108 protein-coding genes, 4 tRNA genes and 2 pseudogenes (1 of these 114 cut by a window edge) are annotated in these 113,689 nt (G+C 65.2%); 73 read left to right on the forward strand and 41 right to left on the reverse strand.

Annotated features, from left to right (window positions below):
• Positions 1-2,144 (reverse strand): zinc-dependent metalloprotease family protein (locus NNX37_RS07385; RefSeq protein WP_304659239.1); only part of this gene is annotated, 2,144 nt, incomplete at its 3' end.
• Positions 2,145-2,389: 245 nt separating this feature from the next.
• Between NNX37_RS07385 and NNX37_RS07390 the strand changes: the two genes are divergently transcribed.
• Both NNX37_RS07390 and NNX37_RS07395 read left to right on the forward strand, forming a co-directional pair.
• The gene (locus NNX37_RS07390) at positions 2,390-2,860 is read left to right on the forward strand and encodes a ribose-5-phosphate isomerase (protein WP_255791686.1); all 471 of its coding nucleotides are present in this window, start codon (positions 2,390-2,392) and stop codon (positions 2,858-2,860) included.
• Positions 2,860-3,765 carry an Fpg/Nei family DNA glycosylase gene (locus NNX37_RS07395; protein ID WP_255791688.1) on the forward strand — a complete coding sequence of 302 codons (906 nt, stop codon included), beginning with the start codon at positions 2,860-2,862 and terminating at the stop codon, positions 3,763-3,765. Before NNX37_RS07390 ends, NNX37_RS07395 begins: the two co-directional genes overlap by 1 nt.
• A gap of 54 nt (positions 3,766-3,819) precedes the next feature.
• Here NNX37_RS07395 and NNX37_RS07400 read toward each other — a convergent pair.
• Positions 3,820-3,893: transfer RNA gene (locus tag NNX37_RS07400), tRNA-Gly, on the reverse strand.
• A gap of 151 nt (positions 3,894-4,044) precedes the next feature.
• Here NNX37_RS07400 and NNX37_RS07405 point away from each other — a divergent pair.
• The 6 genes from NNX37_RS07405 (at position 4,045) to NNX37_RS07430 (ending at position 9,308) form a co-directional block, all read left to right on the forward strand.
• Positions 4,045-4,118: transfer RNA gene (locus tag NNX37_RS07405), tRNA-Pro, on the forward strand.
• 54 nt (positions 4,119-4,172) lie between these two features.
• Positions 4,173-5,522: a trigger factor gene (gene tig / locus NNX37_RS07410; protein ID WP_255791690.1), complete on the forward strand. Its 1,350-nt coding sequence runs from the start codon at positions 4,173-4,175 to the stop codon at positions 5,520-5,522.
• A 284-nt stretch (positions 5,523-5,806) separates the two neighbouring features.
• Positions 5,807-6,427: an ATP-dependent Clp protease proteolytic subunit gene (locus tag NNX37_RS07415; protein WP_227922731.1), complete on the forward strand. Its 621-nt coding sequence runs from the start codon at positions 5,807-5,809 to the stop codon at positions 6,425-6,427.
• Positions 6,428-6,474: 47 nt separating this feature from the next.
• A complete protein-coding gene (locus tag NNX37_RS07420; RefSeq protein ID WP_227921049.1) occupies positions 6,475-7,149 on the forward strand; it encodes an ATP-dependent Clp protease proteolytic subunit in 675 nt (224 codons plus the stop codon).
• Positions 7,150-7,317: 168 nt separating this feature from the next.
• A complete protein-coding gene (clpX, locus tag NNX37_RS07425; protein ID WP_255791692.1) occupies positions 7,318-8,610 on the forward strand; it encodes an ATP-dependent Clp protease ATP-binding subunit ClpX in 1,293 nt (430 codons plus the stop codon).
• Positions 8,611-8,675: 65 nt separating this feature from the next.
• Positions 8,676-9,308: a mycothiol-dependent nitroreductase Rv2466c family protein gene (locus NNX37_RS07430; protein ID WP_255791694.1), complete on the forward strand. Its 633-nt coding sequence runs from the start codon at positions 8,676-8,678 to the stop codon at positions 9,306-9,308.
• Between the two features lie 72 nt (positions 9,309-9,380).
• Here NNX37_RS07430 and valS read toward each other — a convergent pair whose 3' ends face one another.
• Positions 9,381-12,008: a valine--tRNA ligase gene (valS, locus tag NNX37_RS07435; protein ID WP_255791696.1), complete on the reverse strand. Its 2,628-nt coding sequence runs from the start codon at positions 12,006-12,008 to the stop codon at positions 9,381-9,383.
• A 259-nt stretch (positions 12,009-12,267) separates the two neighbouring features.
• A complete protein-coding gene (locus tag NNX37_RS07440) occupies positions 12,268-12,576 on the reverse strand; it encodes a hypothetical protein (protein ID WP_255791698.1) in 309 nt (102 codons plus the stop codon).
• 508 nt (positions 12,577-13,084) lie between these two features.
• On the opposite strand from NNX37_RS07440, the gene NNX37_RS07445 reads away from it, so the two are divergent.
• From NNX37_RS07445 to ndk, 6 genes are all read left to right on the forward strand, one after another.
• Complete coding sequence (locus NNX37_RS07445; RefSeq protein WP_255791700.1) at positions 13,085-13,924, forward strand: endonuclease domain-containing protein; 840 nt, start codon at positions 13,085-13,087, stop codon at positions 13,922-13,924.
• Between the two features lie 178 nt (positions 13,925-14,102).
• Positions 14,103-14,861, forward strand: coding sequence for an SDR family oxidoreductase (locus NNX37_RS07450; RefSeq protein WP_255791701.1), 759 nt, complete (start codon positions 14,103-14,105; stop codon positions 14,859-14,861).
• A 363-nt stretch (positions 14,862-15,224) separates the two neighbouring features.
• Positions 15,225-18,524, forward strand: coding sequence for an isoleucine--tRNA ligase (gene ileS / locus NNX37_RS07455; RefSeq protein WP_255791703.1), 3,300 nt, complete (start codon positions 15,225-15,227; stop codon positions 18,522-18,524).
• On the forward strand, positions 18,524-19,903 hold the full coding sequence (locus NNX37_RS07460) for a bifunctional folylpolyglutamate synthase/dihydrofolate synthase (RefSeq protein ID WP_255791704.1): 1,380 nt from the start codon (positions 18,524-18,526) through the stop codon (positions 19,901-19,903). The genes ileS and NNX37_RS07460 overlap by 1 nt, the downstream gene beginning before the upstream one ends.
• 10 nt (positions 19,904-19,913) lie before the next feature.
• A complete protein-coding gene (locus NNX37_RS07465) occupies positions 19,914-20,390 on the forward strand; it encodes a DUF4233 domain-containing protein (protein ID WP_255791706.1) in 477 nt (158 codons plus the stop codon).
• 39 nt (positions 20,391-20,429) lie between these two features.
• Positions 20,430-20,846 (forward strand): nucleoside-diphosphate kinase, encoded by a 417-nt coding sequence (gene ndk, locus NNX37_RS07470; RefSeq protein WP_255791708.1) that lies wholly within the window; start codon positions 20,430-20,432, stop codon positions 20,844-20,846.
• A gap of 61 nt (positions 20,847-20,907) precedes the next feature.
• Here the strand turns inward: ndk and NNX37_RS07475 are convergent, their stop codons facing one another.
• Positions 20,908-22,008, reverse strand: coding sequence for an SDR family oxidoreductase (locus NNX37_RS07475; RefSeq protein ID WP_255791710.1), 1,101 nt, complete (start codon positions 22,006-22,008; stop codon positions 20,908-20,910).
• Between the two features lie 123 nt (positions 22,009-22,131).
• Between NNX37_RS07475 and NNX37_RS07480 the strand changes: the two genes are divergently transcribed.
• Positions 22,132-22,770: a CG0192-related protein gene (locus tag NNX37_RS07480; protein ID WP_255791712.1), complete on the forward strand. Its 639-nt coding sequence runs from the start codon at positions 22,132-22,134 to the stop codon at positions 22,768-22,770.
• A 7-nt stretch (positions 22,771-22,777) separates the two neighbouring features.
• Here the strand turns inward: NNX37_RS07480 and NNX37_RS07485 are convergent, their stop codons facing one another.
• Positions 22,778-23,440, reverse strand: a complete 663-nt coding sequence (locus NNX37_RS07485; RefSeq protein ID WP_407079932.1) for a vitamin K epoxide reductase family protein — start codon at positions 23,438-23,440, stop codon at positions 22,778-22,780.
• Positions 23,441-23,879: 439 nt separating this feature from the next.
• On the opposite strand from NNX37_RS07485, the gene NNX37_RS07490 reads away from it, so the two are divergent.
• From NNX37_RS07490 to NNX37_RS07565, 16 genes are all read left to right on the forward strand, one after another.
• Positions 23,880-27,197, forward strand: a complete 3,318-nt coding sequence (locus NNX37_RS07490; protein ID WP_255791714.1) for an Rne/Rng family ribonuclease — start codon at positions 23,880-23,882, stop codon at positions 27,195-27,197.
• Positions 27,198-27,546: 349 nt separating this feature from the next.
• Positions 27,547-27,858 (forward strand): 50S ribosomal protein L21, encoded by a 312-nt coding sequence (rplU, locus tag NNX37_RS07495; protein ID WP_146361875.1) that lies wholly within the window; start codon positions 27,547-27,549, stop codon positions 27,856-27,858.
• Between the two features lie 84 nt (positions 27,859-27,942).
• A complete protein-coding gene (gene rpmA, locus NNX37_RS07500) occupies positions 27,943-28,206 on the forward strand; it encodes a 50S ribosomal protein L27 (protein WP_104053918.1) in 264 nt (87 codons plus the stop codon).
• A 107-nt stretch (positions 28,207-28,313) separates the two neighbouring features.
• The gene (gene obgE, locus NNX37_RS07505) at positions 28,314-29,897 is read left to right on the forward strand and encodes a GTPase ObgE (protein WP_255791716.1); all 1,584 of its coding nucleotides are present in this window, start codon (positions 28,314-28,316) and stop codon (positions 29,895-29,897) included.
• 52 nt (positions 29,898-29,949) lie between these two features.
• Positions 29,950-31,164, forward strand: coding sequence for a glutamate 5-kinase (proB, locus tag NNX37_RS07510; protein WP_255791718.1), 1,215 nt, complete (start codon positions 29,950-29,952; stop codon positions 31,162-31,164).
• A complete protein-coding gene (locus tag NNX37_RS07515; RefSeq protein WP_255791721.1) occupies positions 31,161-32,492 on the forward strand; it encodes a glutamate-5-semialdehyde dehydrogenase in 1,332 nt (443 codons plus the stop codon). The genes proB and NNX37_RS07515 overlap by 4 nt, the downstream gene beginning before the upstream one ends.
• Positions 32,493-32,613: 121 nt before the next feature.
• Positions 32,614-32,847 carry a hypothetical protein gene (locus tag NNX37_RS07520; RefSeq protein ID WP_255791722.1) on the forward strand — a complete coding sequence of 78 codons (234 nt, stop codon included), beginning with the start codon at positions 32,614-32,616 and terminating at the stop codon, positions 32,845-32,847.
• 35 nt (positions 32,848-32,882) lie between these two features.
• A complete protein-coding gene (gene nadD, locus NNX37_RS07525) occupies positions 32,883-33,548 on the forward strand; it encodes a nicotinate-nucleotide adenylyltransferase (protein ID WP_255791724.1) in 666 nt (221 codons plus the stop codon).
• Positions 33,549-33,572: 24 nt separating this feature from the next.
• Positions 33,573-34,748, forward strand: coding sequence for a hypothetical protein (locus NNX37_RS07530; protein ID WP_255791726.1), 1,176 nt, complete (start codon positions 33,573-33,575; stop codon positions 34,746-34,748).
• 24 nt (positions 34,749-34,772) lie between these two features.
• Complete coding sequence (gene rsfS / locus NNX37_RS07535; protein WP_255791728.1) at positions 34,773-35,159, forward strand: ribosome silencing factor; 387 nt, start codon at positions 34,773-34,775, stop codon at positions 35,157-35,159.
• Positions 35,160-35,168: 9 nt separating this feature from the next.
• On the forward strand, positions 35,169-35,852 hold the full coding sequence (locus NNX37_RS07540; protein ID WP_255791730.1) for a histidine phosphatase family protein: 684 nt from the start codon (positions 35,169-35,171) through the stop codon (positions 35,850-35,852).
• Positions 35,853-35,978: 126 nt separating this feature from the next.
• Positions 35,979-36,054: transfer RNA gene (locus tag NNX37_RS07545), tRNA-Ala, on the forward strand.
• 49 nt (positions 36,055-36,103) lie between these two features.
• A tRNA-Ala gene (locus tag NNX37_RS07550) sits at positions 36,104-36,179 on the forward strand.
• A 169-nt stretch (positions 36,180-36,348) separates the two neighbouring features.
• Complete coding sequence (pnuC, locus tag NNX37_RS07555) at positions 36,349-36,999, forward strand: nicotinamide riboside transporter PnuC (protein WP_255791732.1); 651 nt, start codon at positions 36,349-36,351, stop codon at positions 36,997-36,999.
• Positions 36,996-38,102, forward strand: coding sequence for an AAA family ATPase (locus tag NNX37_RS07560; protein WP_255791734.1), 1,107 nt, complete (start codon positions 36,996-36,998; stop codon positions 38,100-38,102). The genes pnuC and NNX37_RS07560 overlap by 4 nt, the downstream gene beginning before the upstream one ends.
• Positions 38,102-38,845: an NUDIX hydrolase gene (locus tag NNX37_RS07565; protein WP_255791736.1), complete on the forward strand. Its 744-nt coding sequence runs from the start codon at positions 38,102-38,104 to the stop codon at positions 38,843-38,845. The genes NNX37_RS07560 and NNX37_RS07565 overlap by 1 nt, the downstream gene beginning before the upstream one ends.
• A 16-nt stretch (positions 38,846-38,861) precedes the next feature.
• Here NNX37_RS07565 and NNX37_RS07570 read toward each other — a convergent pair whose 3' ends face one another.
• Positions 38,862-39,566 (reverse strand): lysoplasmalogenase family protein, encoded by a 705-nt coding sequence (locus tag NNX37_RS07570; RefSeq protein ID WP_255791737.1) that lies wholly within the window; start codon positions 39,564-39,566, stop codon positions 38,862-38,864.
• A gap of 198 nt (positions 39,567-39,764) precedes the next feature.
• Here NNX37_RS07570 and NNX37_RS07575 point away from each other — a divergent pair, with 198 nt between their 5' ends.
• Positions 39,765-40,862, forward strand: coding sequence for a fatty acid desaturase family protein (locus NNX37_RS07575; protein WP_255791738.1), 1,098 nt, complete (start codon positions 39,765-39,767; stop codon positions 40,860-40,862).
• Positions 40,863-40,924: 62 nt separating this feature from the next.
• Positions 40,925-41,998 (forward strand): App1 family protein, encoded by a 1,074-nt coding sequence (locus NNX37_RS07580; RefSeq protein WP_255791740.1) that lies wholly within the window; start codon positions 40,925-40,927, stop codon positions 41,996-41,998.
• Positions 41,999-42,063: 65 nt separating this feature from the next.
• On the opposite strand, the gene NNX37_RS07585 is transcribed toward NNX37_RS07580, so the two are convergent.
• The 3 genes from NNX37_RS07585 to NNX37_RS07595 all read right to left on the reverse strand — a co-directional run bounded on the left by NNX37_RS07585 (position 42,064) and on the right by NNX37_RS07595 (position 44,947).
• Positions 42,064-42,543, reverse strand: coding sequence for a hypothetical protein (locus tag NNX37_RS07585; RefSeq protein WP_255791742.1), 480 nt, complete (start codon positions 42,541-42,543; stop codon positions 42,064-42,066).
• Between the two features lie 324 nt (positions 42,544-42,867).
• Positions 42,868-43,968, reverse strand: coding sequence for an FUSC family protein (locus NNX37_RS07590; protein ID WP_255791743.1), 1,101 nt, complete (start codon positions 43,966-43,968; stop codon positions 42,868-42,870).
• A gap of 58 nt (positions 43,969-44,026) precedes the next feature.
• Entirely contained in the window at positions 44,027-44,947 is a 921-nt protein-coding gene (locus tag NNX37_RS07595) for a LysR family transcriptional regulator (protein ID WP_255791745.1), read from the reverse strand.
• 438 nt (positions 44,948-45,385) lie between these two features.
• Between NNX37_RS07595 and nrdH the strand changes: the two genes are divergently transcribed.
• The 10 genes from nrdH (at position 45,386) to NNX37_RS07640 (ending at position 59,573) form a co-directional block, all read left to right on the forward strand.
• Entirely contained in the window at positions 45,386-45,631 is a 246-nt protein-coding gene (gene nrdH / locus NNX37_RS07600; RefSeq protein WP_146361766.1) for a glutaredoxin-like protein NrdH, read from the forward strand.
• Positions 45,632-45,730: 99 nt separating this feature from the next.
• Positions 45,731-46,240, forward strand: a complete 510-nt coding sequence (gene nrdI, locus NNX37_RS07605) for a class Ib ribonucleoside-diphosphate reductase assembly flavoprotein NrdI (protein ID WP_407079933.1) — start codon at positions 45,731-45,733, stop codon at positions 46,238-46,240.
• On the forward strand, positions 46,237-48,375 hold the full coding sequence (gene nrdE, locus NNX37_RS07610; RefSeq protein ID WP_255792806.1) for a class 1b ribonucleoside-diphosphate reductase subunit alpha: 2,139 nt from the start codon (positions 46,237-46,239) through the stop codon (positions 48,373-48,375). Before nrdI ends, nrdE begins: the two co-directional genes overlap by 4 nt.
• A 54-nt stretch (positions 48,376-48,429) precedes the next feature.
• On the forward strand, positions 48,430-49,404 hold the full coding sequence (gene nrdF / locus NNX37_RS07615) for a class 1b ribonucleoside-diphosphate reductase subunit beta (protein ID WP_255791747.1): 975 nt from the start codon (positions 48,430-48,432) through the stop codon (positions 49,402-49,404).
• Between the two features lie 440 nt (positions 49,405-49,844).
• A complete protein-coding gene (locus NNX37_RS16620; protein WP_407079945.1) occupies positions 49,845-50,363 on the forward strand; it encodes a zinc-ribbon domain-containing protein in 519 nt (172 codons plus the stop codon).
• A gap of 108 nt (positions 50,364-50,471) precedes the next feature.
• A complete protein-coding gene (locus tag NNX37_RS07620; RefSeq protein WP_255791749.1) occupies positions 50,472-51,968 on the forward strand; it encodes a type I restriction-modification system subunit M in 1,497 nt (498 codons plus the stop codon).
• Positions 51,965-53,149 (forward strand): restriction endonuclease subunit S, encoded by a 1,185-nt coding sequence (locus NNX37_RS07625; protein WP_255791751.1) that lies wholly within the window; start codon positions 51,965-51,967, stop codon positions 53,147-53,149. The genes NNX37_RS07620 and NNX37_RS07625 overlap by 4 nt, the downstream gene beginning before the upstream one ends.
• Before the next feature lie 409 nt (positions 53,150-53,558).
• The gene (locus NNX37_RS07630) at positions 53,559-53,984 is read left to right on the forward strand and encodes a restriction endonuclease (protein WP_255791752.1); all 426 of its coding nucleotides are present in this window, start codon (positions 53,559-53,561) and stop codon (positions 53,982-53,984) included.
• A gap of 172 nt (positions 53,985-54,156) precedes the next feature.
• Positions 54,157-57,573, forward strand: coding sequence for a DEAD/DEAH box helicase family protein (locus NNX37_RS07635; protein ID WP_255791754.1), 3,417 nt, complete (start codon positions 54,157-54,159; stop codon positions 57,571-57,573).
• A 179-nt stretch (positions 57,574-57,752) separates the two neighbouring features.
• Positions 57,753-59,573 carry a hypothetical protein gene (locus tag NNX37_RS07640; RefSeq protein WP_255791755.1) on the forward strand — a complete coding sequence of 607 codons (1,821 nt, stop codon included), beginning with the start codon at positions 57,753-57,755 and terminating at the stop codon, positions 59,571-59,573.
• 767 nt (positions 59,574-60,340) lie between these two features.
• Here NNX37_RS07640 and NNX37_RS07645 read toward each other — a convergent pair.
• From NNX37_RS07645 to NNX37_RS07670, 6 genes are all read right to left on the reverse strand, one after another.
• Positions 60,341-62,380: a beta-galactosidase gene (locus NNX37_RS07645; protein ID WP_255791757.1), complete on the reverse strand. Its 2,040-nt coding sequence runs from the start codon at positions 62,378-62,380 to the stop codon at positions 60,341-60,343.
• Positions 62,381-62,482: 102 nt separating this feature from the next.
• Positions 62,483-64,594 (reverse strand): beta-galactosidase, encoded by a 2,112-nt coding sequence (locus NNX37_RS07650; RefSeq protein ID WP_255791759.1) that lies wholly within the window; start codon positions 64,592-64,594, stop codon positions 62,483-62,485.
• Positions 64,595-64,646: 52 nt separating this feature from the next.
• Positions 64,647-65,591, reverse strand: coding sequence for a carbohydrate ABC transporter permease (locus NNX37_RS07655; protein ID WP_407079934.1), 945 nt, complete (start codon positions 65,589-65,591; stop codon positions 64,647-64,649).
• Positions 65,588-66,529 (reverse strand): carbohydrate ABC transporter permease, encoded by a 942-nt coding sequence (locus tag NNX37_RS07660; protein ID WP_255791762.1) that lies wholly within the window; start codon positions 66,527-66,529, stop codon positions 65,588-65,590. Before NNX37_RS07660 ends, NNX37_RS07655 begins: the two co-directional genes overlap by 4 nt.
• Positions 66,530-66,606: 77 nt before the next feature.
• Positions 66,607-67,962: an ABC transporter substrate-binding protein gene (locus tag NNX37_RS07665; RefSeq protein ID WP_255791763.1), complete on the reverse strand. Its 1,356-nt coding sequence runs from the start codon at positions 67,960-67,962 to the stop codon at positions 66,607-66,609.
• 363 nt (positions 67,963-68,325) lie between these two features.
• Complete coding sequence (locus tag NNX37_RS07670) at positions 68,326-69,351, reverse strand: LacI family DNA-binding transcriptional regulator (protein ID WP_308206307.1); 1,026 nt, start codon at positions 69,349-69,351, stop codon at positions 68,326-68,328.
• Positions 69,352-70,074: 723 nt separating this feature from the next.
• Here NNX37_RS07670 and NNX37_RS07675 point away from each other — a divergent pair.
• The 9 genes and pseudogenes from NNX37_RS07675 to NNX37_RS07715 form a co-directional block, all read left to right on the forward strand.
• Positions 70,075-70,680, forward strand: a complete 606-nt coding sequence (locus NNX37_RS07675; RefSeq protein WP_255791767.1) for a DinB family protein — start codon at positions 70,075-70,077, stop codon at positions 70,678-70,680.
• A 9-nt stretch (positions 70,681-70,689) separates the two neighbouring features.
• Positions 70,690-71,658, forward strand: coding sequence for an ABC transporter ATP-binding protein (locus tag NNX37_RS07680; protein WP_255791769.1), 969 nt, complete (start codon positions 70,690-70,692; stop codon positions 71,656-71,658).
• Positions 71,655-72,449 carry an ABC transporter permease subunit gene (locus NNX37_RS07685; protein ID WP_255791770.1) on the forward strand — a complete coding sequence of 265 codons (795 nt, stop codon included), beginning with the start codon at positions 71,655-71,657 and terminating at the stop codon, positions 72,447-72,449. Before NNX37_RS07680 ends, NNX37_RS07685 begins: the two co-directional genes overlap by 4 nt.
• Positions 72,450-72,501: 52 nt before the next feature.
• A complete protein-coding gene (locus NNX37_RS07690) occupies positions 72,502-73,350 on the forward strand; it encodes a hypothetical protein (protein WP_255791772.1) in 849 nt (282 codons plus the stop codon).
• 84 nt (positions 73,351-73,434) lie between these two features.
• Positions 73,435-74,250: a ribose-phosphate diphosphokinase gene (locus NNX37_RS07695; RefSeq protein ID WP_255791773.1), complete on the forward strand. Its 816-nt coding sequence runs from the start codon at positions 73,435-73,437 to the stop codon at positions 74,248-74,250.
• A 10-nt stretch (positions 74,251-74,260) separates the two neighbouring features.
• A complete protein-coding gene (locus tag NNX37_RS07700; RefSeq protein WP_255791775.1) occupies positions 74,261-75,808 on the forward strand; it encodes a nicotinate phosphoribosyltransferase in 1,548 nt (515 codons plus the stop codon).
• The gene (locus NNX37_RS07705) at positions 75,805-76,449 is read left to right on the forward strand and encodes an NUDIX domain-containing protein (protein WP_255791776.1); all 645 of its coding nucleotides are present in this window, start codon (positions 75,805-75,807) and stop codon (positions 76,447-76,449) included. Before NNX37_RS07700 ends, NNX37_RS07705 begins: the two co-directional genes overlap by 4 nt.
• Before the next feature lie 225 nt (positions 76,450-76,674).
• Positions 76,675-76,881, forward strand: a pseudogene (locus NNX37_RS07710) (DivIVA domain-containing protein); the annotation flags it as partial.
• Between the two features lie 48 nt (positions 76,882-76,929).
• Positions 76,930-77,103, forward strand: a pseudogene (locus NNX37_RS07715) (DivIVA domain-containing protein); the annotation flags it as partial.
• A gap of 55 nt (positions 77,104-77,158) precedes the next feature.
• On the opposite strand, the gene arfB reads toward NNX37_RS07715, so the two are convergent.
• The 6 genes from arfB to NNX37_RS07745 all read right to left on the reverse strand — a co-directional run bounded on the left by arfB (position 77,159) and on the right by NNX37_RS07745 (position 80,840).
• Entirely contained in the window at positions 77,159-77,581 is a 423-nt protein-coding gene (arfB, locus tag NNX37_RS07720; protein WP_255791777.1) for an alternative ribosome rescue aminoacyl-tRNA hydrolase ArfB, read from the reverse strand.
• Between the two features lie 33 nt (positions 77,582-77,614).
• Complete coding sequence (locus tag NNX37_RS07725) at positions 77,615-77,980, reverse strand: serine/threonine protein phosphatase (RefSeq protein ID WP_255791778.1); 366 nt, start codon at positions 77,978-77,980, stop codon at positions 77,615-77,617.
• A gap of 23 nt (positions 77,981-78,003) precedes the next feature.
• Positions 78,004-78,549 (reverse strand): DUF1697 domain-containing protein, encoded by a 546-nt coding sequence (locus NNX37_RS07730; protein WP_255792807.1) that lies wholly within the window; start codon positions 78,547-78,549, stop codon positions 78,004-78,006.
• A 21-nt stretch (positions 78,550-78,570) separates the two neighbouring features.
• Positions 78,571-79,353 (reverse strand): alpha/beta fold hydrolase, encoded by a 783-nt coding sequence (locus tag NNX37_RS07735; RefSeq protein WP_255791779.1) that lies wholly within the window; start codon positions 79,351-79,353, stop codon positions 78,571-78,573.
• An 80-nt stretch (positions 79,354-79,433) separates the two neighbouring features.
• A complete protein-coding gene (locus NNX37_RS07740) occupies positions 79,434-80,267 on the reverse strand; it encodes an SDR family oxidoreductase (protein WP_255791780.1) in 834 nt (277 codons plus the stop codon).
• Positions 80,268-80,411: 144 nt separating this feature from the next.
• Positions 80,412-80,840, reverse strand: a complete 429-nt coding sequence (locus NNX37_RS07745) for a VOC family protein (RefSeq protein WP_255791781.1) — start codon at positions 80,838-80,840, stop codon at positions 80,412-80,414.
• Positions 80,841-80,940: 100 nt separating this feature from the next.
• On the opposite strand from NNX37_RS07745, the gene NNX37_RS07750 reads away from it, so the two are divergent.
• Both NNX37_RS07750 and NNX37_RS07755 read left to right on the forward strand, forming a co-directional pair.
• Positions 80,941-81,921 (forward strand): helix-turn-helix transcriptional regulator, encoded by a 981-nt coding sequence (locus NNX37_RS07750; protein WP_255791783.1) that lies wholly within the window; start codon positions 80,941-80,943, stop codon positions 81,919-81,921.
• Positions 81,922-81,990: 69 nt separating this feature from the next.
• A complete protein-coding gene (locus tag NNX37_RS07755) occupies positions 81,991-83,352 on the forward strand; it encodes a CoA transferase (RefSeq protein ID WP_255791784.1) in 1,362 nt (453 codons plus the stop codon).
• Here the strand turns inward: NNX37_RS07755 and NNX37_RS07760 are convergent.
• The 3 genes from NNX37_RS07760 to NNX37_RS07770 form a co-directional block, all read right to left on the reverse strand.
• Positions 83,309-83,764: a hypothetical protein gene (locus NNX37_RS07760; protein ID WP_255791786.1), complete on the reverse strand. Its 456-nt coding sequence runs from the start codon at positions 83,762-83,764 to the stop codon at positions 83,309-83,311. The genes NNX37_RS07755 and NNX37_RS07760 overlap by 44 nt on opposite strands.
• Before the next feature lie 112 nt (positions 83,765-83,876).
• Positions 83,877-84,446 carry a hypothetical protein gene (locus tag NNX37_RS07765; protein ID WP_255791788.1) on the reverse strand — a complete coding sequence of 190 codons (570 nt, stop codon included), beginning with the start codon at positions 84,444-84,446 and terminating at the stop codon, positions 83,877-83,879.
• Between the two features lie 265 nt (positions 84,447-84,711).
• The gene (locus NNX37_RS07770; protein ID WP_255791790.1) at positions 84,712-85,278 is read right to left on the reverse strand and encodes an MOSC domain-containing protein; all 567 of its coding nucleotides are present in this window, start codon (positions 85,276-85,278) and stop codon (positions 84,712-84,714) included.
• Between the two features lie 158 nt (positions 85,279-85,436).
• Here NNX37_RS07770 and NNX37_RS07775 point away from each other — a divergent pair, with 158 nt between their 5' ends.
• Complete coding sequence (locus NNX37_RS07775; RefSeq protein WP_255791792.1) at positions 85,437-86,123, forward strand: M15 family metallopeptidase; 687 nt, start codon at positions 85,437-85,439, stop codon at positions 86,121-86,123.
• Between the two features lie 29 nt (positions 86,124-86,152).
• Here NNX37_RS07775 and NNX37_RS07780 read toward each other — a convergent pair whose 3' ends face one another.
• From NNX37_RS07780 to NNX37_RS07795, 4 genes are all read right to left on the reverse strand, one after another.
• Positions 86,153-87,460, reverse strand: coding sequence for a Y-family DNA polymerase (locus tag NNX37_RS07780; RefSeq protein ID WP_255791793.1), 1,308 nt, complete (start codon positions 87,458-87,460; stop codon positions 86,153-86,155).
• Positions 87,453-87,872, reverse strand: coding sequence for a LexA family protein (locus tag NNX37_RS07785; protein ID WP_255791794.1), 420 nt, complete (start codon positions 87,870-87,872; stop codon positions 87,453-87,455). Before NNX37_RS07785 ends, NNX37_RS07780 begins: the two co-directional genes overlap by 8 nt.
• Positions 87,873-87,943: 71 nt before the next feature.
• On the reverse strand, positions 87,944-88,483 hold the full coding sequence (locus NNX37_RS07790) for a TM2 domain-containing protein (RefSeq protein ID WP_255791795.1): 540 nt from the start codon (positions 88,481-88,483) through the stop codon (positions 87,944-87,946).
• Positions 88,484-88,645: 162 nt separating this feature from the next.
• Positions 88,646-89,653 (reverse strand): NAD-dependent epimerase/dehydratase family protein, encoded by a 1,008-nt coding sequence (locus NNX37_RS07795; RefSeq protein WP_255791796.1) that lies wholly within the window; start codon positions 89,651-89,653, stop codon positions 88,646-88,648.
• Between the two features lie 115 nt (positions 89,654-89,768).
• Here NNX37_RS07795 and NNX37_RS07800 point away from each other — a divergent pair, with 115 nt between their 5' ends.
• Positions 89,769-90,614 (forward strand): aldo/keto reductase, encoded by an 846-nt coding sequence (locus NNX37_RS07800; protein WP_255791797.1) that lies wholly within the window; start codon positions 89,769-89,771, stop codon positions 90,612-90,614.
• A 28-nt stretch (positions 90,615-90,642) separates the two neighbouring features.
• Positions 90,643-90,987, forward strand: a complete 345-nt coding sequence (locus NNX37_RS07805) for a hypothetical protein (RefSeq protein WP_255791798.1) — start codon at positions 90,643-90,645, stop codon at positions 90,985-90,987.
• A 2-nt stretch (positions 90,988-90,989) separates the two neighbouring features.
• On the opposite strand, the gene NNX37_RS07810 is transcribed toward NNX37_RS07805, so the two are convergent.
• Positions 90,990-91,319, reverse strand: coding sequence for a hypothetical protein (locus NNX37_RS07810; RefSeq protein ID WP_255791799.1), 330 nt, complete (start codon positions 91,317-91,319; stop codon positions 90,990-90,992).
• Positions 91,320-91,426: 107 nt separating this feature from the next.
• On the opposite strand from NNX37_RS07810, the gene NNX37_RS07815 reads away from it, so the two are divergent.
• Positions 91,427-92,131, forward strand: coding sequence for an SOS response-associated peptidase (locus NNX37_RS07815; protein ID WP_255791801.1), 705 nt, complete (start codon positions 91,427-91,429; stop codon positions 92,129-92,131).
• A 30-nt stretch (positions 92,132-92,161) separates the two neighbouring features.
• Here the strand turns inward: NNX37_RS07815 and NNX37_RS07820 are convergent, their stop codons facing one another.
• Positions 92,162-93,136, reverse strand: a complete 975-nt coding sequence (locus NNX37_RS07820) for an aldo/keto reductase (RefSeq protein ID WP_255791802.1) — start codon at positions 93,134-93,136, stop codon at positions 92,162-92,164.
• A 102-nt stretch (positions 93,137-93,238) separates the two neighbouring features.
• Here NNX37_RS07820 and NNX37_RS07825 point away from each other — a divergent pair, with 102 nt between their 5' ends.
• From NNX37_RS07825 to NNX37_RS07835, 3 genes are all read left to right on the forward strand, one after another.
• Complete coding sequence (locus NNX37_RS07825; protein ID WP_255791803.1) at positions 93,239-94,024, forward strand: thioesterase family protein; 786 nt, start codon at positions 93,239-93,241, stop codon at positions 94,022-94,024.
• Positions 94,025-94,027: 3 nt separating this feature from the next.
• A complete protein-coding gene (locus NNX37_RS07830) occupies positions 94,028-94,768 on the forward strand; it encodes a lipoate--protein ligase family protein (protein WP_255791804.1) in 741 nt (246 codons plus the stop codon).
• A gap of 99 nt (positions 94,769-94,867) precedes the next feature.
• A complete protein-coding gene (locus NNX37_RS07835) occupies positions 94,868-95,635 on the forward strand; it encodes a pullulanase X25 domain-containing protein (protein ID WP_255791805.1) in 768 nt (255 codons plus the stop codon).
• On the opposite strand, the gene NNX37_RS07840 is transcribed toward NNX37_RS07835, so the two are convergent.
• The gene (locus NNX37_RS07840; RefSeq protein ID WP_255791807.1) at positions 95,632-97,074 is read right to left on the reverse strand and encodes a lipase maturation factor family protein; all 1,443 of its coding nucleotides are present in this window, start codon (positions 97,072-97,074) and stop codon (positions 95,632-95,634) included. The genes NNX37_RS07835 and NNX37_RS07840 overlap by 4 nt on opposite strands.
• Before the next feature lie 129 nt (positions 97,075-97,203).
• On the opposite strand from NNX37_RS07840, the gene NNX37_RS07845 reads away from it, so the two are divergent.
• The 3 genes from NNX37_RS07845 to NNX37_RS07855 all read left to right on the forward strand — a co-directional run bounded on the left by NNX37_RS07845 (position 97,204) and on the right by NNX37_RS07855 (position 99,729).
• Positions 97,204-98,010 (forward strand): PIG-L deacetylase family protein, encoded by an 807-nt coding sequence (locus tag NNX37_RS07845; protein WP_255791808.1) that lies wholly within the window; start codon positions 97,204-97,206, stop codon positions 98,008-98,010.
• Positions 98,011-98,117: 107 nt separating this feature from the next.
• A complete protein-coding gene (locus tag NNX37_RS07850; protein WP_255791809.1) occupies positions 98,118-98,990 on the forward strand; it encodes a helix-turn-helix transcriptional regulator in 873 nt (290 codons plus the stop codon).
• A 4-nt stretch (positions 98,991-98,994) separates the two neighbouring features.
• Positions 98,995-99,729 (forward strand): NADPH-dependent F420 reductase, encoded by a 735-nt coding sequence (locus NNX37_RS07855; protein WP_255791811.1) that lies wholly within the window; start codon positions 98,995-98,997, stop codon positions 99,727-99,729.
• A gap of 14 nt (positions 99,730-99,743) precedes the next feature.
• Here NNX37_RS07855 and NNX37_RS07860 read toward each other — a convergent pair whose 3' ends face one another.
• On the reverse strand, positions 99,744-100,019 hold the full coding sequence (locus NNX37_RS07860; RefSeq protein ID WP_255791813.1) for a hypothetical protein: 276 nt from the start codon (positions 100,017-100,019) through the stop codon (positions 99,744-99,746).
• Between the two features lie 206 nt (positions 100,020-100,225).
• On the opposite strand from NNX37_RS07860, the gene NNX37_RS07865 reads away from it, so the two are divergent.
• Complete coding sequence (locus NNX37_RS07865; protein WP_407079935.1) at positions 100,226-100,603, forward strand: VOC family protein; 378 nt, start codon at positions 100,226-100,228, stop codon at positions 100,601-100,603.
• A 7-nt stretch (positions 100,604-100,610) separates the two neighbouring features.
• Here the strand turns inward: NNX37_RS07865 and NNX37_RS07870 are convergent, their stop codons facing one another.
• From NNX37_RS07870 to NNX37_RS07885, 4 genes are all read right to left on the reverse strand, one after another.
• Positions 100,611-101,429: a DUF427 domain-containing protein gene (locus NNX37_RS07870; protein WP_255791816.1), complete on the reverse strand. Its 819-nt coding sequence runs from the start codon at positions 101,427-101,429 to the stop codon at positions 100,611-100,613.
• 98 nt (positions 101,430-101,527) lie between these two features.
• The gene (locus NNX37_RS07875; RefSeq protein WP_255791817.1) at positions 101,528-102,073 is read right to left on the reverse strand and encodes a hypothetical protein; all 546 of its coding nucleotides are present in this window, start codon (positions 102,071-102,073) and stop codon (positions 101,528-101,530) included.
• Positions 102,074-102,134: 61 nt separating this feature from the next.
• Complete coding sequence (locus NNX37_RS07880; protein ID WP_255791819.1) at positions 102,135-102,776, reverse strand: MBL fold metallo-hydrolase; 642 nt, start codon at positions 102,774-102,776, stop codon at positions 102,135-102,137.
• The gene (locus NNX37_RS07885; RefSeq protein WP_255791821.1) at positions 102,776-103,861 is read right to left on the reverse strand and encodes an S-(hydroxymethyl)mycothiol dehydrogenase; all 1,086 of its coding nucleotides are present in this window, start codon (positions 103,859-103,861) and stop codon (positions 102,776-102,778) included. Before NNX37_RS07885 ends, NNX37_RS07880 begins: the two co-directional genes overlap by 1 nt.
• 211 nt (positions 103,862-104,072) lie before the next feature.
• Here NNX37_RS07885 and NNX37_RS07890 point away from each other — a divergent pair, with 211 nt between their 5' ends.
• Complete coding sequence (locus NNX37_RS07890) at positions 104,073-104,261, forward strand: hypothetical protein (RefSeq protein ID WP_255791822.1); 189 nt, start codon at positions 104,073-104,075, stop codon at positions 104,259-104,261.
• On the opposite strand, the gene NNX37_RS07895 is transcribed toward NNX37_RS07890, so the two are convergent.
• On the reverse strand, positions 104,258-104,767 hold the full coding sequence (locus NNX37_RS07895; RefSeq protein WP_255791823.1) for a hypothetical protein: 510 nt from the start codon (positions 104,765-104,767) through the stop codon (positions 104,258-104,260). The two genes, NNX37_RS07890 and NNX37_RS07895, sit on opposite strands and share 4 nt — an antisense overlap.
• Positions 104,768-104,888: 121 nt before the next feature.
• Entirely contained in the window at positions 104,889-105,113 is a 225-nt protein-coding gene (locus NNX37_RS07900) for a mycoredoxin (protein WP_227933722.1), read from the reverse strand.
• Between the two features lie 134 nt (positions 105,114-105,247).
• Here NNX37_RS07900 and NNX37_RS07905 point away from each other — a divergent pair, with 134 nt between their 5' ends.
• Positions 105,248-106,048: an SOS response-associated peptidase gene (locus tag NNX37_RS07905; protein ID WP_255791825.1), complete on the forward strand. Its 801-nt coding sequence runs from the start codon at positions 105,248-105,250 to the stop codon at positions 106,046-106,048.
• Between the two features lie 7 nt (positions 106,049-106,055).
• On the opposite strand, the gene NNX37_RS07910 is transcribed toward NNX37_RS07905, so the two are convergent.
• A complete protein-coding gene (locus NNX37_RS07910) occupies positions 106,056-106,487 on the reverse strand; it encodes a VOC family protein (protein ID WP_255791827.1) in 432 nt (143 codons plus the stop codon).
• A gap of 90 nt (positions 106,488-106,577) precedes the next feature.
• On the opposite strand from NNX37_RS07910, the gene NNX37_RS07915 reads away from it, so the two are divergent.
• The 4 genes from NNX37_RS07915 (at position 106,578) to NNX37_RS07930 (ending at position 109,128) form a co-directional block, all read left to right on the forward strand.
• Positions 106,578-106,916, forward strand: a complete 339-nt coding sequence (locus NNX37_RS07915; protein WP_255791830.1) for a chorismate mutase — start codon at positions 106,578-106,580, stop codon at positions 106,914-106,916.
• Between the two features lie 65 nt (positions 106,917-106,981).
• Positions 106,982-107,821: an Imm52 family immunity protein gene (locus NNX37_RS07920; RefSeq protein WP_255791831.1), complete on the forward strand. Its 840-nt coding sequence runs from the start codon at positions 106,982-106,984 to the stop codon at positions 107,819-107,821.
• The gene (locus NNX37_RS16510) at positions 107,808-108,371 is read left to right on the forward strand and encodes a DUF2087 domain-containing protein (RefSeq protein WP_255791833.1); all 564 of its coding nucleotides are present in this window, start codon (positions 107,808-107,810) and stop codon (positions 108,369-108,371) included. The genes NNX37_RS07920 and NNX37_RS16510 overlap by 14 nt, the downstream gene beginning before the upstream one ends.
• Complete coding sequence (locus tag NNX37_RS07930; RefSeq protein WP_255791835.1) at positions 108,364-109,128, forward strand: tyrosine-protein phosphatase; 765 nt, start codon at positions 108,364-108,366, stop codon at positions 109,126-109,128. Before NNX37_RS16510 ends, NNX37_RS07930 begins: the two co-directional genes overlap by 8 nt.
• Before the next feature lie 10 nt (positions 109,129-109,138).
• On the opposite strand, the gene NNX37_RS07935 is transcribed toward NNX37_RS07930, so the two are convergent.
• Complete coding sequence (locus NNX37_RS07935) at positions 109,139-110,176, reverse strand: DUF2776 family protein (RefSeq protein ID WP_255791836.1); 1,038 nt, start codon at positions 110,174-110,176, stop codon at positions 109,139-109,141.
• A gap of 272 nt (positions 110,177-110,448) precedes the next feature.
• Between NNX37_RS07935 and NNX37_RS07940 the strand changes: the two genes are divergently transcribed.
• A complete protein-coding gene (locus NNX37_RS07940) occupies positions 110,449-112,131 on the forward strand; it encodes an MDR family MFS transporter (RefSeq protein WP_255791838.1) in 1,683 nt (560 codons plus the stop codon).
• Between the two features lie 30 nt (positions 112,132-112,161).
• Positions 112,162-113,689: the 5' portion of an MDR family MFS transporter gene (locus tag NNX37_RS07945; protein ID WP_255791840.1), read on the forward strand. Its footprint extends 77 nt past the window's final position; only the first 1,528 of its 1,605 coding nucleotides appear in the window; it begins with the start codon at positions 112,162-112,164; its stop codon lies beyond the right edge, outside the window.

Consider the following 113,689-nt stretch of genomic DNA (forward strand, 5'->3'; position numbering starts at 1 on the left):
TTCTGGTAGGCGGTGCGGATGGCTCCGTTGGGGGATACCTGGGCGCCGGTGGCAGAGGACCAGAGGATCGCGCCCTTGGCGAAGTTCTGGTACTTGCCGCCCTTGATGGTCACTTCGCCGCTGGTGGGGAAGCCCAGGGCTCCGCCTTCGAAGCCGGCCTTCTGGTAGGCGGTGCGGATGGCTCCGTTGGGGGATACCTGGGCGCCGGTGGCAGAGGACCAGAGGATCGCGCCCTTGGCGAAGTTCTGGTACTTGCCGCCCTTGATGGTCACTTCGCCGCCGGTGGGGAAGCCCAGGGCTCCGCCTTCGAAGCCGGCCTTCTGGTAGGCGGTGCGGATGGCTCCGTTGAGTGAAATCTGGGCGCCGGTGGCCGAGGACCAGAGGATGGACCCGTTGGAGAAGTCCTGGTACTTGCCGCCCTTGATGGTCATCTCATCACTTCGGGGATAGCCAAGCGCGCCGTTCTCGAAGCCCGACAGCTGATAGGCGGTCCGGATGGCGCCCTTCGGTGAGACGCGTGCTCCTGTAGACGGTGACCAGAGGATGGCGCCGTTGGAGAAGTTCTGGTAGGCGCCGTCGTTCCGGAGCCCGTCGACAATTTCGGAGGTGGCGGAACCGAGTTCCGGGTGCGCTGCGCGTGCTGCCGCAATGGGGCCTGAGGCACGTCCGGCGGCACCGTTCATGATGGTGACGGACGCGGAACTCGCGGTGATCGAGTTGATCTTTACCTTAGTACCGGCGTGCGTGGTGAACGTCTGCCCGGCCTGCCATGTGCTGTTGGCATTCGTGTATCCGGCGAAATCACGGGTATTGGGAGCCACGACCACCGAGTTGACGGCCCAGTCGTTTGCCAGGTCGGCCTTGACTATCTTGACTCCCCGGTTGCCGCCCACCGCAGTGCCGGCGTCATAACCGACCGGTAGCTGCAGTTCCAGGTAATAGGTTTCCCCGGAACTGTCCTTGAACTTCACGGCACGGTTTGCTGCGGATCCTGCCCAGGCCTGCAGCGTGTACGTTGCGGACTGGCCAGGGGCGCCGATATTGCGGATTTCGTTGCCGCGGCCGAAGCCGCCGGCATCCCAGAAATAGGAATTGATTACCGGCAGGCTGTACTGGGCATAGCCCATGAGGTCGGACGTGTCACCGTATTCCCGCGACGTGCATGAGCCGTCGGACCAGGCACCGTTGCTGCCGGCGCCGACGTCGGCCCGGCCGTTATTGCATTTGAGGCTGTTGGCGTGCAGGAGACCGAGCACGTGGCCGAGCTCGTGCGTCACCACGTTATTGGTGAAACCGGAGGGGCTGGGCATCAATACGGAACCGCTTGTGGGTCCGCTCGTCCAGCCGCCGCCGAGGATGCCGCCGTAGCCTCCGCTGCGCAGATCCCCTGCCGGCACGAAAACCACAAGGGCTTCGTTGGGGTCTTCGTACCACTGGAGGTCCCGCCGAATGGTGTTCATCATCGCGGCGTAGTCCTGGCCGGAATTCGCAGTGCTGTTCAAGGTACGGGTTTTTACGACGGACATGCCGAGGCGTCCGTTGGACATGGCGCGCCAGTAATCGTTGGCCGCCGTGATGGATTTCTTCGCCGCCTGCTGGTCCACGCTGCCGCGGTTGTCGGTAAGCGTCGCGAACACCATGGTCACTTGGATGGTGCCGCTGCGGGCAGCGGCACCTGCCGTGCTCGCACCGCCGGCCGCGCTGCTGAAGGACTGCGCACCGTGGTCATGTGCCGCGGAAATATCCGTTTCGACGGCGGAACGGACGGTTCCGTCGGGGTCGGTCACCATGGGGGTCGCGGGACCCGGAACGGGGAAGCCGCCGCCGACTACCGGGACGTAGCCCGTGTCTTTGTCCTCTTCCGATTCCTCAGCCTCCGCGGTGGGAGCGGGAGTGGAAGCGGGAGCGGGAGCCGCGGGCTCGGGCGTCACCGCTTCGGGGCCCGGGGTGCCGGACGGCGCCGGGACGGGCCCGGCGGTTTCCGCAGGGGCGGACGGCCGGACATCAAAAGGTGCCGTCTCCGGATCCGCCTGTGCCTGGGACGGGGTGGGCACACCGGGAGCGACTAGCCCCTGGGCGGGGAGCCCCCCGGCCGTTAATGAGGCAGCGAGGAGAGCCAGGACTGCGAGTTTTACACTTTTCAATGGATTCCTTGTAGAACGAGACCTGGCGGGCACTTAGCGGTGAAGCGACCGCAAGCCCGCGTCCGGGGTGGAGAACCGAGCCGTGATAATGCAGCCGGCGAACGTGTCCGTAGTGGTCTATCGGCAGGGCGGCGGAATATGTAAGCCGGAAGTCCCCGCGGCGGCCCGGAATTTGGAGGCAGCGCGGCCTCGGAAGCTAGGCTGGAAGCGTCTTTTCCCTCCCCTAAGAAACGGACTTACCTCAAATGCGCGTCCACATTGCAACCGACCATGCAGGCATGGACCTGAGCTCCCACCTCATCGCCCATCTCACCAGCAAGGGGTACGACGTGGTTGACCACGGACCCCGCGAATACGATGCCGAGGATGATTACCCGGCGTTCTGCATTGACGCGGCGGAGGCCGTGGTGAGGGACCAGGAGGCCGGCACCGAGGCCCTGGGAATCGTGCTGGGCGGTTCCGGGAACGGCGAGCAGATCGCTGCCAACAAGGTGCGCGGCGTCCGGGCGGCCCTGGCCTGGAACCTCGACACCGCCCGGCTCGCCCGGCAGCACAATGACGCCAACATCGTGGCGGTCGGCGGCCGCCAGCACAGCGTCGAAGAGGCCACGGGCATCATTGAAGCCTTCCTTGCCGAACCCTTCAGCGACGCCGAACGCCACGTGCGCCGGATCGCGCAGATTGCACGGTACGAAACCACCGGTTCCGCGCTCTAATGCCCGAGGGCCATTCGATCCACCGTCTGGCCCGGCAGTTCACCTCGGTGTTCGGCGGGTCCCGCCTGTCCGTCAGCAGCCCGCAGGGCCGGTTTGCCGCCGGCGCAGCCCGGCTGGACGGACACGTGCTTGAGGCGGCCTCCGCCCACGGCAAGCAGCTGTTCCTGCACTTCGACAACGATCTCTACCTGCGCATCCACCTGGGCCTCTACGGCGCCTTCGACTTCGGCGGAGATGAAACCTTCACCGGCGCCTCGAGCATCGGCGCGCCCCGGCGGGTGGGGGAGCAGGAGGTAGCCGGCGACGACGGCGCGGGTTACGCGGGTCCGCCCGAGCCCCGGGGCGCGGTGCGGGTCCGGCTGGTGTCCGAGCACGGCTGGGCGGATCTGCGCGGCCCCACAGCCTGCGAGGTAATCACCGACGCCGAGCGCAGCAAGGTGCTCGCCCGGCTCGGGCCGGACCCGCTGGCTGACGGCGCGCACGGACCCGCCGGCGCCGGACGTGCGGCGGAATTCACCCGCCGGCTCCGCAGTAAGGGCTCACCTGTCGGCCTGCTCCTGATGAACCAGGAGGTGCTGGCCGGCGTGGGCAACGTCTACCGCGCCGAAGTGCTCTTCCGTGCCCGGATCTCTCCCTGGCGGCTGGGCCGCAGCGTGGGCGAGGCCGAAGCCGCGGACCTGTGGAACGACGTCGTGCGACTCATGAACGACGGCGTGCGGCAGGGCAGGATCATAACCACCGCCCCGCAGGACCGCGAGGACACCGCCGAACCGGTACCGGTGTCCGAAGCCCACTACGTCTACAAACGGACCGGGCTCCCGTGCCGGCGCTGCGGCACGCCGGTGGCGGGAACGGACATGGGGGCGCGGAAACTGTACTGGTGCCCGGCCTGCCAGGCCGCCTGAGAGCAGGGTTAACGCAGGAAGGGCCTTCCGCTGCTGCGGAAGGCCCTTCTATGGTGGAGGGGATGACGGGAATCGAACCCGCGTAATCAGTTTGGAAGACTGAGGCTCTACCATTGAGCTACATCCCCGGCGCCGTAAGGCAGGTTTTACCTTAGCACGCGATAACCGGCCGAGAGTAATCGGCCCCGCATCCGGTTCCCGGCCGGGTGCGGAATCCACTCCGGAGCACGGAAATTCGTCATACCCGCTTCAGGACAGGTAGGCTGTCAGGTGCACTGACGGGGTGTAGCTCAGCTTGGAAGAGCGCCTGCTTTGGGAGCAGGAAGTCGCAGGTTCAAATCCTGTCACCCCGACTCTGTATAACCATGGTGCAGACCAATCCCAGAACCCTCAGGAGAACTTACGCTGTGAAGAGCGCCGTAGAAAACCTCACACCCACGCGGGTAAAGCTCAACGTTGAAGTTCCGTTCGAGGAACTGAAGCCGAGCATCGAAGAGGCCTACAAGACCATCGCCACTCAGGTGCAGGTCCCGGGCTTCCGCAAGGGCAAGGTTCCCAACCGCCTCATCGATCAGCGCGTTGGCCGCGGCTACGTTCTCGAGACGGCGATCAATGACGGACTGAACGGCTTCTACGCCGCGGCCGTCAACGAGACGGGCATCACCCCCCTGAGCCGGCCCGAAGTTGAGATCACCGAAGTACCGGACCCCGCCACCGACGAAGGCCAGCTGGTCTTCACCGTCGAGCTGGACATCCGTCCCGAAATCGAACTGCCGGATTACGCCGGCCTCGAGGTCACCGTTGAGCCCGCCGAGGCTTCCGACGCCGACGTCGACAAGGCCCTGGACGAACTGCGCAGCCGCTTCGGCACGCTGAAGTCCGTGGACCGCCCCGCAGTTGCCGATGACTTCCTGACCATGGACCTGGTTGCCAAGGTAGACGGTGAAGAGGTGGATTCCGCCGCTGACCTGTCCTACCAGGTAGGCGCCGGCACCATGCTCGAAGGTATGGACGAGGCCGTCACCGGCCTGAGCAGCGGCGAATCCGCCACGTTCAACACCAAGCTGGCGGGCGGCGAGCACGCCGGATCCGACGCCGAGGTGACCGTCACGATCAAGGCCGTCAAGGAGCGCGAGCTCCCCGAAGCCAATGACGACTTTGCACAGCTGGCCAGCGAGTTCGACACCATCGGCGAACTGCGCGAAGACCTGGTCAAGCGCGCCGCTGAGTCCAAGCTCATGGAGCAGGGCGTCGAAGCCCGCGACAAGGTGCTCGAGAAGCTGCTCGAACTCGTGGAGGTTCCGGTTCCGGAGTCCGTCATCGAAGAGCAGATCGAACAGCACTTCAACTCGGAGAGCGCCCAGTCTTCCGGTGCCGATCACGACACCGAAGAGCACCGCGCCGAGGTCCGCGCCAACACCGAGGCCGCCTTCAAGAACGAAATCATCCTTGACGCGGTAGCGGAGAAGGAAGAAGTAGGCGTAGCTCAGAACGAGCTGATCGACTACATCGTTTCCTCCGCCTCCCAGTACGGCATGGATCCGAACCAGTTCGCCCAGCTGATCGACCAGAGCGGCCAGGTTCCGATGATGGTCGGCGAGGTCCGCCGCCGCAAGGCACTGGCCAAGGTCCTCGAGCTGGCCAAGGTCACCGATACCACCGGTGCCGAGATTGACCTGACCGATTTCGTCCGCCCCGCAGGCGAAGAGGTCGAGGCAGCCGAACCCGAAGAGCATCAGAACGACGACAAGGCCTAGCCTGTCCGGGGTGTCCCACGGACACCAGCCAGGGTGCCGCCGGTCCGAAAGGGCCGGCGGCACCGTGGTTTAACGGACCTTTCACGGCCCGGTCTGCGCCACACACCGCTGTGACGCGCATCGTGCGCCGTCAGCGAACAGTCGGCCAAACCGGCGCAGATCGCCGCTGCAACAGGCTAGTGTCCTAGAAGAGACAAACGGCAGGAGCCGCTGGCACGGCCAGCACCCGTTCCTGCCAGAGCGAGAGGTCACTCAGTATGGCAACTGCACCGAACACACCCACCATGGCTACGGTGGACCCGGCCGGCCGGGACGACTACATCTACAACCGCCTGCTCAAAGAGCGGATCATCTGGTTGGGCTCGGAAGTCCGGGACGAGAATGCCAACGCGATCTGCTCCCAGCTTCTGCTGCTTTCCGCAGAAGATCCTGAGAAGGACATCTACCTTTACATCAACTCTCCCGGCGGCTCCGTGACCGCAGGCATGGCGATCTACGACACCATGCAGTTCATCCCGAACGACGTTGTCACGGTCGCCACCGGCCTGGCCGCCTCCATGGGCCAGTTCCTGCTCTCCTCCGGCACCAAGGGCAAGCGTTACGCAACGCCGCACGCCCGCATCCTGATGCACCAGCCCTCCGGCGGAATCGGCGGCACGGCTTCGGACATCAAGATCCAGGCCGAGCTGATCCTGAACATGAAGCGCGTGATGGCTGAACTGACTGCAGAGCAGACCGGCCAGACCGTCGAGACCATCCTCAAGGACAACGACCGCGACAAGTGGTTCACCGCGCAGGAAGCCCTGGAATACGGCTTCTTCGACAAGATCTCCGCCCACGCAGGCGGAGTAACCGGCGGCGGCGGAACCAACCAGGACCAGGCAGAGGGCAAGGACGAGGACTAGGGTCCCCGGCCAGCCACCCCTCCATTTGCAGACTTCAGGAGTAATTCATGAACCATAATTTCGGCACCGCCGGCTCCGCCGTCGCCCCGCAGATGCCCACCAGCCGCTACGTCCTGCCGCAGTTCGAAGAGCGCACGCCCTACGGCTTCAAGCGCCAGGATCCGTACACCAAGCTGTTCGAAGACCGCATCATCTTCCTGGGTGTCCAGGTTGACGACGCCTCCGCAGACGACGTCATGGCCCAGCTGCTGGTCCTTGAGTCCACCGACCCGGACCGCGACATCACCCTGTACATCAACTCCCCGGGTGGATCGTTCACGGCCATGACGGCCATTTACGACACCATGCAGTACATCCGCCCGGAGATCCAGACGGTCTGCCTCGGCCAGGCAGCCAGCGCGGCCGCCGTACTGCTTGCTGCCGGCACGCCGGGCAAGCGACTGGCACTGCCGAACGCCCGCGTGCTCATCCACCAGCCCTCACTGTCCGGCGGGCAGGGCGGGCAGGCCTCCGACCTGGAAATCCAGGCCGCCGAGGTCATGCGCATGCGCACCTGGCTGGAGGACACCCTGGCGCTGCACTCCAACCGCACCTCCGAGCAGGTCAACACGGACATTGAGCGTGACAAGATCCTCACCGCCGATTCGGCCCTGGAATACGGACTGATCGACCAGGTTCTTGATTCCCGCAAGCTCAAGACTCCGGCCATCAACAAGATGTAACCTGCCCTGCTGACAAGCAGCATGTTCCGGCGGCCCGTGGCGCGTAATATCGCACCACGGGCCGTTTGGTTGCTGAATAGCTCCTCCAAGTGTCCTAGAGTGGATCATGGTTGGCTCAGCCCATGCTGCGGAACCGTTTTTTGATGGACCATCTAAGGGGACTGAACTATGGCTCGCATTGGTGAGAGCACGGATCTGCTCAAGTGCTCTTTCTGCGGAAAGAGCCAGAAGCAGGTACGCAAACTCATTGCCGGCCCCGGCGTGTACATCTGTGATGAGTGCATCGACCTCTGCAACGAAATCATCGAGGAAGAGCTCTCCGAGGTTGCCGATCTCGGCACCTTCGAACTCCCCAAGCCCCGGGAAATCTTCGATTCGCTGCAGGAATACGTCATCGGCCAGGAACCCGCCAAGCGGTCGCTGGCCGTTGCGGTCTACAACCACTACAAGCGCATCCAGGCCGGCCACGCTCCCCGCGGCGCCGGCAACCTCGCCGATGCAGTGGCTGCCGACGACGTCGAAATCGGCAAGTCCAACATCCTCCTGATCGGCCCCACCGGCTGCGGCAAGACCTATCTTGCGCAGACCCTGGCCCGCCGCCTCAACGTCCCCTTCGCCGTCGCCGACGCCACTGCGCTCACTGAAGCCGGCTACGTGGGTGAAGACGTGGAGAACATCCTGCTCAAGCTGATCCAGGCCGCGGACTACGACGTCAAGAAGGCCGAGCAGGGCATCATCTACATTGACGAGATCGACAAGATCTCCCGCAAGAGCGAGAACCCGTCCATCACCCGGGACGTCTCCGGCGAGGGCGTGCAGCAGGCCCTGCTGAAGATCCTCGAAGGCACGGTGGCCTCCGTGCCGCCGCAGGGCGGGCGTAAGCATCCGCACCAGGAATTCATCCAGATCGACACCACCAACGTCCTCTTTATTGTTGCCGGCGCCTTCGCCGGCCTGGAGGAAATCATCGGATCCCGGTCCGGCCGTAAGGGCATCGGGTTCGGCGCACCGCTGATCGAAACCACCAAGGGCACCGACTCCTACGCGGAGGTCATGCCCGAGGACCTGCTGAAATTCGGCCTGATTCCCGAATTCATCGGCCGTCTGCCCGTTATCACCACGGTCTCGAACCTGGACCGTACGGCGCTCATCCGCATCTTGACCGAGCCCAAGAACGCCCTGGTCAAGCAGTACCAGAAGATGTTCCAGCTCGACGGCGTCGAACTCACCTTCGAGCAGGGTGCCCTGGACGCGATCGCGGACCAGGCCTTGGAGCGGGGCACCGGTGCCCGGGGCCTGCGTGCCATCCTGGAGGAAGTCCTGCTGCCGGTCATGTTCGACCTGCCCAGCCAGGAGGACGTCGCCACGGTGGTTATCACCGCTGACACCGTGGAGAAGAAGGCCGAACCGACCCTCATTTCGCACGCCGTCGCCACGAAGCGCCGGAACAAATCCGCCTGACCCGCGGTTGGTAGAAGTAGTATGCAGGGCGCGTCTGCGCCGTTCAACGCTTCCAAGGAGTTTCCATGACCGCTAATGCTTCCGTGTCCGGTTCCGCATCGACCGCCGATTTCTGGTTTGACCCGATGTGCCCGTTCGCCTGGGTCACGTCCCGCTGGATGGACGAAGTGGAACAGGTCCGCGATGTCCGCACCAACTGGCACGTGATGAGCCTGGCCGTCCTGAATGAGGGCCGGGACTCCCTGCCCGAGGACTACCGGAAGCGCATGGAGGCGGCCTGGGGTCCGGTCCGCGTGATCATCGCGGCGCAGGAGCTGCACGGCACCGAGTACATCAAGAAGCTGTACGACGCCATGGGAACCCGCATCCACATCGGCGGAAACAGCGACTTCCCCACGGTCATCCGTGAGGCGCTGGCCGAGGTGGGCCTGCCCGCCGAGTTGGCGCAGTACGCCGACACGGACGAGTATGACGACCAGCTGCGCGCCTCGCACAAGGAAGGCATCGAGAAGGTGGGCGACGACGTCGGAACCCCCATCGTGGCCTTCAACGGGACCGCCTTCTTCGGCCCGGTGCTGACCCGCATCCCGCGCGGCGAAGAAGCAGGTGCCATGTTCGACGGCGCCGTGATGCTGGCCTCGAACCCGGCGTTCTTCGAACTCAAGCGCAGCCGCACCGAGAGTCCGGCGTTCGACTGATTATTCTGCCTTCATAAACAGAACGCCCGGTCGGAAATATCCGGCCGGGCGTTCTGTTTTGGTTCTACGGCACTACTCCGCCGCAGGCGCCAGTTCGACGTCGGAAACGGCCAGCTCGCCCTCGCCGACGGCCAGGTTGAGTTCCCGGACGTTGCCGGCGGCCTTGAGGTCCGCCTGTCCGGCGCGGAGCCGGGTCACTGCACCTTCCGGCGCGGTGACCGTGGCCTTGAGGACCTCGGTCCGCTGCTTGACCTTGGCTTCGGACTTGGCCTTGCGGATCCCGCCCAGGGCGGCGGCAACCGTGCCGAGGATCCCGGCGTCGGCGTCCGCCACGGCCGTGGACAGCCCGTCCACATTCGGCCACGGCGCCCGGTGCACCGACCCGGCGCGCCACCAGCCCCAGACCTCTTCGGTGGCGAACGGCAGGAACGGGGCGAACAGGCGCAGCAGCGCATCCAGCGTGGTGGCCAGGGTGGCCAGCACCGAGGCCTGCTCCGCCTCGCCGGCGGCACCGTAGGCGCGGTCCTTGATCAGCTCCACGTAGTCATCCGTGAAGGACCAGAAGAAGGACTCGGTCAGCTGCAGGGCCTTGGCGTAGTCGTAGCGTTCAAAGGCGCTCGTGGCGGCCTGCACGACGTCGGTCAGCTGGGCCAGCAGGGACAGATCCAGCGCGTTGGTGATCACCGAGGTGTCCGCCAGCGCCACGTTCTTCTCCGTGGCGCCCAGGTTCAGGACAAACTTGGATGCGTTGAGCAGCTTGATGGCCAGACGGCGGCCGATCTTCATCTGCGCAATTTCGTACGCCGTGTCCGCGCCGAGCTTCGCCGAAGCGGCCCAGTAGCGCACGGCGTCGGAGCCGAACTCGTTGAGCACATCCGTGGGAACCACCACGTTGCCCTTGGACTTGGACATCTTCTTCCGGTCCGGATCCAGGATCCAGCCGGAAATCGCGGCGTGCTTCCACGGCGCGGCGGCATTGAGCGCATCGGCGCGGACCACGGAGGAGAACAGCCAGGTGCGGATGATGTCGTGGCCCTGCGGACGGAGGTCGAACGGGAAGACCTTCGCGAAGAGGTCCTCGTCCCGGCTCCAGCCGCCCACAATCTGCGGGGTCAGCGAGGAGGTGGCCCAGGTGTCGAGCACGTCCGCGTCACCGATGAAGCCGCCCGGCTGGTTGCGCTGGGATTCTTCGTAACCCGGAGCCGCTTCGGCGGCCGGGTCCACGGGCAGGGACTCGGGTGCGGGCAGCACGGGGTGGTCGTAGTCCGGGTTGCCGGCGGCATCCAGCGGGTACCAGACCGGAACGGGGACGCCGAAGAAGCGCTGGCGGGAGACCAGCCAGTCACCGTTGAGGCCTTCGATCCAGTTCTCGTAGCGGGAGCGCATAAACGCGGGGTGGAAGTCGATTTCCTTGCCGCGGGCGATCAGGCGTTCGCGGCGTTCCTCGTCGCGGCCGCCGTTGCGGATGTACCACTGGCGGCTGGTCACCACTTCGAGGGGCTTGTCGCCCTTTTCGAAGAAGTTGACCGGGTGGGTGATCTTCTTGGGTTCGCCGTCGAGGTCGCCGCTTTCGCGCAGCATCTCGACCACGGTTTCCTTGGCGCTGAAGACGGTCTTGGTGGCGAGGGCGGCGTAGTTTTCCTTGGCCGTCTCGGTGGCGATCCACTCCGGGGTCTCGGCGAGGATGCGGCCGTCACGGCCGATCACGGCGCGGGTGGGCAGGTTCAGTTCGCGCCACCAGGTGACGTCGGTGAGGTCGCCGAAGGTGCAGATCATGGCGATGCCGGAGCCCTTGTCGGGCTTGGCCAGCGGATGCGCCTTCACCTCGACCTCGACGTCGAACAGTGGGGACTTCACGGTGGTGCCGAAGAGGCGCTGGTACCGCTCGTCGTCGGGGTGTGCCACCAGGGCCACGCACGCCGGAAGCAGTTCCGGGCGGGTGGTCTCAATGTAGATCTTCTCGCCGTCGGGGGCGTGGAAGCTCACCCGGTGGTAGGCGCCGGGCTGCTCGCGGTCCTCAAGTTCGGCCTGGGCGACGGCGGTGCGGAAGGTGACGTCCCAGAGGGTCGGTGCCTCGGCCATGTAGGCGTCGCCGGCACGGAGGTTGTCGAGGAAGGCACGCTGGCTGACGGCACGCGAGGAGTCGTCGATGGTGCGGTAGGTGCGGTTCCAGTCCACGGACAGGCCGAGGGTGGAGAAGAGGTCCTCGAAGACCTTCTCGTCCTCCACCGCGAGTTCCTCGCACAGCTCGATGAAGTTGCGGCGGGAGATGACGTCGAAATCACGCTGGTTCTTGGCGGCCTTCGCCGGCGGGCGGTAGTCGGCGTCGTACGGCTTGGTGGGGTCGCAGCGCACGCCGTAGTAGTTCTGGACGCGGCGCTCGGTGGGCAGGCCATTGTCATCCCAGCCCATGGGGTAGAAGACGTTCTTGCCGGTCATCCGCTTGTAGCGCGCCATCACGTCGGTCTGCGTGTAGGAGAACATGTGTCCCACGTGCAGCGAACCGGAGGCCGTGGGCGGGGGAGTGTCGATCGAGTAGACCTCGTCCCGGACCGTGTCCGGGTCAAACGCGTACGTTCCCTCCTCGCGCCAGCGGGCGCTCAGCTTGGACTCGAGCCCCTCAAGGGCGGGCTTGTCGGGGACGGATACGGTCTGGGGTTCGTTGTCGGGCGTGTCTGTGCCCGGGATATGTTCAGCCATGGTTTCCATTCTTCCATGCAGGCCTGTGCTCTGAGGCACCGGCGGCCTGCCGGGATGTTGGGCGGCTGTACTGTCGGGCTCCGGGGTTGCCTCCGAATCCCGGGCGGAGCCGGCAGGCAATCCCGGAACGGCGGACTTCACCCTTGAATGCCGTTCCCGTCCGGACACCGTGCTGCTGTCTGCGGCGCGGAACGAAAAGGAAAACGATGCAGTGATCCTGCGGGACTATCTGCTGTCCGTGCCGGGGCCGGAAGCGTAGCTATCTGTTCTCCTGGACCCTGCTTTCCTGGACCCTGCCGAAGTAGTGGGCCAGGAAGAAACTCATGGCGAGGGCACCGGCCAGCATCGGAATCCGTTCGCGGGCGCCCTGCGGAGACCGGCCCAGCAGGGCGGTGCCGCCGGCCGCGTTCAGGGCGCTCCACACGGCGTTGGCCATGGGGCCGGAGAGCCCGACGCCGGGCGGGTTGGCAAACGGCGTGGGAAACTTTCGTCCCTGCACGGCATTGATCCCGTGCGGGATGGCGTTGGCCAGGAGTATTCCGGCGAGGAATTTCTTGGTGGAAGACATAGGGCTGGTGTCCTGTCCGTGTCGGCGTGGATTGGGCATGGAGGCAGCCCGACGGGTATCAGGCCAGAGCCTACAGCTTCGGCAACCGGCGGGGTGGGGAGCCGCACGGCGTCCCACCGAATGGTGCTGTTGGTGCTGGTGGGACCTCAGGAGATATCACCAGTCCCAAACTGTGGGATGGCGTGCAGGCCTGGGCCGTCTCGCAGCACAGCGTCCCACAGATTGGTGCTGCCGGGGCTGGTGGGACCTCAGCAGATGCCACCGGCCCCAAACCGTGGGACCCCGTGCAGGCCTGGGCCCGTCTCGCAGCACAGCATCCCACTGGGTGGTGCTCCTGGTGCCGGTGGGACCTCAGGGGGTAACACCAGCCCCAAACCGTGGGACCCGTGCGCGCAGACGGCAGCTTCTATCCCTCTACAGAGGGTCGAACCGCACCGGGTGACCTGATGCGCTCCACCCCACAGCTTGGAAGAGCAACAATCGGCCAGAGACAGTCCACTGTGTGTGGATGCAGCAACTGCAGGCATTCCTGCTCTCACGTTACGGAGTAGCCAGCTACGGGACACTGACCGCCAACGGGTTCCCGCGGTGGACGATTGACCAGGCTCTGCGCACCGGGATCGTCCGGCGCGCAGACCGCGGGACGTTTGCGCTGCCTCAAGCAGACGCCCGGTTGGTTGATGCCGCACGCAGCCAGGCCTCGCTGACACGCATCTCAGCGGCTGACGTTCTTGGCTGGTGGTTGCTGACCCCACCCGAAACCGTACACGTCCGGTGCGACGCCGCCCGGACAATACCCGGCACGGTCATCCACCGGGGACAGCGCTCGGCACACCGGCTGATAGCGCCGCCCCGGCAGATCCTCCGGGACGCCTTCCGCTGCCTTCCCCGGCTGGACGCACTGGTCATGGCGGAATCTGCAGTCATAACCAACGCCGTAGGACTGCAGGCTCTGCAGAAAGAATTCTCCGGGCAGCAGGACTGGCAGGTCCGGACCCTGCTGGGGACCATTCGGCGCACTACGGCATCGCCACTGGAGGTCTGTGCGCGGTTCCACTTGCTGAACGCCGGACTGCGGGTCGAAACAGAGGTTGCCCTGCCTGGCATCGGACGAGTGGATCTGCTGGTCGACGGATGGTTGATCATCGAGATCGACGGGTTCGCGTTTCACAGCAGCCGGGAACACTATCGCGTGGACCGGCGACGCTGGAAGGCGTCGGCAGCGGCCGGGTGGATCACGCTGCGGATCACTGCGGAACTTGTCCTGCACCGGCCGGAGGAATTTGTGGATCTGGTGGAAAAAACACGGGACATGTGGAGCCTCCGTGTGCGACGGCGGCAGCAGTAGTAAGGGAGCAGCAGCACCATGAGCAGCGAAAGTAAGGGAGCAGCAGCAACAAGAGCAGACAAAGTAGAGCAGCAGCAGTAAGGGAGCAGCCGCCGTAAGGGACCAGCCGCCGTAACAATGCCCGGCTGCCCCGTGCCGAAAAACCAGGACGGAACCAAACGCTGGCTAAAGTGATCACATGACTGAGATCACACCGAAGCGGGCCGTTGTTACCGGAGCAAGTTCAGGGATCGGAGCCGCCGCAGTACGGGCACTGCGCGCCTCGGGCTGGAACGTCGTCGCCGTCGCCCGCCGCGGAGACAGGCTGCAGGCGCTCGCCGAAGAAACCGGCGCCGAAGCCATCGCAGCGGATGTCACCGATGACGCCTCGGTGGCACGGCTCGCAGAGCAGGTCCTGGCCGGCGGGGGAGTGGACGCCCTGATCAACAACGCCGGCGGCGCCTTCGGACTCGATCCGGTTGCGGGAGGAAGCATCAGCGACTGGCAGCGCATGTATGACGTCAATGTCCTGGGCGCCCTGCGCATGACACAGGCGTTCCTGCCGGCACTGCGGGACAGCGGCCGGGGATCGGTTCTGCTGCTCACGTCGACGGCGGCCTTTACCGCCTATGAGGGCGGGGCCGGCTACAGTGCGGCGAAGTCCGGGGAAGAAATGCTGGCCCGGACCCTGCGGCTGGAGGAAGCCGAACACAACGTCCGTGTCATTGAGATTGCCCCGGGCATGGTCAAGACAGAGGAATTCTCGCTGAACCGGGTGGGGGACAAGGAAGCCGCGGACAAGGTGTACACCGGCGTCGAAAAGCCGTTGACGGCGGAAGATGTCGCCGAGGTTATGGCGTTCGCTTTGAACCTGCCGCACCACGTCAATCTGGACCAGGTGGTCCTGCGCCCGGTGGCACAGGCGGCCCAGCACAAGGTCATACGCACCGGGCAGTAGGCCGCCGGTACGTCCCGAGGACGCCCGCCAATAGCCGGCTGGAAGTCCTCGGGCAGCCCCGCAGGGACAGGTGCTTCGACAACCGGCGCGGGCGTGGCCTAAACTTGACCGGAACAGCACTGACCCGGCCATCACCGGTGAGCTTCCGGAAGAACAGTTACCTCTTTTAATAGGGGCAGCCCAGTAGAACCGGACGGGTAAGCCCGTCACAGCAGTCAATGAGCGGCAGCCGCGCGAACCCAGCAGCACCGGGGACGCACGGCGGCAAGCGAGGTGGTACCGCGGTTACCGCCGGCCTTTCGGGGCCGGTAGAGGCCGCCCTCGCATCCTGTTCCACAGCCAGATTCACTTGCCGCTATCAGGATGACGAATATGCCCTCTGTATACCCCAAAGCCAGCACCGGCGACTCAGCCGCTGCTGCTGTTCCCTCCTCCCCCCGGTTTCCGGAACTCGAAGAACGCGTTCTGAAGTACTGGGATAAAGACGGCACCTTCCAGGCCTCCATTGACGCCCGCCCTGCCGGGAAAGACGGCGACAACGAGTTCGTGTTCTACGACGGCCCGCCCTTCGCCAACGGCCTGCCGCACTACGGCCACCTGCTGACCGGCTACGTGAAGGACCTGGTGGCCCGCTACCAGACCCAGCGCGGCCGCCGCGTGGAACGCCGCTTCGGCTGGGACACCCACGGGCTGCCCGCCGAACTGGAAGCCATGAAGCAGCTCGGCATGAGCGACAAGGTCCAGATCGAGAAGATGGGCATCGACAAGTTCAACGATGCCTGCCGTGCCTCCGTCATGAAGTACGCCGGTGAGTGGCAGGACTACGTCACCCGCCAGGCCCGCTGGGTGGACTTCGAGAACGACTACAAGACGCTCAACGTCGAGTACATGGAATCGGTCATCTGGGCGTTCAAGACCCTGCACGAAAAGGGCCTGACCTACAGCGGCTTCCGCGTGCTTCCGTACTGCTGGAAGGACGAGACGCCGCTGTCCAACCATGAGCTGCGCATGGATGACGACGTCTACAAGATGCGCCAGGACCAGACGGTCACGGTCACCTTCCCCATCACCGCCGGTGACAACGCGCTCTCCGCCGAGCTCGAAGGTGTGCAGGCCATCGCCTGGACCACCACTCCCTGGACCCTGCCCACCAACATGGCCCTCGCCGTCGGACCCGAGGTCCGCTACGCCGTCGTACCCGCCGGTCCGAAGGGCACGCAGGCAGGCGAGGGACGCTTCCTGCTCGCTGAAGACCTCGTCGGTTCCTACGCGAAGGACCTGGGGTACGACGACGCCGAGGCCGCCCGCGCTGCCGTCACCGCCGTCCACCTCGGCACGGACCTGGCCGGCCTGCGCTACGCACCGCTGTGGAACTACTACACGGACACGGAGAAGTGGGGCACTGCCAACGCCTGGCAGATCGTCACCGCCGACTACGTCACCACCACCGACGGCACCGGCATCGTCCACCAGGCACCCGCCTACGGTGAAGACGACCAGAAGGTCTGCGAGCAGTACGGCATCCCCGTGATCCTCTCCGTGGACGAGGGCGGCAAGTTCCTGCCCATGTTCGGCACCGGTGAGCTCGCCGACATCGCCGGGCTGCAGGTCTTCGATGCCAACAAGCTGATCACCCGTGTGCTGAAGGCGGACGGCCGGCTGCTGCGCCAGGCCAGCTACGAGCACAGCTACCCGCACTGCTGGCGCTGCCGGAATCCGCTGATCTATAAGGCGGTCTCCTCCTGGTTCGTGGAGGTCACCAAGATCAAGGACCGCATGGTCGAGCTGAACCAGCAGATCAACTGGATCCCGGAGAACGTCAAGGACGGCCAGTTCGGCAAGTGGCTGGAAAACGCCCGTGACTGGTCCATCAGCCGCAACCGCTACTGGGGCAGCCCCATCCCGGTCTGGGTCTCGGACGATCCCAACTACCCGCGCACCGACGTTTACGGTTCGCTGGCAGAGATGGAAGCCGACTTCGGCCGGCTGCCGCTGAACAAGGAGGGCCAGCCGGACCTGCACCGCCCGTTCATCGACGAGCTGACCCGCCCCAACCCGGACGATCCCACCGGGCAGTCCACCATGCGCCGCGTGGAGGACGTGCTGGATGTGTGGTTCGACTCCGGATCCATGCCGTACGCCCAGGTGCACTACCCGCACGAGAACGCCGACTGGTTCGAAAGCCACAACCCCGGCGACTTCATCGTGGAGTACATCGGCCAGACCCGCGGCTGGTTCTACACCCTGCACGTGCTGGCCACGGCACTGTTTGACCGGCCCGCCTTCCGCAACGTCATCAGCCACGGGATTGTGCTCGGCTCCGACGGACAGAAGATGTCCAAGTCGCTGCGCAACTACCCGGACGTTTCCGAGGTCCTGGACCGCGACGGATCCGACGCCATGCGCTGGTTCCTGATGGCCTCCCCGATCCTGCGCGGCGGCAACCTGGTTGTCACCGAACAGGGGATCCGTGACGGTGTCCGCCAGGCCATCCTGCCGCTGTGGAACGTGTGGCACTTCTTCAGCCTCTACACCAACGCAGCGAACAACGGCAACGGTTACGAGGCCAAGGCCTGCTACGACTCCACCGAACCGCTGGACCGCTACCTGCTCGCCGCCACCGGCGACCTGGTCCGGGACATGGGCACGGCACTGGACGGCTACGACGTGTCCGTGGCGTGCGAGATCCTGCGCGCCTACATGGACACGCTGACCAACTGGTACATCCGCCGCAGCCGCACGCGCTTCTTCGAAGAAGACACGCAGGCCTTCGACGTGCTCTACACCTGCCTGGAAACCGTGTGCCGGGTGGCAGCCCCGCTGCTGCCGCTCATCGGCGAGGAAATCTGGCGCGGCCTCACCGGCGGGCGCTCCGTGCACCTGACCGACTGGCCGGACGCCGACCTCTTCCCGAGCGACCCCGCCCTGGTGGAACGCATGGAAGCCACCCGCCGGATCGCCTCCGTCGGGTCCTCCCTGCGCAAGGGCGCGAACCTCCGGGTCCGCCTGCCCCTGTCCGAGATGACCGTCGTCGCGCCGGAAGCGCAGTCCCTGGCCGGGCAGTTCGCCGCAATCATCGCCGACGAGCTGAACCTGAAGAACGTCCGCCTGGTGGACGCCTCCGACGCCGACCCGGCCGAGTTCGGGATCAGCCAGAAGCTCGTGGTCAACGCCCGTGCCGCCGGCCCCCGCCTGGGCAAGAACGTGCAGACGGCCATCAAGGCCGCCAAGTCCGGCGACTGGTCCGTGGACGACGCCGGCACGGTCACCGCCGGCGGCCTGGCACTGGAGCCGCAGGAGTACACGCTGGAGACCGTCGTCGAAACGGGCGAAGGGGAAGCCGCGAAGGCCGTTGCCGTGCTGCCCGGCGGCGGCTTCCTGGTCCTTAACACCGAGGTCACGCCCGAGCTGGCCGCCGAGGGCACCGCCCGCGACGCCATCCGCGCCGTCCAGCAGGCCCGCCGGGACGCGGACCTGCACATCAGCGACCGCATCCGCACCCGCATCAGCACGGGCGCGGAAGAAGCGGCCGCGCTCGAAGCCAACGGGAACCTGGTGAAGGCCGAAACGCTCACCGATGACCTGGTGGTCACCGGCGACCTGGTCACCGACGGCGCCGACACCGACGCCGACAAGTACATCGTCACAGTGGAGAAGATCTAATGAGTTCAGCAGACCGCCCGTCCGGTTCCATTGACGGGTTCTCGGTGGAGAGCGTTTATGCCGAACTGCTCAGCCGCGCGCCGGAAAACAAGATGGAGCCGCGCATGGCTCCGCTGTTCCGGGCAATGGAAGTGCTGGGGGAGCCGAACAAGGCGTTCCCGATCATCCACATCACCGGCACCAACGGCAAAACCTCCACGGCCCGCATGATCGAAGCAGGACTGCGCGCCTACGGACTGCGCACCGGCCGCTACACCAGCCCGCACCTGACCAGCGTCACCGAGCGGATCAGCATTGACGGCGAGCCCGTCAGCGATGAAACGTTTGTCCGGATCTGGGACGAAATCCATCCCTACCTGGACATTGTCGACGCCGAACTGGAGGCCGAGGGCGAGCCCCGGCTGACCTACTTCGAAGCCGTAACCATCCTCGCGTTTGCGGTCTTCGCGGACGAGCCCGTGGACGTGGCGGTCATCGAGGTCGGCCTCGGCGGCATCACGGATGCCACCAACGTCGGCGACGGCACCGTCTCCGTAGTCACACCTATTTCCCTGGACCACACCGAGCTGCTGGGCGACGACGTCGCCGACATCGCCCGGGAAAAGGCCGGCATCATCAAGGAGGACGGGTTCCTCATCAGCGCCGCGCAGCCCATGGAGGCTGCACAGGTGCTACTCGAAAAGGCGCACGAAGCGGGCGTACCGTTCCGGTTCGAGGGCGTCGAATTCGGCGTGGAATCCCGCGTGATGGCCGTGGGCGGGCAGATGGTCACCATCAACGGCCTCGCCGGCCGCTACGAGGATCTCCAGGTTCCCCTGCACGGTGCGCACCAGGCCGAAAATGCAGCGGTTGCCGTGGCGGCGCTGGAAGCCTTCATCGGCGGCGGCACCAAGGAGCTCGACGTCGAACTGCTGCGGACCGGGTTCCTGACCGTCACTTCCCCGGGCCGCCTGGAGGTGGTGCGGACCGCTCCCACCATCGTCGTCGACGCCGCGCACAACCCCGCCGGCGCCAAGGCGACCGCCGAGGCACTGCGCGAGGCGTTCAACTTCACCACGCTCGTCCTGGTGGTCGGCATCCTGGCGGAGAAGGACGCCGTCGGCATCCTCAGCGAACTCCGCGAACAGCTGGGGGACCTGGTGAGCGGCGTTGTCCTGACCCAGTCCGGCTCGCCCCGGGCCATCCCCGCCGACGAACTGGTCCAGGACGCGGTGGATGCCGGCTTTGCGGACGAAGACATCCAGGTCGAAGCAGGCCTGGACAACGCCCTCGAATGGGCCGTGGCCAAGGCCGAGGAGAACAACGACCTCTCCGGCGGCGTGCTCGTGGTCGGTTCCATCACCGTGGTCGCCGAAGCGCGCACCCTCCTCGGAAAGTAGGCAGGCAGTTATGGCAAGACTGACCAAGGCGCAGCGCGAATGGCGCCCGGGCATGCCCAAGAAGCGCCGTTCCGTCAAGGTGATGTTCGCGTCCACGGTCCTCACTCTTGAAGCGTTCGTGGTGCTGTTCGGGACGCTCGCCGTCTTCGGCGTCCACCGCGACACCATCTCCCCGCCGCTGCTCCTGGGCGGAGGCGTACTGCTCGCCGCGGCGATGATCGGAACGTGTGCGCTGCTCTCCAAGCCGGCAGGCCCGCTGATCGGATGGATTCTGCAGCTGGTGCTCATCGCCACCGGATTCCTGGATCCCATGATGTTCTTCGTCGGCGTGCTGTTCGCCATGACCTGGTGGTACGGCCTGCGGGCCGGGATGCGCCTGGACCGGGAAAACCGGGAACGGGACCGGATGCAGGCTGAATGGGAGAAGGCCCACCCGGAGGAAGGAAACGCTGCTGCCGGGCCCGGATCCACAGCGGGCACCGACTAGGCTTAGATCCGATATCCGATCGTTCCAAGGAGATACACCGTGAGCACCGAGCGCACACTTGTCCTGATTAAGCCCGACGGCGTCGAGCGCCGGCTCACCGGCGCCATCCTGGCGCGGATCGAAGCCAAGGGTTACACCGTGGCGGAGCTGAAGAAGACCGCCGCCACCCGCGCGATCCTCGAAGAGCACTATGCCGAGCACCAGGGCAAGCCGTTCTACGAACCGCTGGTGGAGTTTATGCTCAGCGGCCCGGTTGTTGCCGTAGTCCTCGAGGGACAGCGCGTGATTGAAGGGTTCCGGTCCCTGGCCGGCACCACCGATCCCACGACGGCGGCCCCCGGCACCATCCGCGGTGACTTCGGCCGCGACTGGGGCTCCGCGGTCCAGCAGAACCTGGTCCACGGCTCCGATTCACCCGAGTCCGCAGCACGGGAAATCGGTATCTGGTTCAGCTAGTACGGATAGACGAAGGGCCGGCACCAGTGATGGTGCCGGCCCTTCTGTCTGCAACGGGAGCTTACGGAATCAGCTTTTCGTCCCGCAGGCGTGCAAAGAGCGCCTTGAAGGCGTCCTCCGTCCGGCGGTAACCGGTGAAGCCGGCCAGCCGGCTCTTGCTCATATCCGTGAGCACTTCGACCTTCCGGCCCAGGTCCGCGTCAGTGTGCCACCAGGACGCCAGCCGTCCGAGATCCGCTTCGGCCAGGCCGTGACGGTCGGCAATCTTGGTCCAGGCTTCGGACATGCCGGCCATCTGCTCTTCCAACGGACGCGGAACGGATTCGAAGCCCACCGGCTCCACACCGAATTCCCCGGCCAGCCGCGGCCAGAGCGAACGCCAGCGGAAGACGTCGCCGTTAACCACGTTGAAGGCCTCATTGGCAGTGTTCGCATCCGTGGCCGCCCAGAGCATGTGCTCGGCGAGCAGGCCGGCGTCGGTCATGTCGGTGACTGAATTCCACTGGGTTTCGGAGCCGGGGAAGACAAACGGCATCCCGAGCTCACGGCAGAGCGTGGCCTGCACGGCCAGGGTCTGGCCCATGTTCATCGCATTGCCGACGGCGAAGCCGATCACCGTGTGCGCGCGGTGGACGGACCAGACGAAGCCCTGCCGCTCGGCGGCTTCCATCAGTTCGTCTTCCTGCGCGTAGTAGAAGTTCTCCACCGGCAGCCGCGGCTCGTCCTCGGAGAACGGCGTATCCGGCATGGGGCCCTCACCGTAGGCCTCGAACGGTCCCATGTAGTGCTTGAGCCCGGTCATCAGGGCCACGTGCTCCAGGGGAGCATCCGCCAACGCCGTGAGGAGGTTACGGACCATGGCGGAGTTGACCGCAATGTTCTCCGCTTCCGTTTCCTGGCGGGACCAGGAGGTGAAGAACACGTGTGTGGGACGGGCGCCTTCCAGCGCCTGTGCCAGGCTTTCGGGCGAGCCCAGGTCCGCTGCAACGGGAACGACGCCGGGACGTGCCGGGTCGGGGTTTCCGGCCTTCCGCGACAGCGCCAGGACGGTCCAGCCCTCACTCGAGAGCAGGTCCACCAGGGCTGCCCCCGCGATTCCGGTGGCACCGGCAACGAGCGCTGTGCGCTGGCCTTCTGAGCGGGCAGGGGTGGTTCTGAGCATGGGTCTCCTCATGGATCGAAAAGTGGCGCCGGCGTAAAAAGTCCGCACGCCTTCTTCTGCGGCAACGGGGAAACGGCGGGGGAAATTCCTGACGGGTTCCCGGAAGGCGCCTAGGCTGTGCCCATGGCACTTATATACGACGCCGAGCTGCGTCCGGGCAAAATGGAACTGATCTCCGGCTGGCTGCCGGGAACGTGGTGGTTTCCCTCAACGGAGCCGGTGACGGTCCGGAAGCTGGCTTCCTTCCGGTTCGACGACCCCGACGGGGAGGTGGGGGTGGAAACCACCATCGTGGAAGCCGGATCGGCAGTGGTGCAGGTTCCCCTGACCTACCGCGGGGCGCCGCTGGAAGGCGCGGAGCAATTCCTGATCAACGAAATGGAGCACTCCGTCCTCGGCCACCGCTGGGTCTACGATGCCCTCGGTGACCCGGTCTATGCGCGGGCCCTGGAAGCCGCGCTCCTTTCCCGGCAGCCGCAGGCGGCCCAGTACCTGGACAACGACGGCGCCCGCGAGCTGCTGCCCGAAACCATGCAGGTCAGCAGCACGGGGATGCCCGACGGCGCCGGGCTGGTCGAAGCTCCCGCTTCCGATCCGGAGGGCTGGGCAACCTCCGTCCTAACCGAGGACGGCTGGGAATTCTCCGTGGTGCGGTTGCTGGACCTGGACGGGCGCACGGCACCGGACCCCTCGCTGACGGCTACCTGGGAGGGGCAGGAGATCCCGGTGGTCCTGGCCTGGGGGCTTCCGCTGGATCCCTAGGGAAGGGCTACTGGCCGCCTACAAACGAATTCAGGAACCGGAAGAAGATCGACGCGGCCGTTGCCACCCAGAGCAGGACGACCAGCGGCCACGCCCAGTCCGTCAGGAAACGGACCAGCCCGGCCGGCGCCGGTATGGCGCCGGCCGCCAGGTTGCGGATGGTGGTGAAGACGAACAGCGGAATCATGGCAGCCCACACCACGATGCAGTAGATGCACAGCACATAGATGTCGAACAGCGCCTGGCTCCACAGCCAGACAACAAACACCATGCCGAGGGTGACGCTGATCTGCAGGCCGATCCAGTACCAGCGGGCGAAACGGGCACCCGCCAGCATCCCCATGGCCGTGGTGATCACCACGGCAAAGGCCACGATGCCGATCAGCGGATTGGGGAAACCGAAGATGGCCGCCTGCCAGGTTTGGAACACCGTCCCGCAGGAGACCCAGGGACTGATGTCGCAGCTGGTGATGTAGTTGGCGTCCGCATACACGCGGAGGCGTTCAATCACCAGGATTCCGGAAGCCACCCAGCCGACAACCGCGGTAACCAGCAGCGTCCAGGCAAAGGACCGGCGTTCCGGACGGACCGCTGCGCCCTCCGGATCCCGGAGGCCGGCGGCGTCGGCCGGGGTGGCGCCGGAAGATGGACGGGCTGCGCTGGAAGGCACGGAAGCTCCTTACGGAGTAGTCGGCAGAAGTAACTATCTGCGTCGAGTCTATGCGCAGAGGCAGGCCAAAAAGGCGGCCGTATGCGATAATGAAGCTTGGCTGATGGCGGAACCACATTCCGCCGCCGGTCCAGCGACAGGCTTCCGGTTCTGCCGGTGACGCTTCCCGTGTAGTTAGCCCATCAATCCGGATGGGAACCAGGGAATCCGCCGGCCAGACCTACCCAGAACAGCCGTAACGAAATATCCGTTCCGCAGGGGTAGCAGGAAAAGCGCCGCTGGTCTTCGAGTGATACCGCGCCCCACAGCTGGCACGACCTCGAATGACATCCAGACGACTTCCGGCTGGCGGGCTGGCTGCGATGCCACCGCACAGCCGACACATTGCCTTGGGGCATTGGAATGTGGCCAGTGCCGCAGGGCCGGAGCATAGGCCTACATGACTAATCAGAATAATGGAACCAATGAACTGCCTGTAGAAAACGGCACGGCGGGGGAGAACCCCGTACAGCCGGACGAGCAGCCGGCCCCGGTCAAGAAGGCCACCCGCAGCCGCCGCAAGTCTGTTCCGGTTTCTTCCCCGCAGCCTGCGGCAGACACCGCAGCAGCGGTGACGCCGGCAGCCGAAACCGCGTCAGACACCCCGGCGCCCGCAGCTGAGAAGCCCAAGCGGACCCGCGCACCCCGCAAGAAGGCAGCACCGGCCGCCGAAGCGCCGGCCGCACCGGAGGAAACCCCGGAAGCCGCGGCCGCTCCCGCCGCCGCGGAGTCGGTTCCCGCCGACGGCGCCGCTTCAACCGACGCGCCGTCCGAAACCCCGGCCAAGACGGTCCGCCGGCGCCGCAGCCCGGCCAGGAAGCCTGCCGCCGACGCCGCAGCCGCCGTTGAAACCCCCGCCGCAGTTGAAACCCCCGCCGTGGTTGAAACCCGCGCTGCCGACGAAGTAACGCTGGCAGCCGGACCCGAGTCCACCAACACTGCCGAACCCGCTGTTGAAGCGCCGGCACCGAAAACCCGTGCCCGCCGCCGTGCCAGCACGCCCACCGGCCCGGCACGCTCGGCCGAGTCGGCAACGCCCGCCGCCGCGGAGCCCGCTGAAACCCCCGCCGAGCCGGTGCTGCCCGCCGCAGCCGAAGCGCCGGTCAAGACCGAGACCCCGGCACAGGCCGAGGCCGCCGGGCCGACCTCCGCACTGGATCCGTTCTCCGTGCCGGAATCGCCCACGTCGGTGCTGTTCCACGCCCCGGACCTCACCGCTGTCCGTTCCGTGCCGGTGGCCAAGCCCGCCGAAGCCGAGGAAACGGACGAGCAGGAGGGCAGCGAAGACTCGGGCCGTCCGCGCCGCCGTTCCCGCCGAGGCCGCAGCCGTCAGGGCACGGAGCCGGCAAACGTACAGGAAGCCGCTGCGGAAGAACCGTCCGCCGGCCCCGAGGACAGCGAGTCCGACGGCGTTACCTCCCGCCGCCGTCGTCGCCGCCGCCGCGGAGACGCCGATCTGGAACTGACCGGGGGAGCGGACGACGATCCGCCCAACACCGTGACCCGGGTGCGTGCCCCCCGCGCGCACGCTGACGCCCCGGTCTCGGACCGCGTCACCAGCGTTAAGGGTTCCACCCGGCTGGAAGCCAAGAAGCAGCGCCGCCGCGAGTCCCGCGAGTCCGGCCGCCGCCGCCACGTGATCACCGAGGCTGAGTTCCTGGCCCGCCGGGAATCCGTTGACCGGCAGATGATTGTCCGCCAGCGCGACGAGCGGATCCAGATCGGCGTGCTGGAGGACGGTATCCTCGCGGAGCACTTCGTCTCCAACACCCAGCAGGACTCGCTTATCGGCAACGTCTATGTCGGCAAGGTCCAGAACGTGCTGCCCAGCATGGAGGCAGCCTTCGTGGACATCGGCCGCGGCCGCAATGCCGTGCTGTATGCCGGCGAGGTCAACTGGGACGCCGCCGGCCTCGACGGCCAGCCGCGCCGCATCGAACTGGCGCTCAAGTCCGGCGACTCCGTCCTGGTGCAGGTCACCAAGGACCCGGTGGGCCACAAGGGTGCACGCCTGACCAGCCAGATCTCCCTGCCCGGCCGCTACCTCGTGTACGTTCCGGGCGGATCGATGACCGGCATCTCTCGCAAGCTGCCCGACGTCGAGCGCAACCGGCTCAAGAAGATCCTCAAGGACCACCTGCCGGAAAACGCGGGCGTCATTGTGCGCACCGCCGCTGAAGGCGCCAGCGAGGAAGAGTTGATGAATGACATCAACCGCCTCCGCGCGCAGTGGGAGACCATCGAGGCGAAGTCCAAGTCCACCAAGACGCTGCCGCCGGAGCTCCTGTACGGCGAGCCGGACCTCACCATCAAGGTGGTCCGCGACGTCTTCAATGAGGACTTCTCCAAGCTTGTGGTCTCCGGTGAGGAAGCCTGGGACACCATCGAGGCCTATGTCACGTACGTGGCACCGGACCTCGTGGGGCGGCTCGAGAAGTGGACGAAGGACGAGGACATCTTCTCGGCCCACCGCATCGACGAGCAGATTGCGAAGGCCCTGGACCGCAAGGTGTTCCTGCCCTCGGGCGGTTCCCTGGTGATTGACCGCACCGAAGCCATGACCGTGGTGGACGTGAATACGGGTAAGTTCACCGGCAGCGGCGGCAACCTGGAAGAGACCGTCACCAAGAACAACCTTGAAGCGGCCGAAGAAGTAGTCCGCCAGCTGCGCCTGCGCGACATCGGCGGCATCATTGTGATCGACTTCATCGACATGGTCCTTGAAGCCAACCGCGACCTGGTGCTGCGCCGCCTGGTGGAATGCCTGGGCCGGGACCGGACCAAGCACCAGGTGGCAGAGGTCACCTCGCTCGGCCTGGTCCAGATGACGCGTAAGCGTATGGGCACCGGCCTGCTGGAAGTCTTCGGCGAGACCTGTGAACACTGCGACGGCCGCGGCGTCGTCACGCAGGACGTACCCGTGGAACACCGCCGCAGCACCAGCCACACTCCGGCCGGCAACGGCCACGCGGTTGCCGACGAGAACCACCAGCAGCACCTCAAGCAGGAGAAGCAGTCCCGCGGGGACCGGAAGCGCAACCGCAGCCGTGGGCAGAACGGCAACGTCCAGGCAGCGGAAGAACAGCCGCAGCCGGACGAGCCGGTGCAGGAGGATGCCGAGCGGCAGGCAAAGGCCGAAGCCGCCCGCGCCGCCCTCGCGAGCATCGCGGCCGCCACTGCTGCCGCGCACGAGGTAGTGGATGCCGCAGCCAACGGCAACGGTGGAGCCCCGGCAGCGGATCAGGGAGCCGGCGACGAGTCCGACACCGAACCCGGTGCAGTGCTGAACATCCAGGGAGAAACCGTAGTGGTTCCCCGCCGTCAGCGGCGGCGTCCGGTCAAGGAAGAGCCTGCGCTGACACTGGAAAGCCTCACGGAGGCCTTCAACGAGGCAGCCTCGGCCGTGTCGCGCTCGGTGGAGCAGGAGCAGGAGCAGGAACAGGAGCGGAAGCAGGCAGCTGAGCCGAAATCCGTCCGCAGGCCCGAGACGCCGGCTGCGGCACCGGAAGCACCCGTCCGCCCGGCGCGCCGGCGCAGGGCAGCAAGCAGCCCCCAGGGCGCTGCGGAGGTCACGGCACCGGCTGCAGGGGACACGGCTCCCTCCGTCCCGGCGCGGCATACGGTCACGGCCGCAGGCAGGCCGGCTGCTCCGGAAGAGAAAGCCGGAGCTGCGGCCCCGGTGATCCTGGGCGTGGGCGTGCCGGCCTCGGAGCTGTAACCGCTTTTTCCCTGCGTCTGCGGGCGGTCTCTCCCCTAAGGGGGCGGGCCGCCCGCAGGCGTTTAACCGGGCCCGCCGCTCCTGGGCGGGTCCGATGCCCGCAACACCGGGTCCATGGGATAAAGTAGAGACCGAGCAGTGGCACCGGTTCGGTGGCGCGTGGGTCGGCTCCGCAGATGCACAGCGCATTTGCGGGTTATGGGCCCGTTAGCGTAGCCTTGAACTTCGGTGCGAACGCCTTCCAACCGTTTATCGGTTCAGGCGCAACTGCATGGCGCAAGGCGGGTCCAATCTGGACCTGGCTAAATGCGCATCCAAGTATTAAACGTCGAGAGAAGTGAGTTCCCAAGTGGTGTACGCGATTGTCCGCGCTGGCGGCCGCCAAGAAAAGGTTTCCGTCGGAGACCTCGTAACCCTGGACCGCGTCCCCGGTGGAGCCGGTAGCACCTTTGAGCTGCCTGCCCTGCTTTTGGTTGATGGCGACAAGGTCACCTCTGCTGCACAGGACCTGGCCAAGGTTACCGTGACTGCAGAAATCGTCGAGAACTTCCGGGGTCCGAAGATTGTCATCCAGAAGTTCAAGAACAAGACCGGCTACAAGAAGCGTCAGGGCTACCGCTCCTCGCTGACCAAGGTCAAGGTTACGTCCATCAACTCCTGATTCTCCTGCCGGCCCCAGGGCCGGGAACGCGGGTGTGATCCCGCCTGAGGGTTTCAATATCAGTTAGCAAAGGCAGGCAAAGAAATGGCACATAAGAAAGGTGCGAGTTCCACTCGCAACGGTCGCGACTCCAACGCCCAGTACCTCGGCGTAAAGCGTTTCGGCGGCCAGGTTGTCAAGGCAGGCGAAATCATCGTTCGCCAGCGCGGCACCCACTTCCACCCGGGTGAGGGTGTTGGCCGCGGAGGCGACGACACCCTGTTCGCCCTGGAAGCAGGCGCAGTTGAATTCGGCAGCCGTCGTGGCCGCCGCGTCGTGAACATCGTGGCTGCTGCAGCCGCCGAGTAATCACCGGCAATTAGCTTTTCCGACGGGGCGGGCCTTGATGGCCCGCCCCGTCGTTTTTTAAGCCAAGTAGAATTGGCATGATCAAGAAGTTCCTCTGAAGGAGAACCATGGCCAGCTTTGTAGACCGCGTAGTGCTGCACGTTTCGGGCGGTACAGGCGGCCATGGTTGCGTGTCCGTCAAGCGTGAAAAGTTCAAGCCCCTGGGCGGGCCCGACGGCGGCAACGGCGGCGACGGCGGCGACGTCATCCTGCGCGTTGATACGAATACCACCACCCTGCTCGACTACCACCACGCCCCGCACCGGCACGCCACCAACGGCGGCAACGGGATGGGCGACTGGCGCGCGGGCAAGACCGGCGAGACGCTGATCCTTTCGGTGCCGGACGGCACCGTCGTCAAGAACAAGGCCGGCGAGGTCCTGGCCGACCTGGTCGGGGAGGGCGCCGAGTACATCGCTGCCGCCGGTGGCCAGGGCGGCCTCGGCAACTCCTCGCTTTCCTCGCAGAAGCGCAAGGCTCCCGGATTCGCGCTGCTGGGCGTCCCCGGCGAAGAGGCCGATATTGTCCTGGAGCTCAAGTCCATTGCCGATATTGCACTGGTCGGCTTCCCGTCGGCCGGCAAGTCCTCGCTGATTGCCGCCATCTCCGCTGCCCGGCCGAAGATCGCCGACTACCCCTTCACCACGCTGATCCCGAACCTGGGCGTTGTCCAGTCCGGTGACGTGCGCTTTACCGTCGCCGATGTTCCCGGCCTGATTGAAGGCGCCTCGGAAGGCAAGGGCCTGGGCCACAACTTCCTGCGCCACGTGGAACGCTGCGCAGCCTTGGTGCACGTGCTGGATTGCGCAGCACTGGAAACGGACCGCGACCCCATTGGGGACCTGGAAGTCATTGAGCGCGAGCTCGAGAAGTACGAAGTGGACATGAGCTACGCGGGCACCGACGGCGACGTCGTGCCGCTGAACCGCCGTCCCCGCCTGGTCGCACTGAACAAGGTGGACGTTCCTGACGGCCGCGACATGGCCGAGTTCGTCCGGCCGGAACTGGAGAAGCGCGGCTACCGCGTGTTCGAGGTTTCCGCGTCCAGCCATGAAGGCCTGCGTGAACTCGGATTCGCCATGGCTGCCATCGTCAAGGACGCCCGGGATGCCGTGGAGAAGGCTCCGCCGCGCATCCAGCCGCCGGTCCTGAAGCCGCGCGGCGTCAACTACAAGGGCGGCTTCCTGATCCGCCGCGAGGAGCGCAACCTCGAGCCGCTCTTCCGCGTCCTGGGTGAGAAGCCGGTTCGCTGGGTCCAGCAGACCGACTTCACCAATGACGAAGCCGTGGGCTACCTGGCTGACCGCCTGGCCAAGCTGGGCGTGGAGGAGAAACTGTTCAAGGAAGGCGCCAAGCCCGGTGACGCCGTGGTCATCGGCGAGGGCGACGGCGTCGTCTTCGACTGGGAGCCCACAATGATCGGCGGAGCGGAACTGCTTGCTGCTTCCCCGCGAGGCAGCGACATCCGCGTCGAGGACTTCTCCCGCCCGACCCGCGAGGAAAAGCGCGGCGACCACCAGAAGCGCAAGGATGCCCGCGCCGCGGCCCGCGAAGAGCTCGAAGCAGAGCGCAAGGCAGGCATCTGGACCGAGTCCGTGAACTACAAGCACTCCTCCCGCCCTGCGGACGTCGAGGGTAACGAAGGGGAGTAACTCCTTCATAGTCCCGGTAGGGATGAGGCGCAGCGCATAGGCTGGGCAGGTTATGAGTGAACAAAATGAATTCGCCCCGCCTGCCCGCCGTGCGCTGACCTCACGCTCCGGCCTGGCCCGGGCCCGCCGGGTGGTCGTCAAAGTGGGCTCCTCGTCCCTGACCTCCGTGGCGGGCGGGATCTCCGACTCTGCCCTGAAGTCCCTGGCCGACGTGCTTTCCGCCCGGCATGCGCAGGGCACCGAAATCATCCTGGTCTCCTCCGGCGCTATCAGCGCCGGGTTGGCGCCGCTGGGACTCACCAAGCGCCCGGCCCAGCTTTCCTCCCAGCAGGCTGCCGCCAGCGTGGGCCAGGGCCTCCTGATGGCCCGCTACACCGCCGCCTTCAATGCGCACGGCGTCACGGTCAGCCAGGTGCTGCTCACCATTGAGGACCTGATGCGCCGGGCCCATCACGCCAACGCGCACCGGGCTATGGAGCGGCTGCTGAACTTCGGCGTGCTGCCGATTGTCAATGAAAACGACGCCGTCGCCAGCCACGAGATCCGCTTCGGCGACAACGACCGCCTGGCCGCCCTGGTGGCGCACCTCGTGAAGGCCGACGCGCTCATCCTGCTCTCCGACGTCGACGCCCTCTACGACGGTCCGCCGTCCGAGGGTGCCCGCCGCATCCCCGAAGTCACCGGTCCCAAGGACCTAGCGGACGTGCGGATCGGCAAGGTGGGCAAGGCCGGCGTCGGTACGGGCGGGATGGCAACCAAGGTTGAAGCAGCCACCATTGCCGCGGAATCGGGCATCCCGGCACTGGTCACGTCCACGGCCAACGCGGCCGCCGCGCTGGCCGGAGAAGACGTGGGCACCTGGTTCACCACCCGCGGCCGGCGCCGATCCATCCGCCTCCTGTGGCTCGCCCACCTCGCCCGCATTCAAGGCACCCTTGTGCTCGACGACGGCGCGGCAAGGGCGGTGGGGGACCGGCACCGTTCACTGCTGCCGGCGGGAATCACTGCTGTGAAAGGGCAGTTCGAGCCCGGTGACGCCGTTGCCCTGGCCGACACCGCGGGCCGCGTGATTGCCCATGGCCTGACCAACTACGGTTCCGACGAGCTGCCCTCCATGCTTGGCCGCTCCACCCGCGAACTGTCCCGCGAGCTGGGACGCGGATATGAACGTGCGGTGGTGCACGTCAACGACCTCGTTCTCCTGCATCGCAACGAAGCACCGGCACCCGGGCCGGATGCCGGCACCGGACCTACACTGGGATCATGACTTCCGTGAACACAACTGAGGCAGCGGCCGCCGAGCCGGGGTCCGCCGGCACCGATCCCGAGGCAGACGCCGGCGTCGAAGCCCGGGTCCATGCCCTCGCCGACCGCTCCCGCACCGCCTCCCGGCGCCTGGCCCGGGCCAACCGCGCCTGGAAGGACCGCGCCCTGCGGCAGATCGCGCAGAACGTCAACGCGAAACAGGCCGCCATCCTCGCCGCCAACGCCAGGGATGTCGCGGCAGGCCGGGAGAACGGCACCTCAACGGCTCTGCTGGACCGGCTCTCGCTGACGCCCGCGCGGATCACCGCCCTGGCCGCAGCACTGGAGAACCTTGCCGGGCTGCCGGATCCGGTGGGATCGGTTGCCCGCGGCCAGACGCTGCCCAACGGCCTGCGGCTGCGCCAGGTCCACGTACCCATGGGCGTGGTGGCAGCCATCTACGAGGCACGCCCCAACGTCACGCTCGATATTGCCGGACTGGCACTGAAAAGCGGCAACGCGGTGCTCCTGCGCGGAGGCAGCGCAGCAGCGGCCACCAACGCCGTCCTGGTGGAGATCATCCGTGACTCCCTTGAGGACGTCGGCCTGCCCGCCGATGCGGTGCAGAGCGTCGACCAGTACGGGCGTGAGGGCGCCAACGTACTCATGAAGGCACGCGGCCGGGTGGATGTGCTGATTCCCCGCGGCGGCCGGTCCCTGATCCAGTCGGTGGTCACCAACGCCACCGTCCCCGTCATCGAAACGGGGGAGGGCAACGTGCATATCTTCCTCGACCGAAGTGCTCCGGTGGAGATGGCCGTCGATATCCTCCTCAACGCCAAGACACAGCGTCCCAGCGTCTGCAACACCGTGGAAACCCTGCTCATCCACGAAGGTGCTCCGGCGGCTCCGGACGTCCTCGCGGCCCTGGCCGCTGCCGGCGTCCGCCTCCATGCCGACGCCCGTGCCATGGGGCTGCTGCCTGCCGGCGTAACTGCCGAACCCGCCGACGACGGCGACTGGGGGCGTGAGTACATGGACCTGGACCTGGCTGTGGCGGTGGTGGACACCCTCGACGATGCCCTCGGGCACATCCGCCGCTGGACCACCGGGCACACGGAGGCGATCATCACCAATGACCTCGCCAATGCCGAGCGTTTCATCGCCGAGATTGATTCGGCCGCAGTGATTGTCAATGCCTCCACCAGGTTCACCGACGGGGGAGAGCTGGGCCTGGGAGCCGAAGTCGGAATTTCCACGCAGAAGATGCATGCCCGCGGTCCCATGGGGCTGAAGGAACTGACCACTACAAAATGGATCATCCAGGGCGACGGGCAGATCCGCGACTAGTTCCGCCCGGTACGCGCCGTGATCTGCCCGGCTGCGATGTGCACTCCGTTACGCGTACCATTGACTCAGAACCCATTCCGCCGGCTGCCCGGCGGAACCTATCAATCTCTAGGGGAGATACATGCTGATCCAGCTCACGAGCGCCGTGTTTACTGCTGCCGAAGAACACCACGTTGAACTGCCGGCGTCTCCGTACGTCTACGGCGGGGTGATCTTTGCGGCGCTGCTGTTGCTGATGCTGATCACCGTGTCCTTCAGCAACGTGGGCAACCGCCACTCGGCCGAGGCGGAGCACGTTGATCCCCAGCGGCAGTTCACGAACAAGCATGACCACGGCCAGGCGATCCGGGACTGACCTGGTACGTGAATCCAGCGGAGGCGTTCCTGCCCATGGGTGAACCGCAGCGGACAGACAGCAACGGAAAACGCAGGTTCCGGCTGGGGGTCATGGGCGGGACGTTCGACCCGATTCATCATGGCCACCTGGTGGCCGCAAGCGAAGTGGCGTCCACGTTCGATCTGGACGAGGTTGTCTTTGTACCCACCGGTGATCCGTGGCACAAGCCGGCCGCCCAGCAGGTGAGCCCGGCGGAACACCGGTACCTCATGACGGTCATCGCCACTGCATCGAACCCGCGCTTCACAGTGAGCCGTGTCGACATTGACCGGCCCGGCCCCACGTACACCATCGACACCCTGCGGGATCTGAAGGCAGCGCGCCCCGAGGCTGAGCTGTACTTCATCACCGGTGCGGACGCGATGGCGCAGATCCTGTCCTGGAAGGACATCCAGGAACTTTGGTCCCTGGCCCACTTTGTGGGAGTGACACGGCCCGGGCATGTGCTGGAAAACGTGGGCCGAGACGACGTCTCCCTCATGGAGGTGCCGGCCATGGCGATCTCCTCCACCGACTGCCGGCGCCGCGTGGCAGGGGGCAAGCCGGTCTGGTACCTCGTACCGGACGGAGTGGTGCAGTACATTGCGAAGCACCGTCTGTATGCCGCCGGACGGCAGGCCGAGAGCTCCGCGGAAACCGAAACAGAACCAGTAGCGTAAAGACAGATACCGGATGGGTGGGAAATGACGAACGGTCCAGAGTCCGCGCCGCGGCGCAGCCGCAGGGCGGCTGATGTACCCGTGGATTCCCCGGCCGGGCCGCGGGAACGTGAGTCCCAGCAGCGTGCCCGTGACCGGGAAGCGCTGCGCGCGTACAAGGCCCTGGCCGAGACGCAGGAGCGCCGGCACCCTGAGTCCGCCCTGCCCACCCGCCGGCAGCTGAGGCAGCAGCAACAGCAGCGCGCAGCAGCAGCAGGTGCCCTGCCGGGAAGCACCACCGCGGTGTCCTCCGAACCGGTTGATCCGTCACCTGCCGATTCGCCGACAGACCTGTCCGCACCCGATACTTCCTCCGCCCCTGTACCCCCGCGCCGGGAACGACGGCGGCAGGAGAGCCAGCGTGGCGCCGCACCGGCGGAGCAGGAGACCCGGCACGCGGCAACGGAATCCGGCCCTTCCGAGGCGACGGAATCCGTCGCAGAGGATCCCGCTGCGGCGGCCGGCACGGACCCCAACGCCGACGTCGAAGGCATGAGCGTGGAACAGGCCCTGGCCGCCCGCCAGGCACTCGAAGGCCAGGCCCGCAACCAGGTGGCAGCCATGGAAGCCCTGCAGTCGGCGGATCCGCAGGCAGTGGATCTCGAACTGCTGGCGCAGCAGAAGGCCCTGGCCGAACGCGCCAAGGTCCTGAACCGCCGGACGGAGGTCATCCGCAAGCTGTCGGAGGAGAACGAGCAGCGCCGGACTTCCACCGGCGATCCGAGCACTGCCCACAACCTGGCCATGGTGACACCGCTCGAATTCGTTTCGGTTCCCGGGATGGAGCATCCCGTGATGAAGGCACCGCCCACCTCGCATGTGCCCATCGTCACCGCGGCAACGCAGCGGGCGGCTCCGGCCGCGGTTCCCGCCCGGCGTCCGGCGTCCGTGCCGCGCCGGGTGCCGGCCGGCGCTACGGATGTGCGCCGTTCCCGGGCCCTCGCCCGCACGGATGCGCCGGTCAGCGCAACACCTGAATCCGAGGACGCTGCCACCCCCGTCGGGGCCCGCAGTGCCTTCGGGCTCGACCCCCTAGATGTTATGACGGCCGGACTCGGCCGTACCCGGAAGCTGCGTTTTGCGGCTGCCGGTGTTGCAGGTCTGGGCGCACTTGCCCTGATCGTCGGAATACTAATGATCGTCGGCCGCCTTGGCAGCTGACCGATTACCCCAAGGAGACACACTTTGAGCGCCACCGAATCTTCCATCGCCATTGCACGGGCGGCGGCCAAAGCGGCGTCGGCCAAGATCGCGGACGATATCGTCGCAATTGACGTGAGCGAACGGCTCGCCATTACGGACGTCTTCCTCATTGCCTCGGCGTCGAACGAACGCCAGGTCAACGCCATTGTTGACGGCATCGAAGAGGAACTGTCCAAGATGGACCTCAAGCCCGTACGACGTGAAGGACGCAGCGAAGGCCGCTGGGTCCTGCTCGACTACGCCAACGTCGTGGTGCACGTCCAGCACGAGGAGGACCGGGTGTTCTATGCACTGGAACGCCTGTGGAAGGACTGCCCCGAGGTTGACCTTCAGCTCGAGGACGCCCCCGCCGGCGCCGAGTCCGAATAAGCAACGGCTGTGAGCGCCCCTGCCCCCTGGGATCCCGATACCGCGTCGCGCCGGGTGGTTTTCTGGCGCCATGGGCGTACCGAGTGGAACCGGGTGGGGCGCTTCCAGGGGCAGCAGGATATTGCCCTTGACGACGGCGGCCTCCGCCAGGCCGCCGAAGCTGCGGCAGTCCTGCGCTTCCTCGACCCTGACGTTATTGTGTCCTCGGACCTGAGCCGTGCCCTGACCACGGGCATGGCCCTGGCCGCGGAGACAGGCCTCGAGGTGGCGCAGGACCAGCGCCTGCGTGAGACTTTCGCCGGGACGTGGGAGGGCCGCACCTTCACGCAGATCGCCGAGCAGGATGCACCGCTGCTGGCCGCCTGGTCCGCCGGCGTCGGCAGCGCCCGGGCCGGCGGAGGGGAAACCCGTGTCGACGTCGGCAGGCGGGTGTCCGAGGCCGTGACCGACGCGGTCCGGGACATGCCCGCAGGCGGCACCCTGGTGGCAGTAAGCCACGGAGGAGCAATCCGTGCCGGCATCTGCGCTTTGCTGGGACTCCCCACGGAGTCCTGGGCGGTCATCTCCGGAGTCTCCAACTGCCACTGGTCCGTCCTGCAGGAAATCCCGGACCGGCACGGGCGTTCCGCCTGGCATCTCACCCAGCACAACGTGGGGCTGGACTCGCTTCCGAGCGGTCCGGTGGAGGGCTGAAAGACCCTCTTCCCTGCCCGGCAGGGGAGCTCTGAGTGGATTTTGCGCTCCTGTTGATTTGTACTAAGGTAGAGGAGTTGCTTCGCCCCGGTGAACGGAAAAGTGAAGTAAACAACCTTTAGTTTTGGGGCTGTGGCGCAGCTGGTAGCGCACCTGCATGGCATGCAGGGGGTCAGGGGTTCGAGTCCCCTCAGCTCCACCAAAACCTTCGGGCGACCGGAGGGTTTGCGGTGGAAAATCACTGAAAGTTCGGGGCTGTGGCGCAGCTGGTAGCGCACCTGCATGGCATGCAGGGGGTCAGGGGTTCGAGTCCCCTCAGCTCCACCAATAAGACCGCTGGTACACGTGAAAACGTGTCCGGCGGTTTTTTGTTGCCCCAATAAGGGCAACAGTATGTGATGCACCTCTCACTACTCGTCCCGGCCGGCCCTTCCGTTATCTCCGTCACAGCCCTAGGCTACAAATTGTCACATTGACAATAAATCAGGAGAGCGACATGAACGCAGTACTGGACTGGATGAACTCCCCGGCGGCACACCTGCTCGGAGCACCGGTCAGCTGGATCGAAGTCATCGGATTCGTCACCGGCGCGGCCTGCGTCTACGGCGTGGCCCGGCAGCAGGCCTGGAACTGGCCCGTCGGCATTATCAACAACATTGCGTTCATGATCCTGTTCTTCGGGGCCGGCCTCTACGGGGAGACCGTCCTGCAGGCAGTGTTCGCCGCCGTCGCCGTCTACGGCTGGTACAACTGGGTCCGGGGAGCGAAGGACACGGAGCAGAAAAGCGACCTGCCCATCCGCGACGCCGGCCGGAACGAAATCATCGGCGGAATCGCCGCCGTCGTCCTGGCCACCGCGGGGATCGCCATGATCCTCACCCACGGAACCGACTCCGAGGTCCCCTGGCCCGATGCCTTTGTCCTGGCTGCCTCGCTCCTGGCCACCTACGGACAGGCCAAGAAGATTTTCCAGCACTGGTACGTCTGGATCGCCATCGACCTCGTGAGCGTCCCGCTCTACTTCTCCCGCGGCCTCAACCTCACCGCCCTCCTGTACATCGGCTTCACCGCCCTCTGCGTCTACGGCCTGATCGACTGGAAGCGCACCCGCACCGCAGCCGCCCGCCCCGCCGCCGTTCCGGTATGAGCCTCTTCGCGCAAGGCCTGGTCATCGGCAAGTTCTATCCGCCGCACACCGGCCACCGGCACCTCATCGCCACGGCGTCGAAGCAGTCCGCCAGGCTGGCCGTGGTGGTCCTCGGCACCCGGTTCGAGGACATCGGCCTTGCCGACCGCGTGAGATGGCTCGCCGCGGAGTTCGAGGACACCAACGTCACCGTCATCGGAATGCCGGACGACTGCCCCGTGGACTACACCTCCCGGGCCATTTGGAAGGCGCACAATGAGCTCCTGCGCCTTGCCCTCAAAAGCAAGGGCATCACGGCCGTCGACGCCGTCTTCAGCTCCGAGGAGTACGGTGCAACCCTGGCCGGGGATTTCGGCGCCGAACATGTCATGGTGGACAAGGCCCGGAGCGCGTACCAGGTCAGCGGGACCCTTTGCCGCGACGACCTCGGCGCGGCCTGGCGGAACATCCTCAAGCCCGCCCGCCAGGACATGGCCGTCCGGATCATCGTTGTCGGCGCCGAATCCACCGGCACCACCACCCTCGCCCAGGCTCTGACCACGCACTACCGGAACCGCTATCCCGAACTGGCGGATGTTCCGGAATTCGGCCGCCAGTTCACTTACGACAAGTTCGCGGCGCTGCAGGCGGAGAAGCCCGACGCCGTCCTCTCCGACATGGTCTGGACGGCCGAGGATTTCGCGGTCATCGGAGAACGCCAGAACCAGATGGAGAACGAGGCAGCGGCACGGTGCCCCCTGGTGATTGCCGATACGGATGTCATCACCACCTCCCTCTTCGAACGGATCTACATCGGTGAGAAAAGCTACGGCTCCTATCTCGCCGTCAGCCGGCTGCCGCACCGCGACCTGTACCTCATTACCGACCACGACGGGGTCGCCTTCGAGGACGACGGCTGGCGCGATGCCGGGCACCCCCGCGCCGAAATGACCGAGTGGTTCAAGGAGGAGCTCACGGCAGCCGGTTCCCCGTGGATACTGGTTACCGGCAGCCCGGAGGAGCGGATTGCCACGGCAACGGGGATAATCGACCTCATCATCGCCCAGCGCAACAGCTTTACGTCCCCGCCCTGGGCCACACGGACGGTACTGACAGGAGCCTGATGGCCGGCGAAGAAGAGCAGTTCCTCCAGGACTACGAGCCCAGGGAGTATCCCTCCGTGGGGCTGACCGTGGATCTGGTTGTCTTCGCCGTCACCGGAAGCACTCTCCATGCAGCCTTCGTCCGCCGCGGAGGGTATCCCTTCAAGGGGGCCCTGGCGCTGCCGGGCGGGTTCGTCGGACCGAATGAGGACGCTCTTACAGCCGCCTGGCGCGAGCTGGAGGAGGAGACGGGACTGGACCTCGGTGCGCACCGCGCCCACGTCGAGCAGCTCGCCACCTACAGTTCCCCGAAACGGGACCCGCGCATGCGCGTCGTTTCCGTCGCCCACCTTGCGCTGCTCGCCACGGACGGCCGCACCCTGCCCGCACTCGATCCCGGCACCGACAGCGCGGCAGCCCAATGGCTGCCCGTGTACGAAGTCCTCGCCCAGGAGACGCTGGCCTTCGACCACCGCGGGATTCTCACCGCCGCTCTTGAACGCCTCGCCGGCAAAATCGAATACACCCTGGCCGCCGCGCGGCTCCTGCCCGGGGAGTTCGCCCTCTACCAGCTGCGCCGGGTCTACCAGGCCGTGTGGAACACCGACAAGCTCGACGCCGGCAACTTCACCCGCAAGATGACCGGCGCGCTGCATGACACCGGGCGCAAGGTTGCCCGTGGCAAGGGCGCCCCGGCCGCAGTGTTCACCGTTCGGGACGAGTATCTCAGCCCCCCGATGATCCGCCCCGCCGCCGAGAGTTGACGCTTTACCGCCCGGGTCAGCGAGCGTTCCCCCAGGTGCGAAGGGCACCGGCAACAATCAGGCCCTGACCCGCACAGTACGTGAGCATCACGAGGGGACTGGTCCAGTCCGGCATCTGTTCCGGCAGGAAAATCCGGCCGGCGAGGACGGTGTCCGAGGCCAGGAACAGCAGGCCGCCGGCTGCCGCCATCGGACGGCACCGCGCCGCCGTCGCCGCCGTGCCTGCGAGGACAATGCCGTAGGCCGCCACGGCGAAGGCAAGACCCCCGAGAGTCGGCCAGAGGACCAGGAGCATCAGCACCCACCACAGCGGAAAAACCAGTGCCCACCGGGGAAAGGGGCCTGCTGCGGCATACCGTGCCAGCAGCCAGATGTAACAGAGGTGCGCGAGCCCGAAGGAGCCGAGCATTACCGGCAGCTCCGGCGCCGAGGGGAAGAATGCGGCAGCCCCGTCGCCGATCCAGGAGAAAAACAGTGCCGCCAGCAGCAGTACGGGCGGCAGCTTCCGGCCGGCGGGCCCGCCGAACAGGCTTCGCCCGCCCCACAGGGCCGCGGCCGCCAGCAGCGGCATCAGGGTGAGCTTGGTGGGTTCGGCGATGTCGGTGGCTTCGACTGCCCGCGCCCCGATATGGACGGCAGAGGCCGCTGCGAAAGGCAGGAATCCCCACCACCACGAGCGGGGAAGGGCAGGAGTCTTGCTGCGGGCCGGTGCGGTGGTCACGGCACTCCTTCGGGTCGGCTGCTGCCAATGGTACTGGGCCTGCCGGGAACCAGTCCTGCCGGCGCTCCGGAGAGGCGGCGGCAAAGGTCACGGGAGTGTCACAGACAAATACCAGACTTCCGGGTTAGGGTGATCACATCTGTAGAGCGGAACCGCTCATCACGCCGGCTGGGAAGTCGTACACCACCAGAAGGCAGAATGAGCGTAACCGCATCCTCCACTGCACCCGTTGAAGAAACCCCGAGCGAAAAGAAACCGCGCCGGAACAACGTGACCAGCACCTACTCCGGATTGCTCAAAGCAGTCCGCGACGAAGGACTGCTGAAGCGCCGCCGTTCTTTCTACATCACCACGTTCGTGTTTCTGTGCCTCGGTCTCGTTGCCGCTGCCACCGGGTCCTTCTTTATCGGGGAAAGCTGGTTCCAGCTGCTTATCGCCGCCGCACTGGGCATCCTGCTGACCCAGCTTGCCTTTATTGCCCACGAGGCGTCGCACCGGCAGGTCTTCGAATCGGGACCGGCGAATGACCGCGCCGGGAAGTTCGTGGCCAACGCCGTCGTCGGCATCAGCTACCAGTGGTGGATGAACAAGCACAGCCGGCACCATGCCAACCCCAATACGGTGGGCAAGGATCCGGACATCGACATGGACACCATCTCCTTCCTGCCGGAGCAGGCCGCTCGGCAAAAGGGATTCATGGCGTGGTTCGCCCGCCGCCAGGGCTGGCTGTTCTTCCCGCTGCTGATGCTCGAGGGCATCAACCTGCATGCGACGTCCATCAAGCACCTCTTTGCGAACAAGCAGGTCAAGGGCCGTATCTCTGAACTGGTCATGGTGTTCACGCGTCTGGGCCTGTATCTGGCCGCCGTGTTCTTCTTCCTGCCGGTGGGAATGGCCTTCGCCTTCATCGGCGTGCAGCTTGCCGTCTTCGGCGTCTACATGGGCGCATCCTTCGCCCCGAACCACAAGGGCATGCCGATCCTTCCCCGGGACTCCAAGGTGGACTTCCTCGGCCGCCAGGTGCTGACCTCACGCAACATTGTCGGCCGCGGCATGAACACCCTGATGGGTGGACTGAACTACCAGGTGGAGCACCACCTGTTCCCGAGCATGCCCCGGCCACACCTGGCCCGGGCCAGCCAGCTGGTGAAGGAACACTGCGCCAAGCACTCCATTCCCTACACCGAGACCACGCTGGTGCAGTCCTACGGCATTGTGGTCCGGTACCTCAACGAGGTTGGCCTCTCAGCCCGCGACCCGTTCGACTGCCCGGTCCGGTCCAAGTACCGCATCTAGCCCGTAGGTCCGCCGGAACACCGGCGGATACCTGCGATCGAAGCATCTGACAGACTAGGAATATGACTAAAAACCCCCTCGCCCGCCCGGCTGACAAGACTCCGGTGGCCCACCTCGGCATGCGCATGGAGGATTCCCTGCACGCATGGCGTGACGAACGTGCCCGCAAACGGGGCGACGTGCAGACCGTCCTGCCTTTCACCGGGTACGGCTCCACCGAATGGGTGCGGGTCCTGGGCCGGGTCATCCTGGCCAAGCCCGGCTACTTCGACGGCGCGGAAAAGTCGATGGCGTCCAAGGCGATTGCCGACGGCATCCGCGGCTGGCGGAACTTCATGAGCCCGCCCGTGAACAAGGCGACCGTCACCGTCGTCGTGGGCGACCAGAAGCATGTGGTCACCGCTGACCGCGGGGGAGTGGTGGACGCCGTCCTCCCGGCGGACCTGACTCCGGGCTGGACCACCGTCCTGCTTCGTTCCGAAGACGGCGAAGAAACCACTGCACCGATTTACGTGGTGGATCCTGCCGCCGAGGTGGGCGTGGTGTCCGACATTGACGACACGATCATGGTCACCGCCCTGCCGCGTCCGATGCTGGCAGCGTGGAACACCTTTGTCCTCGATGAGCATGCCCGCACGCCCACGCCCGGCATGTCGGTGATGATGGACCGGCTGGCACGGGAGAACCCCGTAGGCCCCGTGCTCTATCTCTCCACAGGTGCCTGGAATGTGGCCGCCACCCTGACCCGGTTCATTACCCGCAACCTGTATCCGGCCGGTCCGCTGCTGCTGACTGACTGGGGCCCCACCACGGACCGCTGGTTCCGCAGCGGCCAGGCGCACAAGCGCACCCAGCTGGAACGGCTGGCCCAGGAGTTCCCGGATATCAAGTGGCTGCTGATCGGCGACAACGGCCAGCACGACGAAGAGATCTATGCGGACTTCGCCAAGCGCCACCCGGAGAACGTCCGGGCCATCGCCATCCGCCAGCTCTCGGCCGGCGAAGCAGTGCTCGCCGGTGGACGGACCGGGAAGCCGGGGGAGACCCCGGTGGATGTGCCGTGGATCTACGCCCCCGACGGCGCCGGGATGGCCCGTCAGCTCGCCGAGATCGGTCTGCTGACGGACGAGGGCTAGACCCCCGCTTTTCAGATAAAACGGCTCGTGTCCCGGAATATCCCGGGACACGAGCCGTTTTGCGTTTAGCGCAGTTCGCCCTCGGTGATGGTCACACCCCAGGCAACGCCTTCCGCCCCGGTCACCGCCACGTCAATGATGCCTGCGGCGGGCCGGGCATCCACCGTTGCGGTGGTGGTTGCACCGTGCTGCCCACACGTGAACGTCACAGGTCCGAGCTTGGCAACGTCGACGGTGACGGTGCTGTCCCGGGCACAGTTTGCGTGGAAGGTGAGGGCCTCGGCATCACTGCGGAGACCATGGACGGCAAGGCTGCCGCCGTCCGGGTCCTCGATCCGGCTAACGAGGATGGCTTCGCCCGGATCCGGCGCCGAAACCGGGGAGGCCGAGCCGGATGGGTCGGCACCCGGGCTCTGGCTGGCCGGGGTGTCCGGGGCCGCGGAACCGTCCGCAGTGTCTGCTGGCGAACAACCCGACAGGGATATGGCGGCAAAGGAAAATGCGGCTAATCCCGGCAGGGTATTTCTGCGTTGTTTCACTGACATTGGTTCCCCCTTTAATTGGGGAGGCCCTCCATGTTGTCTAACCCGGATTTCCGGGCGGCTGACCCCGACGGATGGTGCTTTGTGATACGCAGTGCACTGTGTCTTTCTCTTTCGCAGTCTTGCTTTTCCGCGGGGCAGTGTCAACCTTGCGGATTCCACGGAGGAATGCCGAATACCCCTGAACGCCTGTCACTGCACGCCTGTTACGGGAATTCAATCAGTTTCCGAACGGCGGCTTTACCCGGCGAACTTATCCGGCATTAGCGTTGCCAAATCAGCGGCGGAAATCAGGGGCGGGCTATTTGCCGGCCGGCAGGCCGCGGCCTAGGCGTCGCCGTCGGACTCCGTATTGATGATCCGCAGGATGCGGCGCAGATCCATGGCCAGTGCCGCCGTCGCATCCACCGGGCTCTCGGTCGAGCCTGAGGTGTTGACCAGCCGCACCAGCTCCACGAGCGCCTGGGTGGCCGTCGCGTGCTCCTCGCTTTCGGGATCCCACATCTCCACCGCTTCTGCGCAGCCGTTCACTGCCTTGGCCAGCGGTACGGTCAGGGCAGCCGGGACGGCCACATGCTCGGGATTGCGCCAGATCGCATCCGTGAGGACCTCCGTCATGTCCTTCACGTGCCGGGTGGCACGTTCCATGGCCCGCAGCGCCCGGTAGTCGGCAGTGAAGTCGCGGCTGTACTTGCGGCTGCGGATGTTTCCGTGCCGGCTGGTATCGGCCAGCTCCACGGCTTCCCGGACCTCTTTGGTCAGGGTGTCCAGCTCGCTCTCGCGCTGGGACCAGTCCTCGTGTTTCGGCGGCCAGGTTTCCTCCAGCGCCGTGCCCATGTCCCGCAGCTGCCGCGCCAGCGATTTCCGCAGCGTCACCAGCCCGTTGACGGCGCCGTTCAGGTGCAGGGGCGGGAAGACAAGGGCATTGACGGCCAGCCCGACACCAACACCGACCAGCATCTGCACGCCGTAGCCGAACGAGTAGCCGTCCGGATCGTCGCCGCCCAGGAGGAGCACGAACAACGCAGCCATCGGCACGTATTCCCGGCCGGACGAGCCCAGGAAGGACAGCCCGCCGAGCAGCACGCCAATCCCGACGATCACCGAAATGGTCCAGACATTCGGGGTGCCGATCAGCAGTGCCCCCAGCGCCAGGAGCATGCCGGTCACCAGGCCCGCCAGGGTCTCCATGCCGGTGCGGAAGGAACCGGACACCGTCGGGTACATGCTGACAATGGCACCCAGCGGTGCGTAATACGGGTACTGCGAAGCTACCCCGGGCACATGCGGGGCGAGTGTCCAGGCGATGCCGACCGCGAGGGTTGCCTTGAAGGCGAGCTGGAAGCGGGTGACACGCAGGACTCCGGTTACCCGGTTGGTAACGGCACTCAATGACCGTTTGGAGATGGTTTTTTCGCCAGTGGTCATGATTCGAGTATGGCCCGGGCGTTCCCCGGGAAACGACTTTTCCGCCCTGCTGCGGACCTTATGTGGGGAGCGGCACTATGCTGCGGCGGCCCAGCACCTCGGCCAGCCGGTCCAGGAAAAGCCCGACCTGGACGTTCTGTTCATGGATCAGCAGGGCGAAGATGCTCCGCGCCAGCCGGATCTCGGGGACGTCCAGCACCACCGTGCCGGCGGGGCGGCTCAGCATCGCCAGTTCCGGCACCAGCGCCGCGCCCAGGCCGGCGGATGCCATGGCAAGGCTGGCGTTGAAATCATCGCAGTACGCGGCGACCTGCGGGTGCAGGCTGCAGCTGGCGAAGAGCCGTTCAATCACCAGGGCGTCCGGGGTGCCGGGGTGGTGCATGATCCAGGGCATCCCCGCCAGCTGTTCAGCCGTCACCTCGGCGCCGCTGCGGATGCCCCAGGACTCGGGCAGCACCACCCGGAAGTTGTCGTCGCCCAGCCAGCGGCGGCTGATCGAGGAGGGCCAGGCCAGTCCGCCCTGGCCCACCTGGTACACCAGTGCGACGTCGAGGTTGCCGCCGGTGCGCAGGCCCTGGATGGTCTGCGCGGGCTCAGCCACGGACAGCAGCAGCTCAATCCCCAGGTCCACCCACCGGGGTGAGGCAAGCAGCTCCGGCAGGGCAAAGGTAGCGAGGCTGGGGAAGATGCCGAGCCGCAGCTCGTGCCCGCTGCCCGGCCCGGGCCGCGCTGCGGCGGCCAGGAGGGCGTCCATGTCAGTAAGTACCTTGACGGCGTGCCTGGCCATGACGACGGCGGCGTCAGTGGGAGCAGCGGTGCGGGCGGAACGCTCGAACAGGCGCGCTCCGGTGTCCTTCTCCAGAGCGGACATCTGCTGTGACACTGCCGAGGCGGTGTAGCCCAGCCGCAGGGCGGCGGCGGCAAATGATCCGGTGCGGATCACCTCCAGCAGCGTCTTCAAGTGCACGGGGTTTACCATCCTGTGCCCTCCTTCCTTGCCCGGCGGCGTCGACCACAATATCTAGTGTTGGCCGGCACTAGGGCCGACACGCCCACGGTACGCGACACGCACGAATCTTGCCTGCCTCATCACATGTGCATTGCGTTCTGCACAGGCTGTGGAGAACCTCCGCCGAGCTCCGGAAATCCGCCGAATAACGGGGCACCGCCTGTGCACAAACTGTGGACGGACGCCCCGTGTAATGACATACTTGTAATACATCATGTAGGGGTTCCGCCTCGGGGGGCGCACTAGATGTAGTGTCTGGGCAGGGAACTGGATGTAGTATCTAGGAACAGACTTCGGGAGCTTCACGAAGCTCCGCAAGCAGATTTCCAGCACCGCGAACGTCCCGCATCACCAGCTCCATCCAGCATCACAGAACAGACTTCACGCTTCACTAGGGGAGACCACGCCATGACCGTTACGGTTTACACCAAGCCCGCCTGCGTACAGTGCAACGCCACTTACCGCGCCCTCGACAAGAAGGGCATTGTGTACCAGAGCGTGGACATGTCGCAGGATCCCGAGGCCCTCGAGCGCGTTCGTGCCATGGGCTACATGCAGGCACCCGTTGTCGTCACCGAGCAGGACTCCTGGTCCGGCTTCCGGCCCGACAAGATCGAAGAGCTGGCCCAGGCGCAGGTTTCCTCCGTAGCCTAGGCACCGCCGAAGGGCGGCCGGGGGTTCCCGGTTCCGCAGCACCTCGCATCATCCGCACCACGCACCACCCGCGCAGTACCCGTCAGGAGCGCAGCAACCATGACACTGGGGATGGCAGACCAGGCCGGCCTCGGGCCGGCATCGGCATCCGCAGGGAATGGGCAGCCGGAAACGGATGCGTCCCTGATTTACTTCTCCTCAGCCTCCGGGTACACCCGCCGCTTTGTGGAAAAGCTCGGGATCCGCGCGGCGCAGCTTCCGCTCCACACCTCCCAGCCCACCCTGCTCGCCCGCAGTCCGTACGTGCTGCTGCTTCCCACCTACGGCGGGACGGCAGCCCAGCCGGGCGCAGCGGCCCGGGGCGCCGTTCCCAAACAGGTCATCAAGTTCCTGAACAGCGAGCACAACCGCTCCTTGATCCGGGGAGTGATCGGGGCGGGCAACACAAACTTCGGGGAAACCTATTGCCTCGCGGCAGACATCATTGCCGTGAAATGCCAGGTCCCCGTGCTGTATCGATTTGAACTCATGGGCACGTCCGAGGACGTTGCCAAGGTTAACGAAGGATTGGAAAAGTTTTGGACACATCAGTCGCAGAAGCCGGCATGACGGACTCCAAGGAGCTCCCGGAGGCTTACAAGGGCCTGGGCTATCACGAGCTCAACGCCATGCTGAACCTGTACGGCAAGAATGGAGAGATCCAGTTCGACGCCGACCGCGCTGCTGCGCGCCAGTACTTCCTTGAGCACGTTAACAACAACACGGTCTTCTTCCATGACCTGGAAGAGAAGCTGGAATACCTGGTCAAGAATGAGTACTACGAGCCGGAAACGCTCGACCAGTACTCCATGACCTTCATCAAGGAGCTGTACAACCGCGCCTACAAGAAGAAGTTCCGCTTTGAGACCTTCCTCGGCGCGTTCAAGTTCTACACCTCGTACACGCTGAAGACCTTCGACGGCAAGCGTTACCTGGAGCGCTACGAAGACCGTGTCTGCATGGTTGCCCTGCACCTGGCCCGCGGCGACGAGCAGCTGGCCACGCAGATGGTGGACGAAATCATCGAGGGCCGCTTCCAGCCGGCTACCCCCACGTTCCTCAACGCGGGCAAGGCACAGCGCGGCGAGCTGGTCTCCTGCTTCCTGCTGCGCATCGAAGACAACATGGAGTCCATCGGGCGTTCCATCAACTCAGCGCTGCAGCTGTCCAAGCGCGGCGGCGGCGTTGCCTTCGCACTGACCAACATCCGCGAGGTCGGCGCGCCGATCAAGCAGATCGAGAACCAGTCCTCCGGCGTCATCCCCGTGATGAAGCTCCTCGAGGACAGCTTCTCCTACGCCAACCAGCTCGGCGCCCGCCAGGGTGCCGGTGCCGTGTACCTGCACGCCCACCACCCGGACATCAACCGGTTCCTGGACACCAAGCGCGAGAACGCGGATGAGAAGATCCGCATCAAGACCCTCTCGCTCGGCGTCGTCGTCCCGGACATCACCTTCGAACTGGCCAAGCGCGACGAGGACATGTACCTGTTCTCCCCGTACGACGTCGAGAAGGTCTACGGCATGCCGTTCTCCGACATCTCGGTCACCGAAAAGTACTACGAGATGGTCGACGACGCGCGGATCAAGAAGACCAAGATCCGTGCCCGCGACTTCTTCCAGACCCTCGCCGAGATCCAGTTCGAGTCGGGCTACCCCTACATCATGTTCGAGGACACGGTGAACCGGGAGAACCCGATCGAGGGCAAGATCATCATGTCCAACCTGTGCTCGGAGATCCTCCAGGTTTCCCAGCCCACCACGTACAAGGATGACCTGTCCTACGACGAGACCGGCAAGGACATCTCCTGCAACCTCGGCTCGCTGAACATTGCCAAGACCATGGACTCGCCGGACTTCGGCCGGACCATTGAAACGGCCATCCGCGCGCTGACCGCAGTGTCGGACATGAGCCACATCGGCTCGGTGCCGTCCATTGCCAAGGGCAACGACATGTCCCACGCCATCGGCCTGGGCCAGATGAACCTGCACGGCTACCTGGCGCGTGAGCGGGTCTACTACGGCTCCGAAGAGGGCATCGACTTCACGAACATGTACTTCTACACGGTGGTCTTCCACGCCGTGCGGGCGTCCAACCTGCTGGCCATCGAAACCGGCCGGAAGTTCGCCGGCTTCGAGCGCTCCAAGTACGCCACCGGCGAGTACTTCGACAAGTACACCAACCAGGAATGGGTCCCGCAGACCCAGCGCGTGCGTGAGCTGTTCGAGGGCGTTCACATCCCCACCCAGGCTGACTGGGAGGCGCTGAAGGCTTCGGTCATGGAGCACGGCATCTACAACCAGAACCTGCAGGCCGTGCCGCCCACCGGTTCGATCTCCTACATCAACAACTCCACCTCTTCCATTCACCCGGTGGCGTCGAAGATCGAGATCCGCAAGGAAGGCAAGCTGGGCCGCGTGTACTACCCGGCGCCGTACCTGACCAACGACAACCTGGAGTACTACCAGGATGCGTACGAAATCGGCTACGAGAAGATCATCGACACCTACGCCGCTGCGACCCAGCACGTGGACCAGGGCCTGTCCCTGACGCTGTTCTTCAAGGACACCGCAACCACCCGCGACATCAACAAGGCGCAGATCTACGCCTGGCGCAAGGGCATCAAGACCATTTACTACATCCGCCTGCGCCAGCTTGCGCTGGAAGGCACCGAGGTTGAGGGCTGCGTTTCCTGCATGCTGTAACGCTGCAGCTTTCCGCACCCCTTTTCCCGAACCTTTGAAGACAAGGAATTACTCATGACCGAGAAGCTGAAGCTGATCGACGGCGTCGAGGCGATCAACTGGAACCGGATCCAGGATGAGAAGGACGTTGAGGTCTGGAACCGTCTGGTCAACAACTTCTGGCTGCCGGAGAAGGTGCCGCTGTCCAATGACGTCCAGTCCTGGGCCACGCTGACTCCGGATGAGCAGCAGCTCACCATGCGCGTGTTCACCGGCCTGACCCTGCTGGACACCATGCAGGCCACCATCGGCGCCGTCTCGCTGATCCCCGACGCGCTGACCCCGCACGAGGAAGCGGTCTACACGAACATTGCGTTCATGGAGTCCGTGCACGCCAAGAGCTACTCCTCGATCTTCTCCACCCTGGCTTCCACCAAGGAGATTGACGAGGCGTTCCGCTGGTCCACGGAGAACCCGCATCTGCAGAAGAAGGCGCAGATCATCACCGATTACTACCGCGGCGATGATCCCCTGAAGCGCAAGGTGGCTTCCACCCTGCTGGAGTCCTTCCTCTTCTACTCGGGCTTCTACCTGCCGATGTACTGGTCCTCGCGGGCCAAGCTCACAAACACGGCCGACCTGATCCGCCTGATCATCCGTGACGAGGCCGTGCACGGCTACTACATCGGCTACAAGTACCAGCGCGGTCTGGAAACTGTTCCCGTGGAACGCCGCGAGGAACTGAAGGACTACACGTACGAGCTGCTCTTCGAGCTGTACGAAAACGAAGTCCAGTACACGCATGACCTGTACGACGGCGTCGGCCTGGCCGAGGACGTCAAGAAGTTCCTGCACTACAACGCCAACAAGGCGCTGATGAACCTGGGCTACGAGGCCATGTTCCCGTCCACCCTGACGGACGTGAACCCGGCGATCCTTTCGGCCCTGTCGCCGAATGCCGACGAGAACCACGACTTCTTCTCCGGCTCCGGCTCGTCCTACGTGATCGGCAAGGCCGTGAACACGGAAGACGACGACTGGGACTTCTAGTTCCCTAGCTGAATCCGCACCATTGCCGCCGCAGCGGGCCTTCGGGCCTGCTGCGGCGGCAGCGCTGTTTAATGCACTGTGAGTTGGCAATCCAATATGACAAATTAGTTGTCAACTACCGGATTATGGCCCACTCAGAGTGGGTAAACCGATACTGCAGGATCCCCCCGCTTGAGAGATGTTGCCGTTAGTCGATCTACGGCCTCGCAAGCGGGCGGACGTTTATGGGAGGACTTTCTGTCCTGTGCTCTGGATACGATTCAATTCTCCAGGAGCGAAAACAGCAAGTGGTGGTCCATGCGACCAGTCGGTCCCATTGAGCGTGAGAGCTCGTTCGTGTGGCCCTCGCTGTTGGCTTAAGCACTCCAGCAAGGCCCGGCCTGGTGCGCGCGTCGACCAGATATACAAGGGATCATTTTTGTACCCATGTCGAGGCTCGGATGCAACCGTTGCACGAGAATGGGAGGGGCTGTCCCGCTTGCGCGGGGCAGCAGGTAATTGGCGGATACAACGATCTAGGCACAACCCACCGACACCTTGTCGCTGAGTGGGACCAAGCTAGAAACGGGAGCCTGACCCCTGAAGATGTCATCGCGGGAAGCGCTCGAAAAGCACAGTGGATTTGCTCGCTCGGCCACCGCTATACCAAGCCCATCAACAAGCGCGCCAAAGGCTCGGCATGCCAGTACTGCTTCAACAGGATGGTCCTCAGCGGATTCAACGACCTTGCAACGCGACATCCGGGCATATCGCGTGACTGGCACCCTGAGAAAAACGGATCACTGACACCGACAGGCGTTGTTCCGGGGAACATGCGACGCTGGCGGAAGTGCGCCTGGGGCCACGAGCAACTGGGGGCTGTAGCAAATAGGACCAAAACCGGAGGCTGCAGCGTATGCGCCCCGGACCGCCGCGTGCAGAAGGAGTCTCAAGCCGTCCTCACTAGCGAAGCTCTGTAAGGCTAGAGAGGGCCACAGCCGCAGCCCTGTTCGAACTACTACTACTGCCTCCGCTGCCTTACTGCGAGGCTGGCGGGTCACGAATGTAACGACAGATAAGCTTGTGTGGTGATAACTGGAGAAATCAAAACTCAGGTAGACAAGGTCTGGAACGCGTTCTGGACCGGCGGCATTTCCAACCCCTTGGAAGTGATCGAGCAGATTACGTATCTGCTCTTCCTGAAGCGCCTGGATGAGAATCAAACGAGGGCGGAGAACAAGGCCAACCGCACGGGCAAGCCGCTTGAAAACCCTGTCTTCCCCACGGGGTTGGATGAGAAGGGCCGCTCCTACCAGGACTTCCGCTGGAGCAGGTTCAAGAACTTCTCCCGCGACGAGATGTACACGGTCTTCGCCGAACACATCTTCCCGTTCCTCCGCACCGGGCTGATCCAGCTGGCTGATGGTGAGGAATCCTCCTATGCCCAGCACATGAAGGATGCCCGCTTCACCATCCCCAACGCCGGGCTGCTGGAAAAAGTCGTCGACATTATCGATGACATCCCCATGGATGAGCGCGACACCAAGGGGGACCTCTACGAGTACATGCTCTCCAAGATCGCCTCCGCCGGAACCAACGGGCAGTTCCGCACACCCCGCCACATCATCGACCTCATGGTGAAAATGACAGCACCCCAGCCGATGGAAGCCATCTGCGACCCGGCTGCCGGCACCGCTGGGTTCCTCGTCCAGGCCGGCGAATTCCTCCGACAGCACAACCCCAACCTGCTCACGAACCCCGAACAAAGCAGGTTTTTCCATAACGGCCAGTTTCACGGCTTCGACTTCGACAGCACCATGTTGCGCATCGGGTCCATGAACATGCTCCTGCACGGGGTGGAAAACCCGGACATCACCTACCGGGACTCCCTGGCGGACCTGCACGGCTCCGAGGAGGAAAAGTACGACATCATCCTAGCGAACCCGCCCTTCGCCGGCAGCCTGGACTACGAGAACGTCGCCAAGGACCTGCTCTCCGTGGTCAAGACCAAAAAAACGGAACTGCTCTTCTTAGCCCTGTTCCTGAGGCTGCTCAAGCCCGGCGGCCGGGCCGCTGTCATCGTGCCTGACGGCGTTATGTTCGGTTCCTCCACGGCGCACAAGGCGCTGCGGAAGATGCTGGTTGAGGACCACAAACTTGATGGCGTCGTGAAACTACCTTCCGGTGTCTTCAAACCCTATGCCGGGGTTTCCACCGCGATACTGTTCTTCACCAAGACCAACTCCGGTGGCACCGACAACGTCTGGTTCTACGACGTCACTTCAGACGGATTCAGCCTCGACGACAAACGCACACCACTAGGGACCTCCGACCTCGACGACGTCTTGTCCCGTTGGCCGCAGCGTACGACGACGGAGGCCGTACGGGGGCGCACCGACCAATCCTTCCTGGTTCCCAAAGCTGAGATCGCCGAAAACGGCTATGACCTTTCCCTCAACAGATACAAAGAAGTTGAACACGAAGTCATCGACCACAAGGAAACGGCTGAGATCATCGCTGACTTGGAGATGCTGGAAGCCCAGATTTCAGTCGCCCTGTCCGACTTGAAGGGTTTGATGTCGTGACAGTAGGGATTGAACTGCAACGTAAACCGAACATAAGCTCCGACATCGAACTGGCCCGTCTCGGAGATCACGTCGAAATATTATCTGGATTCGCGTTTGACTCCAGTCGGTTCGCTTCCGAAGGTGAAATGCCACTGGTCAGGATCCGTGATGTTGTACGGGGTAGAACCGAGACCTACTACTCTGGCCCCTTCGAGGAGCGGTTTGTGGTTCGCAAGGGCGACCTTCTCGTTGGCATGGACGGTGACTTCAATCGAGAGTCCTGGTCGTCCGAACCTGCCTTACTCAACCAGCGAGTATGCCGGATTTCGCCTGACGATGCCCACCTCGACCGTCGATACCTCTACCATTTTCTTCCGCAGGCACTCATGGAAATCTGGCACGCCACTCCATTTGCCACAGTCAAGCATCTATCGATTAAGGCCATTCGCGAGATTGCTCTGCCTCTCCCGCCCCTTGAGGAGCAGCGGCGGATTGCGGCCATTCTGGACAAGGCTGATGAGCTCCGCACCAAACGCCGCCAAGCACTCGTTCACATGGATGAACTCGTCCATTCCGCGTTCCGTGCCAAGTTCGGTGATGTCGTCCGCAACACCCGGGGTTGGCAATATGAAACGTTTGAGGACGTGGCTCCCAGTCGACTCGGCAAAATGTTGGACAAGAATGCCCAGTCGGGAAATCATCTGCGCAAATATCTCAGGAATGCCAATGTTCAGTGGTTCAACATCGAGACGTCTGACTTGGCACAGATGGACTTTGACGAAAAGTCTCGTTCCACGTTCCATCTTGCTTATGGTGATGTTCTGATCTGTGAAGGTGGGGAGCCTGGCCGAGCAGCGATTTGGCGGGCTGAAATCGAAGATTGCTACTTTCAGAAAGCGGTCCACAGGGCGCGCCCAAATACGGCGATGGCAACGCCTGAGTACATCGTTTATCTTCTTTGGAATCTGTCCAAGGGCGGAGGCCTTGCAGATCACGTCACGGCCGCAACGATCGCCCATCTGACTGGCGAAAAGCTCAAGCGGATGAAAGTTCCGGTCCCACCGCTGCAGCTTCAGAAGGACTTTGCGGCTGAAGCAGCTGCCGCAGAGCGTTTGAAGGAGTACCACCGCGCGCACCTTCGAGAGCTGGATGCCCTTTTCGATTCCCTCCAGCACCGGGCCTTTAAAGGAGAACTTTGATGAGTGAGACCACATCAACGACCGTGGACTCGGAAGTGCCGATTTGGCCGCTTTTCGTGACTCATGTGCTGGGTGCACTCTCCTCCGGCGATACGCTGCATCGCCGGGACATTGTTAGCCGGGCCATTGATTCAGCCAAGCTGTCGAGGCAGCACGTGCGGAGACGCTGAACACGGGCGGACTTCGTTCCGAGCAGCGGCTCGGGTGGGCCATTAGTAATCTCCTGAAGGCCGGGAGGATCGAGCGGCCGGTACGGGCCAATTACCTTATTATGGTGGCCGGTCGGGAGTGGTTTTCCAAAAACCCGGATGGGATTAGCGACTTCTCGACGGCGCGGACACTGTTCACACCTTTTGGGTCGCAGTCTGGTTCCTCAAAAGCGGTGGTGTCAGACATCGCTAAAACGCTCGTGACTGATATTGACCCGATCGAGCAGATCGAATCGGGGATCAACCGTATTCATTCGGACGCCGACGATGGGCTCCTGAGACGGCTGCGGGAGAGTCGTCCCGATTTCTTTGCGCAGGCGGTTGTCGGTCTGCTTCTCAAGATGGGCTATGGCAGAGCCGAGCAGCGTAGGAAGCGCATCGGTGGCAGCAACGACGGCGGTGTGGACGGGGTCTTAGATCAGGACGCTCTGGGGCTGGACCGCATCTATGTGCAGGCTAAACGGTACGCCGACGGGAATACAGTTGGACGGGAAGCCATCCAGGCCTTCGCCGGTGCCCTGGATGGCGTGGGAGTCTCCCGTGGTGTTTTCGTAACGACCAGCGCATTCACCTCCGGTGCACGGCTTATGTGTTGGCTATTTCGTCCCGGGTGGGAGTCCAGGTGAAGTAGAGCTATGACGTCGTCGAACTCGATGAGGACTCCTTTGAGTAGCACAGCCAGAGAACCGCTTTCGCATGGCTGCGGGCTTTATCTGAACTGTCGCTGTTTGACCGTGCGGGAGGCAACATCGGTTAGGCTCCAGAGAGAAGATCAATAAAGGAGTGGCATTGGGGGATGTGAACAGCAACTTTGCCGTACTGCAGGCGGAGTGGCCCGGTATCGCGAAGGAAGCACGGCTGGCGGAGCTGTATGCGAGAAAGGACCCGCGGTCTTCGCTGCTATACGCGCGGCGGTCGGTCGAAGCGCTGCTGGACTGGCTGTTCGACGCCGACGACTCACTAACGTTGCCTTACAAGAGCGATCTCAACGGCCTGATGTCGGAACCGACGTTCAAGCGGCTCGCGGGCGAGACGATCGTGAGCAAGTTTCACCTGATCCGTAAGGTCGCGAACAGCGCCATCCACACCAATGCCGCCATAACCGTCCAGCACTCCGAGCAGGCCGTTCGGGAACTCTTCCATGTCTGCATCTGGCTGGCACTTCGCTACACGCGGGATCCCGCCCACCGCCCGGCCTCCACGCTTGCGTTTAGCGGACAGTTCCTCAGCCCCACGCCGAAGCCGGGCGTTCCTGCCCCTGCCGGGAAGCCCCGCACGGCGGAGCAGACGGCTAAACTCGCCGAAGAACTTGCCAACAAGGATGCGGCTCTGGCCGCGCAGAAGCAGGACAACGAGCAGCTGCACGCCCAGCTTGTAGCCCTTCGTGCGGAGATCGCCCGGGCCAAGGAAGACAACAAGAAGCTCCCGGACAGCCACGACTATTCCGAGGTGGAAACCCGGGTCTACATTGACCTGTACCTGGGCGAAGCGGGGTGGTCACTGGACAAGGCCGAGGATCGCGAATTTGAAGTCCACCACATGCCCACCCATGCCGGTCCCGCCACCGGAACCGGGTTTGTGGACTATGTGCTGTGGGGATCCGACGGTAAGCCCCTCGCCGTCGTCGAAGCCAAACGCTCATCCAAGTCACCCTACGAGGGGCAGCAGCAGGCCAAGCTCTACGCTGACGCGCTGGAGGTGGAGAAGGGTCAGCGCCCGGTCATTTACTACAGCAACGGCTATGAGCACTGGATCTGGGACGACGCTGCTGCCTATCCGCCCCGGCCGGTACAGGGCTTCCACACCCGGGACCAGCTCCAACTCATGGTGGACCGCCGCACCACCAGGAAACCCTTAGCGACGGCGACCATCAATACCGAGATCGCCGGACGCAGCTACCAGCAGGCGGCCATTCGGGCCGTCACGGACGCACTGGAAACGGACAGGGAACGCAAAGCGTTGCTCGTTATGGCGACCGGCTCCGGCAAGACGCGTACCGTCGTCGCGCTGTCCGATTTGCTGATGCAGGCGAACTGGGCCAAACGGGTCCTGTTTCTTGCGGACCGCATAGCCCTGGTCGACCAGGCAGCCCGCGCTTTCAAAACGAACCTCCCCGGGTCATCCCCGGTTATTCTCGGCCGTGATGCGGAGGCAGACAGCCGCATCCACATCGCGACCTATCCAACGATGATGAACTTGATCAACGAACGGACCGACGACGGTACGGTCCTGAAACAGCGGTTCGGAATTGGCCACTACGACCTGATCATCATCGATGAGGCCCACCGCTCCGTGTACCAGAAGTACCGGGCCATCTTTGAGTACTTCGATGCGTATCTGGTGGGCTTGACCGCTACACCGCAGTCCGAGGTGGACCGCAACACATACTCGCTGTTCGATATTGAGGACCACGTCCCCACGTTCGCCTACGAGCTGACGCAGGCCATCTCCGACGGTTACCTGGTACCGCCCCGGACCGTGTCCATTCCGCTGAGGTTCCCGGTCGAAGGGATCCGCTACGAGGAACTCTCGGAGGAGGAAAAGGAGGACTGGGACTCCGCCGAATGGGACGAAAATGGGGAGATCCCCGACGCCGTGGATCCGGCCATCCTGAACACCTGGCTGTTCAACGCCGACACCGTGGATAAGGCACTCGAGGTGCTGATGACCCGTGGGCATAAGGTCGCCGGCGGAGACCGGCTCGGCAAGACGATCATCTTTGCCAAGAACCAGAAGCATGCCGAATTCATCGCCGAACGATTCAACATCAACTACCCCCAGTACGGGGGCACTTTCGCGAAGATCATTACGCACAGCGTCAACTACGCCTCCACCCTGATCGACGCCTTCGCCCGCACCGATGACAGCCCGCACATTGCTGTGTCGGTGGACATGCTCGACACCGGGATTGACGTGCCCGAAGTGGTCAACCTGCTCTTCTTCAAGGTGGTGCGCTCCAAGACCAAGTTCTGGCAGATGGTCGGCCGGGGTACCCGGCTCCGGCCGGAGCTGTACGGACCTGGTGAAAACAAACAGGACTTCTTCATCTTTGACGTCTGCCAGAACATTGAATACTTCAACGCCGAGCTGCCCGGTTCCGAAGGGTCCCTGGGACAGTCCCTGGCGCACCGCAGCTTCGCCGTCCGGGCACAGTTGCTGGCCGAAGCCCGCACTGCCGGGCTCGACGGCGACTTCGTGCCGGCACTTCAATCCGGTCTGGTAGGGCAAGTGGCAGGGCTGCCCCGGGAGAACTTCCTGGTACGCCCGCAGCTGGAGTGGGTGGAGAAGTTCTCGAAGCCCGCTTCGTGGGGCACCCTTGGCACTCAGGATCTGACAGACCTGCAGACTAAGCTGGCCCCCTTGGCGACGCTGGTTTCCGCCGCCGATCCGGAGGAAGCCAAACGCTTCGACCTGCTGATGTACCAGGCTCAGCTGGCTTCACTGACCTCAGCGGCCGCCGTCGAGCCGTACCGCAAGAAGATTGTCGAGATTGCGTCCGCACTGCAGGACCAGCCGAACATCCCCGCTATCGCTGCCCAGATGCTTCTGATCCAGTCGATTCTGGAGGGAGGGGAATGGGGTCAGGTCTCACCGCAGTGGCTTGAATTAATCCGGGTTCGTCTCCGGGGGCTGGTTCACCTGATCGAGAAGAAGCGCCGCAAGGTGGTCTACTCGAACTTTGAAGACACCCTCGGCGAGATCGTGGAAGGCGAGCTGATAGCGATCAAGACCGGGTCCGTGGATTTGGTCCGCTACAGGGAGAAGGCCCGCGTATATCTGCAGGGGTTCCTGAACCACATGGCCATTCACCGCCTCCGCCGCGGGCTGCCCCTAACGGAGACCGATCTGGAGGAATTGCAGCGCATGCTGGCCGAGAGCGGTGCAGGCTCGCCCGAGGACCTTTCGGCGGCGACCGAGCAGGCAGAGGGCCTCGGGCTCTTCGTGAGGTCCCTGGTGGGAATGGACCGCCAGGCAGCCCTGGATTCCCTGTCCGAGTTCGTGGGAGACAAGACCCTGAACGCCAACCAATTGCATTTCGTGGACATGATCGTCCAGCAGCTCACGGAGAACGGCGTCGTAGAAATCGGGGCGCTGTATGAATCACCCTACAGCGATGCCGCACCCGCGGGACCGGAGAGCCTGTTCCCGGAGAAGGATGTGGATCTGCTGGCGAAAGCGCTGGACCGTGTCCGTAGCTCGGCGATGGTGGGGTAACTGTGGCGGTCTCAACGAGTCAGCGCACAGCAGTAAAAGCAGTTTTAGCTTTCGACGCTGCGACAGGCCGCGACTTTTCGAAACTGCGCCTTACCGCGAATCGTTGTTTTAAAGAACACAAATAGTGAAGGCAGAATGGGTGGACAGATGAAGCACGTGATGAGGGAGTTGATTGGGTAGTGGCGAGGGTGGAATGGGCTGCACTGGGCGGCGACGAGGTGGAGGCCGTTCTTTCAAACCTGCTATACAACGACAACCCAAGGGCTGTCCGGGTCAGGCCGTCCCAGGGTGATTATGGTATCGATGTCTTAGTGCCGCACGACTCCTCAACCCAGGTTCGCGACGTCTACCAGATAAAGAAGTTTGCCACCAATTTGACGGCGAATCAAAAGACTCAGATCGAGAGTTCGTTCAAACGAGTTCTTATTGGTCTCGTCAGGAAAGATGTTCCTCTTGGCAACTGGTACCTTGCTATGCCGCTCAACCCCACCCTTGAGAATCTGCAATGGTTCCAAGGTCTACCGAAAGAAGCGATCGATGACCTATTCACGGATGAAACGACAGCGTTAACCGAGGACGAACAAAACAGAATAATAACCTGGTGGAACGACCCGGACCGGATCATAGAGTGGAAGGGGTTGGATTACTGCGAGTCTCTCGTCAGCAAATACTGGTTTGTCCCCGACTACTACCTTCACGGAGGGAGTGAAAGAATCCGAGCCGCCGTTTCAGACGTTGCGAAGATTCTTCAGCGTGACCTTCAGGTCACGCCTGCCTCGGACAGCACCTCGGTACTCAGCCCTGCAGAAATAACAGGGCATCTTGAACGCCTTCAAGGTGCACTCGATGGGGATCCCCATTTCCGATATGGGATCGCACTCGAGCCAGAGCGCCTACCTCTGCTGGTAGCACCCGGCCTGATTGCTGCCACGCAGAAAACTGGAGCGGACGGATCAACTATCACGTTTAAGATCTACGTGCGTCACGCTGAAGCACTAGAGCAGCGACCTATTCCGATATCTCTCCGCATGGTGTTCGAGGAAGGCTCAGATGAAGAACGGGCATTTGAGGACTGGCGAAAGTTTGGCAAACCTCTAAGTATGGCCAATGTCGTCATTGATGCGGATTTGCCCGGGGGCCTGGGTGGGGCGATGGAGGGTGCAGCTTTTATCTTCCAATCTAGCCCTGAAGAGTTTGACATGCGCTATAGAATTGTTGCCGCCAGTGGAGAAGTCCTCTCCGAGATTTCGTTGGCGGTTTCCTTGACAACAGGTTTGGACAAAACTGGGGCATGGTCTCGGGGTACTGACTCCTCTGGGTTCCTCACGCTGGAGACACATGCCGATTCATCCGACGCAACGGTTCCTATGTCTATGTCTATGTCAGTAGGAGATCTTGCTGGACAGGATCCAACTGCTGTGTTGTCGACTGTCCAGTTTGCCGCTAACTTTTCCCGGCCCGCTATTCTTATGGGTGCGCCCAAGTACGGCCCGTTTCATCGAGCTGGGGAAATCCAAAGTTCGGAAGCTCCGTACCCGATGTTCGTCTACCGTTACATCAGGGCGCTGACTATTATCCAAACGCTCACTCCCGTGCCGCTTACGGTCCCCGATTTAGAAAGCGTCGAAAAAAGCGACATCCTGGACGCCATTCGAGCTGCCGCCCTAATTGAGGGGAAAACGTTCATCCACGAATGGAATGAGCTCAGAATGGAGCTTGATCCTGAGGACGCTCTCTATGTCGCCGAACACGACCACTATGAGTTTGCCGTGCCCCAGCCCCTGACAATTAATGTGGGGGGACAGGAGATCGACCTTGGAACCGTCGAATTGGTTATGCTTTCCGCCAGATTAGAGGCAGGGGACGATGGCACACTTGTCGCCCGCCCCCATCTGAACAACACGATTCATGAGACCTTTGCGCCTGATACCGAGCCGGCGCCCGGATTGCGCCTGCCCGTGCGAAGCAGGCCTGCCGCCACAGATGAACGTGCCACTTAATTTGCACACGTTCCATGTGTCGACGGAAACGCACTTCGCTCGTTGGGCTGGCACCCACAGGTGAGCGCCGTTCCTCGCCCTGGTCGGCTATGCGCACCTAAGGCAGCAGTTTAGGGATGCACTGAGCACTATTGAGCCCGGCGATGATAAGACCAACGCACCGGAGGCTCACCAGCTGTGCGCGATGCGCTCGGAGCAGATGCCAGCGAATCGATGGAAGTGATCGTTGCCCTGATCGCGATAGCCGGTCTGGTGGTGGTGACCGTCGTCGTCGGCACCCTGGCGGCGAGGTCCAACAGGACGTGAGCGCCTGGTCCGTTCGAGGCGAACCTGTCGATCGGCCGCGACTTCCGCCCACCGAGGGAAAGCGAGGGCGACGACCGAGACGGTCCTCGACACCGGCGAGCTCGACCTCGCCGCTAGCCTCGCGGCCTACCGTATGCTCCGACGGGATCCAACCGTCCGTCTCACGGGGACCAGCTTCGAACGGGCCACCCTGACGCCGTAGGGCCCGGGCCGGATGCTGGCCACCAGGGCCGCAACGTCACCCTAGAGGATTGCGGAGCCGGTCGAGCCGATGTCAGAAATGACCGATAGTGCACCTACGTGTTGCTACAAATCGAATGCGGTGTAGGTATCGCTGACAAAGGGGAGCCTGACCGCACCCACTCAGTGCGGCCAGGCTTCCGGGAAACGGTTCATTTTAATGTTTCGCGTCATCGCCATGAACCGGGTCGATGTGGCCCCGGACTACAGAGGGCCAAGTTTCAAGAGGTCGTCGTGCGGGGGAGCTTCCGGACTGTGACGGAGCGGGGAGCCAGTATGGAGTGCTCGCCCGTGATCGTGTCGCCGTCGATGCCGGTGATGTCCACCGGGGAGTCGGTGCGGTTGATGAGGAACGCGTAGTCAGCGTCGTCTCCAGTGCGGAGGACGTGTTCGATGGCGCCGCGGAGTTCCGTGGGCAGCTCACTGACGACGACGGCACGGGCGGCGAGGTCCGCGAGGACGGGTTCGATCCCGGAGGCGCCGAGACGCGCGCCCACGTAGGAGGCGCTGCCGGGGCCGACGCTTCGGCGGGTGATGGCGGCGTCGCCCGCGTGGTCGTTGGTCGTGTAGCGGGAGAGGACCTCGACGCCGTCGACGCGCGGGTGTACCCGGTCGGCCCAGAGGGTGGCGGTGGTGCCGTTGTCGAGGTGCACGTCGTCGCCGTCGAGGAGGGCCCCGAACTCGTCGATGCGGATGCCGAGCAGGTCGGCCAGCGCCCCGGGGTAGCCGCCGAGCCAGATATGGTCATTCTCGTCGGTGATACCGCTGAAGTAGCTCGCGACGAGGTGCCCGCCGCCGTGCACGTACGCCTCCAGGCGCGCTTCCAGGGCTGCCGGGACGGTGTGGAGGACGGGTGCGACGACGAGTGAGTATGCAGTCAGGTCGGTGGCGGTCGGGACGACGTCGGCGCGGATGCCGAGGGCGAGGAACGCCGAGTACCAGTCGAGGGCCTCCTGCTTGTAGCGGAGCCGGTCGGAGGGGTGCGAGTCCTGTTCGGACGCCCACCAGGAGTCCCAGTCGAAGACGATCGCGGCCGGCGCGGTGCTGCGCCGGGTTCCGACGACGTCGGACAGGGCCGCGAGTTCGTGGCCGAGGTCCACGACGGTGCGGAAGATCGGGCTGCCCTCGCCCGCGTGGGGGACCATCGCGGAGTGGAACTTTTCGGCTCCGACCTTGGATTGCCGCCACTGGAAGAAGCAGACGGCGTCCGCTCCGTGGGCCACATGGGTGAGGGAGTCGCGGCGGAGGGTGCCCGGCTTCCTCGGAGTGTTGACGGGCTGCCAGTTCACCGCGCTCGTGGAGTGCTCCATGAGGAACCAGGGCTTGCCGCCTGCGATGTTGCCGGTGAGGTTCGCGGAGAAGGAGAGTTCGTCCTGGGCCTGCGGGCTGGGCACGAAGTAGTGGTCGTTGGCCACGAAGTCCACCTCGGCGGCCCAGTCGGCGTAGTCCATGCCCTTGGTCTCGCCCATGACCATGAAATTCGTGGTGATGGGGATCTCCGGGGTGATGCGCTGCAGGATGTCGCGTTCCTCGCGCAGGTAGCCCTTCAGGGCATCGGAGGAGAAGCGTTTGAAGTCGAGCTGCTGCGTTGGGTTCGGGTGCGAGGCCGCCTGCCGTGGCGGGAGGATCTGCTCGAAGCGGGTGTAGCGCTGGGACCAGAAGTCGGTGCCCCAGGCGTCGTTCAGGGCGTCAATGCTGCCATAGCGGTCGGTGAGCCACACCCGGAAGGCGTTCGCGGCGTCGTCGGAGTAGTCGTAGATGTTGTGGCAGCCGAGCTCGTTGGAGATGTGCCACGCACAGACCGCCGGGTGGTCCTTGTACCGTTCGGCCATCTGCGTGACGAGATTCAGGGCGTGTTCGCGGAACACGGGGCTGGTGGGCCGCCAGTGCTGGCGGGCGCCGGGGGAGAGGATGCTGCCGTCGGCCGTGACGGGGAGGATCTCCGGGTGTTCGGTGGCCAGCCACGGCGGTGGGGACGCGGTCGCGGTGGCGAGGTCGACGGCGATCCCGTTGGCGTGGAGGAGGTCGATGACCTCGTCGAGCCATGCAAAGTTCCAGGTGTCTCGCTCGGGCTGGATCCGTGCCCAGGAGAAGATCGCCAGCGACACGACGTTCACACCGGCTTCCCGCATGAGACGGACGTCCTCATCCCACGTCTGCCGAGGCCACTGCTCGGGGTTGTAGTCGGCGCCGTAGCCCATGCGCTTGCGGTCCGGTTCGGACGGCCAGCGTAGCCAGCGGTGGGTGGTGGGTGTGGGCACGGAACAGCTCCTAGAGACGGAATATACGGGTAAATCGATCAGTGGTGCTTCCCCCCGCCGTCGTCCTCTGAACAGGAACGACGGCGGGCGGGGTGTGACGGCTTAGAGCCGCTCTACGAGTACCCGGACGTCCCATGCGCCCAGCTCGAGGCTCGCGCCGGCGTCGTAATCGGTCTGATCGAGGGCGTCGCTCACGGCGGCGGGAAGCACGAAGGACGTGGGCTCCCATGTCCAGTTGTGAACGAAGTGCACTCGCTCGCCATGACGGTTGGTCGCACTGGTCACCGTCTGGGAGGGGTTAGTGGATCGCCAGGAAGTCGATGCGCCCGAGCCTATGTTTACAGCCCAGGTCAGGAGCGCGGCGGTTACCTCTTGGTCCGGCAAGGTTCCCACATAGGTCACACGCCCCGCTCCGTGCTGCCTGGTGGTGATGGCGGGGAAGCGCGAGAAATGCGGGTGCTCGTAGGAAGCGAGGACTTGCGCGCCGTCCAGGATCAGACCGTCAGCCCACAGGGTCGCTCTGCCGGAGTCTGGGAGGACGAACCCAAGGTCGGCGGCTCCTGGGGCGGCGTTCAGAGGAAGCGGAGTGTTGAGGTTGCTGAACTCGTCGTAGAACACTCCGGCCGCATCGGCCAGAAAAGCAGGTTTGCGTTCCGAACGTGCGCGCGCCTCGTGGTCCTCGTACCCGGTACGGATACCAAGAATGAGGTGCCCACCTGCCGCGGCGTACAATTCGAGCCACTTCAGATCGTCATCCGAGGCGATGGTGAAGGCAGCGGCGACCAGGACAGGGTTTTTCCGCGCGTAGTCGCCGGGCTCGGTAGCGGAAAGCTGGGTCGGGTGCACGGTATTCGTCTGCAGGCCTGCGTGGAAGGCGCCGCGGGCGAAGGTATCGAAGGCTGTCTGGAACGAGCGTCGGTTCGGTTCGCCCGCCTCGCCGAGATTAGGATGCTCCTCCAGAGCCCACTTACTGCGGTTGGAGAAGAGGATGGCGACGTCGCTGTCGGGTATCAGACCGGTCACGCGGTCGCCGGCGGCCGCGAAGTCTTTTCCGAGGTCGGCAATCTGCTGGTAGGTGCGCCCCGGTTCCTGGCTGTGGGGTAGGACGCCGCCCCAGTAGGTCTCCGCTCCGGCGTGGAGCGTGTGCCAGTGCCAGTATTCGATCATGGCTGCCCCCCGTGATACCAGGGCCCAGGCAACCTGTCGCCATTGACCGTCGTAGGCCGGCTCGTTGGACCAAGTCATGCCGATCGCCTGCGCGTTGGTTTCGGTGACGAGGAACGGCGCCTGCTTGGACCCGTACATGCGGTCGGCGGTTGCGTAGAGAGCCCAGGTGCCGGACGTCGTCCAGTGCTGCTCATTTGGATCCTCGAGCGAGGGCACCGCCAGCATGTCCTGCATCCGGTAGTACGGGTTCCCGGCGGTAATGTCGAGGTCCCGCGTGAGCTGATCGTCCTCCGCTGTCCGCCGTTCATAGGAGATGCAGGTGGTGACGAACTGGTTGGGCTGGGAGTACTCGCGGACGATGTAGGCCTGCCACGAGATGAACGACGTCGTCAGCTCGGCCTGGAAGCTCCGCCAGGCGAGATCATACTGTGGCTGCGCGTTGGCATCAGGCGTCCACAGATCCGCCCAAGTCGAGAGGCGGTGGGACCAGTAGGTCAGACCCCACTCCTTGTTAAGCTTCTCGACTGTCCCGTACATGGTGCGCAAGTGGTCGACGAACCGTTGGAAGACCTGCGGGTTCGCGAAGATCTCGTTACCAGGTTCGTTGTCCACCTGGAATCCGATGACGGATGGGTGGTCAGCGTACCTGGAGACGATGCGCCGGATGATTCGCTCTGCGTGGAAGAGGAAAGCCGGGTGTGAATAGTCGATTTCCTGGCGGGCGCCCCATCCCATGGCTTTGCCGGTGCTCCGTTGCACGTTGATTTCCGGATACAGCCTCGCCAGCCACATGGGGACGGCGTAGGTCGGGGTTCCGAGGACGACCTGGATGCCGTGGGCGTGGGCTTCGTCGAGAACTGGCGCGAGCCACTCGAGGTCGAATATGCCGTTCTCGGGCTCCCACGTCGACCAGACGGATTCGCCAACGCGAATGACGGTGAAGCCTGCTTCCTTCATGAGGCGCATGTCTTCGCTCAACCGCGGTGACGGTTGGTACTCGTGGTAGTAGGCGGCGCCGAACAGGATGCGGTCGTTGAGGTGATGCATGGTGTCCTTAATGGGATGGAGAGTGTGCGATCTGGCGTTGCGGGGCCGTGAATCAGCCCTTCACGCCGCCCGTCGAGAGCCCGCTCTGCCAGTAGCGCTGCAAGTACAGGAAGGCAACGATCAGAGGCAGGATCGATACCAGGGAACCTGTGATGACGCTGGAGAACAGTGCCTGGGACCCGCCGCCGCCGGAGGCGCTGGCTGACTGCCACTGGGCGAGGCCCACGGTGAGCGGGTACAGCTCGGAGGAGTTCAGCATGATGAGGGGCAGGAAGTAGTTGTTCCAGGTTGCCACCAGGGCGAAGAGCAGCACGGTGACGATGCCTGGCCCCAGCAATCTCAGACCGACCTGGAAGAAGATGCGAAGTTCACCTGCGCCGTCGATCCGCGCAGCTTCGATCAGGCTGGAGTCGACGGCATCTGCTGCGTACACGCGCATGAGGAACACGCCGAATGGGCTGACGAGCGAGGGCAGGATGATCGCCCAGGGAGTGTCGGTGAGGCCGGCGTTCGCGAACAGGAGGTACGTGGGGATGGCCAGTGCCGTGGTGGGAATCATGATCGCGCCGAGCACGCTGTAGAAAAGAAGGGTGGATCCGGGGAACTTGTACTTGGCGAAGGCATAGCCCGCAGCGGTTGCGAGGAACGCTGCTCCGACGGCGCTGACACCCGCGTACAGGATGGTGTTGAGCATCCAGCGCCAGAAGATGCCGCCGTCGTAGGTGCTCAGGTCCCTGAGGTTGGCGAAGAGGTTGAAGCCATCACCGAACCAGTACCCGAAGGTGGTGAACAGGTCGGAGTTGTCCTTGGTCGAGGAGATGACGAGCCAGAGCAGGGGGAGGAGGAAGTACGCGACGCAGATCCAGACGAGGACGGTGAGGAGCGTGCTGCGGGGTTTCTTCCGGTCAGCGTTCATGCCACGTGTTTTCCCAGGTTTCCTAACAGATTCACGGGGGCTGGACTCGGTCACTGGAGTAGTAGTTTGTGCGTGGCTCATGCCTTCGCTCCCTTGCGTTGCTGAAGCCCTTGAACGATCAGCGAGATGATCATGATGACGAACCCCAGGGTGAACGCGATGGTGGCTGCGTAGTTGATCTCCCGGTTCACGAACGCGAGGCTGTAGGCGTAGAGATTGGGAGTGAACGAATCGCTGATTGCGTTGGGCGCGATCCGCGAGAGCAGCTGGGGTTCATTGAACAGCTGGAAAGTTCCGATGATGGAAAAGATGACGGTGAGCAGGATGGCGGGCCTGATGGCGGGAATCTTGATACTGAAAGCCGTCCGTAGTTGACCCGCGCCGTCGATCTCTGCAGCTTCGTAGAGTTCTTCCGGGATCGACCGCAGCGCCGCGTACATGATGATCATGTTGTAGCCGACGAACTCCCAGGTCACGATGTTCATCATCGAGCCGAGGACATTGTCTGGTGCGAGTAGATCGGGTGCGCTGAGTCCCATCCCGCGTAGAAGCTGGGAGATGGGTCCGAAGTCATTTCCGTACAGGTAGCCCCACATCAACGTTGCGACGACGCCGGGAACAGCATAGGGAATGAAGATGGCGAGCCGGGCGAAGCGTGATCCTCGTGCCCGTCCTGAGTCCAGCGCCAGCGCCAGGAACAGTGACAGGGCGATCATGATGGGTACCTGGATGACGAGGAAGATCGCTACCCGGCCGATGCCTTCGAGGAACCTCGCGTCGGAGAACGCTCTGACGTAGTTGGCAAACCCGACGAAGGCCTCGCCGCCAATGAGTTGTCGGCTGAAGAAGCTGAGGTAACCGGAGTACGCAAGAGGTAGTACGAGCATGGCGACGAAAACGACGAAGAACGGGGCGATGAGGATGTAGGCGGCGGTCGTCTGCCTGCTGGTGATTGACTTCTTGCGGCCGTTCCGTTGAGCTGTCGCCGTTTCTGGTGAGCCGGGAGCATCAAGAGACATGTGCTTTTCCTTTTCGAAGAACAACAGATGAGCCAGGTGGGTGACGCACTACGGTGCGCCACCCACCTGCTGGGCTGTTACTTGACCGTGAATCCCTGGTTGGTCGCGTAGTCCTTGAGCTCGTTCTCCCATGCGGTCAGGCCTGCCGAAAGATCACCCTTGTCCGCAATCGCTTTCCCCAGCGTGTCGTTGAAGCTTGAGGTGACGAATTCCTGGAAGGGCAGCCACTCGAACGTCGAGTCGACCGTTTCGGAGACGTCGGCGAAGAGGGCGTTGACTTCTTGTCCGCCATAGAACTCCGACTGGGTGGACAGGAAGGCCTCGTCCTCCAGCAGCGGGGCGTACGCGGGGAACAGGGACTGCTGTGAGTTGAAGAGTTCCGTCGAGGCCTTATCCGTGTTGAGGAATTCGGCGAGTTTCGCGGCCGCGATCGGGTTCTCCGAGCTCTTCAGCACAGCGTTGGCCGAACCGCCGAGGTTGGATGATACTTCCTCGCCTGCTTCGTACTGGGGCAAAGGCGCTGCACGCCAGAGTCCGGCGGTGTCGCCGGCCGTCCCCTGCAGGAACACAGGGCCCCAGGCAGCTGTCAGCCACCCGGCGTACTTGCCATTGGATAGGCCCTGGTACCACGAGTCGGTGAAGTTGGGGTCCACCGCAACCACGTCGTCCTTGATCAGGTTCTCCCAGTACACGGCTACCTCTTTCGCCCGGTCCGAGTCGAGGTCGATCCCGACCTCTTCCCCGCCGGTGTAGGAGAAAGGCTTCACGCCCGCCTGCCAGAGGAGTGCGATGAAGACGCCGGCATCATTGGGCGGCAGATCGGTGATGTAGGACCCGGTGGTCTCCTTGACGGTCACCGCGGCCTCCGCGAACTCATCCCACGTTGCCGGAGACTCCGAGAGTCCGGCTTCGGTCAGGATGTCCTCGCGGTAGAGGTTGCCCATCGGGCCGGTGTCCTGCGGGAAGGCTAGGAGCTGGTCGTTCCGGTTGACCTGGTTCCACACCCAGTCCGGGAAGTTGTCCTGCAGGTTCTCCTCAACGTAGGGAGTCAGGTCCAGCAGATCTTCGGTGAGCTGGAAGGACGGCACGTAGGGGTACTCCACCTGGATGACGTCAGGTGCTCCCTGCCCCGCCGAGAGTGCGGCACGGACCTTCGTGTAGTGGTCGGGCCCCTGGCCCACGTTCTCCACCTGCACGTCGATGTTCGGGTACTGCTCCTCGAAGAGTGCTACTTCGTCCTCGATGTCGGGAACCCAGGTCCAGAAATTAAGGGTTGTCTCTTCCGCCATGGCCGCGTCGATTTCCTCCTGCGACACGTCGGCAGCGGCAGTCTCGGCCTCTGGGCCTGACCCGGCGCATGCGGTCAGGAGGAGGGAGAGGGCAACAAGACCTACTCCAAGGGTTCTGGCTTTACGGGCTGATGAACTGGTCATGACCGATCTTTCTGGGAAGAGGGTCTCCTGCCGGTAAGGGGTCAGGAGGAAAGGGGAGAGGCGGCGGGGTCCTGTGAACTACCTGCGCCGGACTCGAATACTTGATGGATGGCAAGGCGATGATCAGCGAGGCGCCGATTCGTCGCTCGGTAATCAGATGGGTTGGGGGTAGCCCACGAGAGGGCCAGGTCCTGCCCATGGCAGCTGTGAATGGACCGCAGGATGATGAGGGAACAGCATGGAAACTCCGTTGTCTCGATGGCACCGATTGCGTGTGACCCTTGTGTTACCGGTAACACTGGAAACGACTATAGGGGATAGTGTTACCGGTAACAATAGAAAGCGAACGCCGAATCGTGGTGGTCAGCGAGCAGGTCCGGTCGACTCCCGGGCGACGAGCGCGGTATGGACGTAGTCGGTTTTCACGGCGACATCGCGTCCCTGGATCCGCGCGAGGATCGCTTCGAACGCGTACTGGCCCTGAGTCTCGAAATGCATGGGAACAGTCGACAAGGACGGCGTATAGAACTGAGCTTCGGCGGCATCGTCCATGCCGACGACGCTGACATCACGGGGAACGACCACTCCGCGCTGCGCCAGCGCGGAGAGTGCCCCCAATGCCATCTGGTCGTTGGCAGCAAAGATTGCCGTGACCTCTGGATGGCGGTCGAGAATGGTGAGCGCCGCGCCGTGGCCGGACCTGGCAGACCAGTCTCCCTCGACGATCGGGATCTCGGGAAGCTTGTGCCGCGACACGCTTTGGCGGTAGGAGCGTACGCGGAGGCGGGCTGCTGGCCACGTGAGGGGCCCCGAGATGTGTGCGATGGAGCGGTGGCCGAGGTCAGTCAGATGGCTCATGGCCAATTCGGCGCCGATAGCATTGAAGTTGGGACGATCGTCTCGCTGGAGGTCGTCGTCGTCGTTCTCTGCTTCGAAGTAGATCGGGACCCGGAATTCGGTGGAACTCAGTTGGGCCCTGGTGATGTCGTTCGGGGCGAAGGCCAGGATGCCGGCAACGTCGAGTTGATTTAGGATGGCGATGGCCTCACTCAGCGAACCGCTGTTGGACGGGTCGAGGTGGACGATGTCGAGAACGTAGCCTGCCCTCCGAGCTGCAGTACTGGCGCTCTGCATGATCTTCATTGGGCCCAGTTCGCTCATTTCGTAGATGAGTGTCGCGATCCGGTTGCTCTGACGTGTGGCAAGGCTTCGCGCAGCCAGGTTCGGTCGGTAGTTCAGGTCCGCGAGAGCTTTGTCGACCTTTAGCTTGAACGCGGGTGAGATGGTTTGGCCCTTGAGAAGGCGAGAGACGGTCTGGTGAGACACGCCAGCCAGTCGGGCGACGTCGTAAATGGTTGGGGCTCGTGCGGTCCCATTATCCAAGCCCAAACTGATCCATTCCTTCCCGGGAAGTTCACAACGATCGTACCGTCATGAGCCGAAGTAGCGTGCCTCGGTGAGTTCGTCATGTCGCATTGGAAGGCCGGGTCACATCAAGAAAGCTCAGGCCCGAGCGTCATCGTGCTCGCTCATGCCCGTGGATGAGCGGACGATACAGAAAGATGGCGTCGAGTTTGGCTGACGTACCTACGATTCTCCCACCCTTGCACAGCATCGATCCTCTGGGGTGTTGGGTAAGGAGAAGTATGAGGTCCGTTTTCAGCCCAACGACTCCAGCCGGATCTGGGTTTACATAGACCAGACTGGTGAGTACATCGCGTGCGATGGGCGAGACCGGCGCCTGGACACCCCTCATTCGCGCCGGATGTGGGACTTGGCTGGTCAGCTACGCAGCACTTTCCATCCCCTTGATCTCGATGAAGGCCTTGGAGAGACCATCTCGCTGATTGAGCGCGTCCAAAAACCTACGAGGGAATGCTTGAGCCCGGTGACGTCGATGAGGCCGTTGCTGCACTCAATGCGATCGCTTCTGCTCAGGCGGGATCGTCACACCCTGTTGCAGAGGAAAGGCGGGCCGCTCTCATGCTGGGGTACTTGGGTACATCCGGCAACGGAGGCGATCCCATGGAGTGTGTCGATCGCTACTGGAGGTAAACCGCAGTTACTGTACCCGTGGACGGTGGTGCCACCTCCCGCGTAGCCTTCCGCGTCATGACCGAAAAAGAACTCACGCGCAAAATCGAACCCCCGCTGGCGGGAACGGAAACAGAAACCCTGCTGGGGTCCCTGGACCGGCAGCGTGCCACCTTTGCCTGGAAAACAGGCGGCCTTGATGCTGAAGCGCTCACCAGGACCGTCGGCGCCTCAGCGATTACCCTCGGCGGTCTGCTCAAGCACCTGGCGGGTGTGGAAGATACCCACTTCGCCTGGCGGTTGAAAGGTCAGGACCCGGGAGCCCCGTGGAATGCCGTGGACTGGCAGAGCGATCCGGACTGGGACTGGCGCACCGCCGCAGACGACAGTCCGGAGGACCTCTACGCCCTGTGGAGCGGCGCGGTCGGGCGCTCCCGGAAACGCCTTGCCGCCGCACTCGACGACGGCGGACTCGACCAGCTGCTGCCCGCCATCGAGGGTCAGGCCGGCAGCCTGCGCCGCATGCTGATCGACCTGATCGAGGAATATGCCCGGCATACGGGTCATGCCGATCTGATCCGTGAATCCGTGGACGGGCTGGTGGGGGAGGATCCTCCGGCGGACGTAACCTGGCCCGCTCCGGCGTCCGCCGCCGCCTATCCGGCACCCGCGGCGGGCGCGTAGCCTGACCCCATGGGTATTGGCTCTGCGTCAACCGCTGTCCACACCCGGGGGCTGCAGAAGAACTTCGGCCGCGTTGAAGCGCTGAAAGGCATCGATTTAGAGGTTCCCGCCGGAAGCGTCTTCGGGATCATCGGTCCCAACGGTGCCGGCAAGACCACGCTGATGCGCCTGCTGCTGGACCTGCTGCGGCCCAGCTCCGGGGAGGTAACCGTCCTCGGCGTTGATCCCCGCAGCGGCGGCCCGGCCCTGCGCCGGCGAATCGGGTTCCTGCCGGGAGAACTGGCCATCACGGACAGAATCAGCGGACGGGAACTTCTCCGCTTTTTCTCGCGCATCAGTGGACCCGTGGATCCGGGAACCGTTCCGGCGCTGGCGGAGCGGCTCGATCTGGACCTCGGCCGCCCGGTGCGTGCCCTATCCAAGGGAAACCGGCAGAAACTGGGACTCATTCAGGCATTCATGCACCAACCCCCGCTGCTCATTTTGGACGAACCGACCAGCGGACTGGATCCGCTGATCCAGCAGGAGTTTCTGGCGCTGGTGAGGGAGGCGAGCAGCAACGGCCAGACGGTACTGCTTAGTTCGCACGTTCTCAGCGAGATCGAGGAGGCCGCTGACACTGTGGCCATCCTCCGGTCAGGGACAGTGATATCCGCCGCCGGCACCGCGGCCATCCGGGCTTCGGCCGGCCGCCGGGTGCGGATTGGAATTGCTGCGGCAGAGGCACCTGCCTTGGTTGAACGCCTTCGGCGGGTGCCTGGATTAGAGCTACTGCAGGTGCCCGCCGATCCGGGGTCCGGGGACGCAGCCTCAGTATCTGCCCGGTTCGAGGGGGACATTCCGGACCTGATCACGGCTCTGGCGGGACATCACCTCCTTGACCTGGTGGTGCAGGAGCCCGACCTCGAGGAGGCGGTCCTGCGGTTCTACGGGCCGGAAAACGCTGCCGGACCGGCCGACGGCGGTGCAAGCGAATGAGCCGCCTCCCCTTGTTCACCCGTTCGCTTGCCGGGTCATGGCGTCCGCTTCTGGGATGGGCGGCGGGCATCCTGGCTGTCCTGAGCCTGTACCTGCCCCTCTATCCGTCCCTGGCCGGCCAGGATTTCCAGGATCTCCTGCAGAGCCTGCCGCCCGAACTCATTTCCGCACTGGGCTATAACGAGCTGACCACCGGCGCCGGATACACCCAGTCGACGTTCTTCGGCCTCATCGGGTTCGCCCTTTTCACCATCGCCGCCGTTTCCTGGGGAACCCGGGCCATTGCCGGCGACGAAGAGAGCGGGGCCTTGGAACTCGTCCTGGCGCATGCAGTCGGCCGGGTCCAGCTCGTCCTGGAGCGCAGCGCCGCCATTGCTGCCCGCCTGCTGCTGCTCGGCCTTTTCACCGGCCTGGCCGTGCTGGTTTTCAACCGCCCCGCACAACTCGGACTCGTTCCTGCCCATGTCTGGGCCGGGTGCGCGGCGCTCAGCGGACTGGCGCTGCTGACCGCGTCCGTCGCCCTGGCAGCGGGGGCCTTCACCGGCCGCCGCGTCTGGGCGCTCGCTGCGGCCGTAGCGGTCGCCGTCGGCGGGTACGCCCTCAACGCGGTGGCCAACCAGAACCCGGACCTGGACTACCTCCACGCCTGGACGCCCTATCACTGGGCCTTCGGCGCCGGCCCGCTCGGCAACGGGGCCGACTGGGCCGGTCTCGGCGCACTGTACGGAACAAGTGCACTGCTGGTCCTGCTCGCTGCCTTCGCACTCACCCGGAGGGACATCGGCACGTGATCCGCTGCCCTGTGTCATGATGTCCCCACCAAACACGACGGGGTGGGCGCCAATGCGCAACGTAAAGGGACTCACAGCCGCAGCGGCGGCGGTGCTGCTGCTGTCCGCCTGCACGGCCGCCGGCTCGTCGAGCGCGGACGAGCCGCCGGCGTCGAACGACGGCGCGGAAGTCTCGAAAGCGGCCTGCCGGGACACCGTGGTCCTCGGCGAGGACAGGGTGCTGGACCTGAGCGACGCCCCGGACTTTCAGGCCTGGGGCTTAGTGGACACGGCCGACGCCTCGGTTCCGTTCTCCACCGGATCGCCGGTGGAGATTGCCTGGCGGGTGACCGGCACCGGCACATTCGATACGTGGCTTGCCGATCCGCAGGGAAACCGGGTCGAGGTGTTCAAGAAGCCGGGCACTTCGATGGGGCAAGGGCCGGACAGGCCGGGGGAGGGATGGGATGCCGTCTATGAGTTCGACGAGCCCGGGTGCTGGTCATTGCTGGTGCAGCGGAAGATGTCGGACCGCACGACGGCGATTTCGATCGACCTTCGGGTGGAAGAGCGGGTCCCGTCCTTCGCCTCGATTCGCGAAGCGTACGACGCCGTTGCCGGGGTCCTGGGCTGCGACCCCGACACCACCGCCGAACCGGTGACCGTGCACATCGACGGCTCCGCCGCAGAGTACCGGATGTGTACGGACACGGTCGAAATAGTCCGCTATGACAACGAGGCGGACCGGTCCAAGGCCTCGGACCTGCTGCACGGCGCCGAAAACGGACCTGCGTACTTCGCCGAGGGCAGCAACTGGCACGTGCTGGTCCTGCCGGGCCGTGAGGGGCAGGCGCCTGGCCCCGAGGAAATCGCCGCTCTCGCCCAGGAGCTGGGAGGCCGGTACATCAGCGTGCCGGACTAGCCCGCCGCCCTGTCATTATTCGTAATGTGAAGTTTATTCAGGAAATAAACTTCCGTTGACGAAAAACCTGTGTAGGCTGGCAGCATGTTCACCGCATACGCCACAGTCCCGCAGGGATACACCGTCCACTCGGCCGCTACGCCGATGTCCTTCCCTGCCGGGGAGGCCCACGTCAAAGTCGACGGCAGTCCGGACGAGACGCCGCTCTACCTCTACCTCACCGGCGCCGACGCAAACGAGTACATGAGCGCGGCCATGTGGATCGACTACGCACACCAGGGCGGCCACAAGGTCCAGGCCATGATCCCGTACCTGCCCGGAGCCCGCCAGGACCGGGGAATCCCCTTCGGCGCCAAGGTCTACGCCAACCTCATCAACGCCATGAACGCCGATGAAGTGGTCTGCTTCGATCCGCACTCGCCCGTCATGCCGGCCCTGGTGCGCAACCTGCGCGTTGTGGATTCCTCCGCCGTGATCGCCCAGGTCCTGCGGAACAAGGCGGGGGAGTATGCCGGGGTCATCTGCCCGGACGCCGGAGCGAAGGAACGCACCGCCCGAACCGCCGCAGCGCTCGGACTTCCGCTCTATTCCGCCGAGAAGCACCGCGATTTTGCCACCGGCAAGCTCTCCGCCTTCACCTGCGAGGAGCTGCCCGCCGAAGGCCGTTTCCTGGTGGTCGACGATATCTGCGACGGCGGCGGAACCTTCATGGGCCTGGCCGCCGCCACCGGACTCGGGCCGGATCGCCTGGACCTGTGGGTCAGCCACGGAGTCTTTTCCGGCAAGGCAGCCCAGCTGCGGCAGGCCTACGGCTCCATCTACACCACCGATTCACATCCCGGCGCCGCCAACCCGGACGTTGCCGCTTCCGTCACGCCCCTGATTTCCCACCTCATCTAAGGACGCCGCCATGACCACCACAGCACCCGCCACCGCACTGACCACTGCCAGCATCACGGCCGCCCTCTTCCAGACGGACGCGTACAAGCTCGGCCACATCCACATGTACCCGCAGGGCACCACGAAGGTCCTCTCCAACTTCACCAACCGCGGCTCCCGCCTCGAGGGCGTGGACCACGTGGTGCACTTCGGACTGCAGGCCTTCCTGCAGAAGTTCTGCATCGAGGCCTTCGCTCCGTTCTTCGCCGCCGACGAAGACGAGGCCGTGGCCGAGTACCAGGCCGGCCTCAATGACATCCTCGGCCCCAATACCGTAGGCACCGGCCACATCCGGGCCCTGCACCGCCGCGGCTACCTGCCGCTGATCTTCCGCGCCGTTCCCGAAGGAACCCGGGTACCCCTGCGGGTCCCGTCCGTCACCGTCGAGTCCACCGAACCGGAGTTCTTCTGGCTGGTCAACTACATCGAGACGGCGTTGAGCGCGTCCATCTGGCAGCCCTCCACCGCAGCGACCATCGCCGACAAGTACCGCGGCATCCTCGATGCCGCTGCCGAAAAAACCGGCACGGATGCCGCGTTCGTGGACTGGCAGCTCCACGACTTCTCCTTCCGCGGCATGCCCGGCGTCGAGGCGGCTGCCGCCTCCGGCGCCGGCCACCTGCTCTCCTTCAAGGGATCGGACTCCCTCGGCTCGGCAGACTTCATCCGCCGCTACTACAACTCCTCCTTCGGGGCCGACAACGGCCAGATCCTCGGTTCCATCCCCGCCAGCGAGCATGCGGTCATGTGCGCCGGCGGCCAGGACGGAGAAGCCGAGACCTTCCGCCACATCCTGGAGGTCAATCCCAGCGGCAACATCTCGCTGGTTTCCGACGGCTACGATCTGTGGCACGTGCTGCAGAACATCCTGCCGGGGCTCAAGGACATCATCACGTCCCGCGACGGCAACGTCGTTATCCGTCCCGACTCCGGGGATCCCGCCGACATTGTCTGCGGAACCTCCACCCGGCCCGGCGCCGTCGTCCCTGCCTCGGTGCCGGCCATCGCCGACGACCCTGCGTTCTTCGGCGTCGTCGCCATCCTCGACGCGGAGTTCGGCTCCGTCCGCAACCAGGCCGGCTACAAGGTCCTGAACAACGTGCGCGTGATGTACGGGGACTCGATCACGCCGGAACGCGCCGCCGACATCACCGACCGTTTGGAGAAGGCGGGCTACGCAGCCGAGAACGTAGTGCTGGGCGCCGGGTCGTTTACCTACCAGTACGTCACACGGGACACGTTCTCCTCCGCCGTCAAGGTCACCTACATCGAGGTCAACGGCGAAGGGCGCAACGTCTTCAAGGATCCGATCACGGCCAAGGGCTTCGGGTCCAAGCGTTCAGCCACCGGCCGCCTGGCCGTGACCCGGAACGACGACGGCGAGCTGGCCCTCATCGAGAAGTCCACCCCCGAGCAGGAAGAAGCCTCCCTGCTGCAGCCGGTGTGGGCCAACGGTGAGTTCCTCCGCCGCCAGTCCTTCGCCGACGTGCGGACAGTGCTCGGTAACATTTCCTCATGAGCATTGATCGGCAGCAGCCCCTCGTCTCGATCGATACCGTGCCCTTCATCGGAAGGGACGGGGGGCTGTGCGTGGTGACCGCGGAGCGGGCCAACGAACCGTTTGCCGGTGTCCAGGCGCTCCCCGGTGTCCTCCTGCTTCCCTCCGAACGGCTGGCCGAGGCCGCACTGCGGGCATTGACGGCCAAGACCGGAGTAGGGGAGGGGCAGGTGGAATACATCGGCACGGCCGGCGTGTACGACAATCCGGACCGTGATCCGCGCGGGCCGACCATCTCGATTGTCCACACCGCCGTCCTGCAGCCGGACGCCCGGCTCGATGAAACGAGGGCGAAGGTCACCCCGGTGGAGCAGGTCTCCGGACTGCCGTTCGACCACGACACCATCATCCGCCGCACCGCCGGCACCGTGCTGGATGCCCTCTGGGTAGACCAGCCACTGACGAAAGCACTGCTGGGAAAGCACTTCACCACCGCGCAGGCGGCCCGGCTCATCCGGAATCTCGCAGCCGCCGCTGGGCGCAGCGAACCCGATTCCTCCAATCTGGGCCGGATGCTGGCCCGGAACCCGGCCCTGTCCAAGTCCAGCGAGGCAGTCGCCGCGGGCCGCGGCCGTCCGGCGGCAGGGTGGTCCTGGACATAGCCGGAAACATCGAAATCAATGGCGGCTTTCGAAAGGAGCAATCGGTTACAGTTATTGTCGCCAGGATTTTGATCCGTTCAGCTGCAACACAGACTGACCTTACGAAAGTCGAACTCCATGTCTTTTGAGTATGTTTCAGCGGTAATGGCCCAAGGGGCGAGCGAAAGCGACGGCTCAGGAAAAATTTGGATTTTCGTCGCGGTAATAGTTCTGCTCACCTTGGTATTGCCGAATGCTTCGAAATCAACCAAATCCAAGGGGGAATCCGTCACCTACGGAACCGGAACTCTAACAGCTGAAGAGGTTGTCGCGAAGCGCTTCCAGCCCACCAAATTCAAGGAGGGCTATGACCAGGACGAGGTGGATGACTTCCTGGACCGCACTGTCCAGGAGCTTCGGCGACTCGAAAAGGAACGTCTTGAACTGCAAAAGACGGACATTTTTAGGCAGGACGTTACCGCTTCAATTCTCAGCCCTGAAGAGGTAATAAATCAGAGGTTCCAGCCGACAAAGTTCCGCGAGGGGTATGCGCAGAATGAGGTGGATGACTTCCTGGACCGGATTGCCACGGGTCTTCGGGGCCGCGTTTCCGAAAATGAGCAGCTTCGGCGCCGGCTAGGCCCGTCCCAGTACGGAACATCGACGCCGAGCTAACCCGGAGTCGGCCCATCCGTGGGCAGCCCCCATCGATGCCCCGGCCCTGACGGACTTAATCAGCCGGCGGCCGTTGCCGTTGCCGCTTCGTGGCAGCCCGTTGTTTCTTGGCGTCGAGGCGGCGGTAGTTCGAGCCCCGGGTAGCTTTGGTCCTGCGGCGCGGGGGAGGTCCGGGCGCGAGTCCACCTGCCACGAGGGCGGCGAGCTTGGCCAGGGCTGTTTCCCGATTGCGAAGCTGGGAACGTTGCTCGGAGGCCGTCACAGTCAGCACTCCAGCCACCAGGCTGCGTTTCAGCTGCTGCAGTAGCAGTAGACGTTGCTGGTCCGACAGCACCGTAGAACCGGCTACGTTCCAGGAGAGGGCGACGCGGCTGTCCGAGGTGTTGACGTGCTGGCCCCCAGGGCCGGACGAACGGGAGAACCGCCACTCGAGTTCAGCCGCGGGAATCGTGAGCGCGGGCGACACCACTAAATCCATCCCTCCAGCGTCGCACGAACGAATCCGGTAGGGCTAACGCGTATGCAGCCGGTCGGTGGGCAGCAGCAACTCGACGACAGCGGTCATATCGGCTGCCTTGGCAATCGCGCCCTCAGCTGTTGGAGCCACCAGCACCCGGTCCCTGTGCACTTCCTGGATCAGCACGGGGATCTGCTGTCCGTCGTCGTCGAGCCACCACTGCTCCATGAACATCCGAAGCCCCAGCTCGTCGAGCAGGGACTCCGCGGCATCGAGGTCTCCGGCCTCAGCGCAGCGGCGGTGCAACAGGTCATACGGTATGAAAGCGCCGTCGTCGGTCATATGGATGTACCCCACGTGCTCGCCGTCAAGGCTCCGCAGATGGTCAAAGGTGTTTTCGGACGGCAGGGGTTCGGACATGGCAGGACCCTAACACCTACGCATCACCCGGGCAGCAGGTCCCACAGCTTCCGCGTGGTTTTCCAACTGCGGATCGTCATCGACTTGTACAGCGGGGAGGCCGCGATGGTGCTCAGCCGGCTCTTGGTCAGCTCGGCGCTGAGCCGCTGCGAATAGATCACGCCCTCGCCCGCCCAGACCGCGTCGATGCCTTCGCGCGGGCGGAACGCGCCCATCGCGGTGTCGGCATCGATGCCTATGAGGAAGATCGCGTCGGAGTGGTAGAGGTCGGGCCGCTCACCGAAGTTCTCGGGCCGGTGCTCGACGACGGCCTGCAGCTGCGCGCGGTCCAGCACCAGAACCTTGACGAGTTCGTCGTCGAGTTCGAAATGCTCGGTGAGGGCGGCTTCGATCCGGCTGCCGATCGAGGCCGCGTCGTCATTCGACGCCAGGAGAACATTGCCGCTGGCGATATAGGTGGAGACCTGCTGATACCCGAGGTCCTGCAGATGCTCCCTCAGCGGCTGCATGGGGACCTTGTTCCGTCCGCCGACGTTGATGCCGCGCAGGAGGGCGAGGTAGGAGGGCATGTTCCCCACCCGGGTTGTCCGTTACTGCACCGGTATGCGGCGGCGGATTTCGCGCACGGTGCCCGACGGATCGGGGGAGTGGTCGTGGGATTCCGGCACCGTCACCAGGACCGCGTGGGGCATGCGCTTGGCCAGCTTCTCAGTGGCGTCCATGATCACCGGGTACGTGGTGGTTCCGCGCAGGATCGTGACGGGCACCGAGACCTCCGCCATCGCCGCCGTCGGGGTTGATACGGCCTGTGAAAGGCGCGCGTCGTAGACGGCGGACTGGGCCAGCGGAAGGAGCGCCGGGAAGAACGGACTGGTCCGGATCTGTTCGATCATCGGTTCCGGCAGGCCGATGCCTTCACGCTGGAAGGTGGTGACGGCCTCGGTGGGGTTGTCGGCGTCGACGAGGGACTGGAGCCGGTCCGGAAGATCCGCAGCAGGTTCCCTCTCGCCGAAGAGGAACGGCGGCTCCGAAAGGAACAGGTGGCTGATCGGCGCTCCTTCGGCCGCGGCCAGCAACGCCAGCATCGCGCCCGAAGAATGTCCGAGGACCGCCGCCTCGCCGCCGACGGCGTTCAGCACCGCTGTGAGGTCCTCCACCTCCCGCTGCGGCGAGTAGGGGGAGGTGTCGCTGCTTTCCCCGCGGGCACGGCGGTCCACGGTCACGGCCTGAAAGCCGGCGGCCTTCAGGGCGTCGGCCAGCGGGACGCCGGCGTCGGCGGTTGAAAAGGCACCGCCGACAATGACTACCGGGGTGCCGTGGCCCACCTGGTCGAAGGCGATGCGGGTGCCGTCTGCGGAGGTTGCGTACAACATGTCCCAGATTCGATCACACCGCCGGCGCCCCGGCAATCAGTGAATCCGCATCCGTTCCTGCGGCGCGGAACTTTTCCTCCCTAGCCGGCGACCTGGCTGCGCTGGCCGGTATCGACGGCGGCCACCGCACCGCCGTCGACCAGCAGGTCAGCGCCGGTCATGAAGCTGGCATCCTGGCTGAGCAGGAAGGCCGTGGCATTGGCGATGTCGAAGGCGGTGCCGAGACGCTTGGTGCCGGACGCCTCGATCATGGCTCGCATTTGCGCGCCGGATTCGCCGGAGAGTTCCTGCTGGCCCATCGGGGTGGAAATGACGCCGGGGCTGATGCTGTTTACGCGTGCCCCGCGGGCACCCCAGCGCAGGCTGGCGGCCTGGACGCGGACCTGGTTGGCGCGCTTGGCCACGCTGTAGGCGTGTCCGGGGTGGTCGATGCCGGCAACAAACGGAATCAGCAGCAGATCGTCCGCAGGGACGGTGGCCAGGCTCGCCAGCACGTCGGCGGGTATCTGTCCGCCGGCCATGTAGGCAGACATGCTGGAAATAACGACGCCGGCTCCGCCCGGGGCGATGACCTTTTCGAACTCCTCCAGCACCACGGCGACACCGAAGAGATCCACCTTCCAGATGGCTTCCACGGGTGCCTGGACGGGGGAGAGCCCGGCCGTGTGGACGACGCCGGTTACGGCGCCCAGCTCACGGGCGGTTGCGGCCAGCGCGGCCACCGACTGCCGCGAGGAGACGTCCACCTGCTGGGAGACGACGTCGTAGCCTTCGCCCAGTGCGGCCGCGTGCACACTCTCGAGCAGGTCCTCGTTGAAGTCGGCCAGCAGGATCTTCCGTCCCGCGCCGGACCGGCGCATAACCGCCTGCCCCATGCCGCCCATGCCGATGACTACCAATACGTCCGAGGCCATAACGCTCCTATGCTTAAAGTGCCGGCGGGGGAAACCACCGGGTGTATGCCTCCGAGACTAGCCGGTCTCCGGCCCTCCCGGACCCGCGCCGCGGCGGGCACGTCCCGGACATCGGTGCGTGCCCGCCGTGTACCGGGCACGGGGTTAGCCGGCGGGGTCATAGGCGACGGCGACGTCAAGCACCCACGTGACGCCGAAGCGGTCCTGCACCATTCCGTAGGCGGGGGAGAAGGCCGAGGGTGCCAGGTCCTGCAGCACGGTGGAGCCGGCGGAAAGCCGACCCCAGAGGTCAGCGATCTCCTCCGCCGAATCACCGCGGACCGAAACGAAGGAGGACTTCTCGCCCTGGTCATAGGACACGCTGGCGGGGACGTCGTAGGCCATCACGGCGAATCCGTTCCCGCCCGTGACCTGCCCGAACTTGACCTGGCCGGCCTCCTCCGGGCGCTCCACGCTGTAGGCGTCCGCGTTAGTGACGACGACGAGCGAACCGCCGAAAACCGAGTGGTAGAACTCCAGGGCATCCCGGGCATCGCCGCGGAAGTTCAGGTGGGGTGTGGTGGTGACAGACATGGAAGCTCCTTCTTCAGGGTCCGGGCGGTTTCCCGGTAACACCCACTCTTCTCCCAGTAGAGGTCAGGTTCTGGCCGCTATTCCGCCTATCTTTTGTCTTATGACCACCACGACGTCGCGGCTCCTGACCCTGCTTTCACTCCTGCAGACTCCGCGCGACTGGCCCGGGCAGGTGCTGGCGGAACGGCTGGAGATCAGCCCCCGCACGGTGCGCCGCGACGTCGACCGGCTGCGGGAGATGGGGTACCACATCTCCGCGCTGAAAGGCCCGGACGGAGGTTACCGCCTGGAGGCAGGGGCCGATCTGCCTCCGCTGCTTTTCGATGAGAACCAGGTGCTGGCGCTCGCCGTCGCGCTGCAGTCCGCACCCCTGACGGGAGCGGGGATCGAGGAGGCCGCCGCCCGGGCGCTGGCCACGGTTCGGCAGGTCATGCCCTCCCGGCTGCGCCACCGCCTGGACGCGCTGCAGTTCACAACACTGCCGGGTCCCCCTGGCACAGCCGTTCCGTCGGAGCTGCTGCTGGCCCTGTCCGGTGCGGTCCGGTCCCGGCAGGTGCTGCGTTTTGACTATGCGGGTGCCCAGTCGGGCGACGGCGACGCCGGTTTCGCGCCGCCGCGCCGCGCGGAGCCGCACCATCTGGTGGCCTCGCGCGGACGCTGGTACCTGGTGGGCTGGGACCTGGACCGGAACGACTGGCGGATCTTCCGCGCTGACCGCATCACGCCGCGGATGCCGGCCGGTGCGCGGTTCCGGCAGCGGGACCTGCCCGGCGGCAGCGTGCACGGGTTCCTCGCCGCCCGGTTCCGGGGAGCGGAACCGGGTGAAGGGTCTGACTGGCCCTGCCGCGGCGCCGTAATCCTTCACTTACCGGCGGCCGACGTCGTTCCGTTCGCCGGGGACGGCACCGTTGAAGCGGTTGGATCCGACCGGTGCCGGCTGGAGGCGGGCTCCTGGTCCTGGGCCGCGCTGGCGGCCTCGTTCGGCCGGTTCGACGCCGGACTCGAGGTGGTCGGCCCGCCTGAACTGGCGGCCGCCTTCGTGAAGCTGGCCGCCCGTTTCACCGCGGCGGCAGCACGGTAGGCACATAACATCTTCGCGTCGCGGTCGAGCAGGCCCGCCGGAACCGGCATCGGACTGCATAATGCCGTTATGGCTGCCCGTCACCGGAACACGAATCCGCTTCCCGCACTCTGGCAGGGCCTGTCCCCGCTGCTGCCGGAAAACGCTGAACTCGCACCATGGACGGGGCCGCGCTGGTGGTGGACCGGTGCCCTGGATGTGGAAGGACTGGCCCTCGGATCCCTGCAGACGCTGGCTACGGCGCTCGCCGTCGGGAACGGCGCCGCAGGCAAGAGCCGGGACATCGCACTGACCTCCCGGGGTGCCGCAGTGTCCTTTGCCTCCTACACCCACCTGCGGGTAAACGGCCAGCCCGTCGGCGGGTTCGCCCCGCTGTCGGGTTTCCGCCGCACCATCGACGGATGGGTCCGGCTGCACGCCAACTATCCGCATCACGAACGCGCCCTGATCACGGCCCTGGGTGTTGCCTCACCGGACGGCGTAGACGCCGCACTGCTTCGGTTGACCGCCATGGAGGTGGAGGACCGGGTGACGACATACGGGGGAGTGGCAGCCGCGGTCCGGTCGCCAACGGAGTGGATGAACTCCCCGGCAGGCAGGGCCCTGCAGGGGGAACCATGGATCCGGCTGGACACAGCACCGGCACCAGCGCCTTCCCGTACAGTGCCGGCTGCCCTGCGCGGCGGGTCCGGCGGGATTCTGGCCGGCCTGCGTGTTCTGGACCTGACGCGGGTGATCGCCGGTCCGTCGGGAAGCCGGATCCTGGGCGCCCTTGGGGCCGACGTGCTGCGGATCGACCCGCCCGCCACCCCGGAGCTGGTGGAGCAGCACATTGACACCGGCTTCTCGAAGCGCAGTGCGGTGGCCGACCTCACCGACCCGGCCGCCTACCGGCGGTTCCGCGAGCTCCTCGAGGCGGCCGACGTCGTGCTGCTGGGGTACCGGGGCGGCTCCCTGGCCCGTTTCGGACTGGAGCCGGAAGCACTGCGGGCGGATTTTCCGGGGCTGGGAGTCGTCAGCTTCGACGCCTGGGGTGATACCGGGCCGTGGGCCGGGCGGCGCGGTTTCGACAGCATCGTGCAGGCCGCCACCGGCATCGCTTCCCTCTACGGCAGCGGTGACGGGAACTTGTGGCGGCCCGGAGCGCTGCCGGTCCAGGCGCTGGACTATGCCACGGGGCTCGGGGTGGCAGCCGCCGCGGCGGCGCTTATGGGTGCCCGGAACCGGGGCATCAGTGGAGCTGCCCACCTGTCGCTGGCGCGTACCGCGCTGGAGCTGATGCGGCTGACGGGAAGCAGCTTGAGTACAGCCGGCCGCCACAGCGTTACGGCAGTTCCGGGCTGGTCTGGGAATGACCCCGCCTTCCGTCGGGCTATCCCCGCGGTAGTCAGTTGGCGGAAAAGTAGAAGACAATCCCGGCGGCCACGATGAAGAGCATGCCGAGCGTTGCTGATCCGGCGGTAAGCATGCGGGACGGTTTCCTGCCCCTCCGGGTGACCGTGTGAATAAAAGCCAGAATGCCGAAACAGAAACCAATCAGTGCAAGCACAATAACCACCGGATTCAACGGCGGGCCTTCAGACGCAGGGTCGCTCCCCATGACACCGGTGAGGGACAGAAGAACCATCACGGCTCCCAGTGCCATTCCCCCGAACAAGGGAATGATGAGGTTTGCCTTGGCTGCATCGCGGTTCCCGGTAAATGTTTCGGCGGTCCGCTTGCCGTACGACCCCTCCATCCCCGCGTTCGTGGCCTTGACCAGCCAGTTCCGCCGGGAATACCCGAGAGCACATCCGGCAATGATGAGTGAGCCGATGAGAACTCCCGGCCAGAAAACGGACATAACGAACCCCCGGTGAATGAGACTGGGCCCGAATGCCGGGCTGCCGGAAGGCTAAACCAACGGGACCGGGCTGTCACTGGGTAATTAACCGCTTCTTTGCTGGGAATCTGTCCTAGTCGGTCTGGGCGCTGACCTCGTCCTGGAGCGACGGATGGGCCGAGCACTGGCTTCTCAGGGTCAGGAGCTGTTCTGCGTCGTTCGCCCCGTAGTCGATAAAGGCGCCGTCGGCCCGTCTCCCGGTGACAATATAGGTGTTCTTGGGTTCGTTTCCGGCCGGGGGGTCCATGGACCGGGTCAACTCGTATCCATGATCCTGCAGGTAGGCCCGCATTTGTTCCCTAGCTTCACCGGGCCCGACGGGTGCCGGAGGTCCAATCAGTCCAAACTCCATAAAGCGCTGCTCCGTGCCGTCAGCGGTCCTTCCGCAGGGCTCCGGAGAAAAAGCGATGACGGGCTCGTCAGGAGCCCAGATCGTTCCGTTCTCATAGGTCCACCCTGATGTGCCGGTAGCGCTGACCGCATCAGCAGCCATGCCTATGAGATCGTCAAAGACCACCGCTGCGGGAGGGCCGTCAGCCGCCGCAGGGGTTTCCTGGACACAGGAACTCAGGGTCAGCAGGGCAATTATCCCCGCACCGATCACCGAGCATTTCAAGGGGTTACCCCGCTGTGGACTGTTCATGTGGTCCGTTCTGTCATGCCCGGATGCGTTGAACAGCCGCTGCCTGCTTCGACAGCGCCCAGAGCTGCGGAAGCTGCGGCACAGCGAACGGCGGATATGCGCATATTCACGGTCTCTCCCCCCAGGAGCGTAATACCAGGTGAACCGGTGCCGCCTCTTCCGGCGTCCTCGGGCGATGCTAGGCGAAGGCGACGCATGGCACAAACCGCGGTGGCAACGGAGACGCACAGATCCGAGCCGCGGCATGGGTCCGCCTGCACCTCCCTTAGGGAAGCCGGCCGGGCCGCAGCAGCGCGGGCACGGCAGCCCGCGCCGGATCCAACGGCACGGGGCTGAGGAGCACGGCCGGTCCGCGGTGAAGTGTTCCGCTGCTCAGCGGCCGGCAGCGCAGCCCGCCCCGGCCGCGCATCGCCTTGTGCGCACCGGGCGCCAGCACCCGATCCATCCAGGCGCACGGATGCGCCTGCCTGCCGCCGTGGAACTCAACCCGGCCGTGCGCCGATTCGAGGACGAAGTCCTGCCCCAGCAACGGGATCAGCTCGGCACCGCGGAGCACGACGTTGCGGCGGGGCAGCAGCGGATCGAACCGGTCCGCGCCCAGCTCCGCGGCGATGGCCTCCAATGACTCGACGGCGAACAGCGTGACGGCAGCATCCATGTGGGCTGCCTTGCCGAAGAACCGGTCACCGACAATTCCCTTGCCGGCCACCACCTCGGAGCGATCCGCATCGGTGGTGGCGACGTCGGCCGCTCCGTCCTTGGCACGCCCAAAATAGGCGTGTGCGGGCGAGACGAGCAGGTGCAGGATCTCGACGTCGTACGCATAACTCATGCCTCCACGCTAACCGTTCCCGTCGAACCGGCCGCACCGCCCGTTCCGTCCGCGGGGAGCCGCGGCACGGGCGCGCCGGTGCCGCGCGCTTTGCACCGCACGTGCGAGGATGGCGCGAAATGACGAGGGTGCCATGTGGATGAGGGGGTAGCGGAACAGTGCGGTACGTCTACCTGCGGACATGCGCGTCCATGGCCGGCCTGCTGTGTTTATGCCTGGTCGTCTCCCTTGCCGTGTTCCTGAACCTTTCCGATGTGCCGGCCGACGCGGCGGCTGCGCCCGAAGCCGAGGCGCCGGACAGCGTCACGCTCGTGGTCAACAAGCAGCGCCCCCTCGCGGTGGACTATGTGCCGCCGGATCTGGTAGACGCGGGCGGGCTGCTGCTGCGGGCCGAAGCGGCTGCGGCCTATGCCGGCATGGTGAGTGCTGCCGCAGCCGAGGGCGTTTCCATTTCCCCGGTCAGCGGCTACCGGTCACGGGAGGACCAGTCCCAGCTGCACACCTCCTACACCGAGAGGTACGGCCAAGAGGGAGCCGATTCGCTCTCCGCCCGTCCCGGCTACAGCGAGCATGAAACCGGGCTGGCCGTGGACATCGGCAATCCGGACGGCCTGTGCGCACTGGAAACCTGTTTTGAAGGAACGGCAGCCGGTTCCTGGGCCGCGGCGAACGCCCACCGGTACGGCTTCCTCATCCGCTATCCGGCCGGGGCGGAACAGATCACCGGGTACGCCTACGAGCCCTGGCACCTGCGCTATGTGGGGTCGGATATTGCCGGCGGAGTCTACGACGCCGGCGTGACGCTGGAGGAGTTCCTCGGTCTTCCGGCCGCTCCGGGGTACTGAACCGCGGCGGCCGAAGGGGGACACCGCCGCTAAACGGCCTTGACCACCGGCAGTTCGCTCCACTCGGTGGTGTACCGGGGCGAGGAATACCTGCGGGACATGGTCCACTCCGGCGTCGCCGTCGACATCCCTGCCAGCCCGAGCCCGATGCTGGCAGCCCCGTATTTGTCCGTGACCTTCCCCAGCAGCTCGCCCAGGTTCCGCCGTTCCTGAACGGAAACGAACTCCTCAAAGAGCGGCTGGGCACCGGCGGACTCCAGCCCGCTCAGCATCACCCCGGCCTTGGTGTACGGGACACCCTCCACCACCTGGGACTCGAGGGCGCCGACGGCGGCCCGGCTGAGGACCACGGGATCCGACGTCGGGCTGGGCAGGCGCACGGTGGCCGAGGGGAACGACGCCGCCCGCTCGCTGAAGTGCGAGGTGCCCGCGTAGGCAGTGAGGATGCTGGCCTGCTGCCCCTCCCGCTCCAGCCGGGCGGCTGCCTGCTGGGCGTAGATGCTCATCACCTGCCGCATTTCCGCACCGCTGGTGACCGGCGTCGAGAAGCTGCGGGAGAAGATCAGCTGCTTGCGGTCCGCCCGTTCGTCCTCGTGCGGGATGCAGGCGGTGCCGTTGAGTTCCAGCACGGTGCGCTGCAGGGTGACCGAGAATTTCCGGCGGATCAGTGCGGGATCGGCGGCTCGGAGGTCCGCGACGGTGGAGATCCCCATTGCATCGAGTTTCGTTCCCAGCCGGGAACCCACACCCCACAGGCCCGTGACCGGAACTCGGGACATGATGGCTTCCACGGCGGCCGGGTCCATGGTCTCGAGGTTGCAGACGCCCTGCAGATGGCGGTTCTGCTTGGCGATCCGGTTGGCGAACTTTGCCAGGGTCTTGGTGGTGCCGATGCCCACGCAGACGGGCAGGCCGGTGTGCGTGGCGACGGCGGTGCGGATTGTTGCGCCCTGTGCCTCCAGTTCGCGCGGCGTGCCGGCGAGTCCGAGGAAGGACTCATCGATGGAGTACACCTCCTGCCACAGCGCGTAGCGGCCCAGCAGTTCCATCACGCGGGAACTGAGGTCTCCGTAGAGCTCGTAGTTGCTCGAGCGCTGGATCAGGCCCACGCGCGGCGCTGACTCGGCGAGCTTAAACCACGGCGTGCCGGTCTTGATGCCCAGCGCCTTCGCCTCATCCGAGCGCGCCACCACGCAGCCGTCATTGTTGGACAGCACCACCACCGGCACTCCGGCGAGTTTCGGATCAAAGGCGCGCTCGCAGGAAACGTAGAAGCTGTTGACGTCCACCAGGGCGATCCGCTGGCTGCCGCTGGAGGGGGCAGCCGAGTCAGACATGGTGCAGGCAGCGGGTCACAACGCCCCAGACCGACAGTTCCGACGGCTCGGCCACCAGGATGTCCGGATAACCCGGGCTCTCGGCCCGCAGTACGATGCGCTGTCCGGCCAGCAGCAGCCGGCGGACCGTGAGTTCCCCGTCCACCACGGCGACGACGACGGCGCCGTCGCGCGGAGTGAGCGAGCGGTCCACAATCAGTTCATCGCCGTTGCAGATGCCGGTGCCCGCCATGGAATCGCCTTCCACCCGCACCACGTAAGTGGAGGTGGGGTCCCGGATCAGGTGCCGGTTGAGGTCGATCCGGCCGTCGAAGTAATCCCGGGCCGGACTCGGAAACCCTGCGGCGGTCGCGGCGTCGGACTCCGACGGCGGGGCGGGGCGGCGGGAACGGTCTGCTGAGAACACCGCCATGCCGTGGCCTCCTATGGGACTGTTCTAGAACATACTTTCGAACCCATAGCCTAGCACCGTGCCGGTGGCCCTTACTTGAGCGGAACCCCGTGGGCATCGGCGCGGAAGGCCTTGGCGTTGCAGAGAATCATCAGGCCTTCGACGAATCCCCAGGCACCTCCCAGGCCGCTCGTGACCACGGTCACGATAATCTGTGCGATGCCCAGGTTGTTGTTGCCCAGGTAGAAGCGGTGGACGCCGAAGCCGCCGAGGAATACTCCAAGCAGTCCGGCGGCGACGCGGGATTTCTGGGGACGGTAACCGGAGCCCTGCGGCGCATGGCCGAACTGGGCATGGCCGTAGCCCTGGGCCTGGTTCGGGTAACCCTGGACGGGATACCCCTGGGCCTGGTTCGGGTAACCCTCGCCGGGCTGGTTCGGGTATCCGGGTGAGGGATAGTGAGGTGCCTGCTGCCCGTATCCCTGGGGATTCTGCGGCTGGGAGTGCTGGGCCTGGCGGTCGGCCGCCGGCGCGGTAGCTTCGGGTTTCTTGGGGGAGGCGTATTGCTCGTCCCAGTCGTCGGACCACCGGTTTCCGTGGTTGTTTCCCTGGCCTGGACCGTTACCTGACATGCTTCCCTCTAACGTTTTTTTCGAAGCCATCCGGACGGGGTGTCGAGATTGCGTTTCAACTCCGGCGGCGAGCGCCGTAATCATCCGGATATACCTGCTGCCTGCACTCTAACAGTCGCTGGAAACAGAAGCGTCAAACCCGCCCACTCCGAGGGAATCGTTCTAGCTCCCCGCCCGGACCCGGTCCGCGAGCCGGTCGCTGAGCTCCATCCAGGCCGTGTCCAGGACCTGTTCCTGAGGATGGGCATCGTGCCACTGGACGATTTCGCGGGCCCCTTCGGAAAACGGGATCACCGCCCGGTAGTCCGGCACGAGGGATTTGATCTTGCTGTTGTCGAAGATGACCGAATGGCTCTTGTCGCCCAGCAGGCCCGGGCCGCGCCCCGGATCATGGGCGGCAATGGTCTCCGATGCCACGTGCACCAGCAGCGGCTCCGGAACACCGGCGGCCGCCGCCAGGGAACGGTACACGGCATCCCAGGGCAGGAACTCGTCGGACGTGATCGTGTAGCTCTCGCCGACGGCGGCGGGCCGCCCCAGGATCCCCACGAAGGCCTTCGCGAAATCCCGGCTGTGGGTCAGCGTCCACAGGGAGGTGCCGTCTCCATGCACCACCACGGGCAACCCGGCGCGCAGCCGGTGGATGTCCGTCCAGTGCCCGGTCAGCGGCACCATTGTCGCGTCGTAGGTGTGGGAAGGCCGCACAATCGTGCCCGGGAAGCCCTCGCTGCGGTAGGCCCGCACCAGGACGTCCTCGCCGGCGATCTTGTCCCGGGAATACTGCCAGAACGGGTTGCGCAACGGCGTGGACTCACGCACGGGGAGCCGAGCCGGGGGCTTCTGATAGGCCGAGGCCGAACTGATGAAGACATACTGACCGGTCCGGCCGCGGTACAGTTCCACCGCCGCTGCCACATGTTCGGCAGTAAAGGACAGGAAGTCCGCCACGGCGTCGAACGTGCGGCCGCCCAGGGCGGTGCGCACAGCGCCGGCATCCCGAACGTCCGCGGAGAGCACTTCGACGCCGGCCGGCACCGGGCGCAGCGCGGATACACCGCGGTTCAGCACGGTCACCCGGTGTCCGAGGCTGCAGGCGTGCTCGACGGCGGCGGAACTGATCACGCCGGTGCCGCCGATGAAAAGCAGATCAAGTGCCGCGGGATGCGTCATTGCAGGTTTCCTTAGGTGGTTCCTTGACTGGGGGCGGGAGCCGGGCTTAGGTGGAGGTGCCCCGGCTCCCGGCTGCACCCAGCCTAGATGACCTCACCGCAGGAAAGGCACCGCCATGACAGAGAGTCCCCGCACCGTTGTTCCGGACCTGACACTCGGCAACTCCGTGCGCATTCCGCAGCTGGGGTTCGGTGTCTTCCAGGTTCCGCCCGGCCGGACGCAGGAAGTGGTGGAAGACGCCCTGGCCGCCGGCTACCGGCACATCGACACCGCCGCCGCGTACGGCAACGAGGCCGGCGTAGGAGCGGCCATCGCGGCGTCGGGCATTGAGCGGTCCGAGATCTTCGTGACCACCAAGCTGCGCAACGGAGACCAGGGCAGGGCGCGGGCCGCGTTCCTGGACAGTCGGCGAGCGCTGAACCTCGACGTCGTCGACCTGTACCTGATCCACTGGCCGGTGCCCTCGCAGGGGATGTTTGTGCAGGCCTGGAAGGAACTCGAGGCGCTGTACCGCGACGGCTATATGCGGGCCATCGGAGTTTCCAACTTCCTCATCGACCATCTGGATGCCCTGTATGAGCAGAGCCAGGTGCTGCCGGCCGTGAACCAGATCGAGCTGCACCCCGGGTTCCAGCAGGCGGCGCTCGCCGCCGAGACCATGTCCCGCGGCATTGCCGTGGAGGCGTACAGCCCGCTGGGGCAGGGGACTGAGCTGGCCGGAACTGAAGTGGCGGCGCTCGCTGGGAAGTACGGGGCCACCCCCGCACAGGTGGTCCTGGCCTGGCATCTGGGGTCGGGCCGGATCGTCATTCCCAAGTCGGCCAATTCCGAGCGGATGCGGGAGAATCTCGCCGCGGCCGGACTCGAGCTGACAGAGGAGGAGCTGGCGGTCCTGGACGGACTGGACGGCGGCCGCCGGCTCGGCGCCGACCCGGCGACTGCGGACTTCAGCCAGTTCTGACTGAAGCAGGCACTACCCGGGAGGAAAGATGCGGCCGTCCCAGGAAGCGCTCGATCTCCTGCACGCCATCGCCGGCGAGCTGCAGGAGGACGGTCCGCTGACCGTCGGCACCATGTTCCGCAGCCCCGGGCTGCGTACCGGATCCAAGATCGTGGCCTTCCTCGGCTCGGGTGACTACCTGATCGTGAAGCTGCCGATGGTTCGTGCCCGGGAGCTCATCGCTGCCGGCGCCGCTACGCCGGTCACCATGGGTAAGCGCACCATGCGGGAATGGATCGAGGTGCCCGCCGCCGCGGACCCGGCAGCCACGGCGCGGCAGTGGACTGAACTGACCCGCGAGGCGCTGGAATATGTGCGCAGCCTTCCGGACTGACCTCACCCGGCCTCCCGGGCAGTGCGGTCCCCGAGGGTTTCCTTGCGGGAGTTGTTGGTCCGGCGCGTCACCGCGGACGCCCACACCCAGGTGGCCCGCCGCAGCCCCGCGTCCTCCCAGAGCACCTGAACGGCACGGGAGGACCAGCTGCAGGCCTCGCCCTTCACCCGCTCCGCGGCTCCGGGGAACCGGATCCAGGCCCAGACCGGTACCCCGGGCACCGAGGTGGTGACCGGATTGTGCTCGAAGTCCAGTTCTTCCGGGGTAAGGCTGATCGGCTCGGCCCGCCGAGCATAGCGGGCCGCCAGCCGCTCGGCGGCGTCCTGGTTCATATTCTTAAAAATAGAACATATGTTCGAAAGAAGGTAACCGGGGCCGGCGGCGCCGGGGTACCTGGCTTTCTCATCCCGGGGCCGGTCCATGGTGCACAATGGGTGCCATGTGCGGACGTTACGTAATGGCAAGGGCGACCTCGGACCTGGTCTCGGCGTTCGCCGTCGAACAGACGGTGGGACCGGATGTGCTGCCGTCCTGGAACGTTGCACCCACGGACGACGTGCGGATCGTCACCGAGCGGTTCTCCAACGAAGCGCCAGTGCGGCGGCTGGCGACGGCGAAATGGGGCCTGGTGCCGGTCTGGGCCAAGGACCCGAAGATCGGGTCCCGGATGATCAACGCCCGCCGCGAGACTCTCCTGGAGAAGCCGGCGTTCCGCAAGGCGGCGGTGAAACGCCGGGCACTGGTGCCGGCGGACGGCTACTACGAGTGGGAAAAGTCCGCGGATGGAAAGATCCCCACCTATCTGTACTCCGGGAAACAGGATCCGCTGGCGTTCGCCGGCCTGTACGAATTCTGGCCGGACCCGGCACTGCCGGAGGACCACGAACACAAATGGCTGCTGAGCGTCACCATCATCACCACAAAGGCCACCGACGCCCTGGGCCACATCCATGACCGCACTCCGCTGATCATTCCGCCGGACCTCTACGCGGACTGGCTGGACACGCAGCTGAGCGGCGGGGCCGACGTCGCGCAGCTGCTCGACGCCGTACCCGAACCCACGCTCACCCCGCGTGTGGTCTCCACCGAGGTGAACTCGGTACGCAACAACGGGCCGCAGCTGATCGAGCCTGCGAGCGCCTGACAGTCTGGCGCCAAAGCCGCCGCCCTCCGGTCACCAGGCGTAGTCCTCCGGCGCAGGGGAGTGCCCGGGAAAGATCTCGTCCAGCCGGGCCAGCGTCCCGGCATCGAGGGTAACGTCCAGGGCAAGCAGTGCCTCGTCCAGCTGGTCTTGCGTGCGCGGACCGACCAGCGGCGCGGTCACCGCCGGCTGGTGCAGCAGCCAGGCCAGGGCCAGGACTCCCGGCAGGATCTCCAGCTCCGCCGCCAGGTCCTCGTACTGCCGGATCTGCTCCCGGTGTTTCTCCAGCAGGTCCCGCACCCTGCCCTCGGCACGCCGCCCGCCGTCGTCGGCCTCCTTCTGCAGGATCCCGCCCAGCAGGCCGCCCTGCAGCGGAGACCACGGCAGGATTCCCAAACCGTACTGCTGCGCGGCGGGAAGGACTTCCAGCTCAACGGACCGGTTGATCAGGTTGTAGATGGATTGCTCACTCACGAGTCCGGAGAAGTTGCGGCGGCGGGCGTTTTCCTGGGCGCGGGCAATATGCCAGCCGGCGAAATTGCTGCTGCCGTTGTAAATGATCTTTCCCTGCGCCACGGCCACTTCCATGGCCTGCCAGATCTCGTCCCAGGGTGTGTTCCGGTCCACATGATGGAACTGGTAAAGGTCAATGTAGTCCGTCTGCAGCCGCTTCAGGCTGGCGTCCAGGGCACGGCGGATATTCAGGGCGGAGAGGAACGTGTCATTGGGCCGCTCGCTCATGGAGCCGTACAGCTTGGTGCCCAGGACGGTGTCCTCGCGCCGGCCGCCGCCCTTGGCAAACCACCGGCCGATGATCTGCTCGGTCCAGCCCTTGCGCTCACCCCAGCCGTACACATTGGCGGTATCGAAAAAGTTGATGCCGGCGTCGCGGGCGGAGTCCATGATGGCGTGGGCGTCCGCCTCCTCGGTTTTCGGGCCGAAATTCATGGTGCCAAGGCACAGGCGGGATACGGACAGGCCGGAGCGGCCGAGATGGGTATATTCCATCCGGCCAGTGTGCCCTGCGTTACGTTCCGGGGCCAGCCGTCCGGCGGCGCTGGGGTAGCCTGAAAGCTCCAATTTCCGCGAACGGCAGGGAGAAGCAGGCACGTGGCTGAATCGTATTACCGTTCACTGGGCAACGGCGCCTATGAGGCAACCATCCACACCCAGGGTGCCTGGAATCCGCAGGAACAGCACATGGCACCGATTTCCGGCCTGCTGGCCCACTGCCTGGAACAGTTCCGTCCGCGGCCCGAACTGCGCATGGCCCGGATCAGCTACGACATTTTCGGGTTGATCCCCCGCACCACCTTCGAAGTGAAGACTTCCGTCCTGCGTCCCGGGCGCACCATCGAACTGGTGCAGGCCGAGATGGTGGCCGAGGGCCGCACCGCCGTGCGCGCCACCGCCTGGCGCATTGCCCGCGGCTCCACTGCGGACGTGGCCGCAGTGGAGGACGACTCCATGCCCGGCCCGGCGGAGGCAGGCAGCCACGAGGGTATGACCGCGTGGCCCGGCGCCTTTATCGAGTCCCTGGAGAAGCGGGCGCTGCCGGGGCTGCGACCGGGCCGCGGCCGGGCCTGGCTGCGCACCCCGCACGAAATGGTGGAAGGCCTGCCCACCTCGGACCTGGTCCGCCTGGTGGGGATGGCCGACACCGCCAACGGCATCTCCACCCGCGTCCCGCCGGGAGGGGACAGCTACATTTTCCCCAACGTGGACCTGCAGCTGCATCTGCACCGGGATCCCCGCGGCGAGTGGCTGGGCCTGGATACCCGGGTCACCTTCGGCAGGGACGGCATCGGCCTGACCTCCACGGTCCTGCATGACATCCACGGACCGTTCGGGCGCAGCGAGCAGATCCTGACCGTCCGCCCGCTCGGCGGAGCGTAGCCCGTGCCCGCGGCCCTGGAGGTGTTCCGGCAGAAGGACTCCCTCGGCGCCGCCGCGGACCTGGACTTCGCGCTCGCCATGCTTGACTCCGTCCGCCGCGGCGAGCTCGGCCCCGCCCTGCGGATCTACCGCCCCCGCCCCACCATGGCGCTGGGACAGCGCGACGCGAAGCTGCCCGGCTTCGCCGCAGCGCAGGCTGCCTGCCGGCGGCACGGTTTCGAGCCGCTGGTCCGCAAGGCCGGCGGACGGGCCGCCGCCTACCACGGCGGCTGCCTGATCCTGGACCATGTGGAGCCCGACGCCGATGCGCTCGCAGGTTCCCGACGCCGGTTCGCCGACTTCGGCGAGTTGCTGGCAGCTGCGTTCCGCAAAGCCGGGCTGACCGCCGGGGTAGGCGAAATCCCGGGGGAATACTGCCCCGGGGAGTTCACCGTGTACGGTCAGGCCCCCGGCGGGGAGCGGATCAAACTGGTGGGCACCGCCCAGCGGGTGGTCGCCGGCGGCTGGCTGTTTTCCTCGGTGCTGGTGGTGGACAACGCCGCACCGCTGCGGGAGGTCCTCACCGACTGCTACGCCGAACTCGGGCTGGACTGGGAGCCCGGCACTGCCGGCGCCGCCCGGGACCTCGCCCCGGAGGTGGATCTGGCCCAGGTGCAGGACGCCGTCCTGGCCGCCTATGCCGGCTACGCACCCCTCGTCGACGGGTCCTTTCCCCGGCTGCGGGCGAGAGTTACGCAACACTAGGCCCGAGGTGCTTCGTCCCCGGGGTTCCCGGCGATAGTGTTGATGGCGGTCAGCGGGCTTATTCGAAGCCGCTTTTTCATTCGTAACAAAGGAATTCCATTGGGCTCAGACACCGTTGAAAACACTGCGCTGCGGCTGCGGGCGGTCCTTGAGATCCTCGCTGCAGAGGACCCGTCGGCTACCGGCAAGGTCAGCAAGGCGAAGGTACTCGGGACCGCACTGGACCGTGTACCGCTTGCAGGACGCGAGGCGGAAACCCTGGCCAGCGGCACCACCCGCGGCGAGCGTGCCCTGGTGAATGCCACCACCAAGCTCGTCAAGGCCGGCTGGATCCTCAAGGAAGCCCGCGCCGGCTGGAGCATCACCAACGAGGGCCGCCAGGCATTGAAGGACTTCCCGGAGCCGGCGCATCTGTCCGCCGCCCTTAACGGCAAGCCGGCACCCGAAGCAGTCTCTCCGGCTGAGGAAGTAGTGGAAGAGGCCCTGCGCGACGCCGTCGCCGTGCCGTCCGCTCCGGCGGAGCAGCACGGCTCACACCCGGAGACCGATATCCCGGAGCCGTCCTTCCCGCAGCCGCAGTCCGTGGCCCTGGCCGGCGACTTCGGCGCCGCGCTCGGCACCGAGGACTGGAACCCGGCCGGCGCGCAGTTCGCCTTCGACCGCCATGACGAGCTGTGGAAGCTCACACTGGACCTGCCCGAAGGCACGTACGCCTACAAGGTGGCACTGAACGGTTCCTGGGATGAGAACTACGGGTTCGATGCCCACCGCGACGGCGGCAACATTGAAATGCGGCATGCCGGCGGCCCGCTGACGTTCCTGTACGACCACGCCACGCACAACGTGGTCGCCAAGGTAAACGCCTAGGACGGACCCCCTCCCGGACCCGGTCCCTCGACCGGGTCCACGAGGATCCCCGCCGGTTCCCGTACCCACCAGACCCGTTCGCGGCGCAGTTCCGCGGGCGTGGAAAAGCGGTAGCGGTAGACCCGGGCGCGGATCCAGCGGGGCGGCTCGCCGCCGAACGGATCCCTGCGCAGCAGGCGCAGGGCCCGGCGGTCGGCAGCGAGCAGCTTCCGCAGCAGCACCGGGAACCAGGCCCCGGAGGCACCCAGGCCCAGAAACCACATCAGCCAGTCCAGCCGCAGATGGTAGGGCGCGAACTGGCGCGGCATCCGGCGCGGGTCCCCGGGTTTGCCCCGAAACTCGTACTCCAGCCAGCGGGCGTCCGGCCCCGGCGGATCGTTGGTGCCCTCAATGACCACCTCGTTGCGGTGCCGGGTGATGCTGCCGAACGCGCCGTAGGCGTTGGACAGGTGCCAGCGGTTGAAGCTGGCATTCATCAGCTGGTCGCGGCGGACCAGGTTCTTCAGGGGTGCCCAGGCCCAGTACAGCACCGCCAGGGTCACGGCGCCGACGACGACGGCGAACGCCGCCGGGGTTGCCTCCGGATCGGGGGCGGCGAACTGAATCGAAGGAAGCACCGCCTGTACGGCCGAATCGCTGATCGCCGTGCACGCCAGCAGGATGGTCAGCACGTTCAGCCAGGCGAAGTTCCCCGAGAGGACCAGCCAGAACTGGGTCATCACCACCACCGCCGCGGCGATGGAGGCCACCGGCTGCGGGAAGAACAGGAAGAACGGCACCACCAGCTGGGCGAAGTGGTTGCCCAGCACCTCCACCCGGTGCAGCGGCCGCGGCAGGTGGTGGAAGAACCAGCTGGCCGGGTTCGGCATCGGCTGGGTTTCGTGGTGGTAGTACAGGGCCGTGAGGTCCCGCCACACCCTGTCGCCGCGCAGCTTGATCAGGCCGGCCCCGAATTCCAGCCGGAACACCAGCCAGCGGAAGGCCCAGAGCACCGCCACCGGTGCCGCGACGTCGTCGGAGCCCAAAAACGCGGCCAGGAATCCGGCCTCCAGCAGGAGCGATTCCCAGCCGAACCCGTAGAACGTCTGCCCAATGTTCACCACCGACAGGTACAGCCCCCAGATAAACAGGAAGGCCGCCATCGGCAGCCACCACGGCCCCGACTGCGGCACTCCCGCCACCAGCAGGGCGGCGCCGACGGCGCCGGTCCAGACGACGGCGAGCAGGAACCGGTCGGAGTAGTGCCAGTGGAAGAGGGTGGGGATGCCCCGGCCCTTGATCCGGGCCAGGAACTGCGGTGCCGGCAGCAGTCCGTTCTCGCCCAGCAGCGCCGGGAACTGGGCGGCGGCGGAGAGGAACGCGATCAGGTAGACGGCGGCAATGCCCCGCTGCAGGACCTGGCGGGCGAATTCGTACCCTTCGGCGCTGAACCACTCCATGGCAGTCCAGCGTAGCTCCGGCCGCGGGCGGACGCTTCTATACCCGAAAGCGCCGCCGGTTCCTCCTGCCTGCCCCTCGGCCTACGCTGGAACGGTGGCAAAGCGCCAGGCCCTCAGGAGGTGCCGGAAATGACCGGATCGCATGTCCTTGCCCTCGTCGTCGCCCACCCGGACGATGACGCCTACGGACTGGCCGGGACGGTGGCGCTGCACGAACACGATCCGGGGTTTCGCTTTATCCTGGTCCACGCGACCGACGGCGGCGCCGGGCAGATCGATCCGTCCTACCCGCCGGTCAACGAACCGCTCGGGCGGATCCGCCGGCGGGAAATGGAGGCCGCGTGGACGGCGCACGGCAGGCCGCCGGACCGCCACGAGTGGCTGGACTACGACGACGGCGGGGTGGCGCAGGTTCCCTTCGGGGAACTGGTGCAGCGGATCGGCGGCATCCTGGCGCAGGAGCGGCCCGACGTCGTCGCCACCTTCGGCCCCGACGGCATCACCGGGCACCCGGACCACATTGCGGTCGGCGCGGCCACCGACGCCGCCTTCACGGGGCTTCAGGCCGACGGCGGCCCGGGATTGCAGCGCCTGCTGCACGGCGGCGTCCGCCGCTCCACCTGGGAACGGTGGAACCGCAGCCGGATCCGGCGCGGACTGGAACCCTGGGACGAGGACAGGGTCTATGACATTCGGCCGGTTCCGGACGAACAGATCGGCATGGAGGTAGACGTCGGCAGTGTGGCGCACCGGGTCGTGGCAGGGCTCATGGAACACCGGACCCAGCGGCACGTGGTTTCCCCCGGGGTACCCCCGGACTCGGAAGAGGATGCCGGCTGGGCCCGTTCCGTCTCCGTGGAGCCTCTGGTCATCGCCTGGCCGCCGCGCCAGCCCGGGGCAGCCGTACTGGGTGATGTTTTCGAGGGGCTGGACTAGAAGCGGAACAGGGAATCGGGCAGGCCAGAGCCCTGTCCAGCCGGGGGAGTGGCTGGACCCCCTCTGCCGCTGTCCCATCTGCTCTGCCAGGTCCTAGGCTGGCTCCCATGAGTAAGACACCGAACGCCCTTGGCGACTACCTGCGGGCCAGGCGTGAGCTGGTAACCCCGAAGCAGGCCGGCATCCCGGAGATAGGTGTGCGGCGCGTGCCCGGACTGCGGCGCGAGGAAGTGGCCATGCTTGCCGGCATCAGCGCCGATTACTACCTGCGGTTGGAGCGCGGGCGGGACCGGCACCCCTCCGTGCAGGTCCTCGAGTCCATCGCCCGCGTGCTCCAACTTGACGACGACCACCTCGCGCACCTGCTCACGCTGGTCGCGGACGTTCCCCGCCGGCGCGTTCTCCGGCCGGCCAAGGAATCCGCTCCCGCTGGTGCACTCAAGCTGCTGGATTCGCTCGCCCAGCCCGCCTTCATCGAGGGGCGGTACTTCGACATCCTGGCCTCGAACAGTCTGGCGAAGGCGCTCTCACCCCGTCTTGATATCGGGGGGAATCAGCTGAGGGACATGTTCCTCGAGCCGGCCGAGCAGGCCATTTATCCGGAGTGGGAAGCGGTGACAGAGTGCTTCGTTGCGAACCTTCGGCAGTCCGTGGGCAAGGATGTCGATAATCCCCGATTCATTGAACTCGTCGGAGAGCTTTCGCTGGCGAGTCCCTACTTCCGCCGAATGTGGGCACGGCATGAAGTGCGGGCCCAGAGAGGCACACCGATGCGGCTCAACCACCCGCAGATCGGGGAAATGACCCTCAACCGGGAGCGGCTGGGCATCAACGGAGCGGACGGACTGATGCTCGTCGTTTACCACCCCGACGCCGGCTCGGACAATGCTGAGAAACTCGCGCTCCTTGCCTCCGCGGCCTTCTCAACGAACACGAGCCAGGAACATCCGCACACCGGCGCCGGGTTAAGCAGGGAGTAAAACCGTGACTACTATCGGCATCCTCGGCGCGGGCCAGGCCGGAGCAACGCTTGCCCGGGTGGCAACCGCGGCGGGCTACGACGTCGTTATCGCGAATTCGCGGGGACCCGAAACCTTGCAGCGGCTGGTCAGTGACTTGGGACCGCGGGCACGCGCTGCCTACGCGGCAGAGGCTGCGGCTGCAGCTGACTTCGCGGTCACCGCGTTTCCGTACGCGCCCGGTGACCGGCTGCCGGTGCAGGAACTCGCAGGAAAGGTCGTGATCGATAACAACAATTACATGGTCTGGCGCGACGGGAACTTCCCCGACGTCGACTCCGGGCTCAAGACAATCCATGAGTTACGTCAGGAACAGCTGCCCGCTTCGAAGGTCGTCAAGGCGTTCAATCACGTCCAGTTCCATGAGCGCTTCCACCTCCGTGTCCCCGGCGACGCGCTGCCGGCCATCATGCGGTTGGCGCGACCGGCCGGAGCACCTGACCGTAAGGCGCTGGTCGTCTCCAGCGACTACCCGGAGGCCGTCGAACTGGTGACCCGGTTCTATGACAATCTCGGATTCGATGCAGTTGATAACAGTCCCCTGAGCGAATCCTGGCGCAGCAGCCCCGGTACGCCGATGTGGCGACACCACGTCGATGGACAAAGCCGCGAGGAACTCATCCGCAATCTGCAGCGCGCCCAACGGTCCGCTAACTCGGCCGCGGCAGCGGCTCAGGCGAAGGGACCCTCGCCTGCGTAAAAACCTGGTGCGGGTCAGCCGGCTCGCCGCATCCGAGCCAGTTCTTCTTCAATACGGCGATCCGATACGGCGGGACGGCCTGCGTAGACCGGGATTCCCGCAATGACCGCGGCGGCAAGAGTTCCCAGGATCGGCCAGACCGGCCAGAAGTAACCGCCCGGCGTCGTGAAGTACCAGATAGCGATCTGAAGGACCGCGAGCAGCAGCCAGAGACCGACCACTCCCTTGTAGATGGTCTTGGCGATGACGCGCCGGCGGGCAAGTTCGTACGATTCATTAGGCGTTGACATGGCGTGGTCTCCCTTTCTGATGAAGTGTTGGAGAAACAACGCTACGAACCCCGTTTACCAGCGGCCAGTGCCCTGCGCAGCCGGGGGTTCGACAGGACCCCCTCCCGCATTTGCCTGGTTCAGCGGATACTGGCCGTGCCGACGGAACTCCCGGATGGCCGGCACGAGAAAACCCGAACAGACAGGGAACACTCATGAGGATTGTGGTGAGCAGTATTTTTGTGGACGACCAGGACAAGGCACTGGATTTTTATACGCGGGTGCTGGGATTCGAGCAGCGGCAGGATGTGCCGGCGGGCGGGGCGCGCTGGCTGACTGTGGGTGTGCCGGGGGAGGACACCGGGGTGGAACTGCTGCTCGAACCGGCCGGGCATCCCGCCGTCGCGCCGTTCACGGAGGCGCTGGTCGCGGACGGGATCCCCTTCACCTCCTTCGCCGTGGACAGCGTGGAGGACGAATATCAACGGCTGTTGGACCTGGGCGTGGCCTTCACCCAGCCGCCTACCCGGATGGGACCAATAACGACGGCGGTTTTCTCCGACACCGTGGGCAACCTCATCCAGATTGCCGATACTGCGGACTGAAGCAGCCTTAGAAGCGGAACAGGGAGTTGATTTCCTGTTTGGCGTCGTCCACGTACACGTCGGTGCGCTCGTCGAAGAACGAGACCCGGTCCTTCAGCTGCGCCGAGTCGGGCAGCACCCGTTCATACGACCAGGCCAGGTCCGTTCCCGCCGGATGGCCGGTCACGGACCAGTAGTTCGCCGTCCCCTTGTACGGGCAGACAGACCGGAAGGTCGATGCGTTGAGGACATCCCAGTCCACGTCGCCGCGCGGAAAGTAGGTCCGCGGCGGAAGCATGGTTTCATACACGAGCAGCGGCTGGCGGGTCTCGGCCAGCAGCTGTCCGTCCAGATGCACCCGCACGGCACGCGAGGAGTCCACGGCGTCGACCCGGTGGAAGGGGTCCCGGGGGTGCCCCTCGACCACCTGGTCTTCCTCCAGCCACCGGTCGAACGCATTGAAGTCCAGCAGCACATACCCGCCAAGATCTGCATCATCCGGACGGAACCCCGCACCGGGCAGCTCATGCGCACCCGCGCACAGGTCCAGTGGCTGGCCGGGGGCAGTGTGCGCGGAGAACGGGTAGCGCGGGTCCATCAGGGCGCCGGGCGGCACCTCGGCCAGCGGGTCGCCGTCGGGCTCGGAAGCAGCCGTCACCTCCGCTGAGATATCTCCGGCGGGTACGGCGTAGATAGGGGTGACCCGCCTCGGCTCATAGGCCAGCACCGCGTTGGTGGAATCCACCACGGTGTTGCCGCCGAGCTGCGCACGGATACGCCGCGGCGTGGGTTCGTAGCGCAGCTCCGGCAGGAGTTTCCAGAAAGCGGGACTGATGTGCAGGGCCATGGAACAAGTCTCTGGCGGGCCGCCACCCGAAACAAGGGGTTGCGGATTCGGCGGGCAAAGTCTTATTCCGGGGACGAACGCGGAGGGGATCCGGGGTGCTAGAGATGGTGGTGGACGTAGGCCCAGCGGCCGCCGAGCTCTGTCTGCAGGCCTTCGATCAGGGCGTCAATGAGCGGGTCTGATGTCCCGCTGCTGGAGGTATCGATTATGAGCGCAAATGACGATACCGCCATGCATCCCCCGATGTCCCAGTTCCCGAGCAGGTCCGTCCAGGCGCATTCCGGGCAGGTGAGGAGGGGTTCAGGGCCGCCTTCATCCCATTCCCGTATCTGCGGGATGATGGGCATCAGCGGGAGTTCCGTGCGACATTTTCGGCACTCCGGTCCTCCTGCTCCGTCCCCGGCGTGGTAGAAATCCCGGCCTGCGACGAAGGCATAACTGGTGTTGAACCCGGGGCCGGCCGTGAGGAGGCTCCGGGGCCCGAAGGCGTCGGCAGGGTGCTTGCGGTAATACGTGAAGAACATGTCCGGATCGGCCTTGCTCCAGCCGTTGGCTCTGAGCCAGTTTCGGACTTCCTGCAGGCGCTCTTCCGCGCCGTCCTCATCCACGGACAGATCCAGCAGCTGTTCCCAGTGAACTCCCATGCGCACACCCTAACGCAGGCCGCGGCGCCCGCGGCCTGCGTTCGGAGAATCATGTCGGGTCCTAGTGCCCCCGGTCAATCCATTCCTTCAGGTGCGGACCTTCGGCGGCGATCGACGTCGAATCCCCGTGCCCGGTGAGCACCTTCGTCTCCGCCGGCAGTGTCAGCAGCCGTTCCCGGATGGATTCGATGATGGTCGGGAAGTCGCTGTAGGAACGGCCCGTGGCACCGGGGCCGCCCTGAAACAGCGTGTCGCCGCTGAAGACCACCGGCTCGGGTACGTCCTCGCCCGCAGCCAGCGAGAAGCACACCGAGCCGGGGGAGTGGCCCGGGGTGTGCAGGGCGCGCAGGGTATGGCCGGCGATCTCGAACGTGTCGCCGTCCTCAATCACGTCGTCGGGGCCTTCGTCGGGGAACACGGCGTCCCAGAGCATCCGGTCCGCGGCGTGCAGGAACACCGGGGCGCTGAACCGGTCCCGGGCCTTGCCGACGGCGCGGATGTGGTCGTCGTGGCCGTGCGTGAGCAGGATGGCCATGACCTCCCGTTCACCTACGGCTTCGGCAATCGCGTTGATGTTGTGGGCCGGGTCGATGACGATCACCTGGGCGTCGTCGCCGACAATCCAGACGTTGTTGTCCACGTCCCAGGTGCCGCCGTCGAGGGAGAAGGTCCCCGAGGTGACCACGTTGTCGATGCGGAACATTACAGTTCCACCACCGAACGCAGGACCTTGCCGTCATGCATCTTGGTGAAGGCTTCCTCGATGTCGCCCAGGCCGATGCGCTCGGTGACGAAGGCATCCAGGTCCAGCCGGCCGAGCTTGTACTGCTCCACCAGCATGGGGAAGTCCCGGGAGGGCAGGCAGTCGCCGTACCAGGAGGACTTCAGGGAGCCGCCGCGGCCGAACACGTCCGCCAGCGGCAGCTCAATCTTCATCTCCGGGTTCGGCACACCCACCAGCACCACGCGGCCGGCGAGGTCGCGGGCGTAGAAGGCCTGCCGATAGGTTTCCGGGCGTCCCACCGCGTCAATCACGACGTCGGCGCCGAAGCCGCCGGTGAGGGCGCGGATGGCTTCCACCGGATCTTCGTCCTTGGAGTTGATGCCGTGCGTGGCGCCCTGGGCCATGGCCAGCTCAACCTTGGCCGAGTCGATGTCCACGGCAATGATGGTGGTGGCGCCGGCAAGCTTCGCACCGGCGACGGCGGCAATACCCACGCCGCCGCAGCCGATCACGGCCACGGATTCCCCGCGCTGCACGGCGCCGGTGTTGATGGCGGCACCGATGCCGGCCATGACACCGCAGCCGAGCAGGCCCACGGCCGCGGCATCGACGTCGTCGTCCACCTTGGTGCACTGGCCGGCGGCCACGAGGGTCTTCTCGGCGAACGCGCCGATGCCCAGGGCGGGCGTCAGCTCGGTGCCGTCCTCCAGGGTCATCTTCTGCGTGGCGTTGGCGGTGTTGAAGCAGTACTGCGGCTCGCCCTTGCGGCAGGCGCGGCATTCGCCGCACACTGCGCGCCAGTTCAGCACCACCCGGTCGCCGGGGGCAACCTCGGTGACGTCGGGGCCGACGGCGGAGACGACGCCGGTGGCTTCGTGTCCGAGCAGGAACGGATAGTCATCATTGATGGCGCCCTGCTTGTAGTGCAGGTCGGTGTGGCAGACGCCGCAGGTGAGGATGTCCACCAGGGCCTCGCCGGGGCCGGGATCCGGAACCAGGATGGTCTCCAGGGAGACGGGGGCGTTCTTTTCCTTGACGACTACGGCCTGAACTTTATGAACCATGAGTGTGCTGCCTCTTTCGCTGTCCTGGCGGGAAGCCTGAGTCCGGCCTCCCGCTTCCCATCCTATGGAGCGGGGGCGCCGGAGGCGAAGCCGGGATTTCCCTTCCGCTGCCGGCTTCGCCTTCAGGGCCTGCCGCCGGGCCGGGCGCCGCCCTAGCATGGAAGGCGGAAACGGTCCGGACTCTGCCGGCTGCCAACACCAGGAAGTGCCCATGCTGGGAACCCTGTTGTACGGAGAGCTGGATGTCCGGGTGGAGGAACGCGGCGACAACGGCGTGGCCGCGGTACGCGAACTCACCGCTTGGCGAGGCCGCGGAAGGCTACCGGGCGATGGACGAGCGGCGGACCATCAAGGCACTCCTGCGTCCCTGAGCGCCGTTCCGCAGGTTGCGCGGCGCTAGTAATCTACGTAGGTTCCGGTCGGAACGGTGCCGCTGAAGTCCGTTTCGGGACCGAAGCGTCCGTCGAGTCCGCATTCCTGCTGGGAACCGGAAAACGACATCAGGTTGAAACCGTACGTCACATGGTGGGACTGGCCCGGCGGCAGGGTCACCTGGATTATCGACTGTCCGGCACGCCAGCTGGCGGTTTCGAACGCCAGTGCGCTGACATCGGTCCGCACAGCGGGAAGGATTGCGCTGAGCGGCACCGGCCCTTTGGCAGATGCCTGGCTGGTGACGGAACGTTCACTGGTGAGCCCGACAGGAACAGTGACGGTGGAACTGTTCGTGAGCGTTGCCGTTCCGGCTGCTTCCCGGCTCGCGGCGGACCCGGTGAAGATGGTTGCGGTGGACCCGGGTTCGCATTCGGTGGCGGCCGCTGAGGCCGGTGCCGCAAAAACGGCGGAACCGGCGATCAGTCCGGCTGTCGATATAAGGACGGCGGTCCGTGTCATCGTGGTCTTCATCTCGCTCCTTCGTGTCCCGGTAGTACCCGTTCCCTCTGGAAGAGCCCTTACCCTACTACTCAGTAATCGAGAGTCAAACCCGCAGCTCCGCCGTTCGTCAGCCTCGGCGGAGCCCTACCCGCTAGAGGCCGAGGCGGGACTTCACCTCGGAAGCGGAAGGGTTGGTGGCCGCGGAACCGTCGGGGAAAATCACGGTGGGGACGGTCTGGTTGCCGCCGTTGAGCGAGGCTACCAGCTCCGCGGTGCCTTCCACGTCCTCGATGTTGACCTCGGTGTAGCCGATGCCCTGGGCATCCAGCTGGGACTTCAGGCGGCGGCAGTATCCGCACCAGGAGGTGGAAAACATGGTGATGGTTCCGGTTGCGGGGGTGAAAGCTTCAGCAGTGGCAGCCACGGGGGTTGCTCCTCTTCGTTGAAATGGATTGTTGCCTAATCCAACAGTATTCCGGCCGGCGGCATTCCCGCTGGCAGACTGGAGGCATGTGCGGAAGATACGTGATGGCCCGTTCCGTTGGTGACCTGGTCGCCGAAGCCGAGGCGGAGACGGACGCCAACCTGGAACTGCGGGCGTCCTGGAATGTGGCGCCGACGTCGGACGTCCCGGTGGTCCTGGAAAGGTTCGTTGAGGTGCCGGGGCGGGGACGCTCGCAGGTGCGCGAGATCCACGTTGCCCGGTGGGGTCTGGTGCCGGCGTGGGCACGGGATGCGTCCGTAGGCGTTCGGGCCTTCAATGCCCGCAGCGAAACCGTTCTGGAGAAACCGACGTTCCGTGAAGCGGTTCTCTCGCGCCGCTGCGCCGTGCCGGTGGACGGTTACTACGAATGGAAGGCGGGCCCCGGCAAGGTTCGCCGGCCGTTCTATGTTTCCCGTACCGACGGGTCCCCGATCTTCTTTGCCGGCCTGTATGAGTGGTGGCGGGATCCGGCGAAGGCAGAAGGCGACCCGGAGAGGTGGCTGCTCTCGACGTCGATCCTCACCGTGGCCGCGCCCCCGGCGGCGAGCGCCGAACCGGTGCTGCGCGAACTGGCCGAGCTGCATGACCGGCTGCCGCTGCCGCTGTCCCCGGACGCCATGGCTGCCTGGCTGGATCCGGCGCGGCGCGACGCTGGCACACTGGTGGCCCTGGCCACGGAGCAGGCCTACGCGGCGGCGGCGGACTGGATGCTGTCCGAAGCCCATCCGGCCGTCGGCAACGTGCGCAACGACGGCGAGTACCTGCTGCGGCCCGGCCCGGAGGACGTACAGGCCGCTGCGGTGCCGGTGGAGGACGTGCTGTTCTAGCCGGAGCCTAAATCACTGCCAGGGTGACCCGGCCGGCGTCGTCCACTCTGAGTCCGGGGTTGAAGCAGACCTCCCAGCGCAGTCCGTCCGGGTCCGTGAAGTAACCGGAATAGCCGCCCCAGCTCATCTGCGTTCCGGGCGCGGTGATGATCCCGCCGGCACCGGCGGCGTTGGCCAGCACGGTGTCCACCTCGGCTGCGGAATCCACATTGTGGCCGAGGGTGACCGGGGCGTTGTGGAGTTCGCCCGCCGCGCCGGCTTCCGCGGCCAGATGGTCGCCCCGGAAGAAGGCCAGCAGCAGCCCGTGGTTGACCTGGAAGAAGATGACTTCGTCCGGCACATACTGCACCGCTTCCCAGCCCATGCGGGAAACGTAGAACGCGTAAGTTACTTCGAGGTCACGTACGCCTACGGTAACCACGGAAACAGAGGGATTCACGTCTTTGATCCTGCCATGAAGATGCTGATTGGCCATTACCCGGCCACCGGGTGTCCGGTGCGTCGGCCCGGTGATGGTTACTCTTAAGGCATGGGAGCAGCTGAACAGAAATCCGGGTCGGGACAGTTAGACGACGTCCGGACGGCAATTGACGAAATTGATGAGGAAATTGTCGCGCTGATCTTTCGGCGGCAGCGGCTGGTCCGGGTCGCCGGGGGGCTGAAGGACAACGACGACGCCGTCCGCTCACCCAAGCGCATGGAGGAAGTCATTGCCCACGTCCGGCACGCGGCCGAAGAACAGGACGGCGACTGCAACGTGGTGGAACGCACGTACAAGGCCATGATTGAAGCCTTTATCGACTACGAGTTGAAGGTCCGCCACGAGATGGAGACCCAGCGCAAGCTGGACGCCTTCAGCCGCAGCTAGCGACCAGGCACACCGCCCCCGAACCCTCGCTGGAGACGCGGCACGAATCGGGTAGGTTGTGGCGCATGACACTTACCGTCGCTGACCTGTTTCCCGAAGCTGAGGGAAGCGAGCGTGCCTGGATTCACCTCGGCTGGGGATCCCGGAAGGAAACCCCGGAACACGTGGCAGCCAGGATCCTTCCAACCCTGGAGCTGCTTCAGGACCGCTTCGGCGTGCCGTCAGTGCGGTGGCAGATCACGGTGGGGAAAACCTTCGACCTGCAAAAGGAACAGCCTGTTCCGCAGGATGCCGCAGCCCTCGCCGGGCTCATCGAAAGCCCCCGGCAGCGTGACCTGCCCGACGCCGACGTTTCCACCGGAACGCTGAAAGCCAGGTTCACCCTTTTCGGCGGAGCGGACCCCGAAAGCGGGAAGCTGTTCGAGTTTGAGGTCGAGGCCGGCTGCAGCGGTCCCTACATGCGCAATGAAATCACCCTGCGCCTGCCGGACGGGTTCGTCTTCGGAACCCCGGGGAAACTGGCCGCCTTGTTTCAGCGGCTGATCCGGATCTGGCAGCCGGAAACTGCCACTCTGGAGTCGAGGGAAACCTTGCGGGCTGTGCGGAAACGCCGTGACGAGCTGGGCGTCCGCAGGTCGGATCCCCGCCTCGGATACATGAACTGGTTCTCCCTGACGGGGTACGGACGGCCGCCTTTCCCCCTGAATGCCCGAGTCCGTGCTTTTCCCGACGGCACCCTGATCTGCGCTCAGAGCTGGAACGCCGGCTCGGTGGCGGATCTGTATGCGGACCTGCAGGTCATGGGGATGATGCACGATATGCCGAAGGTCCAGGTGCTGGCACCGCCGCCCACTGATGATGAACAACCGCACACAGATTTGAAGGAGTACCGTGGGGGAAACTAACAAGTCGGAAGAGAACCGGTGGCGTCCGGTGGTGGCAGCGCTCGCACACCGGGGCCACCGGCATCTGTATGCCCGCGCCGTGCTGGCCCGCGACTGGGACACGCTGCATGAGGACCAGCTCACCGCCGAAGAGGCAAAATCCCTGGCCGTCCTGTGCCGTGCAGGCCTGTTGGAGACTCGGAAGGGCTGGATATTCTCCTCGGAAACCGTCTTGGAGGAGATGCTCGCCGCATCCGACCCGCGGGACACCACCGTGCAGCGCTTCTTCGTGAACGGCAAGGTCGAGACCTACCCTCGCAAGCGCGCCGACCGGCTGGAACTGCTGCATTTCCTGGCCGGGGAGGTCTTCGAACACGCCCGGCCGCCGGAGCCGGGACTGCGTCCGGTCCTGACGGAAAAGGAAGTCACCACCCGGCTGGCCGCCTTCACCGCAGACCCCGCTGCCATCCGCCGCTATCTGGTGGACGAAGGCATCGTGGCACGGGACGCCGCCGGCACCCAGTACTGGCTCATCCGTCCCCGTCCGGCGGAAGGAATGGAATTTGCCTAGCTTCCCCGACGGCTTCACAGCAGTTGGCGCGGCTCCCGCCACTGTGGAGGGCCTAGTGAACTTCCGCGACCTGGGCGGCCGACGACGGCGCGACGGCACGCTCACGCCGCACGGGGTCTTCTTCCGCTCCGAAACGGTGGACCGGATCAGGCCCGGCGGCTGGGACACCCTGTATGCGCTGGGAGTGCGTACCGTCGTCGACCTCCGCCAGCCGCCCGAACGTGCACGGGACACCGCCGGCCGCCCGGACTGGCTCACCACGGTTCCCGTGGACCTGGACGGGGTGGCGGAGAATCCGGAATTCTGGGAGGGGTACTGGAACAACGGACTGATGGGCACGCCGCTGTACTACCTGCCGCACCTGACCCGGCTGCCGGACCGGATGGGTACCGTGCTGCAGGCGCTCGCCGATGCCCCGCCCGGCGGGGTGCTCTTCCACTGCATGGCCGGCCGGGACCGCACCGGAATGACCGCGATGGTCCTACTCGCGGCAGTGGACGCGGAGCCGGAGGAGATCCGGGAGGACTACTTCGAAACCGTCCGCAACGCGGACGCCTTCGCAGCAGCAACGGGACGGCCCAATCCGGAGGCAGAGAGCGAAAAACTCTGCGCCGGGCAGGGAACCAGCATGGACGGTGCCTTCCGCGCGGCGGTGGAAGGCTTTTCGCTGCAGCGGCTTTTTGACGACGCCGGGCTGCCGGAAGCAGTCCGCACCGGCATCCGCACCTGGCGGGGAGCGGTTTTCGCCAAGCCTTAACGCTGCTCTGCTACGTTCCCGCTTCGAGGATCGACACGATTGAGAAGAGGGTAAAGCAGACAGCTCCGAGCCCAACCAGCACGTGCGCGGGGACAAAGAACGCCGGGTCTGTGCCTGCGGCTTCAAAGAGGAACGCGGCGAAGAACAGACATGTCAGCGCTGTTCCGATGGGCATCAGCGGGATGCGGTTGGCCAGGGCAAACGTGCGGCGCCAGACGAGGGCGAGCAGCAGCACCTTCGACAGGATGCTGAAGCAGATCAGCCCGAGGCCGATCAGCACACATCCCGGGGCCAGCCGATAGGGCTCGTGTGAGCTGATCAGCACGAATAGTCCGAGCAGCACATTGACCGTGCCCGCGGCGCCGACGAGCCAGGGCCAGGCGGAACGCTCGCCCTCGCTGAATTCGTTGCGCACCTGGCGCACGATGCTCGCGACCAGGGCGATCAGCGACGTGCAGATCGCGGACAGACCGATCAGGACATGGCCGGCAACGAATCCGGGAGTATCTCCGCGCACCAGCAGGCCGGCCGCAAGGGAGAAACCGACGACGGCGGCCGCAACCGGAACTGCGAGCAGCGCGGCGCCGACGGCGCGGGAGTGAGCACCTTCCGGCGGGCCGCCCTGAGGCTCGAGCAACTGTGCTGACCGGATGAGAGTGAATTTTGTGGACGCGGCCGCGACGGTGCTGACGCACGCGGCGACGAAGCCGATGCCGATCACCACGAAGCCCGCCGTGAGGTTCTCCGCGGTGTTGTCCCGGTTGGCCAGAACGATGCCCCCGATGATGGCGGCGGCAGCAGCCGCGTAGCCGGAGAGCGGCAGGATAATCCCCCACACGCGCCCGTAGCGGTCGATGAGCTGCCGAATGATGGTGGCCGCCGTAGTGAACAGTGCGTAACAGATGGCGGTCAGCCCGACGTTGACGTGTCCGGCGACAAAGTGACTGGCATCGTTCCGCCCGGCCAGGACGTAGAGGCCGAAGGACAGACAGACAGCGCCCATCAGAAGCGGTATGGCGCGGAAAATGACGCTTACTGTACGGTTCATGGCGCACCCCGCAGATGATCCCGTGCGGCGTCGACGTCATGGCCGGTCCGCGTTTACTGCCAGTCTGCGCCTGTCCTCCCCGCGGAACAACGCCGAGGCAGGGAGCAGCTCCTTGGGCCATGGAACTTCGCGCCCTTCACAGCTCCGTCGCCGGCCGGCACCGGCGGCATGGGTGGCCCGCCTCCGACCGTTGACTTGGCAGGACGGTGGGCGTCGAATGGAAGTTCCAACCGGACTGCCCTCATCCGGCGGAAATTTCCAAGGAGGAGTGCATGGCCGATAGGTTTACTCCCCACGGAACCGCAGCAACCCATCCGATAGCCGGCATGGCCGGCGCCATGGGAGCGCCGGTCAATGCCGTCCCCCTGGTGGCCCATACCCCGCAGGCGCGGTCAACGCCTCCACCCGGCGGGGACAGTGCGCAGGGCCGCGCCGATGCGGGAGGCGGACACTCGCGGCGCCAGATCGCCGTCGTTTTCGCCGGACTGATGCTGGCGGTGCTTGTCTCCGCCCTGGACCAGACCATTGTCTCCACCGCCCTGCCCACCATCGTGGGGGATCTGCAGGGTATGGACCACCTGTCCTGGGTGATCACCGCCTACCTGCTGACCTCCACCATCGGGCTGCCGATCTACGGGAAGCTCGGGGACCTGCTCGGGCGCAAGAACATCTTCATTTTCGCCATCGTGGTTTTCCTGGGCGGGTCCGCCCTGTCCGGGCAGGCACACAGCATGACCGAGCTCATCACCTACCGGGCCATCCAGGGTGTGGGCGGCGGCGGACTCATCATCGGTGCCCAGGCCATTATCGGCGACATTGTGCCCGCCCGCGAGCGCGGCAGGTACATGGGCCTGATCGGGGCGGCGTTCGGCATCGCTTCCGTCAGCGGACCGCTGCTGGGCGGATACCTTACCGACTACTGGTCCTGGCGGTGGGTGTTCTACATCAACCTGCCCATCGGTGCGGTGGCGCTCGCGGTCATCATCACCGCCCTGCACCTGCCGCGGTCCGAACGCAAAGGGATCCGGCTGGACTATGCCGGTGCCGCACTGCTTGCCGTCGGCAGCGCCGCCCTGGTGCTGCTGACCAGCTGGGGCGGCAACAACTACGCCTGGACCTCTCCCACCATCCTCACGCTGGGAGCAGTGGCCGCCGTCGCCGTCGCACTCTTCATTCCGGTGGAACTGCGTGCGTCCGAACCGATACTTCCGCTGCGCCTTTTCGGGATCCGCAACTTCCTGATCTGCACACTGGTGGGGCTGGCGGTGGGGCTGGCCATGTTCGGGTCCATTGCCTACCTGCCGACCTTCCTGCAGATCGTCAACGGAGCCAGTCCCACTATGTCCGGGCTGATGATGCTCCCCATGACGGCAGGGCTGCTCATCACCTCGATCGGGACGGGGCAGCTGATCTCCCGGACGGGCAAGTACAAGATTTATCCGATTCTCGGGTCCCTCACCATGATCGGCGGCCTGCTGCTGCTCTCGCGCATTTCCAGTACGACGCCGTACCTCCTCACCGCGCTCGGCATGTTCGTACTGGGGCTCGGGATCGGAGCACTGATGCAGAACGTGGTGCTGATTGTGCAGAACAGTGTCCCGGCCAAGGACATGGGCACCGGGGTCTCCACCGCCAATTACTTCCGGCAGATGGGCGGTTCCCTGGGGATTGCCCTCTTCGGCTCCCTGTTCATCCGGCGGCTGAACGACCAGCTGGCCTCCGCACCGGCCGGAGCCGGTGACGCGGCGTCGGGCGGCGCCAATTCCATCAGTCCGGACAGCATCAGGGCGCTGCCTGCTCCGGCGCAGGACTTTATCAAATCCGCGTTCGGCGAGGCGCTGCCGCCGATCTTCCTGCTCGGGGTGCCGATCCTTGGGGCGGCCTTTGTCCTGACGCTGTTTCTTGTGCAGCAGCCGCTGTCCAGGACGGCGCGGGTGGATATGGACGCAGCGTAGGCCGGCAACCGAGAAGAGAAGAAACACGCTATGTCCCACAGAGCAATAACGCCGCGCACCGCGGCACCCCCGGACCGCTCCGGGACCGCCCTGCCCAAGCATCGGGAGGAGACCGCCCCGGGCGAGGAACCGAAGCGGAACCTCGTGCCGGTCTTCACGGGACTGGTGCTTTCCGTGCTGCTGGCAGCCCTGGACCAAACCATCGTCGCTACCGCCCTGCCCACCATCGTGGGGGACCTGAACGGGTTGGAGCATCTGTCCTGGGTGGTCACCGCGTATATCCTGGCGGCCACCATCGGCCTGCCGGTATACGGCAAGCTCGGGGATCTGTTTGGCCGCAAAAGCATTTTCATTTTCGCAATCGCGGTGTTCCTCATCGGTTCGGTCCTGTCCGGACTGGCGCAGAATATGGGCCAGCTGATCGGTTTCCGTGCCCTGCAGGGCATCGGCGGCGGCGGGCTGATGATCGGGGCGCAGGCCATCCTCGGAGACCTGGTCTCCCCGCGGGAGCGCGGGAAGTACATGGGCCTGATCGGTGCGGCCTTCGGGCTGGCATCCGTCGGCGGCCCGCTGCTGGGCGGCTGGATCACCGATGCCTGGTCCTGGCGGTGGGTGTTCTACATCAACCTGCCCATCGGCGCCGTGGCGCTCGCCGTCGTCGTGTCCTCGCTGCACCTGCCCAAACCCCGGGGCAGGCGTCCGAAGCTGGACTACGCAGGCGCCGGGCTGCTCGCACTCGCGAGCGCCGCCCTGGTGATGCTGACCACCTGGGCCGGCACCACGTACGCCTGGTCCAGTCCCCGGATCCTTGCCCTGGCCGTGGTGACGCTGGCAGCCGGAGCGGTGTTTGTCCGGGTGGAGAAGCGGGCTCCGGAACCCATCCTGCCGCTGGGCCTGTTCCGCAGCCGGAATTTCCTGCTGCCGGTGCTGGTGGGCATCGCCGTCGGAATCGCGATGTTCTCCACCATCTCCTACCTGCCCACCTTCCTGCAGATGGTGAACCGGGCCACCGCCACGCAGTCGGGCCTGATGATGCTGCCCATGATGGGCGGGCTGCTGCTGACCTCCATCGGCACAGGACAGCTGATTTCCCGCACCGGCCGGTACAAGATCTATCCGGTGCTGGGCTGCGCCGTGATCATTGCCGGGCTGGTGCTGCTCTCACGGATCTCCGACACCACCGCCTACAGCTTCACTGCTCTTGGCATGCTGGTGATGGGACTCGGTCTGGGGATGCTGATGCAGAACCTGGTCCTGATTGTGCAGAACAGCGTGCCGGGCAGGGACATGGGGGCGGCGATATCCGCAGCGAATTATTTCCGGCAGATCGGCGCTTCCTTCGGGATCGCACTGTTCGGGTCGATCTTCATCCACCGGCTGGGCAATGAGATTGCAGCGGCGCCCCCGGGGGCCGGAGCTGGAATCGGCGGGGACATCAATTCGCTGAGCCCGGCCATGCTCCGCGGACTCCCCGCCCCGGTGCAGGACTTTATTGCTGCGGCCTTTGGGCACGCCCTGCCTCCCATTTTCCTGCTCAGCGTGCCCGTCATGGCAGTGG

Origin of the sequence: Arthrobacter zhaoxinii (assembly GCF_024385505.1) — a bacterium.
Lineage (GTDB): Bacteria > Actinomycetota > Actinomycetes > Actinomycetales > Micrococcaceae > Arthrobacter_B > Arthrobacter_B zhaoxinii.

Coding starts and splice junctions, on each gene's coding strand:
- NNX37_RS07390 (WP_255791686.1), top strand. CDS start 2,390: ATGCGCGTCCACATTGCAACCGACCATGCAGGCATGGACCTGAGCTCC.
- NNX37_RS07395 (WP_255791688.1), top strand. CDS start 2,860: ATGCCCGAGGGCCATTCGATCCACCGTCTGGCCCGGCAGTTCACCTCG.
- NNX37_RS07415 (WP_227922731.1), top strand. CDS start 5,807: ATGGCTACGGTGGACCCGGCCGGCCGGGACGACTACATCTACAACCGC.
- NNX37_RS07420 (WP_227921049.1), top strand. CDS start 6,475: ATGAACCATAATTTCGGCACCGCCGGCTCCGCCGTCGCCCCGCAGATG.
- clpX (WP_255791692.1), top strand. CDS start 7,318: ATGGCTCGCATTGGTGAGAGCACGGATCTGCTCAAGTGCTCTTTCTGC.
- NNX37_RS07430 (WP_255791694.1), top strand. CDS start 8,676: ATGACCGCTAATGCTTCCGTGTCCGGTTCCGCATCGACCGCCGATTTC.
- valS (WP_255791696.1), bottom strand. CDS start 12,008: ATGGCTGAACATATCCCGGGCACAGACACGCCCGACAACGAACCCCAG.
- NNX37_RS07440 (WP_255791698.1), bottom strand. CDS start 12,576: ATGTCTTCCACCAAGAAATTCCTCGCCGGAATACTCCTGGCCAACGCC.
- NNX37_RS07445 (WP_255791700.1), top strand. CDS start 13,085: ATGCAGCAACTGCAGGCATTCCTGCTCTCACGTTACGGAGTAGCCAGC.
- NNX37_RS07450 (WP_255791701.1), top strand. CDS start 14,103: ATGACTGAGATCACACCGAAGCGGGCCGTTGTTACCGGAGCAAGTTCA.
- ileS (WP_255791703.1), top strand. CDS start 15,225: ATGACGAATATGCCCTCTGTATACCCCAAAGCCAGCACCGGCGACTCA.
- NNX37_RS07460 (WP_255791704.1), top strand. CDS start 18,524: ATGAGTTCAGCAGACCGCCCGTCCGGTTCCATTGACGGGTTCTCGGTG.
- NNX37_RS07465 (WP_255791706.1), top strand. CDS start 19,914: ATGGCAAGACTGACCAAGGCGCAGCGCGAATGGCGCCCGGGCATGCCC.
- NNX37_RS07475 (WP_255791710.1), bottom strand. CDS start 22,008: ATGCTCAGAACCACCCCTGCCCGCTCAGAAGGCCAGCGCACAGCGCTC.
- NNX37_RS07480 (WP_255791712.1), top strand. CDS start 22,132: ATGGCACTTATATACGACGCCGAGCTGCGTCCGGGCAAAATGGAACTG.
- NNX37_RS07490 (WP_255791714.1), top strand. CDS start 23,880: ATGACTAATCAGAATAATGGAACCAATGAACTGCCTGTAGAAAACGGC.
- rpmA (WP_104053918.1), top strand. CDS start 27,943: ATGGCACATAAGAAAGGTGCGAGTTCCACTCGCAACGGTCGCGACTCC.
- obgE (WP_255791716.1), top strand. CDS start 28,314: ATGGCCAGCTTTGTAGACCGCGTAGTGCTGCACGTTTCGGGCGGTACA.
- proB (WP_255791718.1), top strand. CDS start 29,950: ATGAGTGAACAAAATGAATTCGCCCCGCCTGCCCGCCGTGCGCTGACC.
- NNX37_RS07515 (WP_255791721.1), top strand. CDS start 31,161: ATGACTTCCGTGAACACAACTGAGGCAGCGGCCGCCGAGCCGGGGTCC.
- NNX37_RS07520 (WP_255791722.1), top strand. CDS start 32,614: ATGCTGATCCAGCTCACGAGCGCCGTGTTTACTGCTGCCGAAGAACAC.
- nadD (WP_255791724.1), top strand. CDS start 32,883: ATGGGTGAACCGCAGCGGACAGACAGCAACGGAAAACGCAGGTTCCGG.
- NNX37_RS07530 (WP_255791726.1), top strand. CDS start 33,573: ATGACGAACGGTCCAGAGTCCGCGCCGCGGCGCAGCCGCAGGGCGGCT.
- pnuC (WP_255791732.1), top strand. CDS start 36,349: ATGAACGCAGTACTGGACTGGATGAACTCCCCGGCGGCACACCTGCTC.
- NNX37_RS07560 (WP_255791734.1), top strand. CDS start 36,996: ATGAGCCTCTTCGCGCAAGGCCTGGTCATCGGCAAGTTCTATCCGCCG.
- NNX37_RS07565 (WP_255791736.1), top strand. CDS start 38,102: ATGGCCGGCGAAGAAGAGCAGTTCCTCCAGGACTACGAGCCCAGGGAG.
- NNX37_RS07575 (WP_255791738.1), top strand. CDS start 39,765: ATGAGCGTAACCGCATCCTCCACTGCACCCGTTGAAGAAACCCCGAGC.
- NNX37_RS07580 (WP_255791740.1), top strand. CDS start 40,925: ATGACTAAAAACCCCCTCGCCCGCCCGGCTGACAAGACTCCGGTGGCC.
- NNX37_RS07585 (WP_255791742.1), bottom strand. CDS start 42,543: ATGTCAGTGAAACAACGCAGAAATACCCTGCCGGGATTAGCCGCATTT.
- NNX37_RS07590 (WP_255791743.1), bottom strand. CDS start 43,968: ATGACCACTGGCGAAAAAACCATCTCCAAACGGTCATTGAGTGCCGTT.
- NNX37_RS07595 (WP_255791745.1), bottom strand. CDS start 44,947: ATGGTAAACCCCGTGCACTTGAAGACGCTGCTGGAGGTGATCCGCACC.
- nrdH (WP_146361766.1), top strand. CDS start 45,386: ATGACCGTTACGGTTTACACCAAGCCCGCCTGCGTACAGTGCAACGCC.
- nrdI (WP_407079933.1), top strand. CDS start 45,731: ATGACACTGGGGATGGCAGACCAGGCCGGCCTCGGGCCGGCATCGGCA.
- nrdE (WP_255792806.1), top strand. CDS start 46,237: ATGACGGACTCCAAGGAGCTCCCGGAGGCTTACAAGGGCCTGGGCTAT.
- nrdF (WP_255791747.1), top strand. CDS start 48,430: ATGACCGAGAAGCTGAAGCTGATCGACGGCGTCGAGGCGATCAACTGG.
- NNX37_RS16620 (WP_407079945.1), top strand. CDS start 49,845: ATGCAACCGTTGCACGAGAATGGGAGGGGCTGTCCCGCTTGCGCGGGG.
- NNX37_RS07650 (WP_255791759.1), bottom strand. CDS start 64,594: ATGCATCACCTCAACGACCGCATCCTGTTCGGCGCCGCCTACTACCAC.
- NNX37_RS07655 (WP_407079934.1), bottom strand. CDS start 65,591: ATGAGCCACGCACAAACTACTACTCCAGTGACCGAGTCCAGCCCCCGT.
- NNX37_RS07660 (WP_255791762.1), bottom strand. CDS start 66,529: ATGTCTCTTGATGCTCCCGGCTCACCAGAAACGGCGACAGCTCAACGG.
- NNX37_RS07665 (WP_255791763.1), bottom strand. CDS start 67,962: ATGACCAGTTCATCAGCCCGTAAAGCCAGAACCCTTGGAGTAGGTCTT.
- NNX37_RS07675 (WP_255791767.1), top strand. CDS start 70,075: ATGACCGAAAAAGAACTCACGCGCAAAATCGAACCCCCGCTGGCGGGA.
- NNX37_RS07680 (WP_255791769.1), top strand. CDS start 70,690: ATGGGTATTGGCTCTGCGTCAACCGCTGTCCACACCCGGGGGCTGCAG.
- NNX37_RS07685 (WP_255791770.1), top strand. CDS start 71,655: ATGAGCCGCCTCCCCTTGTTCACCCGTTCGCTTGCCGGGTCATGGCGT.
- NNX37_RS07690 (WP_255791772.1), top strand. CDS start 72,502: ATGCGCAACGTAAAGGGACTCACAGCCGCAGCGGCGGCGGTGCTGCTG.
- NNX37_RS07695 (WP_255791773.1), top strand. CDS start 73,435: ATGTTCACCGCATACGCCACAGTCCCGCAGGGATACACCGTCCACTCG.
- NNX37_RS07700 (WP_255791775.1), top strand. CDS start 74,261: ATGACCACCACAGCACCCGCCACCGCACTGACCACTGCCAGCATCACG.
- NNX37_RS07705 (WP_255791776.1), top strand. CDS start 75,805: ATGAGCATTGATCGGCAGCAGCCCCTCGTCTCGATCGATACCGTGCCC.
- arfB (WP_255791777.1), bottom strand. CDS start 77,581: ATGGATTTAGTGGTGTCGCCCGCGCTCACGATTCCCGCGGCTGAACTC.
- NNX37_RS07725 (WP_255791778.1), bottom strand. CDS start 77,980: ATGTCCGAACCCCTGCCGTCCGAAAACACCTTTGACCATCTGCGGAGC.
- NNX37_RS07730 (WP_255792807.1), bottom strand. CDS start 78,549: ATGCCCTCCTACCTCGCCCTCCTGCGCGGCATCAACGTCGGCGGACGG.
- NNX37_RS07735 (WP_255791779.1), bottom strand. CDS start 79,353: ATGTTGTACGCAACCTCCGCAGACGGCACCCGCATCGCCTTCGACCAG.
- NNX37_RS07740 (WP_255791780.1), bottom strand. CDS start 80,267: ATGGCCTCGGACGTATTGGTAGTCATCGGCATGGGCGGCATGGGGCAG.
- NNX37_RS07745 (WP_255791781.1), bottom strand. CDS start 80,840: ATGTCTGTCACCACCACACCCCACCTGAACTTCCGCGGCGATGCCCGG.
- NNX37_RS07750 (WP_255791783.1), top strand. CDS start 80,941: ATGACCACCACGACGTCGCGGCTCCTGACCCTGCTTTCACTCCTGCAG.
- NNX37_RS07755 (WP_255791784.1), top strand. CDS start 81,991: ATGGCTGCCCGTCACCGGAACACGAATCCGCTTCCCGCACTCTGGCAG.
- NNX37_RS07760 (WP_255791786.1), bottom strand. CDS start 83,764: ATGTCCGTTTTCTGGCCGGGAGTTCTCATCGGCTCACTCATCATTGCC.
- NNX37_RS07765 (WP_255791788.1), bottom strand. CDS start 84,446: ATGAACAGTCCACAGCGGGGTAACCCCTTGAAATGCTCGGTGATCGGT.
- NNX37_RS07770 (WP_255791790.1), bottom strand. CDS start 85,278: ATGAGTTATGCGTACGACGTCGAGATCCTGCACCTGCTCGTCTCGCCC.
- NNX37_RS07780 (WP_255791793.1), bottom strand. CDS start 87,460: ATGTCTGACTCGGCTGCCCCCTCCAGCGGCAGCCAGCGGATCGCCCTG.
- NNX37_RS07785 (WP_255791794.1), bottom strand. CDS start 87,872: ATGGCGGTGTTCTCAGCAGACCGTTCCCGCCGCCCCGCCCCGCCGTCG.
- NNX37_RS07790 (WP_255791795.1), bottom strand. CDS start 88,483: ATGTCAGGTAACGGTCCAGGCCAGGGAAACAACCACGGAAACCGGTGG.
- NNX37_RS07795 (WP_255791796.1), bottom strand. CDS start 89,653: ATGACGCATCCCGCGGCACTTGATCTGCTTTTCATCGGCGGCACCGGC.
- NNX37_RS07800 (WP_255791797.1), top strand. CDS start 89,769: ATGACAGAGAGTCCCCGCACCGTTGTTCCGGACCTGACACTCGGCAAC.
- NNX37_RS07805 (WP_255791798.1), top strand. CDS start 90,643: ATGCGGCCGTCCCAGGAAGCGCTCGATCTCCTGCACGCCATCGCCGGC.
- NNX37_RS07810 (WP_255791799.1), bottom strand. CDS start 91,319: ATGAACCAGGACGCCGCCGAGCGGCTGGCGGCCCGCTATGCTCGGCGG.
- NNX37_RS07815 (WP_255791801.1), top strand. CDS start 91,427: ATGTGCGGACGTTACGTAATGGCAAGGGCGACCTCGGACCTGGTCTCG.
- NNX37_RS07820 (WP_255791802.1), bottom strand. CDS start 93,136: ATGGAATATACCCATCTCGGCCGCTCCGGCCTGTCCGTATCCCGCCTG.
- NNX37_RS07840 (WP_255791807.1), bottom strand. CDS start 97,074: ATGGAGTGGTTCAGCGCCGAAGGGTACGAATTCGCCCGCCAGGTCCTG.
- NNX37_RS07845 (WP_255791808.1), top strand. CDS start 97,204: ATGACCGGATCGCATGTCCTTGCCCTCGTCGTCGCCCACCCGGACGAT.
- NNX37_RS07850 (WP_255791809.1), top strand. CDS start 98,118: ATGAGTAAGACACCGAACGCCCTTGGCGACTACCTGCGGGCCAGGCGT.
- NNX37_RS07860 (WP_255791813.1), bottom strand. CDS start 100,019: ATGTCAACGCCTAATGAATCGTACGAACTTGCCCGCCGGCGCGTCATC.
- NNX37_RS07870 (WP_255791816.1), bottom strand. CDS start 101,429: ATGGCCCTGCACATCAGTCCCGCTTTCTGGAAACTCCTGCCGGAGCTG.
- NNX37_RS07875 (WP_255791817.1), bottom strand. CDS start 102,073: ATGGGAGTTCACTGGGAACAGCTGCTGGATCTGTCCGTGGATGAGGAC.
- NNX37_RS07880 (WP_255791819.1), bottom strand. CDS start 102,776: ATGTTCCGCATCGACAACGTGGTCACCTCGGGGACCTTCTCCCTCGAC.
- NNX37_RS07885 (WP_255791821.1), bottom strand. CDS start 103,861: ATGGTTCATAAAGTTCAGGCCGTAGTCGTCAAGGAAAAGAACGCCCCC.
- NNX37_RS07890 (WP_255791822.1), top strand. CDS start 104,073: ATGCTGGGAACCCTGTTGTACGGAGAGCTGGATGTCCGGGTGGAGGAA.
- NNX37_RS07895 (WP_255791823.1), bottom strand. CDS start 104,767: ATGAAGACCACGATGACACGGACCGCCGTCCTTATATCGACAGCCGGA.
- NNX37_RS07900 (WP_227933722.1), bottom strand. CDS start 105,113: ATGTTTTCCACCTCCTGGTGCGGATACTGCCGCCGCCTGAAGTCCCAG.
- NNX37_RS07905 (WP_255791825.1), top strand. CDS start 105,248: ATGTGCGGAAGATACGTGATGGCCCGTTCCGTTGGTGACCTGGTCGCC.
- NNX37_RS07915 (WP_255791830.1), top strand. CDS start 106,578: ATGGGAGCAGCTGAACAGAAATCCGGGTCGGGACAGTTAGACGACGTC.
- NNX37_RS07920 (WP_255791831.1), top strand. CDS start 106,982: ATGACACTTACCGTCGCTGACCTGTTTCCCGAAGCTGAGGGAAGCGAG.
- NNX37_RS07935 (WP_255791836.1), bottom strand. CDS start 110,176: ATGAACCGTACAGTAAGCGTCATTTTCCGCGCCATACCGCTTCTGATG.
- NNX37_RS07940 (WP_255791838.1), top strand. CDS start 110,449: ATGGCCGATAGGTTTACTCCCCACGGAACCGCAGCAACCCATCCGATA.